The 115,343-nt window shown below is 56.2% G+C and carries 90 protein-coding genes and 10 pseudogenes (2 of these 100 cut by a window edge); 70 read left to right on the top strand and 30 right to left on the bottom strand.

Going from position 1 to position 115,343, the window contains the following annotated elements:
• From AYR47_RS20330 to AYR47_RS20345, 4 genes are all read right to left on the bottom strand, one after another.
• Positions 1–233: the start of a hypothetical protein gene (locus AYR47_RS20330; RefSeq protein ID WP_033900359.1), read on the bottom strand. Its footprint begins 514 nt before the window's first position; only the first 233 of its 747 coding nucleotides appear in the window; the start codon lies at positions 231–233; its stop codon lies beyond the left edge, outside the window.
• Between the two features lie 67 nt (positions 234–300).
• Positions 301–852 carry a hypothetical protein gene (locus AYR47_RS20335; RefSeq protein ID WP_033900362.1) on the bottom strand — a complete coding sequence of 184 codons (552 nt, stop codon included), beginning with the start codon at positions 850–852 and terminating at the stop codon, positions 301–303.
• Complete coding sequence (locus AYR47_RS20340; RefSeq protein WP_033900364.1) at positions 849–1,307, bottom strand: hypothetical protein; 459 nt, start codon at positions 1,305–1,307, stop codon at positions 849–851. Before AYR47_RS20340 ends, AYR47_RS20335 begins: the two co-directional genes overlap by 4 nt.
• A 329-nt stretch (positions 1,308–1,636) precedes the next feature.
• Positions 1,637–2,632 (bottom strand): FecR family protein, encoded by a 996-nt coding sequence (locus AYR47_RS20345; protein WP_038845313.1) that lies wholly within the window; start codon positions 2,630–2,632, stop codon positions 1,637–1,639.
• A 142-nt stretch (positions 2,633–2,774) separates the two neighbouring features.
• Between AYR47_RS20345 and AYR47_RS20350 the strand changes: the two genes are divergently transcribed.
• Positions 2,775–3,044, top strand: coding sequence for a PepSY domain-containing protein (locus AYR47_RS20350; RefSeq protein ID WP_033900369.1), 270 nt, complete (start codon positions 2,775–2,777; stop codon positions 3,042–3,044).
• A 22-nt stretch (positions 3,045–3,066) separates the two neighbouring features.
• Here AYR47_RS20350 and AYR47_RS20355 read toward each other — a convergent pair whose 3' ends face one another.
• Positions 3,067–8,214 (bottom strand): dermonecrotic toxin domain-containing protein, encoded by a 5,148-nt coding sequence (locus AYR47_RS20355; protein ID WP_061436518.1) that lies wholly within the window; start codon positions 8,212–8,214, stop codon positions 3,067–3,069.
• A 194-nt stretch (positions 8,215–8,408) separates the two neighbouring features.
• Here AYR47_RS20355 and AYR47_RS20360 point away from each other — a divergent pair, with 194 nt between their 5' ends.
• Entirely contained in the window at positions 8,409–9,446 is a 1,038-nt protein-coding gene (locus AYR47_RS20360) for an Ldh family oxidoreductase (RefSeq protein ID WP_061436519.1), read from the top strand.
• A 33-nt stretch (positions 9,447–9,479) separates the two neighbouring features.
• Here AYR47_RS20360 and AYR47_RS20365 read toward each other — a convergent pair whose 3' ends face one another.
• On the bottom strand, positions 9,480–9,800 hold the full coding sequence (locus AYR47_RS20365; RefSeq protein ID WP_003217958.1) for a DUF883 family protein: 321 nt from the start codon (positions 9,798–9,800) through the stop codon (positions 9,480–9,482).
• A gap of 163 nt (positions 9,801–9,963) precedes the next feature.
• On the opposite strand from AYR47_RS20365, the gene AYR47_RS20370 reads away from it, so the two are divergent.
• Positions 9,964–10,218, top strand: a complete 255-nt coding sequence (locus AYR47_RS20370; RefSeq protein ID WP_003190904.1) for a hypothetical protein — start codon at positions 9,964–9,966, stop codon at positions 10,216–10,218.
• Here AYR47_RS20370 and AYR47_RS20375 read toward each other — a convergent pair.
• Complete coding sequence (locus tag AYR47_RS20375; RefSeq protein WP_061436521.1) at positions 10,211–11,104, bottom strand: LysR family transcriptional regulator; 894 nt, start codon at positions 11,102–11,104, stop codon at positions 10,211–10,213. The two genes, AYR47_RS20370 and AYR47_RS20375, sit on opposite strands and share 8 nt — an antisense overlap.
• A 935-nt stretch (positions 11,105–12,039) precedes the next feature.
• Between AYR47_RS20375 and AYR47_RS20380 the strand changes: the two genes are divergently transcribed.
• The 4 genes from AYR47_RS20380 to AYR47_RS20395 are packed head-to-tail and all read left to right on the top strand — an operon-like array spanning position 12,040 to position 16,952.
• A complete protein-coding gene (locus tag AYR47_RS20380; RefSeq protein WP_061436522.1) occupies positions 12,040–12,696 on the top strand; it encodes a hypothetical protein in 657 nt (218 codons plus the stop codon).
• On the top strand, positions 12,693–14,576 hold the full coding sequence (locus tag AYR47_RS20385; RefSeq protein WP_061436524.1) for a Mu transposase C-terminal domain-containing protein: 1,884 nt from the start codon (positions 12,693–12,695) through the stop codon (positions 14,574–14,576). Before AYR47_RS20380 ends, AYR47_RS20385 begins: the two co-directional genes overlap by 4 nt.
• Positions 14,573–15,559, top strand: a complete 987-nt coding sequence (locus AYR47_RS20390) for a hypothetical protein (protein ID WP_061436526.1) — start codon at positions 14,573–14,575, stop codon at positions 15,557–15,559. The genes AYR47_RS20385 and AYR47_RS20390 overlap by 4 nt, the downstream gene beginning before the upstream one ends.
• Positions 15,549–16,952, top strand: coding sequence for a hypothetical protein (locus tag AYR47_RS20395; protein ID WP_156487807.1), 1,404 nt, complete (start codon positions 15,549–15,551; stop codon positions 16,950–16,952). Before AYR47_RS20390 ends, AYR47_RS20395 begins: the two co-directional genes overlap by 11 nt.
• Before the next feature lie 68 nt (positions 16,953–17,020).
• Here the strand turns inward: AYR47_RS20395 and AYR47_RS20400 are convergent.
• From AYR47_RS20400 to AYR47_RS20410, 4 genes and pseudogenes are all read right to left on the bottom strand, one after another.
• A pseudogene (locus AYR47_RS20400) lies at positions 17,021–17,445 on the bottom strand (tyrosine-type recombinase/integrase); the annotation flags it as partial.
• 213 nt (positions 17,446–17,658) lie between these two features.
• Positions 17,659–17,867, bottom strand: a pseudogene (locus tag AYR47_RS32235) (IS66 family transposase); the annotation flags it as partial.
• A 264-nt stretch (positions 17,868–18,131) separates the two neighbouring features.
• A complete protein-coding gene (locus tag AYR47_RS20405; protein WP_061436531.1) occupies positions 18,132–19,298 on the bottom strand; it encodes a gamma-butyrobetaine dioxygenase in 1,167 nt (388 codons plus the stop codon).
• Between the two features lie 53 nt (positions 19,299–19,351).
• Positions 19,352–20,281, bottom strand: a complete 930-nt coding sequence (locus AYR47_RS20410) for a glycine betaine ABC transporter substrate-binding protein (protein WP_061436532.1) — start codon at positions 20,279–20,281, stop codon at positions 19,352–19,354.
• Between the two features lie 285 nt (positions 20,282–20,566).
• Here AYR47_RS20410 and AYR47_RS20415 point away from each other — a divergent pair, with 285 nt between their 5' ends.
• The 8 genes from AYR47_RS20415 (at position 20,567) to AYR47_RS20445 (ending at position 28,859) form a co-directional block, all read left to right on the top strand.
• Entirely contained in the window at positions 20,567–21,688 is a 1,122-nt protein-coding gene (locus AYR47_RS20415) for an aromatic ring-hydroxylating oxygenase subunit alpha (protein ID WP_061436534.1), read from the top strand.
• A 30-nt stretch (positions 21,689–21,718) separates the two neighbouring features.
• On the top strand, positions 21,719–22,693 hold the full coding sequence (locus tag AYR47_RS20420) for a PDR/VanB family oxidoreductase (RefSeq protein WP_061436535.1): 975 nt from the start codon (positions 21,719–21,721) through the stop codon (positions 22,691–22,693).
• Between the two features lie 139 nt (positions 22,694–22,832).
• Positions 22,833–24,329, top strand: coding sequence for an aldehyde dehydrogenase family protein (locus AYR47_RS20425; protein WP_082781515.1), 1,497 nt, complete (start codon positions 22,833–22,835; stop codon positions 24,327–24,329).
• A 10-nt stretch (positions 24,330–24,339) separates the two neighbouring features.
• Positions 24,340–25,524 carry an iron-containing alcohol dehydrogenase gene (locus AYR47_RS20430; protein WP_061436537.1) on the top strand — a complete coding sequence of 395 codons (1,185 nt, stop codon included), beginning with the start codon at positions 24,340–24,342 and terminating at the stop codon, positions 25,522–25,524.
• Between the two features lie 58 nt (positions 25,525–25,582).
• A complete protein-coding gene (locus tag AYR47_RS20435; protein ID WP_061436539.1) occupies positions 25,583–27,028 on the top strand; it encodes a purine-cytosine permease family protein in 1,446 nt (481 codons plus the stop codon).
• A 179-nt stretch (positions 27,029–27,207) separates the two neighbouring features.
• The gene (locus AYR47_RS20440) at positions 27,208–28,182 is read left to right on the top strand and encodes a helix-turn-helix domain-containing protein (RefSeq protein WP_061436541.1); all 975 of its coding nucleotides are present in this window, start codon (positions 27,208–27,210) and stop codon (positions 28,180–28,182) included.
• A gap of 34 nt (positions 28,183–28,216) precedes the next feature.
• A complete protein-coding gene (locus AYR47_RS32585) occupies positions 28,217–28,462 on the top strand; it encodes a TetR/AcrR family transcriptional regulator (RefSeq protein ID WP_156487808.1) in 246 nt (81 codons plus the stop codon).
• A complete protein-coding gene (locus AYR47_RS20445; protein WP_061436543.1) occupies positions 28,422–28,859 on the top strand; it encodes a TetR family transcriptional regulator C-terminal domain-containing protein in 438 nt (145 codons plus the stop codon). The genes AYR47_RS32585 and AYR47_RS20445 overlap by 41 nt, the downstream gene beginning before the upstream one ends.
• Before the next feature lie 150 nt (positions 28,860–29,009).
• On the opposite strand, the pseudogene AYR47_RS20450 reads toward AYR47_RS20445, so the two are convergent.
• The 3 genes and pseudogenes from AYR47_RS20450 to AYR47_RS20460 all read right to left on the bottom strand — a co-directional run bounded on the left by AYR47_RS20450 (position 29,010) and on the right by AYR47_RS20460 (position 31,906).
• Positions 29,010–29,732, bottom strand: a pseudogene (locus tag AYR47_RS20450) (GntR family transcriptional regulator).
• Positions 29,713–30,270 (bottom strand): acetyl-CoA carboxylase biotin carboxyl carrier protein subunit, encoded by a 558-nt coding sequence (locus AYR47_RS33250; RefSeq protein ID WP_335340614.1) that lies wholly within the window; start codon positions 30,268–30,270, stop codon positions 29,713–29,715. The pseudogene AYR47_RS20450 and the gene AYR47_RS33250 overlap by 20 nt, the downstream one beginning before the upstream one ends.
• Before the next feature lie 817 nt (positions 30,271–31,087).
• On the bottom strand, positions 31,088–31,906 hold the full coding sequence (locus tag AYR47_RS20460; RefSeq protein WP_237142486.1) for an AraC family transcriptional regulator: 819 nt from the start codon (positions 31,904–31,906) through the stop codon (positions 31,088–31,090).
• 321 nt (positions 31,907–32,227) lie between these two features.
• Here AYR47_RS20460 and AYR47_RS20465 point away from each other — a divergent pair, with 321 nt between their 5' ends.
• Both AYR47_RS20465 and AYR47_RS20470 read left to right on the top strand, forming a co-directional pair.
• The gene (locus AYR47_RS20465) at positions 32,228–33,463 is read left to right on the top strand and encodes an NAD(P)/FAD-dependent oxidoreductase (protein ID WP_237142487.1); all 1,236 of its coding nucleotides are present in this window, start codon (positions 32,228–32,230) and stop codon (positions 33,461–33,463) included.
• Between the two features lie 18 nt (positions 33,464–33,481).
• Entirely contained in the window at positions 33,482–33,841 is a 360-nt protein-coding gene (locus tag AYR47_RS20470) for a cupin domain-containing protein (protein WP_061436548.1), read from the top strand.
• Positions 33,842–33,846: 5 nt separating this feature from the next.
• On the opposite strand, the gene AYR47_RS20475 is transcribed toward AYR47_RS20470, so the two are convergent.
• Positions 33,847–34,740 carry a LysR substrate-binding domain-containing protein gene (locus AYR47_RS20475; protein ID WP_082781517.1) on the bottom strand — a complete coding sequence of 298 codons (894 nt, stop codon included), beginning with the start codon at positions 34,738–34,740 and terminating at the stop codon, positions 33,847–33,849.
• 130 nt (positions 34,741–34,870) lie between these two features.
• Here AYR47_RS20475 and AYR47_RS20480 point away from each other — a divergent pair, with 130 nt between their 5' ends.
• The 7 genes from AYR47_RS20480 (at position 34,871) to AYR47_RS20510 (ending at position 42,754) form a co-directional block, all read left to right on the top strand.
• Positions 34,871–35,971, top strand: a complete 1,101-nt coding sequence (locus tag AYR47_RS20480) for an ABC transporter ATP-binding protein (RefSeq protein WP_156487809.1) — start codon at positions 34,871–34,873, stop codon at positions 35,969–35,971.
• 75 nt (positions 35,972–36,046) lie between these two features.
• The gene (locus tag AYR47_RS20485) at positions 36,047–37,162 is read left to right on the top strand and encodes an ABC transporter substrate-binding protein (protein ID WP_061436552.1); all 1,116 of its coding nucleotides are present in this window, start codon (positions 36,047–36,049) and stop codon (positions 37,160–37,162) included.
• Position 37,163: 1 nt separating this feature from the next.
• Entirely contained in the window at positions 37,164–38,012 is an 849-nt protein-coding gene (locus AYR47_RS20490; RefSeq protein ID WP_061436554.1) for an ABC transporter permease, read from the top strand.
• The gene (locus AYR47_RS20495; RefSeq protein ID WP_061436556.1) at positions 38,009–38,863 is read left to right on the top strand and encodes an ABC transporter permease; all 855 of its coding nucleotides are present in this window, start codon (positions 38,009–38,011) and stop codon (positions 38,861–38,863) included. The genes AYR47_RS20490 and AYR47_RS20495 overlap by 4 nt, the downstream gene beginning before the upstream one ends.
• A 66-nt stretch (positions 38,864–38,929) precedes the next feature.
• Positions 38,930–40,081: a M24 family metallopeptidase gene (locus AYR47_RS20500; protein WP_061436558.1), complete on the top strand. Its 1,152-nt coding sequence runs from the start codon at positions 38,930–38,932 to the stop codon at positions 40,079–40,081.
• 10 nt (positions 40,082–40,091) lie between these two features.
• Positions 40,092–41,195 (top strand): hypothetical protein, encoded by a 1,104-nt coding sequence (locus tag AYR47_RS20505; RefSeq protein WP_237142488.1) that lies wholly within the window; start codon positions 40,092–40,094, stop codon positions 41,193–41,195.
• A gap of 80 nt (positions 41,196–41,275) precedes the next feature.
• On the top strand, positions 41,276–42,754 hold the full coding sequence (locus AYR47_RS20510; protein ID WP_061436561.1) for an aldehyde dehydrogenase family protein: 1,479 nt from the start codon (positions 41,276–41,278) through the stop codon (positions 42,752–42,754).
• Positions 42,755–42,864: 110 nt separating this feature from the next.
• Here AYR47_RS20510 and AYR47_RS32590 read toward each other — a convergent pair.
• Together AYR47_RS32590 and AYR47_RS20515 are read right to left on the bottom strand one after the other, a co-directional pair.
• Positions 42,865–43,041 (bottom strand): annotated as a pseudogene (locus AYR47_RS32590) (IS3 family transposase); the annotation flags it as partial.
• A gap of 191 nt (positions 43,042–43,232) precedes the next feature.
• On the bottom strand, positions 43,233–43,730 hold the full coding sequence (locus AYR47_RS20515; protein ID WP_061436563.1) for a sigma-70 family RNA polymerase sigma factor: 498 nt from the start codon (positions 43,728–43,730) through the stop codon (positions 43,233–43,235).
• Positions 43,731–44,026: 296 nt separating this feature from the next.
• Here AYR47_RS20515 and AYR47_RS20520 point away from each other — a divergent pair, with 296 nt between their 5' ends.
• The 3 genes from AYR47_RS20520 to AYR47_RS20530 all read left to right on the top strand — a co-directional run bounded on the left by AYR47_RS20520 (position 44,027) and on the right by AYR47_RS20530 (position 48,342).
• The gene (locus tag AYR47_RS20520; protein WP_061436565.1) at positions 44,027–44,857 is read left to right on the top strand and encodes a p-hydroxycinnamoyl CoA hydratase/lyase; all 831 of its coding nucleotides are present in this window, start codon (positions 44,027–44,029) and stop codon (positions 44,855–44,857) included.
• A gap of 77 nt (positions 44,858–44,934) precedes the next feature.
• On the top strand, positions 44,935–46,383 hold the full coding sequence (locus AYR47_RS20525; RefSeq protein WP_061436567.1) for an aldehyde dehydrogenase: 1,449 nt from the start codon (positions 44,935–44,937) through the stop codon (positions 46,381–46,383).
• An 87-nt stretch (positions 46,384–46,470) separates the two neighbouring features.
• Positions 46,471–48,342 carry a feruloyl-CoA synthase gene (locus tag AYR47_RS20530; RefSeq protein WP_061436568.1) on the top strand — a complete coding sequence of 624 codons (1,872 nt, stop codon included), beginning with the start codon at positions 46,471–46,473 and terminating at the stop codon, positions 48,340–48,342.
• Between the two features lie 48 nt (positions 48,343–48,390).
• Here AYR47_RS20530 and AYR47_RS20535 read toward each other — a convergent pair whose 3' ends face one another.
• Both AYR47_RS20535 and AYR47_RS20540 read right to left on the bottom strand, forming a co-directional pair.
• Positions 48,391–48,876, bottom strand: a complete 486-nt coding sequence (locus AYR47_RS20535) for a MarR family winged helix-turn-helix transcriptional regulator (RefSeq protein WP_061436570.1) — start codon at positions 48,874–48,876, stop codon at positions 48,391–48,393.
• 75 nt (positions 48,877–48,951) lie between these two features.
• Positions 48,952–49,869, bottom strand: coding sequence for a LysR family transcriptional regulator (locus AYR47_RS20540; RefSeq protein ID WP_061436571.1), 918 nt, complete (start codon positions 49,867–49,869; stop codon positions 48,952–48,954).
• A gap of 185 nt (positions 49,870–50,054) precedes the next feature.
• On the opposite strand from AYR47_RS20540, the gene AYR47_RS20545 reads away from it, so the two are divergent.
• The 9 genes from AYR47_RS20545 to AYR47_RS33460 all read left to right on the top strand — a co-directional run bounded on the left by AYR47_RS20545 (position 50,055) and on the right by AYR47_RS33460 (position 63,845).
• On the top strand, positions 50,055–51,722 hold the full coding sequence (locus AYR47_RS20545; RefSeq protein WP_061436573.1) for a DUF1302 domain-containing protein: 1,668 nt from the start codon (positions 50,055–50,057) through the stop codon (positions 51,720–51,722).
• A 38-nt stretch (positions 51,723–51,760) separates the two neighbouring features.
• Entirely contained in the window at positions 51,761–53,119 is a 1,359-nt protein-coding gene (locus AYR47_RS20550; RefSeq protein WP_061449456.1) for a DUF1329 domain-containing protein, read from the top strand.
• The gene (locus tag AYR47_RS20555; protein WP_061436575.1) at positions 53,119–54,183 is read left to right on the top strand and encodes a WD40/YVTN/BNR-like repeat-containing protein; all 1,065 of its coding nucleotides are present in this window, start codon (positions 53,119–53,121) and stop codon (positions 54,181–54,183) included. The genes AYR47_RS20550 and AYR47_RS20555 overlap by 1 nt, the downstream gene beginning before the upstream one ends.
• Positions 54,180–56,636, top strand: a complete 2,457-nt coding sequence (locus AYR47_RS20560) for an efflux RND transporter permease subunit (protein ID WP_061436576.1) — start codon at positions 54,180–54,182, stop codon at positions 56,634–56,636. Before AYR47_RS20555 ends, AYR47_RS20560 begins: the two co-directional genes overlap by 4 nt.
• Before the next feature lie 87 nt (positions 56,637–56,723).
• Positions 56,724–57,965, top strand: coding sequence for an MFS transporter (locus AYR47_RS20565; protein WP_061436578.1), 1,242 nt, complete (start codon positions 56,724–56,726; stop codon positions 57,963–57,965).
• A 56-nt stretch (positions 57,966–58,021) separates the two neighbouring features.
• Positions 58,022–59,005, top strand: coding sequence for a fumarylacetoacetate hydrolase family protein (locus AYR47_RS20570; protein ID WP_061436580.1), 984 nt, complete (start codon positions 58,022–58,024; stop codon positions 59,003–59,005).
• An 11-nt stretch (positions 59,006–59,016) separates the two neighbouring features.
• The gene (locus AYR47_RS20575; protein ID WP_061436582.1) at positions 59,017–59,802 is read left to right on the top strand and encodes a cyclase family protein; all 786 of its coding nucleotides are present in this window, start codon (positions 59,017–59,019) and stop codon (positions 59,800–59,802) included.
• A 231-nt stretch (positions 59,803–60,033) separates the two neighbouring features.
• Entirely contained in the window at positions 60,034–60,381 is a 348-nt protein-coding gene (locus AYR47_RS20580) for a hypothetical protein (RefSeq protein ID WP_061436583.1), read from the top strand.
• A 2,837-nt stretch (positions 60,382–63,218) separates the two neighbouring features.
• Complete coding sequence (locus AYR47_RS33460; protein WP_420492071.1) at positions 63,219–63,845, top strand: methyl-accepting chemotaxis protein; 627 nt, start codon at positions 63,219–63,221, stop codon at positions 63,843–63,845.
• A 95-nt stretch (positions 63,846–63,940) separates the two neighbouring features.
• Here the strand turns inward: AYR47_RS33460 and istB are convergent.
• Positions 63,941–64,689, bottom strand: a pseudogene (gene istB / locus AYR47_RS20590) (IS21-like element helper ATPase IstB).
• A 216-nt stretch (positions 64,690–64,905) separates the two neighbouring features.
• Positions 64,906–65,412 (bottom strand): annotated as a pseudogene (locus AYR47_RS20595) (tyrosine-type recombinase/integrase); the annotation flags it as partial.
• Positions 65,413–65,934: 522 nt separating this feature from the next.
• Between AYR47_RS20595 and AYR47_RS20600 the strand changes: the two are divergent.
• The 9 genes from AYR47_RS20600 to AYR47_RS20640 all read left to right on the top strand — a co-directional run bounded on the left by AYR47_RS20600 (position 65,935) and on the right by AYR47_RS20640 (position 77,925).
• Positions 65,935–66,768: a class II aldolase/adducin family protein gene (locus AYR47_RS20600; RefSeq protein WP_061436587.1), complete on the top strand. Its 834-nt coding sequence runs from the start codon at positions 65,935–65,937 to the stop codon at positions 66,766–66,768.
• Between the two features lie 10 nt (positions 66,769–66,778).
• The gene (locus AYR47_RS20605; protein ID WP_061436589.1) at positions 66,779–67,741 is read left to right on the top strand and encodes an ABC transporter substrate-binding protein; all 963 of its coding nucleotides are present in this window, start codon (positions 66,779–66,781) and stop codon (positions 67,739–67,741) included.
• Positions 67,742–67,747: 6 nt separating this feature from the next.
• A complete protein-coding gene (locus tag AYR47_RS20610) occupies positions 67,748–70,192 on the top strand; it encodes a TonB-dependent receptor plug domain-containing protein (protein WP_061436591.1) in 2,445 nt (814 codons plus the stop codon).
• Between the two features lie 13 nt (positions 70,193–70,205).
• Positions 70,206–71,549, top strand: a complete 1,344-nt coding sequence (locus tag AYR47_RS20615; RefSeq protein WP_061436592.1) for an LLM class flavin-dependent oxidoreductase — start codon at positions 70,206–70,208, stop codon at positions 71,547–71,549.
• On the top strand, positions 71,546–73,120 hold the full coding sequence (locus tag AYR47_RS20620) for an ABC transporter substrate-binding protein (protein ID WP_061436594.1): 1,575 nt from the start codon (positions 71,546–71,548) through the stop codon (positions 73,118–73,120). The genes AYR47_RS20615 and AYR47_RS20620 overlap by 4 nt, the downstream gene beginning before the upstream one ends.
• Positions 73,117–74,067 carry an ABC transporter permease gene (locus AYR47_RS20625; protein WP_061436596.1) on the top strand — a complete coding sequence of 317 codons (951 nt, stop codon included), beginning with the start codon at positions 73,117–73,119 and terminating at the stop codon, positions 74,065–74,067. The genes AYR47_RS20620 and AYR47_RS20625 overlap by 4 nt, the downstream gene beginning before the upstream one ends.
• Complete coding sequence (locus AYR47_RS20630) at positions 74,064–74,918, top strand: ABC transporter permease (protein WP_156487810.1); 855 nt, start codon at positions 74,064–74,066, stop codon at positions 74,916–74,918. Before AYR47_RS20625 ends, AYR47_RS20630 begins: the two co-directional genes overlap by 4 nt.
• On the top strand, positions 74,915–76,525 hold the full coding sequence (locus AYR47_RS20635; RefSeq protein WP_061436597.1) for a dipeptide ABC transporter ATP-binding protein: 1,611 nt from the start codon (positions 74,915–74,917) through the stop codon (positions 76,523–76,525). Before AYR47_RS20630 ends, AYR47_RS20635 begins: the two co-directional genes overlap by 4 nt.
• Before the next feature lie 1,163 nt (positions 76,526–77,688).
• Positions 77,689–77,925 (top strand): hypothetical protein, encoded by a 237-nt coding sequence (locus AYR47_RS20640; protein WP_061436599.1) that lies wholly within the window; start codon positions 77,689–77,691, stop codon positions 77,923–77,925.
• Between the two features lie 88 nt (positions 77,926–78,013).
• On the opposite strand, the gene AYR47_RS20645 is transcribed toward AYR47_RS20640, so the two are convergent.
• Complete coding sequence (locus AYR47_RS20645; protein ID WP_061436601.1) at positions 78,014–78,907, bottom strand: AraC family transcriptional regulator; 894 nt, start codon at positions 78,905–78,907, stop codon at positions 78,014–78,016.
• A 97-nt stretch (positions 78,908–79,004) separates the two neighbouring features.
• On the opposite strand from AYR47_RS20645, the gene AYR47_RS20650 reads away from it, so the two are divergent.
• The 4 genes and pseudogenes from AYR47_RS20650 to AYR47_RS20660 all read left to right on the top strand — a co-directional run.
• Positions 79,005–79,748, top strand: a complete 744-nt coding sequence (locus tag AYR47_RS20650; protein ID WP_061436603.1) for an SDR family oxidoreductase — start codon at positions 79,005–79,007, stop codon at positions 79,746–79,748.
• Between the two features lie 43 nt (positions 79,749–79,791).
• Positions 79,792–79,953 carry a hypothetical protein gene (locus tag AYR47_RS33190; RefSeq protein WP_269465579.1) on the top strand — a complete coding sequence of 54 codons (162 nt, stop codon included), beginning with the start codon at positions 79,792–79,794 and terminating at the stop codon, positions 79,951–79,953.
• A pseudogene (locus AYR47_RS20655) lies at positions 79,913–80,958 on the top strand (efflux RND transporter periplasmic adaptor subunit); the annotation flags it as partial. The gene AYR47_RS33190 and the pseudogene AYR47_RS20655, both read left to right, overlap by 41 nt.
• Before the next feature lie 169 nt (positions 80,959–81,127).
• Positions 81,128–82,445 (top strand): annotated as a pseudogene (locus tag AYR47_RS20660) (efflux RND transporter permease subunit); the annotation flags it as partial.
• Between the two features lie 23 nt (positions 82,446–82,468).
• On the opposite strand, the gene AYR47_RS33005 reads toward AYR47_RS20660, so the two are convergent.
• Together AYR47_RS33005 and AYR47_RS20665 are read right to left on the bottom strand one after the other, a co-directional pair.
• Positions 82,469–82,849, bottom strand: coding sequence for a hypothetical protein (locus AYR47_RS33005; protein ID WP_237142578.1), 381 nt, complete (start codon positions 82,847–82,849; stop codon positions 82,469–82,471).
• Between the two features lie 112 nt (positions 82,850–82,961).
• Entirely contained in the window at positions 82,962–84,113 is a 1,152-nt protein-coding gene (locus tag AYR47_RS20665; RefSeq protein ID WP_061436605.1) for a site-specific integrase, read from the bottom strand.
• 78 nt (positions 84,114–84,191) lie between these two features.
• Here AYR47_RS20665 and AYR47_RS20670 point away from each other — a divergent pair, with 78 nt between their 5' ends.
• A complete protein-coding gene (locus AYR47_RS20670) occupies positions 84,192–85,064 on the top strand; it encodes a DNA-binding protein (RefSeq protein ID WP_061436606.1) in 873 nt (290 codons plus the stop codon).
• Between the two features lie 76 nt (positions 85,065–85,140).
• Entirely contained in the window at positions 85,141–85,401 is a 261-nt protein-coding gene (locus AYR47_RS20675) for a P-loop NTPase fold protein (RefSeq protein ID WP_061436608.1), read from the top strand.
• A 147-nt stretch (positions 85,402–85,548) separates the two neighbouring features.
• Here AYR47_RS20675 and AYR47_RS20680 read toward each other — a convergent pair whose 3' ends face one another.
• From AYR47_RS20680 to AYR47_RS32595, 5 genes are all read right to left on the bottom strand, one after another.
• Positions 85,549–86,451, bottom strand: a complete 903-nt coding sequence (locus tag AYR47_RS20680) for a hypothetical protein (protein WP_061436610.1) — start codon at positions 86,449–86,451, stop codon at positions 85,549–85,551.
• Positions 86,452–86,459: 8 nt separating this feature from the next.
• Positions 86,460–87,206: a hypothetical protein gene (locus AYR47_RS20685; protein WP_061436612.1), complete on the bottom strand. Its 747-nt coding sequence runs from the start codon at positions 87,204–87,206 to the stop codon at positions 86,460–86,462.
• Positions 87,207–87,297: 91 nt separating this feature from the next.
• Positions 87,298–89,526, bottom strand: a complete 2,229-nt coding sequence (locus tag AYR47_RS20690) for a Mov34/MPN/PAD-1 family protein (RefSeq protein WP_061436614.1) — start codon at positions 89,524–89,526, stop codon at positions 87,298–87,300.
• A complete protein-coding gene (locus tag AYR47_RS20695) occupies positions 89,523–90,704 on the bottom strand; it encodes a hypothetical protein (RefSeq protein ID WP_061436616.1) in 1,182 nt (393 codons plus the stop codon). The genes AYR47_RS20690 and AYR47_RS20695 overlap by 4 nt, the downstream gene beginning before the upstream one ends.
• A gap of 129 nt (positions 90,705–90,833) precedes the next feature.
• Complete coding sequence (locus AYR47_RS32595) at positions 90,834–90,989, bottom strand: hypothetical protein (RefSeq protein ID WP_156487811.1); 156 nt, start codon at positions 90,987–90,989, stop codon at positions 90,834–90,836.
• An 807-nt stretch (positions 90,990–91,796) separates the two neighbouring features.
• On the opposite strand from AYR47_RS32595, the gene AYR47_RS20700 reads away from it, so the two are divergent.
• The 5 genes and pseudogenes from AYR47_RS20700 (at position 91,797) to AYR47_RS20720 (ending at position 95,513) form a co-directional block, all read left to right on the top strand.
• Positions 91,797–92,537, top strand: coding sequence for a hypothetical protein (locus tag AYR47_RS20700; RefSeq protein WP_061436618.1), 741 nt, complete (start codon positions 91,797–91,799; stop codon positions 92,535–92,537).
• Positions 92,538–92,565: 28 nt separating this feature from the next.
• Positions 92,566–93,039 (top strand): hypothetical protein, encoded by a 474-nt coding sequence (locus tag AYR47_RS20705; RefSeq protein WP_061436619.1) that lies wholly within the window; start codon positions 92,566–92,568, stop codon positions 93,037–93,039.
• A gap of 41 nt (positions 93,040–93,080) precedes the next feature.
• Positions 93,081–93,903 (top strand): annotated as a pseudogene (locus tag AYR47_RS20710) (dihydrodipicolinate synthase family protein); the annotation flags it as partial.
• 16 nt (positions 93,904–93,919) lie between these two features.
• Positions 93,920–94,417 carry an aminotransferase class I/II-fold pyridoxal phosphate-dependent enzyme gene (locus tag AYR47_RS20715; RefSeq protein WP_156487812.1) on the top strand — a complete coding sequence of 166 codons (498 nt, stop codon included), beginning with the start codon at positions 93,920–93,922 and terminating at the stop codon, positions 94,415–94,417.
• A gap of 502 nt (positions 94,418–94,919) precedes the next feature.
• Positions 94,920–95,513, top strand: a complete 594-nt coding sequence (locus AYR47_RS20720) for a DUF6088 family protein (RefSeq protein WP_061436623.1) — start codon at positions 94,920–94,922, stop codon at positions 95,511–95,513.
• A gap of 15 nt (positions 95,514–95,528) precedes the next feature.
• Here the strand turns inward: AYR47_RS20720 and AYR47_RS20725 are convergent.
• Positions 95,529–96,679 (bottom strand): IS3 family transposase gene (locus tag AYR47_RS20725; RefSeq protein ID WP_156487813.1). Its coding sequence is split into 2 segments (ribosomal slippage): positions 95,529–96,436 and positions 96,436–96,679, totalling 1,152 coding nucleotides; the frame shifts between segments, so codons are not numbered across the junction.
• A gap of 326 nt (positions 96,680–97,005) precedes the next feature.
• Here AYR47_RS20725 and AYR47_RS32250 point away from each other — a divergent pair.
• The 14 genes and pseudogenes from AYR47_RS32250 to AYR47_RS20810 all read left to right on the top strand — a co-directional run.
• Entirely contained in the window at positions 97,006–97,311 is a 306-nt protein-coding gene (locus AYR47_RS32250; protein ID WP_082781518.1) for a hypothetical protein, read from the top strand.
• A gap of 197 nt (positions 97,312–97,508) precedes the next feature.
• Positions 97,509–97,817: pseudogene (locus AYR47_RS20740) on the top strand (transposase); the annotation flags it as partial.
• 523 nt (positions 97,818–98,340) lie between these two features.
• Positions 98,341–98,781: a type II secretion system major pseudopilin GspG gene (gene gspG, locus AYR47_RS20745; protein ID WP_061436629.1), complete on the top strand. Its 441-nt coding sequence runs from the start codon at positions 98,341–98,343 to the stop codon at positions 98,779–98,781.
• A gap of 54 nt (positions 98,782–98,835) precedes the next feature.
• Positions 98,836–100,005 carry a type II secretion system F family protein gene (locus AYR47_RS20750; protein ID WP_237142490.1) on the top strand — a complete coding sequence of 390 codons (1,170 nt, stop codon included), beginning with the start codon at positions 98,836–98,838 and terminating at the stop codon, positions 100,003–100,005.
• Positions 100,002–101,678 carry a GspE/PulE family protein gene (locus AYR47_RS20755; RefSeq protein ID WP_061436633.1) on the top strand — a complete coding sequence of 559 codons (1,677 nt, stop codon included), beginning with the start codon at positions 100,002–100,004 and terminating at the stop codon, positions 101,676–101,678. Before AYR47_RS20750 ends, AYR47_RS20755 begins: the two co-directional genes overlap by 4 nt.
• A complete protein-coding gene (locus AYR47_RS20760) occupies positions 101,659–102,417 on the top strand; it encodes a hypothetical protein (protein ID WP_061436635.1) in 759 nt (252 codons plus the stop codon). The genes AYR47_RS20755 and AYR47_RS20760 overlap by 20 nt, the downstream gene beginning before the upstream one ends.
• A gap of 505 nt (positions 102,418–102,922) precedes the next feature.
• Entirely contained in the window at positions 102,923–103,513 is a 591-nt protein-coding gene (locus tag AYR47_RS20770; protein WP_061436639.1) for a hypothetical protein, read from the top strand.
• Positions 103,506–104,072, top strand: coding sequence for a hypothetical protein (locus AYR47_RS20775; RefSeq protein WP_156487814.1), 567 nt, complete (start codon positions 103,506–103,508; stop codon positions 104,070–104,072). Before AYR47_RS20770 ends, AYR47_RS20775 begins: the two co-directional genes overlap by 8 nt.
• Before the next feature lie 41 nt (positions 104,073–104,113).
• Positions 104,114–105,904 (top strand): hypothetical protein, encoded by a 1,791-nt coding sequence (locus AYR47_RS20780; RefSeq protein WP_167351261.1) that lies wholly within the window; start codon positions 104,114–104,116, stop codon positions 105,902–105,904.
• A gap of 5 nt (positions 105,905–105,909) precedes the next feature.
• Complete coding sequence (locus tag AYR47_RS20785) at positions 105,910–106,386, top strand: type II secretion system protein (RefSeq protein ID WP_420492072.1); 477 nt, start codon at positions 105,910–105,912, stop codon at positions 106,384–106,386.
• Between the two features lies 1 nt (position 106,387).
• Positions 106,388–106,768 carry a type II secretion system protein gene (locus tag AYR47_RS20790; RefSeq protein WP_237142491.1) on the top strand — a complete coding sequence of 127 codons (381 nt, stop codon included), beginning with the start codon at positions 106,388–106,390 and terminating at the stop codon, positions 106,766–106,768.
• Positions 106,769–107,774: 1,006 nt separating this feature from the next.
• On the top strand, positions 107,775–113,798 hold the full coding sequence (locus AYR47_RS20795) for an RHS repeat-associated core domain-containing protein (RefSeq protein ID WP_167351262.1): 6,024 nt from the start codon (positions 107,775–107,777) through the stop codon (positions 113,796–113,798).
• An 851-nt stretch (positions 113,799–114,649) separates the two neighbouring features.
• Positions 114,650–115,027, top strand: a complete 378-nt coding sequence (locus AYR47_RS20805) for a hypothetical protein (protein ID WP_156487816.1) — start codon at positions 114,650–114,652, stop codon at positions 115,025–115,027.
• A 103-nt stretch (positions 115,028–115,130) separates the two neighbouring features.
• On the top strand, positions 115,131–115,343 hold the 5' portion of the coding sequence (locus AYR47_RS20810; RefSeq protein ID WP_061436651.1) for a hypothetical protein. 132 nt of this gene lie beyond the right edge of the window; 213 of the gene's 345 nt are visible here — the first part of the coding sequence; its start codon is at positions 115,131–115,133; its stop codon lies off the right edge, out of view.

Genomic DNA, 115,343 nt, shown 5'->3' on the forward strand with positions numbered 1-115,343 from the left:
TTGACGCCAGTGTTACCGCTGTTGCCGGTTACCGAACCATCCGCAGAAGCGTTGTTCTCGGTTTTGGTGTCATCGAACTTATTGTGTTCGCTTTTTTGCACATCCGTCACAACAGCGGCGACAGTACCTGTTGGTTGAGGCGCAGGGTGCCAGCCACCACCTGCTTGAGCAGCAGCAGCCATGAGTGCGGCGAGAGCGAAAACCATTGGTTTCAGAGCCATTTGAGGTTTCATGGTGTTTCTCCTTGCTTCTAATTAGTTGGTTAAGTGTTGGTACGGTCTAACTCGTGCTACCAAGCCGTTACTTGATAGTGATGCCCAGGGTGTTAGCCACTCGGTTCCCCACCCCGGCACTCTGGTTCACCTGAATCACTCCTCGGCTGCCGGTGAAGGCCTGGTCGCTTGTCACGACCTGGCGGCTGCCAGTGGTGGGGGTGAGCCCTGAGTCGGTTGCCAGCGTCGTCGTGTTCTGTTGCAACAGGACGCTGTCGTCGATGCTTTGCGGGCCAGGGTTGACGCTGATCCGCACCGCATTGACTAATTGGTTATTGGCCCCGGCGGACTGGTTGATGCCCAACATGCCGTTGCCATTGCTGAAAGAAGTGCCCTCGATCGCCGCTTTGGCGTTCAGGGAAGGGTCGACCTTGCCGTCCATTCTCTGGATATTGCTGGTGGTCGCCTGACCACCCAGCGCGACGGCGCGGTTGTTGGCGGTTTGCTGCTGGTTGCCTGCGGCCTGGTTGATCATCAGGTTGCCGCGGTAGTCTTTACCGCTGTTATTGATCACGGCGGTGTTGTCGGCCATGGCCGAAGCGCTGGTGAGCAGGGCCAGAAGGAGCAGAGAACGGTTCATTGTTTGCCCCCCATCATGCTGCCGATGTTGTTCAACGGCGCCAGGCCACGCTGGATCGAATCGCTGATCTGCCCCCCCATGCTGCCACTGCCCCCGGAGCGACTGGCGGCTGCGCCGGCGCCCAAGGTGGACATGCTGTTTTGGGTGGCACTCAAGCCGGAGAGGTTGCCGTTAGGCTGGATGGCACGGGTGATGCTCAAGCCGCTGCTGACGGCGCCGAAGTCTCGGTCACTCAGTTCGCCCGAAAGGGCGCCGAGGATTTCCCGGCTTGGATTGGCATTGGCGGTCTGGGGGTAAGGATCTGGACCAAAGGAAGACCGACCGTACATGTGTCCCTGTACGTCGCGCCCGGTGACGATCACGCCGTCACCCGCATGGCTCGGAACCACGATGCTGGCGCTGAGTACACAGCTGATCAGCAGTACGTTCATCGAACCTTGAGTGAGTGTATTCACGGCGGCATTCCTTATTCTTCGCGCTGACCCTAAACAGCGCTGTAAGGGATAGAGCAGAAGCCGTGCCGCTTTTTATTTTGCGTGGTTATTCAAGGGGTTGAAGATATTGATGGGCAAAGTGATAGCAGCGCTGTTTCAGGAATGAAACAACGCCCCGGCCATTCACAGCTACCCAGCCACTGCGCAAACGCTTCACTCGGTTGTATCAGCGCTGTAACACTGCCCATGGCAAAACGATGAATCCGCTGTGCACGGGCGGTTCAGGGCAAGGGCGTGTTAAAAAAACGGACACTTCAGGCATGACAAAGCCCACAACGGTGGGCAGCGGTTCAGCCTTTGGGCGTTTTACGCGGGATGGCGTTGAGTACGGGGTTGCCGTCCTGGTTCTGGGTCAGGTAGACCGGCAAAACCTTGGGCAGGGAGGCAATGAGGTGGTTGACCTCACTGATGTTGTAGATGCCACCGATGCGGATCGCGCCGGTGTTGGCGTCGGCCAGCATCACCGGTTTGGTGAGGTAGCGGTTGATCAGCGGCAACGCATCGGCCAGCGCCAGGTTGTCGAGGATCAGCTTGCCCTGGCGCCAGGCCAGGGCGGTGTCATCAGGGCTGATCGTCCGCACGCGGGGCGTGGCATCACCTTGTTGGTAACTGGCCTGCATGCCGGGCGTCAGAGGCACACTGCCGTGGACCTGGTCGCTGGCAATCTGCACTGAGCCTTCCAGCAACATCACCCGTACCTGGTCTTCGTATTTCCAGACGTTGAACTGGGTGCCCGTCACCCGAACCTGGCCTGCGCCAGCGTGCACGATAAAGGGATGGGCACTGTCATGGCTGACTTTGAAAAACGCTTCGCCCTTTTTCAGCGTGACCCGACGCTGGTCCTTGTAGTTGCTGTAGACCAACTCGGTGCCCAGGTTAAGTTCCACCTGGCTGCCATCACCCAGGGTGACCAGGCGCAAACCGTTGGCAGCCTCGAAGCGCTCGTAGGAACTGGGCAGCCAACCGGCTTCCCACCCCGTAAAGGCTGCCAGGGGCAGGGCGACCAGGCAGATCGCCGCCGCCACGGCGTAGGTGCGCACGCGACTGCGGGGTTTGAGCGGCACCACCACCGGCGTGGGTTCGTGGCGGGGGAGGTGGTCGGCAACGTCCCAGATCTCCAGCATCGCCGCGTATTCAAAGGCATGCAGCGGGTGGGAGTCATGCCACTGTTCAAAAGCCTGACGCTCGCTCGTCGTGCAATCGCCCGCGTGCAGGCGCATGCACCAATGCGCGGCGGCGTCGGTGATGGCGTCATATTCGGCTTCTGAAAGGGACTTTTCGCTCATTAACTCATCCTGATTTCGCACATTCTAACCTCCCAGGGTGGACGGCGAGAACAGCCATCATGGCGATTGCACATCAATTGGAACTTATTCTCGTTTGGGAATACCTAAAAGATTCAGGACATTCCCACAATGGAGAACGAAAATGCTGAAGAAAACCTTAATCGCCCTGTGTGCAACTTCCGCACTGCTCAGTGCCGGTGCCGCCCTGGCCGATAAACCGGGGGCAGGCTGGATCACCATCGAGAAGGCGATTGAAGTCGCCAAGACCAAGGCCGGTTACGTTGAGGTGTATGCCGCCGAGGCCGATGACAATGGCTATTGGGAAGTCAAAGGGCGCAAGTCCGACGGCACGGTATATGAGGCGCGTATCGATGGTGCGTCGGGCAACATCCTGCGTGATCAGAAGGACTGAAGCGCTCTGCCGGGGTGCTGCCTCAGCGCCCCGGAAACAGCTCTCGCCCCAAGTGGGTGATCAGGCACGTCACCGAGTCTGCATTGGCCAGGATAATGTCAATGCGACGGTCTGCATCGCTCATGAATATTGCCCGGGCATCATCCAGCGTCCTGGCTCCCGTGAGGTGCAGTACTTTGTCACGCACTTTGGTCGAGCCTGTATTGCCTAAGTCTTCCCAACGTTGTGAAAGATCGTTCCAGGTCTTGAACAGCATGGTTGCTGGCGTCAACACAGAAAGCGCAGTGCTTTGCAGATTCGACAGCGCCGTGTACTTGCGCAGGCCTTCCGCCGTTCCACGATTGATCAGGTCCAGGAACGGACGCATCGAGTCCATGTAGGCGATGTCTTCGGTGGCTGACACCAGGTGGCTCATTTCGTGAATCAAGGTGGCCGCCCGTGCATGGTCGTGGATGTCGAATGGCGTGTTCAGGTGACCCAAGTAGGAGTCCATCGTCGTTTCGAAGAAGAGGTCCAGCAAATAGATCCTTTGCTGGGCATCTTCCGGTATCACGAAGGCAAAAGTCTCGTCAGGAGCCCAGCGGGCTGAGCCGACAACGAAGCGCTCTGAATCAAATGTGAGCAGGCTTTGCTGGGTCAAGCCGTCGAGGATTTCCCTGACGCGGGTTTGTATCTTGCTCACCTGCGCGGGATTGAAGTTGAGCACGCCGAACATTTCGGTCAGAAAACGCCCTACGCGGGAATTGGGATCGCGCCGGATCGCGAACAACGTCAGGTTGTCCTGGCAGGTGAAGGTGTAGAACAGCGCCACGTTGAGCGCACGGTGGATGATCAGTGCCTTGTCCATGTCCAGTGCGCGGATGGCTGGCAACCCCTGCGCCTCGATGTTGATGGAGTCGCGCTCCGTGAGGCGGGTGACGTATCGCCCTCGGTAACGCGAAAGGGTCGGCCCGAAGCGCGGCTCACGCTCGGAGAGGTCCAGAACCCACTGGCCCCGCGCGTTACGCTCGACAAAAGGCCCTAATTCCGACGCCAGGCTCACGCGCCAGTGCTCACCGCGTTGTTCTATCGGGTAAACCCGGCCGGCTACGGGGACGTAGGTGCGGTTGTTGACCGGTTGGGTATAAACCCCGCGCTCTTCGTCCAGGCGCAAATCAGCCAACGCCACCGTCATGTTTTCAAAACGTCGCAGCCGGGTACGCATCGGGTCTGTCACATCCAAGGTGCTCACCGTCATAGCCGGTGCGGGTCCTGTTTGCGGCAGGTCGGTGGGCGCTGTGGGCGGGTCTGTAGGCAGCCACTCGTCGAGTTGCTTGCGCAGCGATGCCAGCGTCGCCAGACCCTGGATGAACTTGCGCAGGCCTGCGCCAAAGCGCTGTTGCTGCAAGTCTTCAGCGGACGCTTCGAACAGCTTGAAGCTGCGCCATACCACCATCGGGTATTTGAGCTTGCCCGCGATAAATTGCAACGCCATGGGAATGCCGTTACGCAACAGGCTGGTGATGCCGTCCCATTGGTCCTTGCCTTCCCGTTCGAACTGGCAGGTGAGCATTTTCAGCAGCAGCAGCGTGTTGTCGTGGAACAGCCGCGGCAAGATATTGCCCCGGATCGGGTTCGACGCGAGGCGAATGTCCGAACCCGGACGCTGGGTGGGCCGCAGCAGGTTGCGGTAGGTCGCCTGCGCGGGTTCGTCCAATTGGCGGATGATCCATTCCTGCAGCGGACCGGGACGGTTGATCTCCCTGCGCAACTCCTCTTCGCTTGCATATTCCTTGAGCACACGCAGCGGGCTGTAGGGCGCGTAAAGCACCAGCGGGCCAGAGGCCTTGGCCTGCGGGCCGATAAGGTACACACCGGTTACCTTGACCGCCTGCGCGCCCTCTGTCGCCACCAGTTCCAGCGGGCGAATCATCGCACTGGCGCCGCTGACCTGTTCCCGCGCCACCGCGTCCGGCATGTCGATGACCTGCTGGATAAACCCCCACGCCGCCTCACTCAGGCGCTCTTCGAGCTTCTCTTCATGGGCGTGGCGCAGCAATTGCCAGGGCAGTTGCCGGCTAAACAGCTCGCGGCGCTGGCGCGCGTCGTCGGTGTCAGCTGCCAAGTGCGTGGTGAGCAGGGTGTTATAGGTCGACGCGATATCCAGTTGTCGCACCAGTTGCACCACCGCCGCCCCGTCGAACGTGGTCGGCAACGGAGTAGCGCCACGGGCGCGTGGGTGAAGATTGTTGGCGTGCAGGTCGGGCAAATGGCGCAGGGCAAAGTCCGTCAGGCTCTGGGTGTGTCCGTTAAGGACGATGCGCGCCGGTATCAGTACATCGTCGGGGTTCAGCTCCAGTCCGGGGTAGCGTGCGTCGAGCAGGGTGCGCAGGCGACTGGCGACGTGTTCGCGCAGCGGCGGCAGGCTGTGCAGGTAGTCGCGCTCATCCAGCGTGCTCAGGCGGTACTGTTCAAGCAGTTCAGCGTGCAGCAACTGTTCCTGGGGCATGGCCATCCCCAGCCAGACGGGCAAGGCCTGTTGCTGAATCATCGCCTGGGCGATGCTCGCCGCCCGGTCCAGATTCGACAGCGAGGCTTGCTGCATCTCGTTGTCCAGACAGTCTTGACGCTGTTTGGGGGCCAGCGGCGCGGCCAGCCAAAACTCTATGTCGTCCACCCCGTGCTCGACGTAGCTCTGTTGGCGGTCGTTGAGCAAATGTTCGTCAATACGCTGCAGCGGCCCCAGGCCAAACGTGGTGTGCGGCTTTCGCTGGCGCAGCGGCAAGTTATGCAAGAGCGCCAGGCGCTTGTCAGGCTGGGTCAGGCGTTGTTCCAGCTGCTTGCGCAGCGCGTTGACCGACTCGAAGGGTTCGTGGCCGTGTTGGGGGGTCCATAGCAACGCTTGGCCGGAGTGGTTGGGGTCAATGCCGCCGCGCTCGGTGAGCACGAAGCAGTTGGCCAGCGGCAGCAGTTGCTCGCCCAGGGTGAGTGTGAGGCCGTAGGCGTCCGGTAGAAACCCATTGAGTCCGTGGCGTTTCAAACGGGTCATGCTGTCGGGGCGCAGGACGGTGTCCAGGATCGCATGCTGCTGGGGCGACAGCGTCTTGTTCAGCAAGCGCAGTTCAGTCTCGCTGCGCAGGCCGAGCAGCAGGGCACTGCCCAATGTTTCGCGGTGATCCTCCAGGAATTGGCGAGGAAGCTCGCGCACGTCGTGGTGGGTGAGGCCTACCATGGAGAAAGCGACCATGGCGTTGACCGTCGAGCTGCTCAAGCTGTTCCAGCGCAGGGCGGCGCCGTCTCGACGGGTGGCATAGAAACCCATGTCCGGTGTGTCGCCCAAAGGGCTCGCGACCTGAGCCAGGTGTTCGATCAGAAAATCCACCAGCATCACCGAGCGCACCGGCACGCGCTCTTCGCGTTGTTCCGCCTGGGTGGCATAGGTGTTGATGTAGATATCAGAGGCATCCATATCCAGCTGGTACTTGTGCAACTCGGTATTCAGTGCGCGTCGGGCCAGGCCGCGCAGGGTCGGATGCTGGCGACGTTGCGCGGCAGATGCCGCCTGCGCCGCTTGCAGCGTTTGCAACTGCAGTTTGGCACGTTCGGCCTGCACGGTTGAGGGCCTGCCATTGCCGCTGCTGATCGGGTGCAGGCTCCAGCGGCCCGCGGTGTCGAGTGACAGCAGGCGACTGTCGAGCATATGGCGCACGTCCAGGGCGCAGTCGAGCAGGGCTGCCAGGTCTACCGCGCCATTACTGCGTCGATACAAGCCGAGGGCATGCTCCAGATTGCTCAGCTGCTTGGCGGCGATATCCTCGACCAGCCCACCGAACACACTGCCGGCGACCGGCAAACCGCTGACCTGCACCGCATCCATTGCGATATATGCACTGCGCTCTTCCAAGGATAGAAAGCTCAACAGCTCATCCTCATGCCCGGCCGCCTTGAGCATGCTCAACAAGGTATCGTTAAGGTCGGCAAGGTCTTCAAGCACCTGTAGCCCGCGTGATTGGGTGTAGAGATAGGCATGCTTGCCCCCGATCAACAAGGTCGAGGCCAGTTCCACGTAGTGCTGGTACGGCGCGTGAATACTGACCTTCTCGATATGCAACGAGGGGTGCCAAGCGCTGCGCGCGGCCTGGTCAGGCAGGAAGAGCGCTAGCAGGTGTTGGTTTTCCTCTGCTGACACGATGGCGTACTGGTGCTTGAACAGCAGGTCGGCGCGGAATTTGTCACGCATCGCCTGGGTAAACAGCTCCAGGCGCGAGTAGCCGCTGTCGATGTCTTCGTTCCACCAGGTTTGCAACAGGCTGCCCAGCAATTTTGTGAGGACGCCGGCGGTTTGTTGCACCAGGCTTTCCCAATGTTGCAGGTCTTCAGCGTGGCGGGTGTCGCTGAAGTCGTGGGTGATATGGCGTGGGTTGGAGAAGGTGCGCGTCTGTGCGGTCGGCCAATCCTGCTTGAGATAGTACTGCAACAACACGTCACTCAGCGCAGTGGAATTGATCCAGCGCGGAGACTGCTCGGGGTGTTCTGCGTCGGCGGCGATAAAACTGTTGACCCGCGTGTCCCGTTGATCGAGGCCTGGGAAATAGGAACGCGCCATGATGGCAAGCAGGGTATCGAGCAGCCAGGCCAGGCTGGGCGTTTTACGCAACTCTGCAAGCACGGCTTGCAGGTTGAGCTTCTGGCTGGCCTCGATAGTGTTCTCCTGGTCTTCGAATACCGCGCCGGGTATGAATGCAGTGCCCAGCGTAAAGGCAGTGCCGGGGGCAAAGTCTTTGCGTTGTTTTATGGATAAAAAATGAATTAAATCAACGCGATGGTCTTCGCTATTCAAGCGGTTTATTAGCTCGTCAATGACGGCCTCGCGATCATCGAACACTTCGATTCCGCCATAAGGCGTGTAGAGCAACGCCTTGCTTTCATCAGGGCTGGAGCTCATCAGGAAAGTGCCGGCCAACGGGATGGAGACTTTGGGTGTGAGCTTGAGGATGAATTTCTCCACCGCCATCGGGTGGTCGCGCAAGGCTTCGTCCTGGCGAGCTTGATCGGTGGCGTAGTACAGCGTGTTGAGCCAGTCCAGGTCCTTCAGTGTCAGGCCGAGCGCTCGCTCGCGTTCAGTCGGTTGTTTTCTGCGCGCCGGTCGGTGGAACTCCGGGAAAAAATACGGTGGGTTTACGTGGGTCATCCATTGCTCTCCTTCAAGGCCGCTGTAGTGAGGGCAGGGTAGGCGGGACGACGGCGCAGTCGGCGGTAGATAACTGCGGCAAAAACGACCTGACCGGCACGCGACGATTGACAGCAGGCGCGGGGCGCGTTGTTTAATCACAGGCTTGAGTTACCCGTCTTGTTGCCCCTTCCAATCATAATTCGGAGCTTCAGATGTCTACGCCGTCCAAGGTCGTTGAAGGTTCCAGTGTCTCCCTAGGCTTCAGTGCGCTGGTGGCGTTGCTGCAGCAGGTGTTCGAACGCCATGGCACTTCACCTGAAGTGGCCGCGATCCTCGCCAGCAACTGCGCCAGCGCCGAGCGCGATGGCGCCCACAGCCATGGCATTTTTCGTATTCCTGGTTATATCAGCACCCTGGCCAGTGGCTGGGTGAATGGCCGCGCGGTGCCTCAGGTCACGGATGTGGCGAGTGGGTTTGTGCGGGTGGATGCCGGCAACGGCTTCGCCCAGCCGGCCCTGGAGGCTGCCAGGCCTTTACTGGTGGAAAAAGCCCGCAGTGCCGGAATTGCCTTGCTGGCCATTCACAATTCCCATCACTTTGCGGCCCTGTGGCCGGATGTCGAACCCTTTGCCGAACAAGGCTTGGTGGCCCTGAGCGTGGTCAACAGCATGACCTGCGTGGTGCCCCACGGTGCCGACCGCCCGCTGTTCGGCACCAACCCCATTGCCTTCGCCGCGCCGCGCGCCGATGGCTTGCCGATTGTGTTCGACCTAGCCACCAGTGCCATCGCCCATGGCGATGTGCAGATTGCCGCGCGCAAAGGCGAGCGTTTGCCGCCGGGCATGGGTGTCGACGGGCTGGGCCAGCCGACCCAGGACCCCAAGGCCATCCTTGAAGGCGGCGCGTTGTTACCGTTTGGCGGGCACAAGGGCTCCGCTCTGTCCATGATGGTCGAACTGCTGGCCGCGGCGTTGACCGGTGGCAACTTCTCGTTTGAGTTCAACTGGTCCGATCACCCTGGCGCACGCACGCCGTGGACCGGCCAACTGTTGATCGTGATCGACCCCAGCAAGACCGCCGGGCAAAGCTTTGCCGAGCGCAGCCAGGAACTGGTGCGACAGATGCATGCGGCGGGGCTGCGGCGCTTGCCGGGGGATCGGCGGCACCGTACGCGGGCTAAGTCAGAGCAGGAAGGGATCTTGATGGACGCGCAGGAGTTGCAAAACCTGCGCGCCTTGGCGGCGGGCTGAAAAGGGCTGCGCCAGTGGCGCAGCCCTGTTGACTCAGTTACGACGGCCCAACAGCAGGCCGACCACCAGGCCAAAGCCTGCGGAGATGGCAACGGTCTGCCACGGGTGACCACCGATGTAGGTTTCGGTGGCATCCACCACCGGTTTGCTGCGCTCGCGCACGTTGGACACCGAGTCCAGGGCCTGTTTGAGCTTGATGGCGACCTGTTCGCGCAGGGTCTCGCCTTCTTCGCCTACCAGGGATGCGCTGCTTTTGAGCAGTTTGTCCGACTCTTCGATCAACGCCGTCAGTTCACTGAAGGCTTGATCCTTGATTTGATCTTCGACGGCTTGGGCGGCAGATTTGCGGGCCATTGTGTGACTCCTTGCAGGTGAATGTGACAGTGAACAATGGAGTGTCGGGCGACGGCAAAAGTTGCAGTTTTTTTGCCGTTGCCCGGTCTTGAGCAAAATCCGAATCAGGAAATTTCGACCTACAGTGTAAGATGTCGCCTATTTGTGCAGCAGGTAAATCAACATGAGCTTCAATCTCGCCAACAAGACCCTCGCCGAACGCGCCGAGCTGGAAGATGAAAAGTCCCGGCTCTACGACCTGTGGCAAACCAACCTGGGCAAGGCCAAGGGCGAGGCGGCACGTCTGTTCGGTGAACGCGCCAAGCGCAAAGGCAAGTGGGCCGAGTGGGTGCGTGCGGAGCTGGACGGCATGTCGCCGCCGGAGTTTTCCAACATGGTGCGCAGCGAAGTCAACAAGTTGATGGCGGCCGCTAAGTAAAGCTCGCGACAATCGCTTCACGCACTTTCAGCAGCAGCGGATCAAGCTGTGCCTGGGTGCGCCAGCCCAACTCCACCGGGTAACGCGGCAGGGCCAGTGGGCAAGCCAGTACCCGCAAGCCGGTCATCGCGCCGATGGCCTCGGCGGCGTGACCGGGAATGGTCGCCACCGCCTGGCTGCCCTTGAGCAGAAAAGGCAGCGCAGCAAAGTGGCTGGTGGACGCACACACCTGGCGGCTCAGCCCTTGCGCCGCCAAACCCTCGTCAGTGATCCCGATAAACCCGCCGGACGACACCAGCACATGCTCGCGTGCGACGAACTCGTCCAGGCTGATGCTGGCCTGGTCCGAATCCATGAGGCAACGGTAGTCGCCTTCTCCCAGCACGTGGCGGCTCAGTCTGCCGTGGGCAAAACCACCGGCGGTGATCGCCAGGTCCAGGGTGCGGTCGAGCAGGGCGCCTGCGACGATCTGGCTGTGGGTCTGACGGAAGATCACCCGCAGCTTCGGTGCCCGTCGTGCAATTTCTTCGATGAGACGGCGCCCGTAGGCAATCTCGAAATCATCCGACAGCCCCAGCACTACGGAGCGCCCCTGATAGTGCTGATTGTTCGGGTCGACCATGGCCAGGCTCTGCCGACAGCGATCCAGTGCCTCACTGATCAGCGGTTTCAATTGGTTGGCCCGCAAGGTCGGCGCCAGTCCACGCCCGGTGCGCACGAACAATTGATCGCCATACACCTCGCGCAAGCGCCGCAAGCCTGCGCTGATGGCCGATTGCGTCACGCCCAGGCGCAAGGCCGCGCGGCTGGCGCTGGACTCGTCATGCAGGGCCTCGAAGGTTTTGAGCAGGTTGAGATCGACCTGGGCGATATTGATATGGCTCATATCATTCAGCACTGAAGTGGGCTTTATTCACGTGCACCGACAGAATTAATGGACTGCACCTCCTGGACTTTCTGAGAAAAACTAAGAGTTAAGGATATAGATAAGAAGTTTTTATTTGTTTTTGCCTTAAAGTATCAGGTTTTTATGTTTTTTGAGTCTATGAAAGTCCGTAAGGGGTTGTGGTGAGCGACAGAGTTTCTGGACTTTTAGTCAAGTTGATAGAATTGTTGGACTTTGCGTAGTTCTTCAAGAGTGGCCGCTAAATTCCCCGAAAAAATCCAAGTCTGTGTCGTTTTTAGGACGTAAATTCTGGACTTTAAGACGTTAGAGCGGAATACATGAACTTTTAGTCGTCCAATATGAACCGCATGTAGTCAGTGTCAGTCGCTCAAATTATTGATTCTGATATTGTTTTCAGTTAATAGGGGGCGCACTTAATCGTCTGATAGTTTTTGATCATAGGTATGCGTTGGTTCTTATGGAATAATCTATTATCAATATCGTAGCGTTATAGGTAACGTGATTGCCACTACATAAGGGTGTTCCCAGAATATCTAAGAGGAAACAGCACTCCTTATTTTCTGAAGAATTCGACATTGAATTCGCAATGGAGATAAGGTGTGCCTGTTGCTTTTATTTTTGGTCATCTGGGTCATTCATGTAGACATTTCCCCGCCGGAGGCCACGCTGCTTCCGCTGTCTCTTGCGTACTTTCGGGTTCAAAACCGCCGTTCCTCATCATGTCTTTCACTTGTTGGCAAAGGCGTGATGGCTCGTGGCTGTGTGCCTACCGGACCAGACGACCTTGGTTCGCTGCGCTGTGGCCAGTTAGGGCGTACATCATCGAATTGATCTATGACCCTCCGTTAGCAGCAAGTGTGAATCAACTGCGCTCATTGATTTCTCGTCAAATGACCTCGGCTTAAGGTGGTTTTATGCGCGACGAACAACTGGATTTTCTTGATGTGGCCGAAGCTAGGCGCGAACCTCGCCCGAAGGGTGCTCACCTGTTCCGGGTGTTTAGTATGAAAAATCATTGTGCCTTAGAGATGCACTATAGAACGCAGCTGATCGAGTGGGCGCGTTTTGAATTTGATTCCCAGCTGGTAAGTTTCGTGCCCTTGAACAAGCAGTTCAAGACTGACGAGGGAAGTCTGCGGATATCATTCAAGCTCGAATATCTGAATGAGGACGTGCTGGCTTACGTGGCCGGACAAGGGAATGAACCCGTCGAGGAGGCCTTCGAGGAAGCCTGCGCAGTCATAGGGATCAAAACCAGGCGAATGGGACAGGACGCCGTAAGTGTGTCGCGTATTGAAGTTTGGAATCGCCTCAAAATTTTAGCATTTATTACCCGCTGGCGGCACGAAATCACAGCCGATAGCGTCAAGAGATTTCTTTTTGATCTGAGTTGTGAGTCGCAGTGTTTGCTCAGCGATTTTGATCAGATTGTAGGTTTCAGTGACGGGAAGGGCATGGCATTTGGATTGGAGATGGTTCGTGCAGGGCGCTTTTATTTGCCTTCGTTGTGTGAAAAAGCGCTCTCTCACAATTCTGTAATCATCTGCGCCGCCAGTGGTGATATGAAATGAGTGAAGGCAAAAAACGTTTTTCAAGAGCGCAGCTGTTACAGCAAGGGGTAGATTTCCAGGCGTGGGAGGTTCCGGACCTGCGCGTTTATCCCGATGACCTGCGGGACAAGATTCAAAATCGATTGTTGGCTTTGCAGGCGTTTTTCTGTCATCAGGCGAGCCACAAAGAAATTTCAAATCGCTACGGTGTGGCGAAGTCATCTCTGTATTCGATGATTAAAAAGGCAGTGGAATTTGATGAGGAAGGAAATTACATAGGGTACAGAGCGGCAATCATTCAGCTACGCACTGAGGCGAATGAGCGTCGGATGGGCATAGTTGTTGAAACCGATAGTCAGCATCCAGCAGGTGACACGGGTGTGTTCTCTCAGTTACTCAAACGTTACCCTGAACTTGATAAACTAATTAATCGGTATGCCGGGCTTTATAAGACTCGTAATGAGGGTGGGACCTCTCGGCTAGTGGATTGTTATCGGGGGTTTATCAACAAGTGTGAAGAACTCGGGATTGTCGCTCCGGAGTACCCATTTACCCGGGCTGATCAAGCTGAACGGAGTTTTTCGAGGCACTTACTAAGGAGAGTTACCCAGAAGGAGGCAGAAAAGCGCGCTCGTGAACGCAGCACCGAAGACCTTGCCACTCTGCCACCGACCGAGCCGTTCCAGGAAGTTGAGCTGGATGGCCACAATATAGATTGTCGTGTAACCGTGGAAGAGGTTGATACGTTTGGGCTGGTGTGCAGGACAGAAATACAGACCCTGTGGATCATTTTAGTGATCGATGCATTCACTCGGTGCGTGTTGGGCTATAGCTTGGCGTTTGGCAAGAACTATGATCAAACCGATATTTTGACGGCAATTTACAATTCGCTGGCGCCTCACCGCAGACCTGTGCCAGTGATCGCTGGGCTTTCCTACAAGTCAAAAGGCGGGTTCCCTAACGAACGAGTTTCCGAGTTGGCGTGGAGCACTGCGCTCATTTACAAGATGGACAACGCCATGGCCCATAAGGCTAAGGATGTCGAACATAAATTGCGCAATGTAGTGGGTTGTATCGATGATTTTGGGCCCCCGCACACTCCCAATGAGCGGTCTATAGTTGAACGCTTTTTTGGTTATCTTGTTGATAATTTTTCTCATCGGATAGTGGGTACCACCGGTTCTTCTACCCAGGACGAGATTAGAGAGCGTCTGAAGCCTCGAGGAGGCGACCTGTCTCTCCTGTTAACGGTGGAAGAAATGCATCATGCATTGGATGTGGTGATTTCGGACTATAACGGTCGCCCCCATTCTGGCATCGCACCGCACAGTCCCCTGGATTTGTTTATCCGGATGACGCAGGAGAAAGGGATCATTTACCCGAAGGTTCGTACTGAAAATCGTATGCTGCGTAAGTTTGTTTCGCGTACGTCAATGGCTCGAGTTTGCAGGGATGGGCCATATAGTGCATATATCAATTTCAAAGGGGTCAGATACCGAAATTTACCTGCGCTCAGTCACGTGGTGGGCGAAGATGTGATGGTTGAGTGGGACCCCATGAATATCTCATATTTGCGCGTATACAACTTGAAGGGGGGATACTTGGGAGATATTTCTCCTCCAGCTCTCTGGGCACTGCCTCACAGCGAGAAGTTGCGTTTGAGGATTCAGAGGGCACTTAAAGTGGGAAGAGTAGCGTATCAAGAAGGAGACTCAATTACCGATTTGTTGCGGCGGCTACAGTCATCAGAGCGCATCAAGGAACGTGAGGCGGCAACCTACAATCTTAAACATGTAGGTACCGCTACGCTTCCCGCTAAAACTGAGAATACACCCAGGCCGGTTGTTAAACCCACTGAACGCCTGACGCAAGGTTTTATTCTGAGGGGGAGTAAGAAATGACAGATCGTAATTCCTCTCTAATACGACCCAAAGCGATAGAAGAGCATTCGCTGTGTTCTCAGGATTATCTGATTCCGACAGATGCCATTTCGCTGGCGTGGGAGCAGCTTAATAAAGCGTTGCGCAGGCGGACAGGCGGGCTGATTGTGTGGGGGCAATGGCGTATCGGAAAATCCTCAGCGATAAAATACTTACAGAAGGTCGCAGAATCCCAATACCCAGGTCTGCGCTCTGCGATTCTGGATGGCGAAACAAAGTTGTACATTTCGGAGCGCGATTTTTTTGCGGATCTGTGCAAGGAGCTCAAAATTTCCACTAGCGGAAGTTCGGGGGAGTGCAAAAGGCGTGCAGTCGACACTATGATTAAAAAGGGAGGGATGAACGCGAAGCGTTTGTTTTTGCTTTTCATTGATGAGCCACATAAGTGGACTGATTTGCAGATCAACTGGGTATGTGAGGTGTACGATAAGCTTGAGCGGGTGAACGTACGCTTGATTACCGTAATGGTTGGGCAGCGAACCTTGATGAGGGCCAGGGATGCCTACATCGAACGCGGTAACGGCGTGGTAATTGATCGGCTGATGCGGCAGGTGATCGAATTCTCCGGCGTCAGGGACGTTGAAGAATTGAAGGTCGTATTAGGGGGCTATGACACCATTACGGAAGCTGATTCGGATTGGCCATTTACCCGGTTCTTCTTTCCCGTAGCATACGCTTCAGGCTTTCGTCTTAGGGAGTCGGCCGGAGTGATCTGGGACGCGTTCATGCAAGCCATTGCAGATCATGGTGAGGTCACGGAGTGCCCCATCCCGATGAAGCATCTCACGCTGCTGGTTGAAGCTATCTTTGAAGACTACCATGGTAACGATGCCACGGACTTCATTATTCATAAGGCATTTGCCAAAGAATTGATTGAGGAGGTTAGCTTTTCCCTTTATTTGGACACGTTGGCTGGCCGCTCAAGAGAGGCCGGTGATGATTGACCTGGGGCGCGGCAGGGAACTGGGTACCCGTGTTGCTCGGTATCCGGAGCAGATCAACAATTTTTCAGCCGGACCTATCGACCCTTTCGAGTCTGTGTATGCGGCCCTGGCTAGATTCGCCATGGACAACACGCTCTCCAAACAAGAACTCGCGGCCATCTTCAAGTCTCGATTGCTGGCGGGGCCGACCCCTTCTCATGGCTTGGGCAGTAAGCTGTCGGTCAGACACGATCAGTTGAGCAAAATCCTGTCGATCAGCCTCGCCCAAATTAATAACATGTTTTATCGCTGGCGTCCGACGCCACAAAACTCCACCAGTTTATCATTCAGGTATTGTGCAATTTGCGCGAGCGCCAGGCGGCATTACACCGTCTTCCAGCTTGAAGGGCTTAGAACATGCCCGCTCCATCATGTGCCATTGCGGACGGCGTGCAGTGATTGTGGCCAGCCGATGCTGTATGGGTGGTCGAGCAAGCTGCTTAACATTCCTTTCGCTTGTGGGCATTGCAAAACGCTATTAGGCGCTCAGCATGGTCGGCGCATTTTCTTTGATCTGCATACGGACTTCAGAGCGCGCAAGTTGGCGAAGGTCAATGGGTGTGACGTCTCCGGGTTCCCGCAGGGTCAGCACAGCGCAGATGCCGTGGCCGTCTGCCAAGGCTATCTCGTCTACGGCAATACGCTTGACAGTGAGGAGGAGTGGCGTGAGATAGTCGAATTGCCGTTGAGTGCGCTTGGGGTGGAGCAGCGCGACTGGCACAGCAGGGAAGGTTATATCCAAATCAGGGGGCCGCGAGGTCGTTCCTGGGCCGCCAATCGAGTGACCGATGTATCGAGCCGCATCGAAGAACTCTCCCGATACCTTATGCAGTGCCTCAAATGCTTTTTTCGGCACAAGCGTAAGGTTTGGCGTCTTACCCATCCCTGGTTTGGGGGAGTTCGGCGTCCTGTGGTTGCCCTTAATCTTCTGGATTTTCGTCGTGAGCTAGGTTACGACCTGCTGTGGAAGCACTGGTATGGCAGTTCTCCGAGCACGCTGGAGGTAGGTCGGCAGATAAGGGATGTGGATTGTCTCATTCAGAAATGGCTGAGGGAGGCTGTGTTCGAAGCTAGCGTGTGCAATACGCCTGCTCGCGTCCAGGTTTGGCTGGTTACGCATAAATTTTTCAGCTGGGTTACTGAGTCCCTTGAAGCCGTGAGCCGTATTGTTGAGAGGCCGAGTCTGCATATGAATGATTGCGTCTCTGAAGGTCTTCAACGCCCGCGCCGACCATTGTGGCTGACCGTGTTTATCGAGTCTGCGTCCTGTTCTTCATACCGCGTTGTGCGTCACCAGCCTCTTGCCTGCTGCCTGTCGTCCCGTGCTGTCTGGAATGGCGACGAATCACTCTAGGCCCTGATTCCAGTGCAAGGATTGGCAATTGATCGTGATAAAGGTTCCGGTGACGTTTTATGCTCGATCTATGAAGCGGGTTCGTCGCGTTTACTCAGCTGCGACCCACCGGCTCGCTCGCTATCGAGCACCTCGAGCCCTCCTTGCGGGCCGTTATCAGGTATCAAGGAAGTGGCTCGGCTGGCGAGCAATGAACCCGCTTGGAAATAACCCATGACGGTGTACCGACACTGCGGTGTTCGGTCATGGCCATGACTTCACCAAAGGGCACTCCCTGGCGTCCGGCTTCCGTGACAAAGCTGGAGCGTAGGCTGTGCGCAGCCCAGTCGCTTTCGAGGCCGGCCAGCTTTGCGCGACGCTGGACGATGAGCGCGACCTGGTCGGCGGATAGGCCCTGGTGATCGACCTTGCCGCCTTTGTACGCGCGACGAAACAGCGGGCCGGAAGCGGCCGGGGCGACTTCAAGCCAGGCGGCCAACGCGTGTGCCATGGGCTCGGTGGCAAGCCAGATGGAGTCGATTTGGATTATCGCAACAGATCTCGAAGAAAGGTCGCACAGGCAGCCACGCTTTCGGTCGGCTAGTTCACGTTGACGGTGTCGCGTGGGTATGGGAATTCGATGCAGATCATGGCCTGGATGATATCTGATCGTGACGCCGATGACGGTACGCGCGTGTTCGCCGGCACGGCTGGGGCTGAAGTCTTAGACCACGGCCTTGGGTGCCGAGGTTGGCGTGCTGCTGTAGGCTCAGACGTAAGCGCGGTGGTTTTCTTCTCTCCTGGAGCCAGCATTTGTACCGGTGTTTCATCGGCGTGGACTACGCGCTGGGCCAGGACTGCTTCGCGCAGCGCATCGACCAGCGGCTGAAGCTGCACGCAGGTTTGCCCCACCCACTGCGCCAGTGTCGGGCGAGGCTCTGTGAGGAACACTCGACCCGCTCTGCGTCGCCGAATAACTGCATAACTACCGCGGTCACACCGATACATTTTGAACGCGCGCTTAAGCACCTCTCATTTTTCTCTATTCCAATTCTATTAATTGGCTTGCACCAGCGATTGCCCAGTAAAAACTGATGAGAGACTGATGCTGGCGGCCTCACTGACTGCGACGGCATGCTCACGACCTACGCAGAGAGTCAGCCCAGGGTACTAACAGTCAGGAGGCCACAAATCCATCTGTTAAAGCAGGCGTTGACGCTCTAGCACCAAAATACGGGACAACAGCTCATCCCTATCCACATAGCAGCCCTGCAAATGCCGCACGCCTGAAGTCGGGTCAAAAGCATCGCGCGCGTGCAGGCTACGGCGGTTGTCGAAGCACCACAGCTCGCCTTCATTCAGGCGCCGGCGAAACTGAAAGCGTGGTTCGCGGCTCAGTTCGATAAAACGTCGATAGGCATGGTAGAGCGCGGGCATCAACTGCGGTGCGGTGGTGAACGGGCCGCGCAGAAAGTTCGCCATACGGACTTCGGCTATTTCCCCGCGTGCGTCCAGCGCAATGATCGGTGCCAGGCAGCGGTAGTCGCTGTTGCGGTCCTTGTTGCGAAATTCCACCGGGATTTCGCACAGGTGGCGGAACGCTGCCGGGTCCTCTTCCTGCAGTGCGTTGGCCACGCTGAAGCCGTCGACAAACAAGCTGTCGCCGCCGCTGGCCTGGTTGATCAGGCAGTGCAGAAATTGCAACCCAGGCTGTAACTCGCGGGTTGGCAGGTCGGTGTGCAAGGGCAGGTTAAACGGGGTGTAGGCGTTGCTGTCGGCATCCGCCTTGGGCTTGACGTTGAACAGCACGCCAAAATTGCTTTCGCGGATAAACGAAATACGCTTGGCCAGCGCAATCAGCGACTCGGGGTCGGTAGGCACGTTACGTATCTGGGTCAGGCCGATGTCGCGCAGGGCCAGCAACCATTGCAGCAACACGTCTGGTTCCTCCATCACGCCTTGGTAGTCGAACACCGGCAGGTCGAGGTCATTGCGCCAATAGTGTTTTTGCCCCAGGCGCTCGAGCTGTTCCTGGCGCGACGCATCGTCATAGGCGTGGGCACGCAGCCAGCCGGGGTCAAAACGGCTGCGGTGGCCGTCTTCCCAGTCGATCAGCAGCAGGCCCTCGGGGTCGATCTCGGCGCTGTGGGGGCGCAGGTTTTCCGGTACGTCTGCAATTTCGAAGACTTGCTCTCGAGTGACGCCATACACGCACTCCGAGCACGGGCAGTTGTCCCGCAGCCACAGGTAGTGAAAGGGGCTCAGGCGCTGGTCCGCCCATTTGACCTGCACCCGGTCTTCCAGGCACTCGACCGTCTCCAGCGAGCTGATCAGGGGGTACACGCGATAATCGGCAATCGAACTCATGGCTATCTCCTCAACATTGAAGTGTGGTGCAGCGGGGGCGTTCGATTGAGGTATCAGGGCTGGGTGCCTGGCGTGTAGGGCTCTCCGGTGTAGGTGGTGACGCCGGCCGTCCAGCGCTGGTGATCGTCGGGGTGGTTTTTCAGCCACTCGCGGGCCATGTCCTGGGGTTTTTGCCCCGCCAGGATCGACACCATCATTGCGCTTTCGCTGGCGGTGGTGAAGGTCAGTTGATCCAGCAAGCGCTGGACGTTGGGGCAGCGCGGGCCGAACGCCGGCGTGGTGACGGTCCACACCTGGGCCGCGCCTTCCTGTGGGCCGAGGGTGTCGTTGCTGCCGGTGAGGTATTGAATGTCGAAGTTCACATTCATCGGGTGCGGCGCCCAGCCGAAGAACACGATTGGGGTCTTGCGGTTCACCGCGCGTTGCAACTCGGCAAGCATGCCGGCCTCGCTGGATTCAACGATGCGAAAGCCCTTCAAACCGAATTGATCGGTGTCGATCAAGGCCTGCAATTGCTGGTTGGTCGCCGAGCCGGCCTCGATACCGTAGATCTTGCCGCCCAGGGCATCCTTGAAGCGGGCGATGTCGGCGAACGTTTTCAGGCCCTGGTCAAACAGGTACTGCGGCACGGCCAGGGTGGCGTTTGCATGGGTCAGGTTGGGTGTGGCGGAGACGGTGATTTGCTGGTTGTCTTTCAGGGACTGGATTTCGGCGTTCATCAACGGGTCCCAGTAGCCGAGGAACACGTCGAGTTTCTTGTCCTTGAGACCGGTGAGGATGATGCTTTCCGAGGCGAAGGTTTGCTTCACGTCGTAGCCCATTTCACTCAGCAATTGCTTGGCGATGGCACTGGTGGCCATCACATCCGTCCAGTTGGCAACGCCCATTCTGATCTGTTTGCAGGCGCTGTCCGGCGCTGCAAGCAGTGAACCGGAACACAACATCAAGGTAAACACACTCAGGTAGCGGGGCACGGTGCGCATTGTTCATTCCTCCAGGCTTGATTGGGCAGATGCTTGTTAACGGTTATCCGGAGCTTTGTTTTTATTGTCAGCAACACGTAATAGGGCAAGACACTGCGCATAGCTGCGAGTTGAGGCGAACATAATCCCTATTGAAATAGATTTCAATAATGCTAGTGAAATAATTTTCAGTAGGTGCGTAGATCCCAGCCATTGCTTTTCTCGCAGGTTTCCGAGATTATTTTGTTAACCAAAGGTTTTATGTAAACCGTAAGTTAACAATAATAACCCAAGAGACCGCCGATCGTGAACACCTTCCTGAAATTGCCTGCCGATTTTTGTGCCGATGTCGAACGCGCCCACACGCTGCCGGCTGCGTATTACACGCAACCACAGGTGTTTGAGCAGGAGAAAGAGGCGATCTTCGCCAAGAGCTGGATCTGTATCGGTCATCGCAGCGAGGTGGCCGAGAGTAACGCCTACATCACCCGGGAAATTGTCGGCGAAAGCATCATTGTCGTGCGCGGCCGCGACGCAGTGCTGCGAGCCTTCTATAACGTGTGCCCACACCGTGGCCACCAGTTGCTGACCGGCAGCGGCAAGGCGAAAAATGTCATCACCTGCCCGTACCACGCCTGGGCGTTCAAGCTCGACGGTGAACTGGCCCATGCGCGCAATTGCGAAAGCGTTGCCGACTTCGACAAAGACAATTCCAGCCTGGTGCAACTGCGGGTCGAGGAGTACGCGGGGTTCATCTTCATCAATATGGACAACGCCGCCGGTACCGTCGAGGCGCAACTGCCGGGACTGGAAGCCAGCATGCGCGAGGCCTGCCCGGTGATTGACGACCTGCACCTGGCGGCGCGGTTTGTGAGTGAAACGGCGGCCAACTGGAAGTCCATCGTCGACAACTACCAGGAGTGCTACCACTGCGCGCCAGCGCATCCGGGGTTCTCTGATTCGGTGGATGTCAGCCAATACACCCACACGTTGTTCCAGAATTGGTCGTTGCAGTTTGGCCGGGCGAAATCCTCCGAGCGCTCGTTCCAGTTCGATGACACGGGCGATGCGGCGAAGTATTCCGGCTATTGGATCTGGCCCTGCAGCATGTTCAACATGCCGCCGGGTGGCAACTTCATGACGGTGATCTACGAGTTCCCGGTGGACGCCAACACCACGCTGCAGCATTACGATGTGTACTTCCTGAACAAAGACATCACCCCCGAGCAGCAAGCGTTGATCGAGTGGTACCGCGACGTGTTCCGCCCCGAAGACCTGCGGCTGGTGGAGAGCGTGCAGCGTGGCCTGAAGTCCCGTGGTTATCGCGGCCAGGGCCGGATCATGACCGACAAGGCCCGCAGCGGCCTGAGCGAGCATGGCATCGCGCACTTTCACAACATCATCGCCCGTACCCAGCACAGCGACTGAGCAACGGTAACCCTGCAAGTGAGGTGAGTGATGGCTGACAAATACCAATGGTTCAAGGTGAAGGTGCTCGCGGTTGAGCAACAGACGCCGCTGATCAAGCGTTTTACCCTGGCCCGCGAAGACGGCCAGGCGCTGCCGGCGTTTACCGGCGGCAGTCACGTGATTGTGCAAATGCAGGAGGCTGACGGGCGCCAGCACAGCAATGCCTATTCACTGCTGAGCGATCCGGCGGACACCCGGCATTACCAGATTGCCGTGCGCCTTGAAGACCCGTCCAAGGGCGGTTCGGCGTTCATGCATCGCCAGGTCGAGGTCGGCACGGTGCTGACCCTTTCCAGCCCCAACAACCTGTTTGCCATTGACCCAAGCGCGGCGCGGCATGTGCTGATCGCTGGCGGGATTGGCATCACGCCGTTCCTGGCGCAGCTCCCCGAGTTGCGTGCGAGCGGGGCGGATTACCAACTGCACTACGCGTTCCGCAGCCCCGAACACGGTGCATTTCACCCTGAGTTGATGGCCGGTCCCCACGCTGAACGCACGCGGCTGTACATCGACAGCCAAGGCCAAACGCTGGACATCCACGCGTTGATCGCCGGGCAGGACGACGCTGCGCACTTGTATGTGTGCGGTCCTCGGCCGTTGATCGATGCGGTCATCGACACCGCCCGGCAGTTGGGTGTAGCGGACAGCCGTGTGCATTGGGAGCAGTTTGCTGCGGCAACGCCTGCGAGCAGCGGTGCGTTCAGCGTGACCCTGGCGCGCTCCGGTCGCGAGTTGTGGGTGGAGGAGGGGATGAGCATCTTGCAGGCCATTGAAAACGCCAAGGCCGCGACCGTGGAATGCCTGTGTCGGGAGGGTGTGTGCGGCACCTGTGAAACGCAGATTCTGCAGGGTGAAGCGCAGCATTTGGACCAATACTTGAGTGACGAGGAAAAAGCCGCGCAAAAAACCCTGATGATCTGTGTGTCCCGTGCACGAGGCGCATCGTTGGTGTTGGACCTTTAGCTGCATCGGTGTTGATCGAGCCTGCGAAAGCGGGCTTTTTATTGAATTTAATTTCAATAGAAGCTTGTTTGTTATTGAATGGAATTTCAGTATGGCCTAGGATTGCCACAGCCTGACAAGAACAAGATGAGGTGTTGCAGTGCCAGTTTTGAAAGACACAACCTATTGGCTCCAGAAAGCCAAAGACCTGCGGCTTGAGGGCCGGGCGTTTATTGATGGGGTCTACGCGTACGCCGATGACGGGGCGACCTTCGGTTCCTACAGCCCGATTGACGGTGAGCCGCTGGTGCAGGTTGCACTGTGTGCCAGCGCCGATGTCGACAAAGCCGTCGCGGCGGCAAGGCGCAGTTTTGAGGCCGGCGTCTGGTCGGCCCTGGCGGCGCGTGATCGCAAAGCCGTGCTGCTGAAATGGGCGAACTTGCTGGAAACCCATAGCGACGAGTTGGCCTTGCTTGAGTCTATGGACAGCGGCAAGCCCATCGCTGACACCACCGGTGGAGACCTTCCAGGAACGATTTATTGCCTGCGCTGGTTTGCAGAACTGATCGACAAGGTTCACGGCGAGGTGCCCGCCACTGAACCGGGCTTTTTTGGCACCGTGACCCGTCAACCTCTCGGCGTGGTAGCGGCGGTAGTGCCGTGGAATTACCCCCTGTTGATGGCCGCCTGGAAGTTCGCTCCGACATTGGCTGCGGGTAACAGCGTGGTGCTCAAACCGTCGGAAAAGACCCCACTCAGCGCGCTGCGTATCGCCGGGTTGGCCCTGGAGGCAGGGGTGCCTGCAGGCGTATTCAATGTGTTGGGTGGCGACGGCGCGACAGGTCGGGCGCTGAGCCTGCATGGCGATGTCGACTGCATCGCGTTCACCGGTTCCGGGGCGGTCGGTCGGGATATCGCGAAGAACGCGGCCGTCTCAAACCTCAAGCGTGTCTGGCTGGAGTTGGGCGGCAAGTCGGCGAATATTGTCATGGCCGACTGTGCGGACATCGGCCAGGCCGCACGTTCTGCCGCCGCCGCGATTTTCGCCAACATGGGCCAGGTGTGCAGCGCCGGTTCGCGGCTGCTGGTGCAACGCTCGATAGCCGACCGATTGATCCCGTTGCTACTCGATGCCACCGATGCCTATCAGCCTGGCCATCCGTTGGACCCCGACAGCGTGACCGGCGCCATTATCGACCGCGCGCAGTTCGAGCGGGTCTGTCAGTACATCGCGCTGGGCCGGCAGGAAGCGCAGCTGCTCAAGGGCGGCAACCCTTTGTCGGTGGTCGGGGAGGGCGCTTACCTGGAACCGACGATCTTTCTCGCCCAAGACGCATCGGCACGCATCGCCACTGAAGAGATCTTCGGCCCGGTGCTGGTGGTGATGCTGTTCGACACCCTCGAAGAAGCGATCGCGATCGCCAACAGCACCGAATACGGGCTGGCGGCGGCCATTTGGTCGTCCGACCTGAAGACTATTCATACCGCCACCCGCCAACTCAAGGCCGGCACGGTGTGGGTCAACTGTTATGACGAACTGGTGGACATGAACTTCCCGTTTGGCGGGTTCAAGGAGTCCGGCAATGGTCGGGATAACTCCGCCCACGCGCTCGGCAAGTACACCGAGTTGAAATCAACCATCACGCGTTGCGGTTAAGGTGAGTCCCGTGCAAAACACTCTTTCAGCGTTGAACCCACAGAAGTGGACCGTTCCCCTGCCAATGGAATATGGCCCTGGCGCCCGTCGGCAACTGGTCGAGCTTTGCCGCGAATTCAACATTTCCCGGCCGATTATCATCACCGACCAAGGCTCGTTGAACCTGCCTTTTGTCGGCGAGATGCAGCGCAGCCTGACCGACGCCGGCCTGGCATGCGGCTTGTACGGTGGCATCGAGCCCAACCCCACGGACACCTCGGTTATCGCCGGTGCCGCCGCGTTCCGCGAGTGGCGCGCCAACGGCGTTATTGCGTTGGGTGGCGGCAGCGGCCTGGACGGTGGCAAAGCCGTGGCGTTGATTGCCCAGCAGCAGCGTTGCGACCTGTGGGCATTCGATTTCGACCAGCCCGTGCCCAGCGGTTTTGGCAGCGCCGATTTCCCGCCGGTGATCACCATTCCGACCACCGCCGGCACTGGCGCCGAGACCGAAAGCACCGCGATGCTCACCGACACCGCTCGCGGCATCAAGGGCTGTGTCTGGCATCCTCGGGCGCGGCCTTCGGCGGTGATCCTCGACCCGGAACTGACCCAAAGCCTGCCCGCCAACCTGACCGCGTGGACCGGCTGCGATGCAATCATCCATGCCCTGGAAGCCTACTTTGTTCCCAGCTTCAACCCCCTCAGCGACGGCGCGGCGCTGCAAGCCCTGAGCCTGCTCTGGACCTCAATCGACACCGCCGTCGCCCAGGGGCAGGACCTTGAAGCTCGCGGCAAGATGCTGATCGGTTCATGCCTGGCCGGCGTGGGCTTTCTCAAGGGGCTGGGGCTGGTGCATGCCCTCAGCCACATGGTCGGCGCGACCTACAACACCCATCATGGCTTGACCAACGCGATCATCCTGCCGGTGGTGCTGCGGTTCAACCAGGCCGACATCAGCCCACGCCTGACCCCCGTGGCCCAGGCCCTGGGCCTGCCGGACGCCGGTTTCGAAACGTTCTACACCGCCATCTGCGCCAAGCTCGACCACCTCAATATCCCCAAATCCCTCTCGGCCCTGGGTGTGCAGCACGCCGACATCGGCGTGATCGCGCGCAAGTCCATGGGCGATCCCGCGCGCTTGACCAACCCCCGCGACAGCTCCGTTGAGCAACTTGAGCAACTGCTGGCCCAGGCGATCGACAAGGCCCGCGACTGATTGACCCGCTGTACCGCTTTGCCGTGCAACCAAACTAATAAAAAAAGGTGCAACTCACATGTCTGCCTCTCCCCAAGTCGCGTCCAAGGGACGCCTGAACCTGGAAACCCGCTCCATCGATTACGTGCCGCTTGCCGAGCGCCATGGCAAGGCCTGGCACTTGTGGCCGATCTGGTTCTGTGGCGAAGCCCACCTCACCACGCTGGCTGTCGGCATCATCGGTGTTGGCATGGGCGCCAACCTGTTCTGGTCGGCGGTGGCGATTTTCCTCGGGTGTGCGTTCGGCACGCTGTTCATGGCTGGGCACTCCACTCAAGGCCCGCAGATGGGCCTGCCGCAACTGATCCAGTCGCGCCCGCAATTCGGTTATTTCGGTGCGCTGCTGGTGTATGCGGTGGCGATCGCCACGTACGTGGGCTACAACGCGTTCAACCAATTGCTGGTGGGCCAAACCCTGCACGAACTGTTCGACGCGCCGGAACATGGCTCGGCCATCGCCTTTTCGTTGCTGGCGATTGTCATGGCGATTGCCGGCTACAACACCTTCCACAAGGTGCAGCGGGTGCTCGCGTTTGTATTGATTGGCGTGATGCTGGTGTTCACCGTCGGCCTGGTGTTCCTGGTCAAATTGCCGGCTGAGCAGTTGAGCGTTTCCGAGTTCAAGGCCACGCCGTTCCTGGCGCAGTTTTTTGTCGCTGCTGCCTATCAACTGAGTTGGGCGATTTATGTCTCTGACTATTCGAGATACCTGCCGGCGAATGTCAGCGTGAAGTCGTCGTTCTGGTGGACCTATCTGGGCGCCATGATCGGTGGGGTGTGGATGATGCTGATCGGCGCCCTGGCCGCAGCGTTGAGCCCGGGGCAGAACTTGGCCAAAGGCCTAGTAATGCTCGGCAACCTGTTGTTCAGCGGCTTTGGTGAGTTTCTCTTGATTCTCGCGGTCCTCAGTCTGGTCACCAGCGCTGCGCAGAACTTCTACGGCGCATCCATCACCCTGCTGAGCATTGCCGACACGATCAAAAGCCAGACCTCAACCCTGTTCAAACGCATCGTTTCGATGCTGCTGGTGGGCGGCACGGCGATTGCCATTGCGATGACGGCGTCGGATAACTTCGTGAAGGACTTCGGCGACTTCCTCGCGATCCTGCTGTACCTGTTTACACCCTGGACCGCGATTAACCTGGTGGATTTCTACAAAGTGCGCCACGGCAAATTCTCGATCACCGAGATCTTCAAGCCCAACGGCATCTATGGCCGCTGGAACTGGCGCGGGATTGGCGCCTATGTGGCGGGGTTCGTGGCGATGCTGCCGTTCTCCAGCACCGGCTTGTACACCGGCTATGTCACCACGTTGCTCGGCGGTGCGGATATCAGCATGTTGGTAGGCCTGGTGGTGTCGGCGCTGGTCTACGGTTGGCTGTGCCGTTCGCAGAATATCGCGCAGGAACTGTCGCGCATCGAAGTGCTGGACAAGGATCTGGAAAGCGGCCTGCAAGTCGGTTGAAGCACCGTCTCACGCCTCACCGCCTGCAATGGGCGGTGAGTGCGCCCCTGCAAACCCGTCTCCCGCTGATTTCCTGCCACTCATCGCGCAAAAAGTTGCTAAATTGACGCCTCGTTTAAAGCCCTGGCCTTGATCCTCGTCATGATGGACGCCAAGGAATGGATTTTTAGGATGGCTCGATGAGTGAAGACAGTTTCGCGTTTCGCCTCAAGGAGCTTCTGGAACACAAGAAGTTGACGCTGCAAGCCGTCGCGGGAGCGCTCGGCGTGTCGCGCACGGCCGTCCATAAGTGGACCCGTGGGGGTGAAATCGACTACGACAACCTGCGCAAATTGTCCGGGCTGTTGGATGTCAATTGGATCTGGCTGCGCTATGGCGCACAGGCCCAGCAAGACGTGCAACACAGCCCGCCGCAAGCGCTGCCCATGACCGAGATGCGCCGCAAGCACACGGCGCAGATCATGGAGAGCGAGGCACGCATGAAACTCGCCCAGGAAAACGCACGCATCGTGACCTGGGAGTGGAACCTGCTGACCGACGAGGTCACCTATTCGAGCAATGTGCAGGCCGTCTACGGTTGGCCCGTCAAGCGCAACGAAGACTTCTGGAGCCATATTCCGCCTGACGAAGTGCCGGCCTTGCAGGCGGTGTTCGAGCGCTCCATCAGCAGCGGGCAACCCTGTGACACTGACTTTCGCATGCTGACCCCAGAAGGTGAGGTGCGCTGGATCTCATCGCGGGCCACGCCGCTGCTGGACGACGCCGGTCGCGCCCTTAAAATGATCGGCATCAGCATGGACACCACGGCCCGCAAGGTCGCCGAAGACGCTGTGCGCCACAGCGAAGACCGGCTGCGCATGGTGTTTGACCTGGCGGACGAAGCCATGGCGTTTATCGATGTTGATGGACGGTGGCTGACGGTAAACCCGGCGTTTACGCAGTTGAGCGGGTACGCGGTTGACGACCTGATCGGGTCCAATGTGAGCACACTGCTGCAACCTGGCGCGCCGCTATTGGCGTCTATCGTGGCGTCGCCGTTCAAGGTGCACGAGCAAGTGCTCGAGTTGCGACACAAAACCGCTGCGCCCTTGCCGGTCCGCCTCAAGGCCCGGCTGCACCTTGAGCAGATTGTCATGGTCCTTGCCGCCGTTTGATGGCGAATAATGTTGCGTAAACACAGGTTGATGTATGAGCACTGAGTCAGAAGGGATTGCCGTCAAGAAACGCCGCACCCGTATCGAGCCCGAAATGCGCCGCAAGGCGATTATCGAGGCGACGATGCAATGCATCACTCGCTACGGCCACAGCGGCAGCACCCTAGAACGGATCTGCGCGCAGGCTGGAGTGTCCATCGGCCCTGATCGGGCATCACTTTTCCAGCAAGGAAGAGTTGATGCTGTCGACCTACCAGGAGTTGACCGACCAACTGCGTGAAGAAACCCGCAAATACCTGGAAACCCAGGGTGGCACCCCCGAAGACCGTTTGTTGGCGATCATTCGGTCGTCGTTTCGCGGGCAGATTTTCAACGAGTTTATCCTCACCACATGGCTGGGCTTCTGGGGTGCGGCGGTGTCCTCCGAGCAGCTTCGTGCACTGAACAAAAAGCTCTACGCCGATTACCGCAAGGAGCTGGAGTCGGTGTTCAAGGCCATCGCCCTGCAAAACCACACTCAAATCGACGCCAAGGGCGCAGCGCTGACCATTACTGCGCTGATCGATGGTTTCTGGTTGGAATGGGCCCTGGACCATAAAGCCTTCAGTCCAAAAAAGGCCGAGAAGTGCTGTATCACCATGGCGCAGATGTTTGCGAAGAATGCTCAGAGTGTGTAATTGCATGGACTTGCCCCCCCATTTGCATTCGACTTAACCAAGCGTTTGCATCGTATTGACCTGCGAATTGGGTGATTTAAAGCGGTGAGGACTCACCTATTTAGCCGGTCGCTGCGCGGCGGGGGCATATTGCGAGACTGAATCAAGACTTCAACGTGCCACCGACTTCATCTGTGCACGCTGACGGGCAACATGCAACATGTGAAGGGTGATCTTGCGCACCTCTTTCTTGCTGACCTCGATATGCGCTTTCATCAATTGCTGCGCTTTTTCGGTACGACGTAGCAGGATCGCGCCGAGAATTGTTCCATGTTCCTCATAAGTCGCTGCTATACGGGGTTCCTGGGTAAAGTCGAGCCGCCTGATGATGCGAATCTTCTCTGTAATCTCATAGTGTATGCGCGCCATTTCGCTGTTTCCGGTCGCTTCAACGAGGGCGCAGTGAAAGCGCTCATCCAGCTCCGAGACCTGCTTTGTATCGTGCAGATGATCTTCTTCAGGGACCAACCAGATGGCTTTCAATGACTCCAGTACCGGATGGCTTTCCTCCTCAATCAGGCACAGGCGGCTCACGGCGGCCAACTCCAGCACGATGCGCACGTCATACAGCTCTTCGAAGTAGTTGAAATCGAAGGGCCTGACCTACCAGCCGCTTCTGAAGTAAACCTCCAGATAGCCTTCACGTTCCAAACGGTAGAGTGCTTGGCGCACGGGGGGACGGCTGGCATCCATTCTTTCTGCAACTTCATTTTCGCTGAAGCGATCACCTGGCAAGAGGCGGAACTCGAAAATATCGTTCTTGAGCTGCTGATAGATCGGCTCCACCAGGTTTTCCGGGCGGTCTTTTGATTTTCTAGAGGTGGAAATTTGCATGATTGCCTACCAGGTGGTGAACAAGCCCTGGGGGCTTGTTCACGTCGTGTTCAAGCGTTGGCGTTTCGTGCGAGTCGATATAAACCAACACATCGCCTGGCACAACGGGTTTTCCCGGAACACACCGAATAGCCGAAATTGTGCCGCTCACGGGGGCAATCACCGCAAGCTCCATTTTCATTGCCTCAATGATGACAAGCTTTTCTCCGGCTTTGACCTCCTGGCCCTCCTGCGCCAGAAATTTCCAGATGTTTCCGTTAAGATCTGTGCAGACACGATGCCCCGGGTGTTCTTTCTCTTGCGTGACGCTGGGCTCGACGAGTGTCAGTTTTTGTTCGATACCGGACTCTTTCCAGCGCTCTACTTCCGTGTCATATGCCTGCTTTTGATGAGACTGGAAGTCGGCAATGCTCTGCGCATTGGCATCAAGAAACTCGATGTGCTGAGCAAAATCAAACTCCGTTTCCTCAATCCGAATCTGCGCTCGCCCCTCACGAAAGGTCTCACGGAGCTCGTTCAGTTCATCCTTTCCACCGATTAGAACTTCACCTGGTCAAAGAAGTACAGCAGCCACGGTTTGCCGTCTTTGAATTGAGCGTTCTTCGAATACTTTTTCCAGATGGGCAGCGTACGTCCGACCAACTGATAACCACTAGGAGAGTCCAGGCCTTAGATGCACATGTACATGCCGCCGATACCTACAGCCCCTTCCGCCGTGTGTGTACGGACTGGGTTGTATTTTAAGCTGAGCAGGCGATGGCGGGGGCGAGCGGCACTGCACATGGCTCATCGAGGTAAACGTCTCCCAGCCCCAGAATCAGATAGCTGGTCTGGCAAACAATGTCCTTGACCTCATCACGGTGTTCCAGGCCCTTGATGCGCTGCAAGAAGTCGACGTTGTTTGGTACTGCCTGGCGACCTATGTGCAGTCAAGTGATCTCCAGCATGCCCGTGCGGTGGGTGTACGCATGCGCGCTGGCTCGGTCTATCTGAACTCCGAGCTGGGACACCTTTGCGCCCTTCCGCGGTTACAAGCGAGTATGCTGGCTGGGGGATTCACGAATTCCTGGAAATCAAGGGAATGGTTGGCTGGGGTAACTGACGTGTGAGGCGGGTTACTTCAGAGGGCACGAGGCCGGGCTTATGAATTCATCCATTCATAGATCTGGCTGTTGGCGATGATGAAAATTTGACCCGGTGGCTGATCTTGAATGCCCCATTTACAACTTCTGAAATATCGAGCAAGGCGATCGTTTTGGAGTATTTGGGTGGGGCAATGGATTCCGGCAGATAGGTCAAAACTTGATCAGAACCAACACCGCAGCGTTACTGCAGGGATGATCTGCGAGCAGTATTCAAGGGAGTCGCTCGAGTCGTCGTAGATAGGTTTTTGGTGTACATCCGGTTTTTTGTTTGAAACAGCGATAAAAAGTGGATAGCGAGTTGAAGCCCGAATGGCTGGCAATTTCATCAATACGTGAAGCGTGGCGTTGCACATTCATACGTTCAAGGGCTTCATTAAGGCGCAACTGATTGAGGAACACGTAAAAGGTTTGCCCGCGCACCTGATTGAGGAAGAACGAGATCTGGTTTCGTGTGTAGCCGGTCGCCGTTGCAACGTGAGAAAGATCCAACTGAGTATCCAGAAAGGGCTTTGACTGCTCGAAGTATTGCTGCAAGTCATGGGAAAGTGCGCCTATCTGACGTGCCGACAATCCTAAACGGCTGACGGCCTCGGTACTGTAGGCGGGGCGGGATATTGTTGGGGCATGACCGACCAACACCGCGTGTTCGTTGACTTTAACAATTAGCCCGTCCCTGACCGACAAAGCCTCTACAGCACGAAATGAAACCAGGCCGTCGCTGCCATTGAGTGTGACCCGGTACTGCAAAAATGCTGTGTCGCCATCGATACGCAAGCGATCGGTGTACGCCTGTAGCTCTTCTGATCCCACCGGCATGCTCGCCCAGAGGTATTCACGCAACTGCGAATACTCGATGGTGCGATTCTGGAAAAAATCGTTGTACTCGACGGACGAATGATAGAGCGCCATCACACCGTCAAGGTCACGCTGTTTCCATGCCTGGTGATAGCGAACAGCAATTTCATGCGTTTGCGTGCTCGACGGATCCACCTGAAAAGTGGCTGTGGTGTGTAAATCGGGAACTTCCACGACGGTCTCCAAGTTGCAGATCAAGGCAATGTCAGGAGTATTCCTGAAACCGCATTTTTCCGCCCGTGTCCGCTGCGAAGTTTGCCACATCGTTGTATCTGTGAAAGAGCTGGCGCTTGCTTTAGTTTCAGTCCATGAATTTCTATGGAGCATGTGTATATGACACTACAGATGGAGAACGAGTCCCTGGCTGACGCTCGGCCGTATCCTGTTTGGCGGCGGGCGCGAATCACTGCCACCGCCGCACCGAGGCTTACGGGGGACGTGCGGTGTGATATTGCGATAGTGGGCGGTGGGTTTGTCGGATTGTGGACGGCGCTGATGGCGCGTAAGCGCTGGCCAGACGCAGTAATCGTTGTGCTCGAAGCCGGGCAATGTGGTGGTGAAGCCAGCGGACGCAATGGCGGGTTTTGCGCGCCGAGTATCTCCCACGGTGTCTCCAATGCGCTGAAACGTTGGCCCAAGGAAGCGGAGCAACTGGTGCAACTAGGCAGGAAAAACCTGGTTGAATTTGAGGAAGATCTTCAACGCTACGGGATGGAAGTGGCGTTTGAGCTTTCCGGAAAATTGAACGTTGCGAGTCAGCCGTGGCAGGTTGAAGGCCTCAGGTCGATGCAGCGTAACTACGAGCGCTTTGGTATCGCCTGCGGATATCTGGATGGTGAGGCGCTGAAGTCGTACCTCAATTCAACAGCCTATGTTGCAGGGGTATTTGAGCCCAATTACGCGTTGCTCAACCCGCTGAAGATGGTCTGGGAATTGCGTCGTGTGTGCTTGGCGCAAGGTGTACAGCTGTTTGAGCACTCGCCGGTTAGCGCGATGCGCCAGGACGGCACTCATCAGGTCTTGGAAGCCGGCCTGGGAACGGTCAAGGCCGCGAAAGTCGCGCTGGGCACCAATATCGCGCCGCCGTTGCTGGGTGAGCTGAAGTCCAAGGTCATCCCGATTTATGACTACGCGCTGGCGACTGAACCCCTAGACGACGCCCAACTGCGAGCCATCGGCTGGGTCGGCCGTTACGGCATTGCTGACTTTGGCAATCAGTTTCACTACCTGCGCAAAACCGAGGATAACCGAATCCTTTGGGGCGGTTACGACGCGATCTATCACTTCGGCAGTCGACGCGACGAAGCACTGACCCAGCGTCCGGAAAGCTTTGCTACCCTGGCCCAACAGTTTCAGGCGACTTTTCCAGCCTTGGCGGATGTCACGTTCAGCCATGCCTGGGGTGGCATCATCGACACGTCCGCGCGCACCACGATGTTCTGTGGCACCTCCGCCGCCGGGCGCGTTGCCTATGCCCAAGGCTTCACCGGGCAGGGCGTGTCGGCCAGCCGTTTCGCGGCGCTGACCATGCTGGACCTGCTTGAGGGCAAATCCACCGAGCGCACGCAACTGGCCATGACCTCGACTGCGCCCTTTCCGTTTCCCCCTGAACCCTTGCGTTATGTGGGCGTGTCGCTGGCGCAGCGCTCGCTGGCCCGCGAAGACTTGACCGGCCACCGTGACTGGCTGCTCAAAGGCTTTGATGCGCTGGGTATCGGCTTTGATTCTTGAAATAGAGTGAGCATTACCATGAGTAAACCCCAACACATCATCGATTTTGCGAACCCCGATTTGCGCGTTGTGGAGTTGCAAACCAGCGACCCCGCGCTGGTCGATACCCCTTACAGCAGCCGCAGTTGGCGGTACTTTGTGGCCCCAGATAAAAAAGCCGTGGGTGGCATCTGGGAGGCGCCGCAACACCTTGAGCGCTGTGAATGCGACTACGACGAACTCTGCCATTTGCTCGAAGGCCACGTGCGGTTGACCGACAGCCAGGGCATCAGCCAGGAGTTCAAGGCCGGCGCTACGTTTGTGGTCGCCGCGGGCTTCAAAGGCACCTGGGAAAACCTCACGCCGGTGCGCAAGGTGTTCATGATCCTCAAGGCCTGAGGCCTTCAGTCCACCCGCGCGATCATTTCCAGCTCACGCATCAGCCAGTCCGAAAAGGCCTTGGCCAGATCATTTGCGCCGCGCGGCGGCATGATGATGAAGTATGGGTGCGGGGCTGGAAACTCGATATCGAACAGCCGGATCAACGTGCCCTGGGCCAGTTGTTCGCCCGCCAGAATGTGGTCGCTGATGGTCACGCCGGTACCGGCAATCGCCGCATCGATGGTCAGTGCGGCGTTCGGTAAATAGATGTTTTGCCGGCCTTGAAGGCTGGGAATGCCCGCCGCCAGAAAGTAACGACTCCAGTCATAACCCTCATCCTCGTGCAACAACATCTGGCGCTCCAGGTCTCGCGGCTTGCGCAGGGGCTCGCTGCCATTGAGCAAGCGCGGGCTGCACACCGGGAAGTACATGATGTCGCCCAGGGCTGCGATACGCAGGCCTTCGACCTGGCTGTCGCCGAACGAGATCACCATGTCGACGTTCTGGTTGGCTTGATCAAGGGGCAGCAGGTACAGCGACACGTCCGGGTAGTCCCTGAGGAAGCGATCCAGTATTTTTGAAATGCGCGCCAGCAGTGCCGGGGCGCAGGCAATGCGCAAACTGCCGGAGGGCGTGGAGGTGGGCAAGGCGGTTTGAATATCGCGCAGTTGCTCGAAAGCGCCGTTGACCAGTTGGCTGAGTTTTCGGCCGGCCGACGTCAGGTGCACGCCCTTGCCGGGCCGTTCCACCAGCGCAACTTCCAGCTCTTCTTCGAGCTTTTTGATCTGATGGCTGATTGCACTGTGAGTCACGTGCAACTCCTGCGCGGCGCCACCCGTGCTGCCCTGCCTGACAAGCGCGTCGAAGGCCCTCAGGGCGATGAGAGAGGGCAGTCGACGAGTCGCTTTCAGGGCCATGATGGAGAACTTTTTGGTTAGTTAAATTCACGTGAAAGCTAGAAAACAAATCATTTGATGTCAATCTGATTTGTCCTGAAGATGGCGACATGCCTTACTCACTTATCCGGTTTTGAACGAGGGATATTCGATGTCGGTTCAGCATGAGCACTTTGTCGATTTGTTGCGACTGGGCAAGTCTTACGGTGAAACCCGCGCACTCAGCGACCTGACCCTGCATATCAAGCGCGGCGAATTTCTCACACTGCTCGGACCGTCCGGCTCCGGCAAAAGCACCACCTTGATGATGCTCGCCGGCTTTGAACAGCCCACCGAGGGTCGCATCGAACGCAACGGCCAGGACATCACGCAATTGCCGGCCGACCAGCGCGATTTTGGCGTGGTGTTCCAGGGCTATGCGCTGTTCCCGCACATGACCGTGGCGCAAAACATTGCGTACCCGCTGAAAGTGCGCAAAGTACCGGCCGCGCAGATCACCGAGAAGGTCGGGCAGATGCTGGAGCGGGTCGGCCTGGAAGGCAAAGGTAATCGCGGCATCAAGCAACTCTCCGGCGGCCAACAACAGCGCGTGGCGCTGGCCAGGGCGCTGGTATTCGAACCTTCGTTGTTGTTGCTGGATGAACCGTTATCGGCCCTGGATCGGCGGCTGCGTCAGGAGATGCAGGTCGAGTTGGCGCGTATGCACAAGGAGTTCGGCACCACTTTCGTGTTTGTCACCCACGACCAGGAAGAAGCCCTGGCGCTGTCTGACCGGGTCGCGGTGTTCAATCACGGGCGTCTTGCGCAATTGGGTACGCCCCAGGAAGTCTACGAGCGACCGGAGAGCCGTTTCGTCGCCAACTTCCTCGGCGACATGAACCTGCTCGGCGTGCAGGGCATCCGTCGCCAGGAGGACACGCTGCTGTGCGACTACCAGGGCTATTCCTTAACCGTTGACCAAAGCCTCGACAAGACCGTCGTGAGTAACACCGGCCAAAGCTGGCTGGCGATCCGCCCCGAGCATGTCGACCTGCAACCTTTTGCCCACGCCGGCGGCGGTAACGGCGTGGTGGCGCGAATGGAGAAGCTGACCTACCTAGGTGCTCACGTTAGCCTTGATATGCGCCTGACAGATGCACAGCCTATGGCGCTGCGCATACCCGTCAGCCACCCGATGTTAAGCAGCCTGGAACGCGGCCAGCCTTATTGGTGTTCCTGGTCCCGGCAGCACGGCCACCTAATTTCCAACTAAAAAAATCAAGAAAAGCACCTAACAAAAAAACTGGTTCGATCACCTGCCCACAACCTTTTGCATGGGATACCGAGGATGAAAGACAAACAGCGCTTTATTGACGACACCGTAGAAATAGCCCGCGAGCGACTGGAGGCGGAAACCCTCAGCCGCCGCAGTTTCAACCAGGCATTGATGGTCGCCGCCGCGATGGCTGGCATGGGGCCGTTGCGCAGTGCTTTCGCCGACGGCGGGTCGCTGGTGGTGTCCAACTGGGGCGGCGACGCGGTTCCGGCGTTTGAAAAGAGCTACCAGGGTTTCAACGCCGTCAGCGGCCTCAAATTAAAGATCGACGGCAGTGGCCCCACCGAAGGTGCGGTCAAGACTCAGGTCAACAGCGGCGCCGTGCGCTGGGATGTGTGCGACGGCGAGATGTATTCCTCCTACCGCTTGGGCAAAGAGGGAGTGCTGACGCCGATCGACTATTCGATTGTCGACAAATCGCTGATTGGCTACGGCGACATCCACGAATTCGGCCTGGCGAACTACACCTACAGCTACGTGATCGGCTACGACGCAAAGCGTTTCGGCAAGAACCCGCCAAAAAGCTGGGCAGACTTCTGGGACGTCAAGAAATACCCCGGCAAACGCACGCTCTATAAATGGATGAGCGCCAACCTGGAGTGCGCCTTGCTGGCAGACGGCGTTGCGCCCGACAAGCTGTACCCGCTGGACGTCGACCGCGCGCTGCGCAAGATTGAAGAACTGATGCCCCATGTGGTCACGCACTGGTCCACGGGGGCCGAGTCGCAACAACTGCTGCGCGATGGCGAAGCCGTGATGGGCCAGCTGTGGCACACCCGTGCGGAGTTGGTGAAGCGCGACACCGGCGGTGCAATCGACTGGACATTCGATAACGCAATCGTCGCGCCGTCGGTGTGGATGGTGCCGAAGAACAACCCGGCAGGCGATGCCAATGCTATGAAGTTTATAGCCTATGCGCTGCGCCCAGAGGTTCAGGCGAAGCTGATGGAGGTCTACAACATGGGCCCGGTGGACTCCAAGGTGAACGCCTTGCTCTCCCCTGAACTGCAGCGCATCAATCCCACGGCGCCGGAAAACCTGAGCAAGCAGGTCTCGATGAACAACCTGTGGTACGCCAATCACTACGGTGAAGCGCTCGATCGTTACCTGGCTTTGATCGGTGGTTGATATGCGAATCAGTTCCCAAGGCACGTTGTGCATCTATGCACTTTTGATCCTGCCGCTGCCGCTGATCATCCTCGTCGGTTATCTGCTGCCGACCCTGGGTGTGTTGGGCTGGAGCCTCAGCCTTCCGCAACTGGGAGTGCAGCACTACGCAACCATCATCGACAGCGCGACGATTCATGCGGTCATCTGGCGCACCCTGCGGATCTGCCTACTGACCACCACGATCAGCGTCGCCATCGCGTACCTGATCGCCTATCGCTGGCGATTCGCGTCGGGGCGTGTGCGGCAGTTCATCGAGCTGTTCGTGCTGCTGCCGTTCTGGCTGTCGATGTTGATTCGGGCATTTGCCTGGCTGGTGTTGCTACGCAATGACGGGCTGATCAACCAGAGCCTGTTGACCTCGGGGCTGGTCGATGAGCCGTTGGCACTGGTGCGCAATGAAGTCGGCGCACTGATCGGCATGGTGCACTTCATGGTGCCGTACGCCGTGCTGCCGTTGTTGTCGTCGATGCGCCAGATTGACGACGGCTTGCTCAAGGCCGCCAGCAGCCTGGGGGCGGGGCGCTGGGCCACGCTTAAGGATGTATTCCTGCCATTGACCTTGCCGGGTGTCGCAGCGGCCTCGGCGACGGTGTTTGTGTTCAGCTTGGGCTGTTTTGTCACCCCGGCCCTGTTGGGCGGCGGCAAGGCAGCGATGTTGGCGGAGAACATCTACATCCAGATGTTCCAGTTATCCAATTGGGGACTGGGAGCGGCGCTGAGCATTGTGCTGATGTTGATGGTCGCGGTTTGCGCAGTGGTGTTCGGCAAGCTGGTGGGTTTTGGACGTTTTACCGGGAGAGCCGCATGAACACGGTGCCTACAGTAAGCCAGCCGGCTGCACAAAAAAACGCGGCCAAACGCTTCACGCCGCGTATCGATATCGCCCGGCTGTTGTCGTTTGCTGGTCTGCTGCTGGCGGCAGGGTTCTTGTTGCTGCCGATCCTGGTCATCGTGCCGCTGTCGTTCGGCGACCAGCGCTACCTGGCATTCCCCGAGGGCACCTGGTCGTTTCGGCACTACCTGGAACTGCTCAACGGCGCGTGGCTGAGTTCGATCCTGCAAAGCCTCGGGCTTGCCGTCGCGGTCGGGCTGGTCAGTACCGCGCTGGCCTTCCTGTTCGCCACCGGGATCTGGCTGGAGCCCCGCTACCGCGTCGCTCTGACCGGCGTGGTGTTGCTGCCGATGATCGTGCCGCAGGTGGTGTCCGCCATGTCGATCTACTACCTGGGGGCGAAGGTGCAGCAACTCGACACCTTGAACGGGGTCGGATTTGGGCACCTGATGATGGCGCTGCCGTACTCGTTGATCGCGATGCTGGTGGCCTACAGTCGCCTCGATACCAGCCTGTACAAAGCCTCGCGCTCACTGGGCGCAGGGTTGTGGATGACCATCCGCCAGGTGCTGATGCCCAACGTGAAAGTCGGCATGGCCGGCAGCTTTTTCATGGCCTTCATCATGTCCTGGGAAGAGGTGGTCGTGACGTTGTTCACCAGTGGCCTGAACGTCATTACCTTGCCCAAACGTATATGGGACGGCCTGCGCTACAACCTGGACCCGGCCATCGCTGCCGTGTCCACCGTGATGATCTTCATCACCCTGGTGGTGTTGTTGGTGCGCATGTACCGGCACGACAAAAACGCTGATTCACCGGCTCGCTAGCCGACCCGCCATCTCCCTGCATTTCATTGCTTACCCGTGCACCTTTTCCCTAAGGAGGGATACCCCATGATGACTGCATTTCCCCTGCGCACTTATCGTCAACGCATCGAGGCGGTCAAACGCCGCATGAGCGAGCGCGGCCTGGACGCCCTGGTGATCAATTACCCGGACAACATCAACTACCTGACCGGTTTCGACAGCCTGGGATTCCTCTGGTACCAGGCGCTGATCATTTCGCCAAAACTGGCCAACCCGATCTTCCTGACCCGCACCAGCGAAGAGCCGTGCACCTATGAACTGTCGTGCCTGGAAGAGGGGATTTTCTACGACATCGCCAAGCAGGACCCGCTGCGGATCGTTGCCGACTCCCTAGAAGGCCTGGGACTGAGCCAGGGCCGCATTGGCCTGGAAATGCAGGCGTCGACCTTCAGTGCCCTGCAATACACCACGCTGCTGCGGCACATGCCCAACGCGCACTTCGAGGATGCCTCGGTGGTGGTCGCCGAAGAGCGCCTGATCAAGACCGCGGAAGAAATCGAGTACCAGCGTAGTGCCGCGCGCATGGCCGATTACGGCATGCGTGCTGCGTTCGAAGCGCTGCGCCCGGGCATGTCTGAAGTGCAAATCGCCGGCGTAGTTGCCAAGGCGCTGGGCGACGCCGGCAGCGAGTACTCGGCGATCAGCCCGATGTGTGCCACGGGGCGTCGCAGCACCATGACCCACGCCATGCCGCACCGCCTCACCATCAGCCCCGGCGACGTGGTGATTCTGGAGCATGCGGGGGTGTGCAACCGCTACCACGCGATCCTGATGCGCACTGCCGTCATCGGCAAACCGACAGCACGCGTGCGTGAGGTTTCGACCTTGCTCACCGAAGCGTTCAACGCTGCCATTGACGTCGCGAAGCCGGGCACGCCGGTGGGTGAGGCGAATCGGGTGTGCAACGAAATCCTCGACCGCATCGATCTCTCGCGTACCCGCGTGCACCGTATCGGCTACAGCCTGGGCCTTGCGTACCCGCCGACCTGGCTGGAAGCAATGATGGTCGATGAAGCCGATGACCACGTGTTCCAGCCGAACATGTCGTTCTCCATTGAGCCGAACCTGTCGCTGTATTCCGAAGGTTTCGGCCTCAAGCTGGGCGACACCGTGCTGTGTGAAGCCGGCGGCTCGCGCAGCCTGTCGGAGATTCCACCTGAGCTGACGATCATCGACTGAGGAACACCTTATGTCTGCATTGATGGACGTTTTCTGGCATGACGACGTGCTGCGCCATGACACCGGCTACGGGGTGTTCGAGGCGCCGCCCAGTAATCTGCTGGAGACACAGACCCAGCACCCGGAAAGCAGCCCCCGGCTGATCAACATGCGCGCGATTTTGCGTAACGGCCCGGTGGCCGGGCAACTGCACTGGCACACCGGCCGCCATGCGACGCGTGCTGAACTGCTGCGCTTTCATACCGACGATTACTTGTCGACGATCGAGGCGGCGGATCTTCAGGGGCGACGTTTCAGCAGCACTACCCTGATTGATACCGGAGGTTTGGCCGGGTTGCTCGCGGCGGCCGGCACCAGCGTGGCCGCTGTTGAGCAAACGCTACGCGAGCGTAGACCTGCCATGGCCCTGGTGCGTCCGCCGGGGCACCATGCAGCGCCGGACATGGCTGACGGCTACTGCTTTTTCAACAACGTCGCCGTGGCGGCGCGGGCAGCCCAGGCTGCGGGTCTTGAGCGTGTCGCCATCGTCGATTGGGATGTACACCACGGCAATGGAACTCAGGAGGGCTTTTACCAGGATCCCTCGGTGCTCACCGTGTCGATGCACATGGATCACGGCGCCTGGGGTGCGAGCCATCCCCAGACCGGTGGCGTGGATGAGTGTGGCAGAGGGGCGGGTGTCGGCAGCAACCTGAACATTCCGTTGCCCATGGGCTCCGGTGACCTGACTTACGAGCTGGCGTTCGAGCGGTTTGTGGAGCCGGCGCTGGCCGCATTTGCGCCACAGCTTTTGATTATTGCCAATGGCCTGGATGCCTCGCAGTTCGATCCCAATGGCCGGCAGTTGTTGACCATGAACGGTTTCAATCGCCTCGCCCAGCGTGCGCGACGTTTTGCTAGCGAGCACTGCGAGGGGCGCTTGCTGATCGTTCAGGAGGGCGGCTACAACCCGGCCTACAGCGCGTTTTGCTTGCACGCCGCGACCCAGGGCTTCCTGGGACAGGACTCTACGCTGGCGGATCCGTTGGCGTATATGCCGCCGTTCGAAGCACGCAGTCATGAGGATGTCTCGGCATTGGGCAGGGCGCTGCGGGCGGTCGGCTGGGAACTCTGACTAACGGACAACACCTGAGCGAGCCAAAGAGCTCGCTTGGTTGTTTTTGGGCGAGCAGCCAATGAGCGCTGGAGGTTTGTATGGGTGACTATCGACGGTTGTACATCGGCGGGGAATGGGTCTCGCCATTGCAGGGTGGCGTATTCGAGACGTTCGATCCGAGTGACGAATCGGTTCTGGCACAGGTCGCGGCCGCTACTGCCGAGGACATCGATCTGGCTGTCGCCGCCGCTCGCAGGGCGTTCGATGAAGGTGACTGGCCTCGCTGGACCGGCGTGCAGCGGGCACAAGTGCTGCGGCGGATCGCCGAGGGCATTCTCGAACGTCAGGACGAACTGGCGGCCATTGAAGTGCGCGACAACGGCAAGCCCCTGCCGGAAGCACTGTGGGACATCGCCGACACCGTTCGCTGTTTCGACTTTTATGCCGGACTCGCCGAGCAGTCGGACCAGCATGGCGAGCAGTCGATCAACCTACCCGATGAGCGCTTCAACACGTCGATCATCAAGGAGCCGGTCGGTGTGGTCGCGGCGATTATTCCGTGGAATTTCCCGATGCTGATGGCGTCCTGGAAGGTCGCTCCGGCGCTGGCAGCGGGTTGCACCGTAGTGCTCAAGCCTTCGGAGCTGACGCCCCTGACCGCCCTTGAGCTGGCAGGTATCGCCGATAAGGCAGGCTTGCCGCCCGGGGTCCTGAACGTCGTCAATGGTCTGGGCCGCGAGGCTGGTGCGTCGCTGGCGGAGCACCCGGACGTGGACAAGATCGCCTTCACTGGCAGCGTGCCGACCGGGCGCAAGATCATGCAGGCGGCAGCGGCCCAGATCAAAAACATCAGCCTGGAACTGGGGGGTAAATCGCCCTTCGTGATTTTCGCCGACAGCGACCTCGACGCCGCGGTGGAGTGGATCCTGTTCGGGATTTTCTGGAACCAAGGGCAAGTCTGCTCTGCCACCTCGCGGGTGCTGGTGGAGCGAGCCTTGTACCCTGCATTGCTGGAGCGTTTGATCGAAGCTACCGAGCAGATCCGGATTGGAGGAGGGTTTGACGATGGTGTGAAGCTCGGGCCACTGATCAGCCAAGAACAACTGAACAAAGTCCTCGCGGCCATTGCAAGCGGTCAACAAGAGGGCGCGCAATTGGTTTCCGGCGGCAGCCGTCCTGCGCATCTACAGAAGGGCTATTACCTGAGCCCGGCCATTTTTGCCGATGTGTCCGAGCACAGTTCAGTGTGGCGTGAGGAGATCTTCGGCCCAGTGGTGTGCCTGCGTGCGTTCGACTCCGAGGCAGAAGCGGTGCGTCTGGCCAACGACTCTCCGTTCGGTCTGGCAGCTGCGATCATGTCACGGGATATGCCACGCTGTGAACGGGTCGCTCGACGTTTTCGCGCCGGGATCGTTTGGGTCAACTGCTCGCAACCGACCTTCGTGGAAGCACCCTGGGGCGGGTATAAACAGAGTGGCCTGGGGCGCGAACTGGGCGAGTGGGGCTACAACAACTATCTGGAGACCAAGCAAGTCACTCGGTATAACGGTGCAGCTTGGGGTTGGTATCTGAGCTGAGGATCATTTTCGCTTCTTGGAGCCACCTCGACTGGCAAGACCGTCGGGGGCTCCTCACATTGTCAAACCTTCCAGATGGATCAATCCAGTGGTATGACCGCTGGCCTGGGTAAGTCACCACGAGCATCCTGCTGTGTGTTGTAGATTTTCCGCTTGATCCGTTCCCATTTCAGCAGTTGGAAGAAACTCTCCGCGACGGTGCTGTCTTGGCCGTTACTTCGGCGACTCATGCTGGCAACCGGTTTGTTAGCTTTCAAGAAGCTTCGCCAGTTTGAGCTGCTGTATTCGCCCAATGCAGAGTTTTGCAACAGCCCAAGCTTTTCGCTGAGCAGGGCAATGCACTGCGTGTGTTTTTTTGGAGGGGGACGCGACTGCCGTTCGTGAAACTGCGCTTAGCGGCGCGGGTCCACGTCACCCGAATGCAGGGCGGCGAGCCAGCTGGCTGCTTCGATACGTATCTGGTACTGGTCGTCGGCGTTCATTCGGCTAATGCCAGTAGGCAGGCCAAATAGGCCTGTTCCATGTGTTGATGGATGCGGCTCTTCGAAATGCCCAACCGTCTTGCGATCTGCTCGTAGGTCCAGCCGTCAAAGAGGCTGTGGAGGAACACTTGCTTGGCCTGACGCACCAAACCGCTGAGCAGGCGGTCCAGTTGCAGGAGGCTTTCGATCAGCATCGCGTGCTCTTCGGGTGAGGCAACGGTATTGGCCGGCTCATCGTCCAGGGTGGCGAGATACGCACGTTCCAGATCGGCGCGCCGCCAGTTATTGATCATCAACCGCTTAGCGATAGTACTGAGTAATGCCCGCGGCTCGCGGACCTCGTTGAGATTTTGCAGGCCCAGTAGGCGCATGAACGCGTCCGCGGTGATGCGGTCAGCACTGTGCTCGCAACCGAGGGTGTTATTCACACGCTGGCGCAACCACATGTAGTGCTTGGAAAACAGGGCGGTGAACAGCTGGCTGTGAGTAGGCATGGGCAGAGGAAACGTGATGGGCCGACGATGGCGGACTATCACATGACGATCCCCTTAGCCCAAAAGAATAAAATGGCAGTAGGTTATGTCTCTTTATAGGACCGCACTGCTGCATCCCGCACCGAAGCGGCGATCCATGTTGCTTTTGTGTGGAAGATTCCGCCCATTTTTTGCGCGGTTCATCTGAGCCTAGGGAAGAAAAATGATTAATAAGATTAATCATTAATTGACATAACTATTATTGAGGGATAATTTTGACTCATCGGCGGCGCTGCGATTAACCACAGAGGTGTGAGATGAGCAAATACGAAAACCGTTGGCAAACTGTATCGGTGAATGTTGAGGGCGGCATCGCCTGGGTGACGTTGAATCGTCCGGAAAAGCGTAATGCAATGAGCCCTACATTAAATCGGGAAATGCGCGACGTGCTCGAAACCGTCGAGCAGGACGCTGAGGCCAAGGTATTGGTGCTCACCGGCGCTGGTACCGCGTGGACAGCCGGCATGGATTTAAAAGAATACTTTCGCGAGGTGGATGGAGGGCCTGAAATTCTTCAGGAAAAAATCCGCCGCGATGCATCCGAGTGGCAATGGAAACTGCTCCGTATGTACAGCAAACCCACTATTGCAATGGTCAATGGCTGGTGTTTTGGGGGGGGCTTCAGCCCGTTGGTAGCTTGTGATCTGGCGATTTGCGCGGATGAAGCAACCTTCGGTCTTTCTGAAATCAACTGGGGAATCCCGCCAGGCAACTTGGTCAGCAAGGCGATGGCGGACACCGTCGGGCATCGTGAGTCGCTGTACTACATCATGACTGGCAAGACATTCGGCGGGCCGAAGGCTGCGCAAATGGGGCTAGTCAATAAGAGCGTGCCGTTGGAGCAACTGCGTGATGAAGTGATTGCGCTTGCTGAGGATCTGCTCGACAAGAACCCCGTTGTCTTGCGCGCCGCCAAACATGGTTTCAAGCGATGCCGCGAGCTGACATGGGAGCAGAGTGAAGATTATCTGTATGCGAAATTGGATCAAGCTCAGTTGCGAGACCCTGAGCACGGTCGTGAGCAGGGACTGAAGCAATTCCTCGACGATAAAAGCATCAAGCCGGGGTTGCAGGCTTACAAGCGCTGACGCCTGTCGGCAGCATTGCAGGCTGCCGGCAATTCCCCCTGTACGCACTGACAATAAGAATAAACGAGGAACCTTCCATGTTTGAGGTGCCATTATTGATAGGGGGTCGGGCATGCCCGGCCAGCGATGGAAAAACCTTCGAGCGGCGCAATCCTGTAAGTGGTCGTGTGGTTTCGCGGATCGCCGCCGCTACGGTAGAAGACGCAGACGCCGCAGTCTGCGCCGCACAGGCGGCATTCCCGGCGTGGGCTGCGCTAGGGCCAGGCGAGCGTCGGGCGAGGCTGTTGCGCGCGGCAGACCTGATGCAGGCGCACGGCCAGACGTTCATCGACATGGCAGTTGAAACCGGTGCAATGAGTAACTGGTATGGATTCAACGTGAAGCTCGCTGCGAATATCTTGCGCGAAGCCGCAGCGATGACGACCCAGATCACCGGCCAGATCATTCCTTCCGATGTGCCGGGCAGCTTCGCCATGGCATTGCGCCAACCCTGCGGCGTGGTGTTAGGTATTGCTCCATGGAATGCGCCGTTGATTCTCGCGACACGGGCAATCGCTATGCCGTTGGCGTGCGGTAACACGGTGGTACTCAAGTCGTCCGAGTTGAGCCCGGCGGCACATCGCTTAGTAGGGCAAGTGCTGCATGAAGCTGGATTGGGTGACGGCGTGGTCAATGTCGTTAGCAATGCGCCGCAGGATGCGTCAGCTATCGTCGAGCGATTGATTGCTCACCCAGCGGTGCGACGTGTCAATTTTACTGGCTCCACGCATGTCGGCCGAATCGTGGGTGAGTTATCCGCGCGGTATCTGAAGCCGGCCTTGTTGGAGTTGGGCGGCAAGGCGCCTTTGTTGGTACTGGAAGATGCGGACCTCGACGCCGCGGTAGAAGCCGCCGCCTTTGGGGCCTTTTTCAACCAGGGGCAAATATGCATGTCCACCGAGCGGTTGATTGTCGATCAACGTGTTGCTGATATGTTTATCGAAAAACTGTCGAGCAAAATTGCGACCTTGCCGGCAGGTGCCCCGTCATCTGAGGAGTCGGTGCTTGGGTCCTTGATTGACGTATCGGCCGGGCAGCGTATCAAGGCACTGGTGGATGACGCGGTAGACCTCGGTGCCAGGTTAGTCGCTGGGGGCCAAGTTGAAGGCAGCATCATGCAGCCGACACTGCTTGACGGTGTCACAGAGGACATGCGCTTGTACCGTGACGAATCCTTCGGACCGGTGGTGGTGGTTTTGCGTGCAGATGGAGACGAAGCCCTGCTGCGGTTGGCCAACGACTCCGCATTTGGGTTGTCGGCTTCCATCTTCAGTCGTGACACTAGTCGCGCATTGGCGTTGGCGCAACGCCTCGAATCCGGAATTTGCCACATCAATGGTCCGACGGTTCATGATGAGGCGCAGATGCCATTTGGCGGGGTCAAGCACAGTGGATACGGCAGTTTCGGCGGGTGCGCTTCTATCGAGCACTTCACTCAGTTGCGGTGGGTGACTTTGCAAAATGGCCCACGTCACTATCCGATCTGACAAAAATAATTACAGGGCTATGCCCATGCCGCGCCCCTGCTTTATAGAAGTTGAAGTGGAGGCGCGCACCTTGCTGAGGCACAGTGCATGAAAAAAGAATCCAGTAACGCAATACCCTCGGATTTGAGCGGTGCGCTGCGCCACGTTGCGGTGAGCCGGCCCGAGGTGAGGATTCGTACTGACGGCGATGTGATGTACTTAAAAACGGTCGAGCAACTCGAGCCATACCCGCGCCGAATGCTTGATCGCCTGGTTCATTGGGCAGACGTTCGACCGGAACAAACATTTATTGCTCAGCGAGATGGTGCTGGGGATTGGCTGCGCATTACCTACGCACAGATGCTTCACCGTACACGTCGCATTGCACAGACGCTTTTAAGGTTTGGACTGTCCGCCGAGCGGCCGCTAATCATACTTTCAGGTAACGACCTGGAGCATATGCAACTGGCGTGTGCAGCGTTGTACGCAGGGATCCCCTATTGCCCTGTTTCGCCTGCATATTCTCTAGTGTCCAAAGATTTTGGGAAGTTGAAACATATAGTACACACCTTGAAACCAGGGCTGGTTTTTGCTGCTGATGAGAGCTTTTCGACGGCAATTTGTGCCGTTTTGAGTTTAGATATCCCCCTGATTATGGGCACGGGGGAACTCGCGGAGAGAACCTGCGTTAGTTTTGGCAGCCTGCTTGAAGTGTCGGATGTGGCGCAGGCTGATGCAGCCTTCGAAAAAACGAATCCTGACAGCATTGCCAAGTTTCTGTTTACGTCGGGCTCAACCAAACTACCCAAGGCGGTCATTACCACGCAGCGAATGCTGTGTGCCAACCAACAGATGCTGTTACAGACGTTTCCAGTGTTCGCCGAAGAACCGCCTGTGTTGGTTGATTGGCTACCTTGGAACCATACTTTTGGTGGCAGTCACAACGTGGGTATTGTGCTTTACAACGGCGGTAGTCTTTATATCGACGACGGTAAACCTACACCTCAATTGTTTGCCCAAACGTTGCGCAATCTGAAAGAAATTTCTCCTACGGCATACCTGACCGTTCCGAAGGGCTGGGAAGAATTGGTGACAGCGCTTGAGCTGGACGAAGAGTTGCGCGCGCGTTTTTTTGAGAAGGTAAAGCTGTTCTTTTTCGCGGGGGCGGGTTTGTCTCAGGCTGTATGGAACCGACTGGAGAGGGTTTCGATTGACCATTGTGGCGAGCGCATTAGGATCATGGCAGGTCTCGGCATGACAGAGACATCCCCTTGCTGCACGTTTACAACCGGCCCTTTATCGATGGCAGGTTATGTGGGACTGCCGGCACCAGGATGCGAAGTTAAATTGGTACCAGTTGATGGCAAGCTTGAAGCGAGGTTCCGTGGCCCACATGTCATGCCTGGTTACTGGCGCTCGCAAAAACAGACCGACGCCGCGTTTGATGACGAAAATTTTTACTGTTCCGGGGATGCGTTGAAACTGGCAGATCCGCTAGATCCACAGTTGGGTCTTATGTTCGATGGACGGATCGCTGAAGACTTCAAGCTTTCGTCCGGTGTATTTGTCAGCGTCGGGCCCATGCGCACGCAAGTAGTTCTGCAGGGGGCTCCGTTTGTCCATGATGCGGTAATAGTTGGACCGGATCGCGAGAAATTAGGTTTATTGATCTTTCCAAGGCTGCCGGAGTGTCGACAGCTAGCGGGCCTCGAAGCCTCGGCAACGGTTGATGAGGTATTGGCATCCACTGCGGTGCGCGGCTGGCTGGGGATGTTACTGGCGACGTTGAATATGCAGGCAACCGGTAGCGCGAGTCGTCTGGATTGGGCATGTTTGCTGGCGGATGCTCCTTCGGTCGATAAAGGCGAGATCACCGATAAAGGCTCGATCAATCAGCGCGCAGTCTTGCAGTACCGAGCCGAAAAAATCGAGGCACTTTATGCTGGAAGGGATGCGGGCGTGATCAAGTCTGTGAACTGAGCGAAGGCGCGGGTTTCCGCCAGGTTAGGCTGATTCCCGCCGCACCTCTTAAGCATCAGCGATCGGTTTAAAGATTTTTTGCAACAAGTGGAGCAATTGGGTGCGCTCCTCAGACGTCAAGTTAGCCGTAGCGTCCATATCACTTTTTTCTGCTACGCCTTTGAGCTGCTTGAGTAACGCTTCTCCCTCGTTGCTCAAGTACAGCCCATAAGAGCGTTTGTCTTTCTTGCTGCGTATTCGCACCGCCAGAGCCAAGGCTTCTAGCTTATTTACCAGCGGCACAACCTGAGGTGGGTCGATGGCTAAGCTGCGTGCCAACTCGATTTGAGTCGTTCCTGGATTTTGCTCAATGATGGCTAGTGCTGAAAATTGCGCAGGACGCAGGTCGAACTGATTTAGCTGCTCTACTAAGTGCTGGAACACCTGAATCTGCGCCCTACGTAATGCGTAGCCGACCAGTTCCTCCAGAATAATTTCCGAAGCGGGTACTTCTTCTGAAATGGGCGTTACTTTTGCGTCACTGCGCTTGGACATTAGCAAGAAAACCGGAAAAAGTGATTCACTATCATAATTGTTTTTGTCTGGGCCAACACTGGAGAAATGCGCTTATCAAACGGCGAGCGCAGTTTGATTGGCAACCTCAGTAAAGAGACTACGCATCCACCGATGGGCCGGGTCACCGTCAAGAAATTTGTTCCATTGCATGAACTCACGCAGCAAGGGAAGCTCCACGGGTGATTGCAATACTCGCAATGGAAGGTAGGTTGCGTACAGCGCCGCCAAGCGCGTTTGCATCACCGCAATGCGACGTGTGCCTACCAGTAGATGGGGCAGGGTATTGAAGCTGCTGGTCGTCAATTCTACTCGGCGAGATTTGCCGTAACGGCTTAAAAATTCCTCATCAAAGCTGGGCGCTCGGGCGCTACCAAATTGTACTGCCACATGCCCAAGCTCAAGGTATTGGGTCAGGCTAAGCTGGTCGCCTACCTCGCAATTTTCTCGCCATACAACGCACTGGTAATCGTCTTCAAAAAGCAAAACTTTGGGGTGCATATCAGATAGGTAGTGATCCGGCATGATCACAAAATCGACTTCGCCCTGGGTCAGCATCTCGTTGTATTGATTGGACGTGGGTTGGATATCTAAGGATATATGAGGTGCCAACTGCTGCAGGCGCTGCGTCAGCGGGCTCAAAAACACAGTGGTGACAAAGTCAGACGCAACTATTTTGAAATGTCGCTTGCACGTCAGAGGATCAAAATCGGGCTTATTGACGATAGTTGATTGAATATCCAGCAACACCCGACGCACGGGCTCGGCCAAGCTTTGCGCCAGAGGCGAAGGGTGCATCTTACGGCCTACTTGCACAAGCAATTCATCGCCGAAATAGTCGCGTAAACGTGCCAGGAGCCCACTGGTAGAGGATTGACTGATGTTCAGGCGTTTAGCCGTGCGCGTTATGTTCTGCTCACTCAGCAGGGCATCTAAAACGACGAGAAGGTTTAAATCCAAGTGATGGAATCGCATCGCCAAGGCTCCTGAAACGAGGGTCTTCTTTGTATCATTTTTTTCAGATGCATGGCATCCGAAAAATCGATTATTCGGATGGGATTTTTTTACTTATCCTGACTTCACTTAACCCGCAGCAGCGGCGGAGCTTAAGGCCTTCAACTACAAAAATAACAAGTCAGAGGTAGGCATCGATGAAACCCATGATTCCGAAAAAAAAAACGCGCAGTCACCACCAGTTGGCTGTAATGGTCGCTGCGATGGCTACGATTAATTGTATTCCTCAGGTCTACGGGTTTGAAATCGAAACGCAAGACTCCGATCTGCGCCTGCGCTGGGACAATACGATCAAATATAACGCTGCCTGGCGAGTCAAAGACCGTGATAGCAAGTTGGTAGGTTCGACCAACCAGGATGACGCTGACCGTAATTTCGACAAAGGCCTGATTTCCAATCGCCTGAACATCCTCTCGGAGTTCGATGCGCGCTATAAAGATTTCGGTGCGCGGATAAGTGCAGCCGGATGGTATGACACAGTGTATCAAGGGCGTAATGACAACGACTCTCCAACTACGGCAAATCAGCGCTCGGTTAGCTACGATCAGTTCACCGATGACACCCGAGAGCTGCATGGTGGGAAAGCCGAGATTCTTGATGCGTTTATATTCGGTAAGGGATCTTTGGGTCAGTTGCCGAGCAGTTTCAGGCTCGGTCGACATACCGTTCTCTGGGGAGAAAGCCTCTTCTTTGGTTCCAACGGTATTGCGGCCGGTCAAGCGCCCGTCGATGTGATCAAAGCCACATCGGTACCCAATACCCCGTTCAAAGAACTGATCCGACCCGTCAATCAGTTTTCCGGGCAAATTCAGCTGCGCTCCAATATTTCCATCGCTGCGTACTATCAGTTCGAATGGGAAGAAAACCGTATTCCCGCTGTGGGCAGCTATTTTTCTACCTCTGACGTCGTGGGCGATGGCGGTGAGCGACTCATTGTCGGAGGTCCAATCGGGCCTAACCGCCAGCCATTGGCTTTTTTCCGCGGTAAAGACATCAAGGCTAGCGATAGCGGTCAATATGGCCTGTCGTTACGTTTTTCCCCCGAGGATTGGAATACCGACTTTGGGCTTTACGCGATTCGATATCACGCTAAAGACCCTATGGTCTACACCCGGACGAACGCGACCGGTCCGAATGTTTTGACCGGGCAACTGGGTGAATACCAGTTGGTGTACGCCGAAGGTATTCGTGCCTTTGGCGCCAGCTTCAGCACCTCATTAGGCGATGCGAACGTCGCCGGTGAGGTTTCTGTGCGGCGTAATACGCCGCTGGTAAGCGTTTCGCAAGCCAACCCTACGGGTACCGGAGACAATGATGATCATGCGCTGTACGCGGTCGGTAACTCGGTGCACGCGCAGCTGTCATCGCTCTATTCCTTTGCGGGGAACAGTTTCTGGGATTCCGCCAGCCTGGCGGGAGAGGTTGCTTGGCATCGACGCACCAGCATCACCAAAAACGCTTCGGCGCTTGACCCCAACAGTGAGCGTGATGCGTGGGGTTTTCGCATGAGCTTCACTCAAAACTTCTTCCAGGTGTATCCAGGTCTGGACCTCAGCGTGCCTATCGGGCTGGGGTACAACCCGAAGGGGCGGTCTTCTGTGATCACCAAATTCAACAATGGTGTGGGTGACAAAGGCGGTGATATCAGTTTCGGCGTCCAGGCCGACTACCTGCAAACCTGGAAGGTCGGCCTCAACTACACCCGATATATAGGTGGCAGTGACAATTTCCTGGACGCCGGTAACGCTAATACCTATGGCCAACCGCTTAAAGACCGGGATTTCATTGCCTTAACAGCGCAGCGTTCGTTCTAACGCGTTAAATCTATAACAAGAATACAGAGGTGTGGTTCATGAAACTCAACCCGATTTATACTCTTCTATTGGGCAGCTTACTGCTCCCTCTTTCATCGCAGATATGGGCTGTCAGCGACAGCGAAGCACAGCAACTCAAATCTAGCCTCACCCCCCTGGGTGGTGAGCGTGCCGGAAACTCCGATGGCAGCATCCCTGCATGGAGCCAGGGTTTTACCCAAGTGCCAGCGGGTGTCAAGCCTGGGCCGCGGATTCCAGACTATTTTGCCAGTGATAAAGTTTTATATTCGGTGACCTCGCAGAATCTCAGTCAATACGCCGACAAACTGAGTGATGGGCAGAAGGCGCTCTTCGCCAAATATCCGAATTATCGAATCGACGTTTATCCGACTCGACGCACGGCAGCCGCGCCTCAGTGGGTTTACGACAATACCCTGAAAAATGCGACCAGCGCACACCTGACCAATCAGAACAATACCTTGGAAGGCGCAAGCGGAGGGATACCATTCCCAATTCCTAAATCGGGTGCCGAAGTTGTCTGGAACCATCAACTGAGTTGGCGTGGGGAAGCTTGGAAGAACGATTTCAACGTTTACATCATTACCGCCAATGGCCAGCGAATTCTTTCCAGCACCATCCAGTCACAGCGGGAAATGCCTTATTACTTTCAAAGCGTAAAGTCTGAATACAAAGGTGTTTATTGGATGACCAAACTGGTCAACCTTGGCCCTCCGTTGCGAGCGGGTGAGGCCTTACTAGGGCGTGAACCATTGGATTACGCCAATGGCGGGCCGCAATCCTGGGTTTATCTGACAGGCCAACGACGCGTACGAAAACTGCCGGTATCTTCCTACGATACACCGACGCCCACTAGTTCCGGCGTGGCCAATTTCGACGAAGTATCGGTATTCACTGGGCCGCTGGATCGCTACGACTGGACGATTGTCGGTCGCCAGGAAATGCTCATTCCCTATAACAGCAACAAGATCCTGCAGCCGAGTAAAGACGATGAGATCCTGAGCGATCGGTTCCTGAACCCTGATCACATGCGTTGGGAGTTGCACCGGGTATGGGTCGTTGAAGGCAACCTGGTTGCTGGAAAGCGTCATAGCATGCCCAAGCGGCGCCTGTATGTAGACGAGGACACCTGGATGGCTATGCTCGGCGATAGCTGGGATGCCAACCAGAAACTGTGGCGGACCTACTTGCAATTGCCCTACGCCACACCTGAGTTGCCAGGATTAGTTCGCGGCATGTTTGCCCAATACGACCTGCAAACCGGCGCCTGGATGGCCAACAACGTGGTCACTGAAAAACGCGTCCAGAACGAAATAGTCAAACCGTTTCCTGACAGTGACTTCAGTCCCGATGGTCTCGCCGCTGACGGGGTGCGGTAATGAAATTGCTGTCTTTTTGTTCGATTGTCGGGCTGCTGTTGACGAATCTGTCAGCCCATGCAGGTGATCCTCTGGTGAAGGATGTGTTGCAGCGGCCGGCCCTGCTCGTCAGCCAGCCGACACAGGCTGTTCTCATTGATGTTGCCCGAGCGGGCAGGCGTGTGGTCGCGGTAGGTGAGCAGGGCTTGATCCTGCTCTCGGATGATGATGGCGAAAACTGGCGCCAGGCGTCCGTGCCGATCAGTGTCAGTCTTACCGCGCTTACGTTCCCTTCACCTGACCATGGTTGGGCTGTGGGACATGCGGGCAGCGTCCTTCATACAGCCGACGGGGGAGAGCACTGGACCTTGCAACTGGATGGAAAGGCGGCAGCTCAGCAAGTGATGGATGCTGTATTGAACGCATCTTCCGCCAATGGCCAGGCGATGAAAGTGGCTCAGCGGTTTGTCGCCGATGGGGCTGACAAGCCGTTCCTCGCTGTGCATTTCAGCAATGATCGCCAGGGTACCGTCGTCGGAGCGTTCGGGTTGGTCCTACATACCGAGGATGGCGGCCAAACTTGGCAGTCGTGGGTCGATCGACTGGATAACTCGGCCGGTAACCATCTCTACGCCGTTACCGGTCAGGGGGAGCAGATCTACATCGCTGGAGAACAGGGCTTGTTGTTTGCATCCGATGACAGTGGCGCACATTTCAAACGTGTGCCGACCCCCTATGAGGGCAGTTTTTTTGCCATGAACCTGGCGGCCGATGGTGATTTGCTGTTGGCAGGCCTGCGTGGTAATGCGTGGCGCACGCGAGATAAAGGTCAGCACTGGCAATCTCTGAGTAATCCCTTGAAGTCAAGTTTGATGGCTGCCCGGGCTACTAATGACGGGCTCGTCATGTTCGCTGATCAGAGCGGACACTTTCTCCTGAGTTCGAGCAGCGACGATCAACTAAGGGTGCAGACATCATCCACTCGCGCCCCTGTATCGGCGCTGACTCAAACAGCCGGTGGCCAATGGATTGTGGTCGGCGCTCGTGGGGTAACACGCGTGGACGTGCGAGGAGAAGTAAAATGAATGCGGTTCAGACTTCGGGTGACCGACCCGTATCAGCCGAACAGAGCTTGAAAGACTTTGACCTCGATTCGGGCTCTTTCATCGAAAGAAGCCTGTTCAACCATCGTGGACTGGTCTTGTTGTTGTGTTTCCTGCTCACGCTGGGGCTGGGAGCAGCGAGCACGCGTTTGGGCCTCAACGCCAGTTTCGAAAAGATGATCCCGACTGGCCATCCCTACATCGCCAACTATCTCGCCAACCAGGGCGAACTGACGGGGTTGGGCAACTCGGTACGCATTGTCGTCGAGTCGCCGGCAGATTCCATTTACGACGCACATTACCTTGAGTTGCTCGCCAAACTCAGTGACAAAGTCTTCTTGTTGCCTGGGGTCGACCGCCCGTTCATGAAGTCGTTGTGGACGCCGAACATGCGGTGGATGGCGGTCACCGAAGAAGGCGTTGAAGGGGGGCGCGTCATTCCGGATGATTACGACGGTTCAGTCGCAAGCCTGGAAACCGTTCGCCAGAACGCAGCACGATCGGGAGAGATAGGCCAGACCATCGCTTTGGATGCGCGCTCAAGCCTGTTATTTGTGCCACTGCTGGAAATTGACCCTCAAACGGGTAAGGCCTTGGATTACGCCATGTTGTCCAACGAGCTGGAACAGCTTCGCGCAGACTTCCAGGCTCAGGGGTTGAATATCCATATCACAGGCTTTGCCAAAGTCGTCGGCGATCTGATTGACGGCTTGAAACAGATACTGATGTTCTTCGCGGTCGCCATCCTGATTGCCACCATTATGCTGTATTGGTTTACCAGATGCGTTCGCAGCACGCTGCTGGTTATGGCTTGCTCGCTTGTTGCAGTGGCCTGGCAGTTGGGCCTTGTTGCATTGCTGGGGTTTGAACTGGACCCGTACTCGGTATTGGTCCCGTTTCTGGTGTTGGCCATCGGCATGAGCCATGGCGCGCAGAAAATGAACGGCATCATGCAAGATATCGGGCGCGGCATGCACCGACTGGTGGCGGCTCGTTTCACCTTTCGTAGACTGTTCCTCGCCGGCCTCACTGCGCTGCTGTGTGATGCTGTCGGGTTCGGCGTGTTGATGCTGATCGACATTAAGGTTATTCAGGACTTGGCCCTGATCGCCAGTATCGGTGTGGCGGTTCTAGTGTTCACTAACCTTATCCTGCTGCCAATTCTGCTTAGTTTTTGCGGGGTTGGCGCCAACGCCGCTGCGCGGAGCCTGCGCAGCGAAGAGGCGGCGGAGCAGGGCGTCAAACATCCGCTTTGGGCATTTCTGGATCTATTCACACGCAGACGCTGGGCTGCAGTGACCATCATCGCCAGTCTATTGCTGAGTGCGTTTGGTTTTTGGGTGAGCCTACACTTGCAGGTTGGCGATCTGGACCCTGGCGCACCTGAGTTGCGGGCTGATTCGCGCTACAACCAGGACAATGCGTATATAGCCACCCACTATGGAGCCAGCAGTGACGTGTTTGCGGTGATCGTGCGTACGCCGGACGGTGGCTGTTCCAGTTATCCTGCTTTGATGCGCCTTGATGCCCTGGAGTGGCGCTTGCGTCAGTTGCCAGGCGTGGAATCGACCGCATCTTTGGCCAGTTTAAATCGCAGTTTGCTGGTGGGCATGAGTGAGGGGAATCCGAAATGGTATGACCTGACGCAGAACCAGTCACTGCTCAATTCGATCACCGGTCGTGCGCCGCGTGAGTTGTTCAATCAGAGCTGTAACACCATCACGCTTTACGCATATTTACGTGACCATAAAGCTGCCACGCTCACCCGGCTGGTCGACGAAGTGGAGGCTTTCTCCCAAGCCAACAACAGTCCCGACGTGAAGTTTTTGTTGGCCGCCGGTAATGCCGGGATCGAGGCCGCAACTAATATCGTGGTCAAACAAGCCAATCACGACATGTTGTTCTGGGTCTACGGAGCAGTGATCGTTCTTTGCCTGATTACGTTCCGCTCAATGCTGGCAGTCGTCTGCGTGATATTGCCACTGGCACTCACCTCCATCTTGTGTGAAGCGTTGATGGTTTGGCTCGGTATAGGGGTCAAAGTCGCAACCTTGCCGGTAATCGCACTAGGCGTTGGCATAGGCGTCGACTACGCCTTGTATGTCATGAGCATATTGCTAGCGCGTCTCAAGGCCGGAGAGAGTCTTTCCGATGCTTACTATCACGCACTTCTGTTTACCGGGAAGGTGGTGATGTTAACCGGCGTCACGTTGTCCATCGGCGTGGCTACCTGGGTGTTTTCGCCGATCAAGTTCCAGGCTGACATGGGCATCCTGCTGGCGTTCATGTTCCTGTTGAACATGGTCGGCGCGCTGGTGTTGTTACCCGCGCTGGCGCACTTCTTGTTACCCCATGCGCGTACTTGGCGCTGGGACTGGCGTAGCGTTCAAAAGAGCGATGTCGAACGGCCTCAGCCCTCAACTGTGAACGTTTAACGTAATCGACCCGGAGCGTGGAGTCATGGCTTTATCGACCCCAGTCTTGGCGGACTCAATAACTCACAACAAAAAGGATCAAACGCTATGAATGATTCCCTCGAGAAGGAGACTCAGCGTCGCCCGCGACCGGGTGCAGGCCTTCTATTACTACTCGGAAGTTGCCTCCCCATCCTGGGTGGTGTGTTGATTGCTCCCGTATTGCCGCGGATCGCCGGGCATTTTGCGGGCAGCGCAAACACAGCGTTGCTTGTGCCTATTGTGTTGACGCTTCCTGCGTTGATGATCGCTTTGTTCTCACCTTTTGCGGGGTGGTTCGCTGATCGGTTAGGACGTAAGCGTCTGCTGATTCTAGCGATGGCCGTGTACGGAATTTGTGGCCCGCTGCCGTTGATACTCGACGACCTTACGACGATTCTGCTCAGCCGAGCCGGATTGGGGCTGGCAGAAGCCGCGATCATGACGTGCTGCACTACTTTGATCGGTGATTATTACGAAGGGCAGGCGAGGGCACGGTTGTTAGCGTGGCAAACCATTGCGACGTCTTTATCCGCAGCTACATTTTTCATGGTTGGCGGCATGCTGGGTGAACACGGTTGGAGAACGCCATTCTCGGTGTATTTCATAGGGTTGTTGTTCGTCCCGTTGATGTACCTGACCTTGTGGGAACCGATGCAGTCCAAATTCCGGCAAGAGTCGACAAAGCGGGTCACCGGCAATAGCAGGTTTCCTTGGCGCTCCCTTTCGGTCATCTGTCTGCTGACTACCGTGGCTACTCTGGGCTTTTTCATCATTCCGGTACAAACCGGATTTTTGCTAGGCCACATTGGGATCGACTCTCCAAAAAGTACTGGGATGGCTATCGGTATTAGCCATGCGGCAGTGTTTGCGGGTGCCTTGAGCTTTCGATGGCTAAGTCGTTTCGGACCGGGACTACTGCTTTCTGCGGCATTTCTAGTCTCGGGTGTCGGGCTGATTTTGTTAGCGACAGCGGCCGATTACCCCTCTGTCGTCATTGCAGTGTTGATCAACGGGCTCGGGTGCGGGCTCATGCTGCCCACGGTAGTGAATTGGGCACTGTCGAGCTTGAGCTTCGAGCATCGTGGTCGAGGCACGGGTGTATTCAATGCAAGCTTCTTTGGTGGGCAATTCGCCAGCCCGCTGCTGATCATGGCGCTTATTTCCGTCTTCGGTGAGCGCTCTGAAGCGGTCGGCGCGGTCGGCTGGGCACTGTTGCTTGCGGCGGTGTTTTCGTTGATTGCACCTAGATTGGCGGGACTTCGGTTATTTGACCCGATTCAAGCGAAGGGCGACATAACGTTGCATTAACCCCTGCGCAGTCAGGGACTCAGCACTATGTATTAACTGCATACGAGGATTGCCAAATGAAACTCGCTACTTTGAAAGACGGTAGCCGGGACGGGAGGCTTGTGGTCGTTTCCCGGAATCTGCGCTACGCCGTTACGCCCGAGTCATACACTACGATGCAACAGGCTTTAGAGGCTTGGTCAGTTGCTGAGCCTGTATTGAAACAGTGTTATGAGGCTTTAAACCGCGGCGAAATATCCCATTGCTTTGATTTGCAACCGGAAATGTTGGAGTCACCTCTACCCCGTGCTTATCAATGGTGTGATGGTTCTGCTTTTCTCAATCATGGTCATTTGATTCAGCGAGCCTTTGATCTCCCGCCGCAACCGGAAGAGTCCGTTCCGCTGATGTACCAAGGAGCCAGTGATGACTTCCTCGGACCTTGCGATGACGTGATATTACCCAGTGAAGAGCATGGAATCGACTTCGAAGGCGAGTTCGCGGTCGTCGTAGATGAAGTGCCCATGGGATGCCCCGCTTCGCAGGCGTTGCAATATGTACGGTTGGTCATGCTGGTTAATGACGTCAGCTTACGCGGCTTCATACAACGTGAAATCAAGTCAGGCTTTGGCTTTTTGCAAGCCAAGCCTTCGTCCAGTTTTTCCCCGGTTGCCGTAACCCCTCAAGAGCTGGGCACAGCCTGGCGGCACGGGCGGGTTTGTCTGCCTTTGTTGGTGAGTTGGAACCACGCTTGGTTTGGGCAACCCAACGGCGGTGAGATGAGTTTCAGTTTTGCTGAGCTGATTGCCCATGCCGCACTCACACGACGCTTGCGCGCAGGGACCATTATCGGTTCAGGAACCGTTTCCAATGTTGACTGTGAAGCCGGTTCAGCCTGCATTTCCGAACGCCGTGCGATTGAAATTATAGAAAACGGTCAACCACGTACCCGGTTCATGCGGCACGGCGATCGCGTTCGTTTGGAAGCACTTGATTCAAACGGAGATAGTGTTTTCGGCGCGATCGATCAACGTATCACAGTCCATCCTTCCCCAAACTGAGAGCGGTAATAATGACTTCTCGTACTCGTCGACTCGTCGATCTATCGGTCACGCTGGATAATAATCCCTACACCGATCCACCACCGTTGCTGCCGAAAATTGATTATGTCGATCACCAGACCGGCGCGCCGGAACTATTGGCCATGTTTCCAGGACTTCGTATCGAAGATCTTCCCGGAAGTGAAGGCTGGGCTGCTGAACGCCTGCAGATTACAACTCATAGCGGCACCCATATGGACGCACCTTGGCACTACGCCTCGACGACCGATGGCGGGAAACCTGCTTACGGAATTGATGAGCTTCCGTTGGAGTGGTGCTTGCGACCAGGGGTTAAGTTAGATTTTCGTCACTTGCCTGATGGGCATGTGGTGAGTGCTGCCGAAATAGCTGCCGAGTTGGCAAGGATCGAGCACGTGTTGCAGCCGTTGGATATTGTCCTTATCAATACCCGTGCGGGTTCGATCTTTGGCCAACCGGGCTATTTAGACGCGGGCGTTGGCATTGGCCGCGAAGCGACGATGTTTCTGCTTGAGCAGGGTGTACGCGTTGTTGGGACGGACGCCTGGAGTTGGGATGCGCCATTCAGCCATACCCGCGCTCGTTTCGCCGCCACCAATGATGCTTCGATTATCTGGGAGGGGCACAAAGCTGGCAGAGACATTGGGTATGGTCAAATGGAAAAGCTCACCAACTTGGAGTGCTTACCGGCTCATGGATTTGAAGTGTCTTGTTTTCCATACAAAATTAAACATGCCTCGGCGGGTTTTGTACGAGCAGTGGCTATTTTCGAAGAGTGAGAAAGGTGCCTGCACTTAACTGGGGAAGTTGATATTTTTTGTTGGTATCGTTGAACAAGCGCCTTTTGAGTAGAAATTTTCGAGAGTGATTCATTATATAGTCGACGTTCTTTGAACTTGTGCATGGCGCGAATGGCGCCGCACTATCAAAAACTTGCCGAGGTTCCACCAGTGAATCACTTTGTCGCGTCAATGATAAAAGTAATTTTCAGACGCTCTAATGAAGGGAGCATGAGTCTTGATGAGGTCACCACCTCACTTGCCTCAGCTGGGGTAGAATCCTATTGGGTCGACTATCGTGCTTGTCGTGTCATTTGTTACATGCGTAACGGCGACGTCTTCATTCTCGAGGTGGACCCACCGGGAAAGAGTATTCCGTATGAATTTTCAAATATGTGTATTCAGGCCGCTGTCAATGGGTTGCAGCGTGGGGAGCTTATATTTCCCGACTTCACGCGCGACATTCAGGCTGCCGGTTGTGTCGGATACGCAGTATGGATTTTAGGGAAAGTTGTAACTTACCATGGTCGAAAGGGCGAGCAACATGTCGATCATATGCCTGGTTTTTTAATGCCGTAGGTGCTTAAGTGTTATGTGAATTGATATGTTAAATTCAAATAAAAATTGAGAGGTGTCTGTTGGCGAATTTATTTATGATGTTTTTGGTTTTTAGCGGAAATATACGACGGAGAGGTTAAATTCGTCGAGCTCGTGTACGTGTGTATTGTTCTCGGTTTGAGAAGTAAGCCAATGCAAAAAAGACTCTGTGGGCGTAAATCCTAGTTTTCTTAACTAACAGCCTGTTGGCTATATTGCTGATGGCGCTAGGCTGTTTCCAGTACTTGTCAGATAGCATTGGAAGTTGTCGCGATGTGATAAGATCCGCTGTGCGCAGTGTAATTGATCAGTGAAGCCAAACGGTGATCGTGTAGTGTGTATTTCCTATAGGGCGTTTATCTAAGAAGGCTCAGGAGGCGATTTTCAGCGATCTCCCAGCTGAGCAGTGAGATAGCGGCAGCATATCCACTGAACGTTACGGTCATGGAAGTTGCAAGCAATATTAAACTGGTTTTTATCGCGACTCCATCTGAGTCTAAAGTTAAGGATTACGTCTGTTGAGCAAAGAGTAGTTATGTTGTCGATAAAATGCTGAATGCTTGGTTTCTTAGGCGGATGATTGACTTTCGGACTGTGTGTTTGCCCTTTACGGATTAGTGTTGGTTTGGAGGTATGGTAGTCTAGGGGCTGGTTTCAATGAGCGCTAACAACTGATGTGCCTAACGCAGTAATCACACCAAAAATGCTTCACTGTTCAGTAGACTGACTTTCGTATGTTTTTTGTGAGGGTGCCCCATCTTTGCTAGAAGTATTCGTTCCCACTACCTTGCTTCAATTCTTAAATTGATTCGTATTGGGAATGTGTGAATCTAGACCCCTCCTCGGTACTGATGGTCAGGTTAGCTGAAACTCACTGCTCCGATCAGGTAGTAGTTTATATAACGAGTCGCTTTTAAATTGTGAGATTAAAGTAATTTTTGTAGTGGATTTTTCCGTTGCAACCGAGCGCGGCCAATCAGAAAAAGTTGTTCTTGGCTGGGTTTGATGCATGTGCTGATCAGGATCGACATCGCCGCGGTTTCTGGGTGCATGCGGTAGCGTCACGCTTACTAGACTCTCGCACCAATCCCAAACGAGCTGTCACTCAGTTCGGAAAAAGCTTTTTCAGTGCACGTGGTGCTAGGCGCACTGAGGTGAAGCATGCGGTCTGACAGGTTGAAGCAAATAGAATGCTGTCGACTGCAGAAAATCCTTCGATCGATGCAAAATTGTTAGGTTGCTTACGGCTTGGCTTGGTACTTGCTATCAAATTGCCATCAATGTGGTCTTAATTGGAGAGGCAAATGTCGCTTTCAAGTAATTTAATGCGGTTATCCTACAGCGAAAAGCACTGGTTACCTTGGTTCGGCAAAACTGGGAAAATGATGATGAGTTGGTCATGCCGACTCAATCAGTCGGCTTACCCTGTGATCGAGCAAACATTTGAAGCCATTGCCCAAACCCGCGCCCAGTTGCTTCATAACTGGGCGCGCGAACAATGGGAGCACCTCGCTGAACTGGCGGAATGTCTCGGGCGGGATTTTGTTCATATCGACCGCAGTTCGCTGATGGAAAAGCTCAGTCAGGCTGAAGATTTTTCCGAGTTGTTTGTTGTGGGTGTCGACGGTGTTGTTATCGCCTCTACTTGGAGCGAACGTTGCCAATATAAGCTTGAGAAAAGCTGCGCCCTGGTCGAAGGGTTGAAGGCGCCGTTTCTTCACGGCCCATACAGCGATCCATTGACCTTGCAAATCGGCCCATCGACTTCACGCTTTCACGACGAAGTGACATTGATGTTTTATCAGCCTCTGAGGGTTGATGGAAAAGTCGTCGGTTGTCTCTGCGGTCGTGTACCGAACGATGTGTTGGGTGATCTTATCCAGCGCGAGGCAGGGCATATCTATACTGAGTCGGGCGACAATTATCTGTTCATGGCGCAATCACACTTTGATCCGATGATTGCACCGGGAACCGCGTTGTCGCGCTCACGTTTCGAAGACGGTGAGTTTACCCTCGGCGAAAACCTGAAAAGTGGTGTGCGCACGCCTTACAATACCGTGCAGATTCAACGACATACCGAGCTGGAATTGCGCTTTACCGATCCCGCGACCCAGCAGTTGCATCCAGGTGTCCGCGAAACCATTCGTACAGGCTCCAACCTGTTTGTGACTTATCCCGGTTACCCGGACTACAGGCACATTCCGGTGGTTGGCAAAGGGGTTACATTCCAGATGCAAGGATCCCCTGATTGCTGGGGAATGATGTGTGAGGCCGATCTGGAGGAGGTTTACCGTCGGCGCTCACTCAGTTACGGCTTGCTAAAACCTTACATTGCAACCATGACAGGGCTCTTTACCTTAAACTTCATAGTCCAGCATTATAGCGGCTTGGCGCAGGGGGTAATCGATAGTATCGAGGTTTTGGGTATGGTCTGCGCCACCTTATTGTTTAGCCTGTTGGGGCCTCAACGACTTGCGCTTAGGTTGCGCGAGATGACGGGTGTAATCAGGACCATCGCCGAGGGTGAGGGCAACCTTCGTCAACGTCTAGACGCTACTCGAATGTCCAACGATGAGACTGGTGACATGGGGCGCTGGATCAACAGCTTCATCGATAATCTGGATTCGGTTGTTGGGCAAGTGGTCAAGTCATGTCGCACCGTCGGCGCCACCAATCAGAAGATGTTGGAGTGCAGCCAGGAAGCTGGCGTCACTTCGGCGGAAGTGGCCGACGCCGTGCGTCAGATGATGATTATCGTTGAGGACCAATTGGGTGAAATCCAGCGAGCCTCCGCAAGCGCAGAGCAAATGAAACAGGCAATGGACGAAGTTGTTACCCGTGCCCGCGAGCAGTTTCTTATCGTGCAGTCAGATACGCGGTCGATTCGGGATGTGGTTGAGCGTTCTTCTTCGAGCGTACAGTTGCTTGACAGCCGCATGACGCAAATCGGCAACATTACCGGCTTGATCAGTGACATCACCAATCAGACCAATCTCCTTGCACTCAATGCCGCCATCGAGGCTGCGCGTGCGGGAGAGCATGGGCGAGGTTTTGCGGTGGTTGCCGATGAGGTACGTACTCTTGCCTCACGAACCTCTCGGGCCGCCGACGACATTAGGCAGATGATCGAAGGCTTGCAGAATGAAACGCAAAACGCCGTTGGTTTTATGAAGGAGGGAGTCAGAGACGTAGATAACAGCCTGCATCTGGCCGAAGATGCCTCCTCGGAAAATGTGCATCTGCACCAAGCGGTGGAAAGTATGTTTGCGATCATTCAGCAACTCAACAATCGGAGCCTCGATTACGGTAAGACGATCAAACAGGTCGAGCAGTCCTCCTCAGAAATGCAGCAGATGGTGGTAGTGTTACAAGGCAGTGCTGAGACCGTGAGGCTTAATGCCAATAAACTCCAAAAATTGGTGGGGCAGTTTGAGGTGAGCACCTAGCTTTAAATTTCAACCCGGGAGGGGCGCCCTGCAGATTCAAGCAACTGATGTGCGCATTCCACGCCATCCGGCGACGCAGGTTGGCATTGCTAGTCTTAAGTCCCTGCCGTCGTCAATTTCGTCGCGCGCCTGCGCAGCGAATCGCCCTTGGGTTCGATGCTGTAAGTGTTGTGCACAAGACGGTCGAGGGTCGCATCGCCCAAGGTCGGATAATCGATCAGCACACGCCATTTGTCCATCGGCGTCTGGCTGGTGACCAGCGTCGAGCGGTTCCCATAGCAGTCGTCCAGCAGTTCCAACATGTCCCACCGTTGCGTCGCAGTAAATGGCACCAGATCCCAGCCGTCGAGGATCAGTAGGTCGGTTTTGGCATAACCCGCCATCAGTTTCGCGAAGCGCACGTCTCCGTGAGGTAGCCCCAGTTCTGCCACCAGGCGCGGCAGACGTGGGTAGCGCACGCTGTTGCCGTCTCGGCAGACCTTGTGGGCCAGCGCTTAGGCCAGCCAGGTTTTGCCCACTCCGGTGGGGCCGTCGATGATCAGGTTCAGGCCGTCTTGAAGCGATTGGCCGCTGCCTAATTGCAGGTCAGGGGCTTGTCCAGGTCGTGTGGCCTGCGGTAATCGATGTCTTCCAATCAGGCGTTGTGTCTCAGTCTTGCTACTTTGAGGCGGGTCGTCAGGCGTGCGTATTCACGTTCGGTCAGCTCGCCGTCGGCCATCAGTCCCAAGCGTTCATCGAAGCTGAGGTCGTTGATGTCGGGCGTTGCATGCCGCTCGCCAAGCGCCTTGATCAGGTCTTGCAGGCGCAGGGTTTGCAACTTGTCCAGGATGGGATTGGGTAGCATTTTGCGCTCCTTTTTTAGATCAGTGGTAGTAGCCAGGGGCACGCAGATTGATGTGTTCGTCGGGCAGTAGAGGTGCGTGAGGGTACGAAGCAACTAGGGTTGCTGGATATCCTCTATTGCCCCAATGTACAGGTCCTCGGAATTTTTTCGTCATCCGCGATCGATGATTTAAGTAGGGGGCGTGGCTCGACTTTCCAGGAGTGCACCGGCTTGAAATTAACCCATTACCGTACTCACGCTGCGGTGCTCGGTCATCGTCATTACTTCACCCAATGGCACTCCCTGACGGCCGGCCTCGGTCATGAGCCCTGAGCACAAACTGTGCGCCGACTAATAGCCGTCCAAGCCTGCCAGCTTTGCACGGCGCTGAACGAAACGGGCCACCTGGTCAGCCGATAAGCCTGCCGTTCCCGCGTTGTCACCCTTATACAGGCGCCGAAACAGCGGTCCCGACGCTGCAGGCGTAATCTTCAGCCATTCGGTCAGCGCTTGAGCGACGGGGCCGCGCAGCGATTTTTCACGGCGAGTGCCGCCGGTGTCGGTCTTGGTGGTGCCTAAGGCATACAACCATGTATCAGCATTCAGGCGACACAGGTCGCCGATCTGCAAACCAACCACCTCGGAGCTCCGTCGGCCACCACCACTCCAGGCTAACAGGAGCAGGGCTCGGTCACGCTGACCGCGAAGACCATTTGTGCAGGTAGCCAATAGCGTTTGTAGAGGACCAAACAAATCTCTAAAAAAATAGTCGGTCCCAAGGTTGCCAAACCAAAGGCGTATTGAAGGGGCAAGCGGCGCGGGCTCATACATCAACAGATCGGGTGTTCAAGGCAACTAAGGCTGATTATCAGCGTTTAATCTAGACCTTCAAAGGTATGGCCGTAAGGGCGCAACCAATGTTAGCCGTTACCTAAATAACGGATATGCCCCCCCCCCCCCACTAAAATAAAAATGCAATTATATGATTATATATTGTTTAAATATTAAAAAAACTGATTATTAGCATATGACTACAAAGACTTTCACAGGCGTTTCTTAGACGAATATCTTTCAGTACAGAGACACCACACTCGACCCGACCCCTCGCATGGTGGAGGTGAGCACCGACCCAACCCAACTGCGAGGGGCCCCCTGATCATGACAACCTGACCGCTTTCCCCGCCGCCACACCGTCCTTGCGTTTCCACCGCCGGCCAAGCCGAGCCACGAATTCGCTCGCCCAAAAAAAATGATCAGGGTCACCGTATGAGCCATTCCACACTGTTCCCCCAAACCATCTACACCTTGCCCTACGACAACAACCGCCTGGCCCTGGGCGCAGTGCCCAAGCTGGACGACCCCCTGCAAGAACGCGTGAACCGCAAGCAAAAACTCGCCGCCGCCTACCGCCTGTTCGGCCGTCTGGGCTACGAGGTTGGCGTGGCAGGGCACTTCACCGCCCGTGACCCGGTGCACCGGGACCACTACTGGATCAACCCACTGGGCGTGCCGTTCTCGCAAATCACCGTCTCGCACCTGCTGCGCGTGGATAGCAACGGCCAAGTCGTCGAAGGCGAAGGCATGCTCAACACCAGCGCCCTGGAACTGCACCACGACTTGCAACAGGCGCGGCCTGAAGTGGTCGGCATTGCCCACCTGCACGGCTTCCACGGTCGAGTGTGGTCGTCGCTGGGCCGCTTGTTTGACCCGATCACCGCCGAGTCCGGCGCGTTCCTCGATGACCAGGTGATCTTCCCGCGCCACGCCCTACGAACCGCCACTGGCGCGCTGGAACAAGACCGCAAGATCGTCGCCCAGGCCTTTGTCGAAACCTTCGCCCAGAACAACCTGCTGGTGTGGCAGAACCACGGCCTGTGGGTCACCGGCGAGACCGTGGAAAGCGCCGCCTGGCGTTTCATCCTCGCCGAAGACACCGCTCGTGTGCACCTGCTGGCGCACTCGGCGGGTGCACCGTTGATTCCTGCGCCGGATGCATTGGAAGGCGGTATCGACAGGGCGCGGCATGAGTTTTTCGCCTGGCTCAACTTCCTGCCGCTGTGGGACCAGATCCGCACTGAAGAACCCGACCTGCTCAACTAAGGCGCCCACCATGCACAGTCTTTCCCGACGGCAATTGCTGCTGGCCGGTGGCGTGCTTGCAGCTGGTTCTTTGCTGGGCCGTCAAGCTCACGCCGCCGAACCGTTGCGTGTCTGGCGCTACAAAGGCATGGCCGCGTCGTTCATGGCCGATGCCGGCCAGGCGGATACGCCGTACCCGGTGGAATGGGTGGACGTCAGCGGCGGCAACCTAGTGTTGGAAGCCTTGAGCAGCGGTCATCTGGATTACGCCTTCATGAGCGAGATTCCGCCGATTTTTGCCTCGATTGCCAAGGTGCCGATTGCGTTGGTTGCGCTGTTTCAAGGCGACCAGAACGACACCAGCCTGGTGGTGAAAAAAGACAGCGGCCTGCGCACGGTCCAGGACCTCAAGGGCAAGACCATCAGCTATGTGCGGGCCACCAACACCCACTACTTCATACTGAACATGTTCGCACAAAACGGCTTGTCCCTGGCCGATGTGGAGGCCGTGCCGCAGCCGGTGCAGGACGCGCTCACCGCGTTTCGCAACGGCCATGTGGATGCCATTGTCACGGGCGGCATCAGTGCCCTGCAAGCCATCAGCCAAATGGACGGCGAGTTGCTGGCGGACGTCATCCGCTACTACTCCGGCAAATACGTGATTGCGACCACGCAACAGGTATTGGCCAACCCTCAACGCCGCAGCCAGGTAGGCGATTTTTTGCAGCGTGAGAGAGCCACCTGGGACTGGGTCAATGCCCATCCCGAACGCTGGGCCGAGCGCAGTGAAGCGCTGACCGGTATCGACCGCGCGTTGTACTTGCGCCAGTTCCAGCAGCGCAGCCGACCGGCGCGCCTGCTAGGCATCGATACCGACGCCATCAACTCCCAGCAGCAGGTGGCCGACCTGTTTTACCAAAACCATTTGATTAGCCAGAGCGTCGATGCACGACCGCTGTGGCGCGACGACTTCAACCCTATTTTGAACAGTTGACCTGCCATGAAACTCACTGCCTACCGTTCCACCCTGCAACTTGCACCCCTGATGTTCGCCGGCTTCAGCATGCTGCCGGTCTATGCCGCCACCACTGATGACACCCTGGACACGGTGATCGTCACCGGCTCCCGGGGCAGCGAAGCGCGCACCGTCACCAGCAGCCCGGCGCCGATCGATGTGATCAGCGCCCAGCAACTGGAAAAAACCGGCTCCAGCAGCCTGCGTGCCGCGTTGCAGAAAACCTTGCCGTCGTTTTCCCAGCGTCCCTCGGGCACCTCCAACGACAGCGTCGCCCGGCCCTATAGCCTGCGCGGCCTCAACGGTTCCAACGTGCTAGTGCTGGTCAATGGCAAGCGCCGTCACAACAGTGCAGTGATCAACCTCGACTCCACGGCGGCCTACGGCACCAACCCGGTGGACCTGGATATGATCCCGGTCAGTGCCATCGACCATATCGAGGTGCTGCGCGACGGCGCCTCGGCGCAATATGGTTCGGATGCGATTGCCGGGGTGATCAACATCATCCTCAAGCAAAACGACCATGGCGGCTCGGTCAGCACCTCCTACGGCGAATACACCAAAGGCGATGGCGGTACCATTCGCCAGACGCTGAACAGCGGGTTTGCCTTGCCCAATGACGGCTTCTTCAACCTGTCCCTGGACGCCAAGTCCCAGCAGACTGCCGTGCGTGCGCGGGATGCGACGGGCGCGTTCTATTACCGCCAGCCCGACGGCTCGGCCGACCCGCGCGAGGCCAACGACAAGGACGTGCAGAAAAACGGCCTGCCGAAAATCAAGGCAATCAACGTCGCCTACAACGCCGAATTGCCGCTGGACGATGTGACCCTGTATTCGTTCTCCACCCTCAGTAACCGCGATGCGCGCGGTGGGCAGAACTACCGGCGACCGAACTCCACCAACATCATCCCGTCGATCTACCCTGACGGCACCGCGCCGTTCTACACCCTGCGCGAGACCGACTACCAAGTGGCAGCCGGTGGCAAGGGCAAGGTCGCCGAGTGGAACTGGGATTTGAGTTCGACCTTTGGCCGCGACAAAGGCGTGGCCGGTGCCGATGACACCCTCAACGCGTCGCTGGGTCCGTCGAGCCCGACCCACTTCACCACCTACACCAACTACTTCGACCAGTGGACCAACAACCTCGACCTCACCCGCGCCTTTGACGTGGGCCTGAGCAAGCCGCTGCAAATCTCCGGCGGCCTTGAGCACCGGCATGAGCGTTACAAGACCGAGTCCGGCAACCCGCTGTCGTACATCAACGGTGGCTATATCTACCCAAGCGGCCCACTGGCCGGGCAGCCTGGCGCAGTGGGCGCGCAGGGTGCGATCACCCTGACGCCGGAAGACGAAGGCCAGGCCAGTCGCAGCAGCTACGCCAGCTATTTGGATGTGGGCGTCAACCCCACCGAAAAGCTCTACGTCGGCGTGGCCGGGCGCTTCGAGCATTACGACGACGACTCCGGCAACACCCGCAGCGGCAAGCTGTCGCTGCGTTACGACCTGACCCCAGAGTTCGCCTTGCGCGGCACCTTGAGCAATGGTTTCCGCGCACCGTCGCTGTCGCAGTCGGTGTATGCGCAAACCGCCAACCAGTACACCTCGGTCAACGGCGTGGCGCAGTTCGTCGAGGCCAAGTCGGTACGGGTCGATTCCGTGCTGGGCCAGGCCCTCGGTGCTGAGGCGCTCAAACCGGAGAAGTCGCGCAATATCAGCGTCGGGTTTGCCTGGAAGCCGGTCCAGGAAGCCAACGTGACCCTGGATGCCTACCAGATCGAGATCCGTGACCGCATCGCCCAGACCGGCTTCCTGTATGGCACCGGCGTTGACCAGATCCTGCAAGCCAACGGTTTCCGCCCTGGCTACCGGGTGAAGTACTTCACCAACGCCGCCGACACCACCACGCGCGGTATCGACCTGGTCACCGACTACCGCGTCGACTACGGCGCCCTGGGTACCGTCAAGTACGGCGTCGCGGCGAACTACAACAAAACCACCATCGACAGCATCAAGTCGACGCCTGCCTCCCTCACCGCCGCCGGCAGCAACCTGGTGCTGTTCGACCGCGTGGCCCAGGGTTACCTGACCGTGGCCAACCCCAAGACCAAGCTGATCCTCAGCGCCAACTGGAAGGTCGACAACTTCGACATCAACGCTGGCCTGACCCGCTACGACAAGGTCATCGCCCGCGACGCCAACCCCGCTTATGACGTGACCTACGGCGCCAAATGGCTGACCGACCTGGAGGTGGCCTACAACCTCACCAAGGACCTGAACCTGGCGGTGGGCGCCAACAACATCCTCAACGTCAAGGCCGACAACAACGCATTCCCCCAAGGCGATATCAACGGTTTTCCGAAGTTCGGCAGCATCTCGCCGTTCGATCCCTACGGTGCGTTCTGGTACACCCGCGCCACCTACAACTTCTGATGAGGACTGCGACATGAGCCAACACGACCGCCAAATCCTGCTCGGCGCCTTCATCCCCAGTGCGGGCATCATGGGCTCTGCGTGGCGCCACCCGAGCGCCGCCACGGACTCGTTCCGAGACTTCGAACACTACCGCTGGATCGCCGAAAAACTTGAAGCAGCGCGCTTTCATGCGCTGTTCTTCAATGACTCGGTGAACGTCGAACTCGACCTGCAGGCCCTGGCACGCGGGCCCAACAGCGTGCGCTGGGACCCGCTGGTGCTGCTGCCGGCGCTGGCGTTGGTCACGCGCCATATCGGCCTGATCGCGACCGCCAGCACCACCTACAACGAGCCGTACAACATTGCACGCAAGTTCGCCAACATCGACCACTTGAGCGGTGGCCGGGTCGGTTGGAACCTGGTGACGTCCCTGGGCGGCGGCGAGAATTTCAATCGTGATGATCACATTAAGCATGCCGACCGCTACGAGCGCGCCGAAGAGTTCTATGACGTGGTCACCGGCCTGTGGGACAGCTGGGCCGACGATGCCTTTATCCAGGACAAGGCCAGCGGGAAATGGCTGGATACCGACAAGCTGCATGTGCTCAACCACCACGGCAAACACTTCCAGGTGCAAGGCCCGCTGAATGCCTCGCGGCCAGTGCAGGGGTATCCGGTGATCGCCCAGGCCGGGTCCTCCGACACCGGTCGGCGGCTGGCTGCGCGGGCAGGGGAGTTGATTTTCACCGCGCAACACACGGTGGAGCAGGGCCTGGCGTTCTACCAGGAGATTAAGCAGACCGCTGCTGCATTGGGGCGCAACCCCGAGCACCTGAAGGTGCTGCCGGGGGTGTCCACCGTGATTGGCCGTACCCAGGCGGAAGCCCATGCCAAGTACGACCAGTTGCAGGAGCTGCTAGACCCGAAAACCTTCCTCAGTTCGATCTCGCGCTTTACCAGTCTGGGTTTTGACCTGTCGGAGCTGCCGTTCGATTCGCTGGTGCCGTTGCCGCCGGAGCACTTCGACACCAACACCCACAAGAGCCGGCAGAAACTGGTGTTTGACCTGATCCGCCGCGAGCGCCCAACGGTGCGCGAGCTGTTCAACAAACTCACCGCGGGTGGGCATCGCATCCTGATCGGTACGCCCGAAAGCGTGGCGGATGACTTCCAGGAATGGTTCGAAAGTGGCGCTGCCGATGGCTTCAACGTGATGTTTTCCGGGCTGCACCAAAGCATCACGGACTTCACCGAGGGCGTGGTGCCGGAGTTGCAGCGTCGTGGCCTGTTCCGTCGGGAATACCAGGGCCAGACCCTGCGCGAGAACCTTGGGCTGCCGTATATCGCCAACCGTCATCAGGGAGCGCGTACATGAAGCAGCTTTCAGTCGCGATGCTGGCGTTGCTCTTGGCGGCGTGCGGCGGGCCGTCCGACAAGGTCACCCAGGCGGATGCCTCCAAACCCCAAAGCGGCGGCACCTTGCGCGTGGCGCTGGACGGCGACCCGCAGTGCGTCGACCCGCAGCAGGCCGGCAACAACACCGCGCTGAACGTGGGGCGGCAACTGGTGGATTCGCTGACCGATCAAGACCCGGTTACCGGCGACATCGTGCCATGGCTGGCCGAGCGTTGGGAGGTGGACGCGGATTCGCGGCGCTTTACCTTCGTGCTGCGCCAAGGCGCCACGTTCAGCGATGGCGCGCCGGTGGACGCGGCTGCCGTCAAGGCCAACCTGGAAGCCATCGTCGCCTTGGGCGCGCGTTCGATACTGGGCTCGACCTACCTGGCGGGCCTCAAAAGCATCGAGACGCCGGACAGCCACACCGTGGTGGTGGCGTTCGAGCAACCCAACGCGCAATTCCTCCAAGCCACCTCGACCATGACTTTGGGGTTGTTGTCGCCGGCCAACCTGGCGCTGCCTTCGGGCGACCGCTGCCAGGGTCAGTTGGTCGGTTCGGGGCCGTTTGTGCTCAAGTCATTCGTGCATAACCAGAAGGTCTCGCTGGTGCGCCGTGACGACTATGCGTGGGGTTCATCGCTGTCGGCGCACAAGGGCAAGGCCTGGCTGGACGCTATCGAGTTCCTGATCATTCCCGAATCCGGCGTGCGCCTGGGCAGCCTGGCTTCCGGGCAGATCGAGGTGAACACCAGCGTGGCACCCCAGGATGAACCGAGCATCGGAGGGCAAGGCCTGGTGCTGTTGACCCGTGCCAATCCCGGTGTGGTATTCAACCTGGCACTGAACGAATCGACGCCGCTGTTCGCCGACATCAAGGTGCGTCAGGCGCTGAGCAAGGCGATTGACCGCGCTGAGTTGCAGCGCATCATTTCACGCTATCAGAAACCGGCGACTGCGTTGCTGGCCACCAGCACACCGCTGTACCGCGACTTTTCCAGCCTGTTGGCCTATGACCCGGACGGCGCACGCAAACTGCTGGACGAAGCCGGTTGGCAAGTGGGTGCTGACGGTGTGCGGGTCAAGGATGGTAAGCGCCTGTCGTTTCGCCTGGATTACTGGCAGCAGACGCCGATCCTGGAACTGGTGCAGCAACAGCTGAAAGGCGTGGGCATCGAGTTCCAGTTGAACAAGTCCACCATCAGCCAGGTCACTGCGATTCAGGCTAACGGGGATTTCAGTGTGCGCTTCCTCAACCTCACCCGTGCCGACCCGGACGTGTTGCGCACGGTGTATTACGCCCAGGGTTACAACATTAACCAACGCCAGCCGAGTGAAGTGGACCGGTTGTTGCGCGAGTCCTCCGAAACCCTCGACACCGCCAAGCGCCAAGTGCTGGTCGACCAGGCCAGTGAGTTGCTGCTGCGCGACGGCCATGCGATTGCCTTGGTGGAGCTGGCAACGGTGTTGGCTCACGGCAAGAAAGTCCAGGGCCTGCATTACGAAGCGTCGTCACGCCTGCAATTCTTCGACACCTGGTTGCAACCATGAAAGGCGCGGCGTTTTACCTGTTGGCCCGGGGCGGGCAGGCGTTGTTGGTGTTGTGGGCGGCGTTCAGCTTGTCGTTCGTGATTCTGTATGCGCTGCCCAGCGACCCGGTGAGCATCATGCTGAACCAGAGTGGCGAGCAGAGCACGGTCAACCAGCAGCAAGTGGCGCAGTTGCGTGCGCAGTACCACCTGGATGAACCGCTGGCGGTGCAGTACGGCATTGCGTTGTGGCATGCGGTGCAGCTGGATTTTGGCAACTCGATCCAGAGTGGCCAGCCGGTGTCGGCCTCGCTGGCTGAAGCGTTGCCGAAGACGGCGGCGCTGGCGCTGGTGTCGTTGGCGGTTTCATTGGTGCTGGGTGTGGGCCTGGCGCTGCTGGCCAGCCTGACCCGCCAGCGTTGGCTGCGCGATTTACTGCTCGGTTTGCCGGCGGTGGCGGTGTCGCTACCGACCTTTTGGGTGGGGTTGCTGCTGTTGCAGTGGTTTTCGTTTGGCTGGCACCTGTTCCCGGCGATGGGCAATCAGGGGCTGGCCTCGTTGGTGCTTCCGACACTGACCTTGGCGATTCCCACCAGCGCAGTGATCGCCCAGGTATTGGCGCGTTCGCTGGCGGCCACCTCGCGGCTGCCCTTCGTCGATGCCCTGCGCGCCAAGGGCCTGAGCCCGTTGCGGGTGCTGCTGACCCATGTGCTGCATAACGCGGTGATCCCGATCCTCAGCCTCAGCGGGGTGATTGTCGGCTCGCTGCTGGCAGGTTCCGTGGTCACCGAAACCGTGTTCTCCCGCGAAGGTATCGGCCGCCTGGCCCAAGGCGCGGTGAGCAGCCAAGACATCCCGGTGGTGCAGGGCGTGGTGGTGTTGGCGGCGCTGATATTCATCACGGTCAACCTGTTGGTGGACCTGTTGTATCCCTTGCTCGATCCACGCATTCGCGGAGCCGCACGATGAGCCTTGCATTGACTGCCGTGCTGCCACGGCCGCGTTATTTCACGCTGCTGCGGCGGCGTCCGTTGTTGCCGCTGGGCGTGATCGTGTTGTTGCTGGTACTCGGTTGGGCGCTGTGGCCGCAGTTGTTTACGCATTTCGATCCGTTGCTCGGCGTGCCGTCCAACGCATTGCAAAGCCCCTCGACTACGCATTGGTTCGGCACCGATCACCTGGGGCGTGACCTCTACAGCCGCACCGTGTACGGCGCTGGGCTGTCGTTGCGCGCGACGTTACTGGCGGTGTTGATCGCGTTGTTCAGCGGCATTGTGCTGGGTGTATTGGCCGGCTTCTTTGGTGGCTGGGTCGACGCGTTGCTGATGCGCTTGGTGGAAGTACTGATGGCAATCCCCGCGCTCTTGCTGGCGATGGCAGTGATCACGGTGCTGGGGTTTGGCACGGTGAATATCGCCTTGGCGGTGGGGTTGTCGTCGGTGGCGACCTTCGCCCGCCTGGTGCGGGGTGAAGTGTTGCGCTGGCGCGCCAGTACTTTTGTCGAAGCGGCGTCGGCCTGTGGCGTGGGGCCGTGGACCATTATCGTGCGGCACATCCTGCCCCACGCCAGCGCGCCGGTGTTGGCCTTGGCGGCGCTGGAATTCGGCAGCGCGGTGCTGTCGGTCTCGGCCCTGAGTTTTCTCGGCTTTGGCGCACCGCCACCGCAACCGGAATGGGGGATGTTGGTGGCCGAAGGGCGTAACTACATGATCTCCGCCTGGTGGTACACCAGCCTGCCGGGCCTGGTGGTGGTGGCGGTGGTGGTATCGGCCAACCAATTGGCGCGGGCGTTGCAACAGGATCAAGGGGCTGTGAGATGACCGAGCAAGTGTTGTTGGATGTACGCGAACTGCGCATCGCCTACCACGGCCGTGACGGGCGCACCGAAGGCGTGGCGGGTATCGATTTTCAACTCAAGGCCGGGGAAATCCTGGCGATTGTCGGCGAGTCCGGCTCAGGCAAATCCACCACCGCTGCGGCGCTGGTGGGGTTGCTGGCGGGCAATGCGCAGATCGAATCCGGCAGCATTCGCCTGGCGGGGCAGGAACTGACCACCGCCAGCGAGCGCCAATGGCAAAGCATTCGCGGGCGCAGCGTGGGGTTTGTGCCCCAGGACCCGGCGTTGTCCCTGGACCCGGTGAAACGCATCGGCCAGCAGCTGGTGGAAGCGTTGACCCTGCACGGCGTACCCAAACCGCTGGCGCGCAAACGCAGCTTGGACCTGCTGCGGGAAGTCGGTTTGGTGGAGGCCGAACGGGTTGCGCGAGGCTATCCCTACCAACTCTCCGGCGGCATGCGCCAACGGGTACTGATCGCCATCGCCCTGGCCAACGACCCACCGCTGGTGATCGCCGACGAACCCACCAGCGCGCTGGATGTGGGCGTGCAGCGGCAGATTCTCGACCGCCTGCAAACCCTGGCCCGCGAGCGCGGCACGGCGGTGTTGTTGATCACCCATGACCTGGGCGTGGCGCTGGACCGGGCGGATCGGCTGTTGGTGATGCACCAGGGCCGGATTGTCGAGACGGGCGCGGCGCGCCAGGTATTCCAGGCGCCGCAGCATGCCTATACGCGGCAACTGCTGGAAGCGGCGCCGAGTTTGTTGGTGCAGCAGCGGCGGCAGGTGAGTGCAGTGCGGGTTGATGAAGCGCCGCTGTTGACGGTGCAGGGGTTGAGCAAGGACTTCTCCACCTGGCGCCAGCCGGGGCCGTTGGCGGTGGACGATGTGTCGTTCCACTTGCCACGCCACGGCACGACCAGCCTGGTCGGCGAGTCGGGCTCGGGCAAATCCACCACGGCGCGGTTGATCCTGGGGCTGGAGCGGTTGGACAGCGGCAGTGTGATGTTTGACGGGCAAGACATCAGCCGGGTGTCGCGGCGCGATTGGCAGGCGTTGCGACGGCGGATCCAGGTGGTGTATCAGAACCCCTACGCGTCGCTGAACCCACGCTTGAGTTTGGAGCAGATCATCAGCGAGCCGCTGCAGGCGTTTGATATCGGCGACGCGGCCTGGCGGCGACAGCGCGCGGCGACCTTGCTGGAGCAGGTCGAATTACCGGCGCGGTTGCTGGGGAGTCGAGCGGTGGAGTTGTCCGGCGGGCAACGCCAGCGCGTGGCAATTGCGCGGGCGTTGGCGTTGGAGCCGCAGTTGTTGGTGTTGGATGAGCCGTTGTCGGCGCTGGATGCGTCGATTCAGGGGCAGATCTTGAAGTTGCTGGGGGAGCTGCAGGAGCGGTTGGGGTTGAGCTATTTGTTTATTTCTCATGATTTGGCGGTGGTGCGGCAGATTTCTGATCATGTGGTGGTGATGCGCTCGGGTAGGGTGGTTGAGCAGGGGGATTGCGAGCAGATTTTTACGGCGCCGGGGAGTGGGTATACGCGGAGTTTGTTGGCGGATATTCCGGGGTGGTTTTTGGAGGTGGGTTAATGGTGCGTATATCCGTTATTTTGGTGGTGGCTGGTATTGGTTTCGCTCTTGCAGCGGGTCACTTTTGGACGAGACGAGCGCCAAAAGTAATCAAAAGCGCTTCGCCCCAACATTCGATACCTAGCGTGGGCTCGGTGTGCCCGCCGGCTTCGTAGTCTGGGCCTATACCTCGCGCGGCTAACCCGGCGTCCTGCCGGGTTGTCTATGTTCCAAAACTTACGGTCGGCCAGCGTGTTTGGCAGGGCGCATAAGATCAAAAGCAAAAGTGCGGTGGCCTTAAAGGCGATCGTTTTTTGTGTTGTACTCGGCTAACACGGTGGACTCGGGCTTGCTCGCGAATGCGGTGAATCAGCCAATGAACCTGTTGACTGACGCACCGCATTCGTGCGTAAGCCCACACACACATGTTGATCTCCATTTATCAGGTAGGCAGTTGTTTGCTCTGGGTGTGGTGTGAGCTAGCGACAGCTTATACACCGTTTCGCGCCAACTTTGGCACAAGCAGAAATGATGGAGGCTGGAGCAAGATTTCAGTGCCCAATACCCTCACTAAAATAGCTTGAAAGTCACCTTTTGGCTTTCCGCCAACGTAGCACTGAACAGCGAGTTAAGTCATTATGGTGCAAGAAAAAATCGTACGAAGTCTGAGCGGATGGCCAGGTTCAGGTCGAGCGTTTCAACAAAGCCTGTTGCAACGCTAGCGCTAAGGCAATCCATGCGGATGCGAGAAGACCTTGCGAGCCCTGGGCCATGAGAGACCATCCGCCCGAGCGGAAGGTGTTCAAGCTGGGTAACGATGGCCGAACTATCATCGGCCGTGTGGTCGTCAAGGCCCACTAACTCGCCTTGAACTCCAGAGTTGAGCTGGCTAACTACTCTGCCGGCGCGGTGCGAGAAGTTGACGTTTCCGCCGAGATGCGGGCGGCTGCCAAGAACATTGTTGTCTTGGCGAGCGATGACCGCTATTGCCCGACTATCACCGTGCTATCGAATAAGGCCGGTGCGAAGCTGACCGCGTCCGCAGGAAGTCGACTCTGCCTCAGCTCGCCGGCTGGAAACCTATTCCGTGCCGGTATCGTGGGCCGGATGGCGGCAGGGTATGGAAGGTGTCAGACGAATAGGCCGAGCGTAGGTTCCACTACTATGTGCAACGGCTAGGTGGCGTGGCCGCAGAGCTGAAAACGCATCTGCCGATTGAGCTGCTGGCTCGGGTGATTGGGCTATCCGGCTCGATCAGCAGTTCATCTGCGGGCGGCGAAGGATATAGCGGATGGGGGCTTAGGGCAGCTATCTACCGGCGCTACGTCATGCTCGCCAGCGGATGCTACGCGATGCTCGATGAGGACATCGGATTCGGCCTCGTGTCAGGGCGAGCCGTGATCGCGCGGCTGCTGGGGTAGCAGCTCACCGGGATGGTGCACGGTGGCGGGTTGAAATGGGAGATTGGACGAGCGCGCCGCCTTTTCATTTCTTGATAAGCGTGGGTAATTACACTGCGCGCGCATAGTGGCTGGGTGGTTGTCCAATGTGCCTGGTGAATGCCACGCTAAACGCGCTGGTCGAGCCGTAGCCAATGCGTTCTGCAATCTCCGAAACGGACAATTCACCACGACGAAGGAGTTCCTTCGCAATTTCCATCCGCCACGAGAGCAGGTATTCCATAGGTGCGACCCCGACTGTTCGCGTAAATCGCTCAAAAAAGCTGGATCGTGATAGGGCAGCGATCTTGGCTAGTTGCGCAATCGACCAGCGTTGATCAAGGTGCGTATGCATCTGCTTCAGCGCGGCTGCCAATCGCTCATCGCCCAACCCACGGAGCAAGCCCGGCGGTGCGCTTCCGGAGGTGGTTGAACGCATGGCCTCGACGAGCAGCATTTCAGCCAGTCGGGTGCGCATGAACTCGTTACCTGGCTTTTCATCCGCGCTTTCCTCGCCCACCATCTGTACTAGCTGTGACAGGCGCGTTGAACCTTGCACATGCACCACTTTCGGCAGCAGCGACACCAACAAGCCTGGATCGGCGCAGTCAAACACGAACGAGCCTCCTAACGAGCGCATGTCGGGTTTACCGGTCTGCTCGCCATAGCGTAGTTCCGGCCCCACCGGTACTTTGTTGGGGTCCATGTAGATCGGCGGCGCAGGAACGAAGCTGGATATCGTGAAGCTGGGCGTGGTGGGGAGCAGCACGAAGTCGCCAGCGTTTATCGTCGTCGGCTCGTGACCATCCACGGCCAGTCGACAACTGCCTTCCAGCATAATGCAGAAGCTAGGCTTGCCAAACTCGGAGTAGCGCACTGCCCAATTGCCCTTTCCACTGATCAGGTTGGCGAACACAGTCTGCGGGTGCAGCAGCCGGACGATTTCGGAGAGTGGATCACTCATTTAGGATTATCGCTAAAATAAAGTGGACGATATCGCATCGTAGATCCTGAAATAGTTCTTTATCGTTGTGTCTGAGTCAACCACCTTGGAGCACGAAATGAAGACTGTACTGATTACTGGCTGTTCGTCCGGCTATGGCCTGGAAACTGCCTGTCACTTCCTGGCAAACGGCTGGAAGGTCATCGCGACCATGCGGACGCCCCGTGCGGACCTGCTTCCCGCCTCGGACAACCTGCGCATCCTGCCGATCGATGTCACCCAGCCCGAGAGCATCGACCGGGCCTTGGAGGCCGCTGGCCCCATCGATGTGCTGGTGAACAACGCCGGCATCGGTCTGTTCGGTGCATTCGAGGCCACCCCGATGTCCGCGGTGCGGGAGATCTTCGAGACCAACACGTTCGGCGTCATGGCGATGTGCCGGGCGGTGATTCCGCAGTTCCGCGAACGCGGAGCCGGCACGATCGTCAACGTCACGTCCAGCGTGACGCTGGCCCCGTTCCCGCTGGTGGCCGCTTACACGGCCAGCAAGACCGCCATTGAAGGCTTCACGGCATCGCTGGAACATGAACTCAAGGCAGTGGGCGTGCGGGTCAAGCTGGTCGAGCCCGGTTACGGACCTTCCACGAGCTTCACCGCCAACGGCCAGCAGCGCATGCAGGGCCTGATCACGAAGCCCTACGAGCACCTCGCCCATGAAGTGTTCGCGGGATTCGGCCAGCTCTCCGCGGTGACGACCTCGACGGATGTCGCCGAAGGCGTCTGGGATGCCGCCAACGACACCTCCGGCCGCCTGCATTTTCCGGCGGGTGCCGACGCCGTTGCACTGGCGCGGGCTGGCTGACGGCGAGCGCCGCCGCGACTCGCCCGCTCACGAGGATCTTTTCATGGTCATGCAAATCCGCTCCCGCAACTTTTCGCGATCAACATCGGTCCTCGGCAGTGCGAGTGTGCTCGCCTTGAGCCTGGCCGTACTGGCCGGCTGCAGCGACCAGGCCGCAGAGAACGCCGGGTGTCAGCGTGGCGCTCGTGCCGGTCAGGACGATTAGTCGTGGGACGAGTTCAGTGGCCGCGTCGAGGCCATCGAGCGCGTCGATCTACGCCTGCGTGTGTCCGGCTACATCCATCGGTTCAACTACACCGAAGGCCAGGAAGCGAAGAAGGGCGATGTGCTCTTCACTATCGACGCGCGCAGCTACCATGCCGAGTTGGAGCGCGCGGAGGCCGAACTGGCACGCGCGCGCACCCAGGCCGAACTGAACCACAGCGAGGCCACGCGCGCCAAGATCCTGGCCGAAGTGCAGGCGCTATCGACGGAAGTGTACGAACAGCGCCGCGCCAACGCCGATCAGGCGCAGGCCAACGTCGCGGCCGCGCAGGCGGCGGTGGAAAGTTCACGCCTCAACCTGGAATGGACCCAGGTGCGTGCGCACATCGATGGCCGCTCTGGCCGCGCGCTGGTCACCACGGGCAACCTAGTGACTGCCGGTGATGCCGCCAGCGTGCTGACCACGGTGGTCTCGCTGAACAAGGTGCATGTGCCCTTCGACGCCGACGAGCGTGCTTTCCTGCGCTACGCCGAGATGGCCCGTAAGGGCGAGCGTCCAAGTGAACGCGACGGGAAGCTGCTGGTGCAGGTTGCGCTGGCCAACGAGGCCGGTTTTCCGCACGCCGGCACGGTGGACTTCCTGGACAACCAGGTCGATCGCCGCAACGGCACCATTCTCGCCCGTGCCGTGCTGGACAATGCTGACCGCCGCTTCACACCTGGTCTGTATGCGCGCGTGCGCCTGCTGGGCAGTGGCGAGTTCGAGGCAGCGCTGATCGACGACAAGGCCGTGCTGACCGACCAGGACCGAAAGTACGTCTACGTGGTCGATGCGGACGGCAAAGCACAGCGCCGTGACGTGCAGGTGGGCCGGATGGCCGACGGCTTGCGCGTCGTGAAAAAGGGGCTGGCCGCCGGCGACCGGGTGATCGTCAGCGGTGTGCAGAGGGTGTTCATGCCGGGCATGCCCGTTACGCCCACCCTGGTCGCGATGGATCAGAAGGCATTCGTGCCTGGCGCGGCGGACAAGCCCGAGCTGGCGATTACGGAAGCCTCCACGGCCCCGGCAAAAGTCGACACCTCCAACTAAAAGCCATCTATCCCCCTGTGTCGTGCCTTCACCTGCCGCTTCGCCAGCAGGTCGGGGCAACTCGTCCCAAACTCAGGGATACACCTTGGACTTTTCCAAAATCTTCATAGAACGGCCGATCTTCGCCACGGTGCTATCGATTGTGATTTTCGCCGCTGGCTTGATCGCCATCCTTTTGCTGCCGATCAGCGAATACCCGGAAGTCGTACCGCCCTCGGTGGTCGTGCGAACGGTCTATCCGGGCGCCAACCCGAAGGTGATTGCCGAAACCGTCGCCACACCGCTGGAAGAAGCCATCAGCGGTGTCGAGGACATGATGTACTACAAGTCCGTTGCCGGTTCCGATGGCGTGCTGCAACTGACCGTGACCTTCCGTCCGGGCACCAACCCGGACGAAGCCGCGGTACGCGTGCAGAACCGGGTCGCGCAGGCACAGGCCCGCTTGCCAGAAGATGTGCGCCGGCAGGGTGTGACCACGCAAAAGCAATCGCCGGTCTTCCTGATGGTGGTGCACCTGACCTCCGAAGATGGCAGGCATGATTCGCTGTACCTGCGCAACTACATGCGCCTGCACATCCGAGACCGACTCGCCAAGATCCCTGGCGTGGGCGATGTCCAACTGTTTGGCAGTGGCGACTACGCCATGCGGCTATGGTTGGACCCCGACAAGGTCGCCGCGTGCGACATGACTGCCGGTGACGTGCTGCGCGCGGTTCGCGAGCAGAACGTGCAGGTCTCCGCGGGCCAGTTGGGTGCCGAACCCATGCCCAATGGCCGCGATTTTCTGCTGCCGATCAATGCCAAGGGTCGCCTGGAAACCGTGGAGGAATTCGGCGACATCGTGCTCAGGACCGGCGCCAACGGCCAGCTCGTGCGCCTGGCTGATGTTGCGCGTATCGAGCTTGCGGCCGGAAGCTATGCGATGCGCGCTCGCCTGGATGGCATGAATGCCGCCGGCGTGGGCATCTTTCAGGCACCGGGCGCCAACGCACTGGAAATTCGCGATGCGGTGGTGGAGCAGATGGAGCAGATCCGCCAGACTCTACCGCCTGGGCTGAAGGTCAGCTCGGTGTATGACACGACGGTTTTCGTGCGCGACTCGATCAGCGTGGTGATTACGACGCTGCTCGAAGCGACCTTGCTGGTAGTGCTGGTGGTGATCCTGTTCCTCCAGACTTGGCGTGCCTCAATCATTCCTTTGCTGGCGGTGCCAGTCTCGCTTCGCGGTGCTGTTGCTGTTGGGTTATTCCATCAACACATTGACACTGTTCGGCTTGGTGCTGGCGATAGGCATCGTGGTGGGCGACGCCATCGTGGTGGTGGAAAACGTCGAGCGCCACATCGAGCACGGCGCCACACCGCTGGAAGCGGTACACCTGTCCATGAAAGAGGTGTCTGGCCCGCGTGTGGGGAACGACTTTAAAGGTCAAATGCACGAGCTGGTGCATGAGGCCGACACGTTGAGCTCTGTGCTCGCAGAGCAAGAGGCAGCCAAGGCGGCGCGGAAAAAATTCAGGTATGTGGAGGTGGTATCGGTCAAGTCGATGTAACTGCGTATCGCCGTATCGTTAAAAATCTGCCCGGTGTGATCGAGGCGGATTTTAGGTGCCAGGGTTGCGATTGTTACCTCATGCGGCTGGAGAAAGGAGATCACGCTGACGCGCTTTAAGATTGTGGCCGCTGCCAGCGTCTTAGCGCTGACAGGATGACGGATCTCAAGCGAATGGTGAGCCACCGCCATTGCAGCGGCGGCCGTCTCTTTTTTTGATCGGTCGCATCCTGCTTGAAGCGCGTCGGGTGAAGGCACAAGGCGAGCGTCTGCTAGCGGGCGGCCAGGCGATGAACCGCCAGCATTCGACACGCACTCAAACTCAAACCGACCCGCGCGCAGTGCGCGCGTCGGTATGTGTACCCAGCAACTAAGTTGGCTGGGTAGCTTCGTTTGCCCCAGCGTGCATATCCTCCGGTGTTTTTTCGTCATCAACGGTCGATGATTTAAGTAGAGTTGTGGCTCGACTTTCGAGCAGTGCACCGGCTTGAAAGTAGCCCATGACCGTACTCACGCTGCGGTGCTCGGTCATCGCCATGACTTCACCCAGTGGCACCCCCTGACGGCCGGCCTCGGTCACGAACCCTGAGCGCAAACTGTGCGCCGCCCAGTCGCCCTCCAAACCCGCGAGTTTTGCACGACGTTGAACGATGCGGGCCACCTGGTCAGCTGATAAGGCTGCCGTGCCCACGTTGTCACCCCTATACAGGCGCCGAAACAGCGGTCCCGACTCGGCAGGCGCAGCCTTCAGCCATTCGGTCAACGCTTGAGCGGCGGGGCCGCGCAACGGTTTTTCACGACGGGTGCCGCCGGTGTCGGTCTTGGTGGTGCCTAAGGCATACAGCCAGGTGTCAGCATCCAGGCGACGCAGATCGCTGATCTGCAAACCAACCACCTCGGAACGCCGTCGGCCACCCCCACTCCAGGCTAATAGGAGCAGGGCGCGGTCACGCTTCCCGCGCACGCCATCGGTGCAGGTGGCCAATAGTGCCCGCAGCGGCTCAAGCACGATCGCGGTTTTCTTGCTCACGCTGACACCCTGGCGCGACTGGGCCTTGCGTGCGTCGCGCAGCAGGGTTTTCAGGGCTGGTGCTTCGGTGGGTCTGTCCCAGCCCTGCACGCGGTGCCATTTGCCGAGCACCGAAAGGCGATGACTGACCGTGTTATAGGCCAGCGCCCCTAATCCGGCCTTGACCCGTGCGGCCACCAAGGCGGCATCGATCGCTGGCGGTAGCAGGTGCGCCCATGTGCCGTCGCCTAGCGGTCGGGCCAGGTGATCCAGGACGAACTGTACCGCCATTGTTGCCGGCAGAGGGGCGTCGCCCAGCGTCTGGCCATAGCGCAGTTGCAGCCAGGCGGACCAATAGGCGAGGGCGCTGCGATAGCTGCGCACGGTGTTGGCTGCCGTGCCGGCGGCGATAAACGCCGCGGCTGCGTGCTGCGCGTTCATGGCCTGGGAATGCGGATCCAGTGGGTGTTCGTCGACTAGGGTTAACTGATCTGTAATATTTAATACGTTCAACGTATGATAATTCCATTATTCAGAAAATAACGTCGGATAAAATTTAATTATCAGACCTAATATACGCCGAGGTGAGCCATGGCAGTAGGGGTGCCGGAAAACGACGTGTTTGCCGCCGCGGATGCAGTGTTGGCCCGCGGTGAGCGGCCGACGGTCGAACGTGTGCGTCTGGAACTGGGTCGAGGTAGCCCGGCGCGAGTCGGCGGGCTACTGGATATTTGGTGGGCGCGTTTGGCCGAACGCCTGAATGGGCAAACGCGACTGCCGACATTACCCGGTGAAGTGTCACAAGCCTTTGTTGCCGTGTGGCAACAGGCGATCCATTTGGCACAGGCCGTGGCTGAGCAGGCGTTGTCCGAACAGCGTCAGGTTTTGGTCGCCGAACGCGAACGAGTCGCCTCCGTCGAGGACCGGGCTCGTCAGGACGCCGCGCTCGTTCGGCAACATGCGATGGCCGCCCAGGCAGCACAGCAAGTCAGCGAGACTCGTTTGGCGGACCTGGAGCTGCTTCTGGAACAGCGTTCGACGCAGATTCAAGACCTGCAGCAGCAGCGCGACAGCCTGCTGCGGGACTGTGGTGACGCGCGGCAGCACAGCCACACCTTGCAGCAGGAGCTGCTGGAGTTGCGACTCAAGGTCGAGCAGGAACGCGTCGCGCAGGAGAGCTACCTGCGCGGGGTCGAGGATCGTGCGCATCGTGAAGTCGATCGTGCCCGGGAAGAGAGCAAGCGCATGGCCGCCCAAGTGAAGGAAGCAGGCAACCAACTGGAGCAGTTGCAGCAAAGGATTGAAGGTGCGCAGGCCGCGCTGGGTCAAGCCCTGCAGAACGCCGCAGCACAGCAGGCGCGTGGCGATACGCTGGAGCAGCAGTTAGTGCAACTGCGCTCACCACCGGCCAGCGAGCGCAAGACACGCGCGAGGAAACAGCCCGTGCCCAAGCCAGCGAAATAAGCACGCAAGGCTACATATTCAGCATACGGCGCTCTAGCTTAAACGGTTGGGAATGACACAACGCAAGGAATGTAAGATGGATGAATTGGGTTTCGCTAATGACCGGCCAATCAAGGCTGCCGAGCAGGATCTGCTGGGACGATCAGCTTTTGCTAAAAACCTCGCGGCGGCGATTGTCGGTTGGAAAAACCAAGAGAGCCTGGTCATTGCCCTGACGGGGCTATGGGGCAGCGGCAAGAGTTCGATCAAGAATCTGGCCATTCAGGAGTTAATTGCCACCCCACGGCTTGAGGTCATCGAGCACAACCTTTCAATGCGGTGGACAAGGAATGTTTGAACGGTTGGTAGGGGCGAGGTGGACAGACTGTCCGTGCGCAGTTCACAGAGCACTGGCAGTTTTAAGGGCCCGCCTCGCCACTCAAGGCATGCTCGGAGCATCCATTCCATTCATGGCGAGTAGACTAATTGCCGACCTGCTCTAAGGTTAAAAGTTAAGTGTGCCGATATAATAGTCACGATCTCGAACACCGAAATCTCCGTCCGGTTTCCTCTCATCAGTGAGCCAATCGCGCTTGCCATACGTCTCCCAGGAGGCGTAGCAATGAACTTTACGCCCCTCAGGGATGAAAGTAATATCGCCCGCTTTGTTTTGGGTGATTTTTTTATAGCCTTGATAGTAGGTTAGATGCCGGCTGCGTGCCTCACCGATTACAATGATCTTGGGTTTCAATTTCTCCAACCATTTCCCAGGGAGTTTTCCCGATTCCCGTCCGTGGTGTGGGGCGAATACAATCGTCGTTTCAGGGAGTTCGATATGATCAAATATCTTCTCCATAAAGTCCGTTTCCAAGTCGCCAAGCCAGAGGAAGCTCGGGCCGTTCTTTATCGCGTATCGGACAACCAGCGAGGTGTTGTTGAACGCTTTTCCGTCTGTAGAGGCCTGGAGGGCCGCTTGAAAATCCTCATTGTTAAGATCAGGCCACAGAAATTTTAACCCGGAGGCGTCTCGTTCATCATCGCCTACGTTGATCCATTTTCGGTTACAGTCCTTATACACATAAAAAGCTTTGCTCCCGTCTCGAAGCTTTTTATAATATTTAAATGACTCCGACTCATCTGGTTTATTAGCGTCATTTCTCACGACATAGAAGTTTTGTATGGGCATCCTTGCGTCAAGATGCTCAATACCTTGCAGATGGTCTTCATCAGGGTGTGTGGAAATGAAACGTGTGATGCCCTTGCCTCGGGACTCCTGAATGAGTTCGTCGACTAGCCATTCTTTGTGCTCGCCGAAGAGCTGGCAGTCTATAACGGTGAAGCTATCACTGTCGTGTTTAATATAAAACATATCGCCGTTGCCGACAGTAAAAGATCGGATCATCGCCATAACGGACCTTACTTGGTTGTGTTGGGTTTGTGGGCGCGAATCAGTGCTTCGCAACTTAGGATTAGCTGGCGGCCATAGGCTCTAGATGCTTCTATAACTGCTGATTTGTTAACTGCGATCATCAGGTAGGCGGAATGCAAGATAACAGCGGCTACGGTCAAATAAATTTTTTCACCCATATTTGGGAGGGAGACGAAGTAAATTGGCTCGAGGTGCAAGATTCCAACGCAGAGAAGCAAAACAACCAGATTGCATACGAGAGCGGTCGGCTTGAGGCCTGTGAGGTTTCGGCGGAAACCGTATGTAATATTCTCGCTGAAGAGCAGTGGATAAGTGGTGTGATCGCGTGTTTCTTCGCGTAACCAGGCGTTTGCAGATCGATAGAAGTCGGTCGAACGCTGCGGGAAATTTGTCTCATCCTCTGGCGTAGGGGCGGGTAGCATCAACTGATTGGCGATGAAGTTACGATACCGATCCTTCGAACCTTCCGGTACATCTGGATTTCCCCGGTGCCATTGGTTTGGGGTTTCGCCTGTCCCCAGACGCTCTTGGAGTTTCTTCCCTTTGTGTCTAGCCATGTCGGCGAAGGCGAAAACAAGTACCAGGCCCATGCCGGCTGCGATCACTTGAGAGAGCGCGAGGTGATCCCAGGGCACAAGCATGAACAAAAGAACTAGGGTAGGTAAGCCTGATATCAGAGCTGGGAAGACACGTGCCTTTAGGCTGTATGTGTCGAATTGGCTAAAAATTTCCATTTATCCATCCGTGACTGTCACGTAGCGTAAAAAACCGCCTCCCACTACACCAAAGAAGGAGATTTATATTTGAACTATCACGTGACGGCTACTAGCTGACATATACACCCAAGTCAGTATCCGAAACGATCAGCATCACAGCCGGCAGACCTTCCCTCTTCATCCTTTTTACCAAGGTGGTAAATAAGACGTGATCGTCGGCACTTGGCATCGCTGAGCAACCATTGGGATGTGAATGCCAATCACCCACGTAGTCGACGATGCCTGCGGTGAGGTCATGTACCTCCTTGAGAGCCTCCAGCTGTCCTTCTTTACCCCGAATGAAGTGGGTGGGGCTCGACTCGCTGTCCGGTGGCGGCAGCATGGTATCTACGAGGATGATGGTTTTACTTTTCAGGTCAGTAATACCGAGAATCGATCCTCCGGTTTCGTTAGGGAGAGCCGAAAGCCTCTGTGCCTTGATCTTTGCGATGAGGCCACTGTCATATTTCACCGACCATTCGCCAACTTTCGTGCAAGAGACGGGGTGAACCTGTACGTCATTAGATTCAATGCTGCCTGACTCGTCATTCTGTGTTGAAACCAGGATCCTGGCTTCAGAATTAATAACAACCTTGCGCAGCCGCCGTGAAATCAATCCTGCATGGACGTGGATGTTTTCGTTGGGCATGCGAAACGAGACATCTCGACAACCGCCACCCACCCATCGATCACCCAGATGATTAACGAGATGAGTCTCACCCCATGTGCTGTTCAATATGGCCCGGTAGTACTGGCCCTCCAGAGCATCGACACGCTGCAGCCGCAACGAGTCTTCGAGTAAAATGACGCTGGACATCCCGGATGGGGTGAGAAATACACTCGCGATCCGAGGGGCCTGATCCCGTAGTGCCAAATCGCGGGGGGCAGCCAGCGTCGTTGTTGCGTCTACCAACAGGTCGGCATGTTCGATCGCCTCGTGGATACGCGCATCATCGGCCAGAATACCTTTGATAATAGCGTCCGGAGCGGGCTCTCCTGGATAGATGCGTCGCATCATCTCTCGAAGTACATCCGCTTTCCGAAAGCCAACGTAGTCATCGCAAGCGACATGCCTGGCTACGTTATGCGGTAGCAGCAGATCCGGGTCTACATACGTCCAGGTACCCCAGGCCAAGCGAGTCCAGATGTCTGCGAGCATGCCTCCGAGCGCTCCTGTCCCTGCCAGCACGCCCTTGAACGTCGCAGTAACGGGGTCGACTGCAGACAGGTCTCTAGCAAACTCCGTGTTCAAGGTGCCCCGCACCTCAACGGGTCGAATGGCAAGGCCTTTCCAGGTCTCTCCTGTGTGCCCTCCAAGCTGCAGAGCCGGATAATAAATACCCTGGGGAGTTGGCGGTGCCAGCATCTCGAATGAAGCTGCCAGATCAAACAGATTGATCTCCAGCATGTAGCCTTTGACATCCATCCGATCCACTTCGCCATTACGAAGTCTCGGCACCCAGGCCAGGATCAAAATCCCTTGTTTATCGGTTTGGTCAGATTTACGAAGCCCGCCAGATGCTGCCTCGCGCACAGCGTCAGCAAGATGCTTGTACAGCTCACTGCCCCACTTAACCAACTGATCATGCAACTCACCCAGGTTGAATGGGAACATGACCACGGAGGTGGGCTCGACAGGCTCCACCATGATATTCAGCAACTGGTAACCAGATTGCTTGGCAGATGCATCGGAATCGGCAAACGCACGCAGCGTAATTTTCCCGATGTTATCGGTTATCTCGACGCGAAGTTTGCATTCACCGCTAGCCAGCTGACTTGGATCAATTGTGGGCAAGATGAGCTGAAAAGGGCTTTCATAAAACATCTGTTCCAGTGGCTGATCGTCTCGGTGCAGTCGGAGCTCAGATGATTTGCGCAGCCACCAGAACATCCGCTCTAGGAAACGTTCAGCTGTCCAGATTCGCTCGACGCCGCTCCAATCTACGTCGTAAAGGCAGAGGATCTTGGGCTTACCCGGCTCCGAGCCGTGGAGGTGTGACAACGCGGGAAAATCTTTGCGCAGTGCGCGAGCTGTCACGGGGATGCGAAGCCGTGGATTGACGGCAATTGCCAGCGTCTCTACGCGATGGATTCCCCCTGAGTTCTCACCAACGATAGTCCCGTCGCCGGCCTCGATCACGACGTACTCCGTCACACCGCCGGCTTCGCTTTCCCGCCGAAGCTCGAGGAATTCGACGCCCGAGAACTCCTTGCATGCCTTTACCAACGCTTTGGTGCCGGCATGAATAGGTTCGGGCTGCTCGCCTATTGGCTCCCCTACTATGTAGAAGCTGGTCATTTGTTAAGGGCACCTGCGCGAGGTGCAGCCGCCGCCGCAGCGGACATGGCTGCTGCGGCAACCACCACCGCCGCTTTGATAACGGTACCGTCTGATGCCGACTCCAGTTCAAGCACGCCCTTAGAACCGTTCTCTTCCGTGCAAGCAAACCAACCATCGACACCCCGCAAGATCGCCTTGTACTCACGCTTGGCGCGGATGCACGGTGGATCATTGAAGTCATCGGCGATTTTCTTGCTGCTGGAGATGATCGTTGCTGACTTCTTAGCCTGGCTCAGGGCATTGCGTGCAGCCTCTGAAACTTTGGCGTTCTCGCCTTTGCCCGACCAACTGTCCCACGACAGGGTGTGCCACGAACAATGGTGTGGTGCGAGCAGTAAATCATAAGCAAGGGTCTGAGAGTCGTTCTCAAAACGTTTCCACATCCGCTCCCAGATCAGAACTTCGGCATCGCCGCCTATCAAGAACCGCGTGCGCTTACTGCTGAAGAGAGAGGGTGTGATTTCTAAGTTCATGACGATACTGGACTCGTTCTTGGTCAATTCCTCTTCCAGTTGAGCGTCATCCTCATGAGGCGCGGGCGCCAGAAGCTGGGCCCGGAACACCGACGATGCATCACCATCTATGGTGCTGAACCATTCCCCCGATTTGACTAAGATCGAGCGAAGGTCATCGGTCTTGCCGTCGACGTCTTCGCCCATGATCTTGATTCGGTTTCCGCTGAACGCCCAGCCATAATCTCGCCAGTGCTGCACGCGCCGACGCGCCTCTTTGTTAAATGCCAGAGCATCATCGCAAAGGGCATGGTTTTTTGACCTCCGCCTGAAGACCAGAGGTGATGACCAAAGCTCACGGATGATGATCCGCTTTTCCCAGCGATCCAGTTTGTCATCCGGGTATTGGTCTGGTGGGCCAAGCCAGAAATGCTTGCTCAGACCACCACAGTGATCCTTGTCCGGATGGCTCAACATGAATGCATTAACGAAAGGGCGATCATCGTTGTCGTACATCACCCGCTCGCGCAATGCTCGCGCGACATCGGGTGTATCGTCATTCGAGTCATCCGCCTTCGCCCGAATATGGCAATCGATCAGGATGGTTGTCACGTTGAAGTCAGCCAAGCGCACTAGGGTCATATCCCCGTTACCTACTTGGAAGAAGGAAAATTTAGCTGGCACTTGTACCTCCTTACGCTATCTGCAAAACAGCCCCTAGTTAAATCCGGGCGCCATCTTCAATTATCTGAAATTATTTATCTTTAAAAGGCATCAGCCTAAAGATAAAGGCGGAACACGAATGAAATTTTATTATGGCGAGTTGTATTTTTTCAGTGAGCGTTTAATGCGGACTTCGGAAGGCCCAGTTGTTTTTGAAGCTTTCGTCACCTGCCCGATGAGTACCCCACCGGCATACTTGACGATCATCCTCAACGCGAATGGCTTTATTTTTTCGCTGGCTGCCATGCGCAGGGAATTCCATCGGCTACCGGTCCTCCCGTCTTCCTGGAAGCAGTCAGCTTCCGCCACACAAAAAACACAACATCTAGTGATTATTCCAAAGAGCCACTACAACATATTCAAAATAATTGGTGGCCGCAAGCACCTTCTATACGAATGGTTAGCGCAAAATTCGCGTATTGGATCCGATTTTAGGCTGTACGGATGCACAGGCCTTGTGTTTCAAGGGGCTGCCAAATTTCACTCGAAATTTAATGTTACAATTTGTCCTGGCGGGCCACGTTAGGCTATGCAAAGACTGCACCTAAATCTAGTTTGGCGTCGGAAATATGGCATACTTTTCTGTCAAATTTACGACAGAAAAACTAATGAGCTAATGATTTAAATAATACCTGGATGCAAGTTCTTGTAGCGCTTAAAGCGCTGACCAAAAGGTTAGTAGCGCATTTCGCTCGGGTATCAAAAACACAGCTGATTGGTGCTATAGGGACGAGCCACAGTTGTGCCGTGAGAGTCCTATTTTTGGTTATGCCGAGGCGGTCGCGAGGTGGAGTTGGCTGTTTTGGTGGTGCAGTTTGCAACTCCAATCTGGGGGCATATGACAGTCAGCATCAGTATGCTGGGGTTCGGCCTCCGTGCCGATCTCTATCGCTGGAGTTCCTGATGATGTGAGGTTTACGATACCAAGGGTCGAGCGGTGTGGCATATTGCCACTTTTCGACCAGTGGCGTTCAACTATGGCACCTCTGTCGAACTGGAGTTACGACGTCGTGTTTTTTGCTCAAGTCAGAAATGATCTGTAAGTAGGTGCTAATGAAAGTCTACGAGAATGTGGTCATAGGGAATTTTCTGTATTCCTTGGGGTTCTCGATACGGTCTCACCTCGACACAAATATTCCGTTCCCTAGTGTGGTAAATCTCCTCCAGCAGACACCTGTGGATAAGGAGTTGGGCGATGTCTTACTGACATTCCCAGGTCTGGTGAGATTGATTGAATTCAAAATGAAAGGCGCAAGTTTGAAGAAGGAAAGGCGTAGGCATCGAGCCCTTTCCCTGGCGTTAATGGGCGAAAATGCCATGTTGGTCGAGACGTCTAGGAGTGTTCACTGGTACGTCGAGCTTTCCGCGAAAAACCTTACAGCGCCATTGATATCGCGGGTAGTTCCTTACCTGGATGCGTTTACTGATTCAGAGTTGCTCAGGCCCGGCGGCATCGAGGAGATGGTAGAGCAGACGGCTCGGCAGGCGGTATTAGAAGTTGATCCACTATCGCGTGAACAGGCACGAGCCTATTTGGACCTGGTGCGTTTGACTTTGGGAAAAGAAAAACCGGTCGGAGCAGGAGGACTATTGCTGGTGATGGATACCCATGGCTGCATGCACTTCGCCCAGGTGCAAGATCTCGTTGATCTTAATTTGCCGGATCGGTTGTGGCTCGAAAAGGTTCTTACTGGGCCTGAAAGGCAGCCCTCGGACCTATCCATCCAACATGAGAAGGGAGGTCCCTCGTTTAAGCGCGAGCCTGAGCCTGAAATCTCCTTTCGTATGAAATGAATTATTAATCTGAAACCGAGTACGCACAATGTCGCAAATGGACCCGCAACAGTTTGATCGAGTCAGAGTGATAGTCACCGCTGCGCAAAATATCCTCGACGCCGCAGAGAGTGATCGAGTAGCTGTTAGTGAGATTCTCCAAAAATTGCAACGATTGGAAAGCAAAGTCGATCAGTCTCTGGCACAGATTCCACGAACTATTGAGGGTTCGCTGAACAAATTGTCGAGCGCCGTAGCGCAGGGGGCTGCTGTGCAGCTAAGCGAAAAATTTATTCACGCAAACCAGGCCGCAAGTGATGCCACGCAGTTGTTCCGAACTGCGGGCAACACCGTTTGGCGTAAGTATTGGATTGCCACGGCTGTATCCCAGGTTGTTTTCGCCATGACTTTGGCCGCAGCCGCGTACTATTTCATCCCGAGTAAGGCGGAGGTCGCAAGCAGGCAAAATCAGCTTGCCGAGCTTAATCGCTCAATAGCAGCATTAAAAAATGGAAAGAGGTGAGCCGTCCTTACAGGCGCTATATGAGGAGCTAGAAGCCGAGTGACGCGCAGGTGGCCAAAGACCGTGAGCTGATCGAGATCGGCATGAGTGCCGTCGTTTACTGCGGCTCCATGGGCGACTGGCCACTACTCACCGAAGCCCGGCGCCAGGAAGGCGTTGCACGCATGGTGGCGGCAGGCATCCCGACTATTGTCGGCACCGTGGCGGTGAACTCGCGTGAAGCAGTTGCCCACGCGGCGCATGCGGCGAAAATGGGCGCGAGCGGGTTGATGGTCATTCCACGTGTATCGTCGCGCGGTGCCTCGGCTTCCGCGCAGAAAGCCCACTTCGCGGCTATTTTTAATGCAGCGCGACAGTTGCCGGCAGTGATTTACAACAGCCCTTACTACGGCTTTGCCACTCGTGCCGACTTGTTCCTCGAATTGCGTCGCGAGTTCCCGAACCTCATAGGCTCGAGGAGTTCGGCGGCGCGGCAGAATTCATCCCCTCCAAAGACGACGTAGTCACTCTGATGGTGGGCGTGGATACCCAAGTGGTGCACGGTTTCGTCAAGTGCAACGCCATCACCGGCATAGGCAACGCCTTGCCGCGTGAAGGGATGCACCTGGCGCAACTGAGCAAGGCTGCGGCCAAAGGCGATGCCAAGGCACGCCAGCACGCCAAAGAACTGGAAGCGGCGTTGGCCGTATTGTCTTCGTTCGATGAAGGCACCGATCTTGTGCTGTATTACATGTACGTGATGGTGCTCAACGGAGATCTGGATACACCTTGCATTTCTACGATACCGGCGTGCTGAGTGACTCGCAGCGCCGTTACGTCGAAACACAGTTCGCCTTGTTCCGCGCGTGGTACTCGCAGTGGTCCAACGCTAAAGGCGCGCATGGCGGTGCTGCATGCCAAAGGCCAACTGGCGGTGGGCGACCCGCAAGATGCATTCGTCTTCGAGGAGCCTGGCTACCGCATGGCCAGATATTGCTTTGAGGCCACGGGCGCGACGGCGCTGCCCATACCCGTCGATGCCTCTGGACTGGATACCAGTGCCTTGCCGGAAGGTGATCGTGTGCGCTTGGCCTTTGTCACTCCGTCTCACCAGTTTCCCATGGGGGCGGTGCTTCCTGTCGCTCGTCGCCTCGAACTGCTGAGTTGGGCGAGTCGACATCACGCGTGGATCATTGAGGACGATTACGGCGGCGAGTTTCGCTATGGCCAGCGGCCCATCGACGCGCTGCAATCCATGGACGCAGAGGCTCGCGTCATTTATGTCGGAACATTCTCCAAGGCACTCTCACCGCAACTCAGGTTGGGCTATAGGGCGGTTTTTTTGCTGATCATATATCTTGGCTGCATACGCAATTTGAAAGCAAAAAATTCAACGTGATGCCCAAGATTCTGTCAGCCTGCTTTAGCATGCTGCGTCTGGGCAATTTGTATTTCTTTGTCCTCCTCTGTGATTAAGAAGAAGCACCTTCGAGCGTGCTGGCGTTGCGAGCGTGCAAGGCCCGCTACCTCATCTACGTTGATGGTTCATTCTTCTTCCACAGCCGGGCCGGATGTGGGTCGGACGCAGCGAGGATTGGAGCAGTGATGCCCTACGCGAGCCGCCATTGTTCTGATTATTGTTTTGAGGAAAACTTATTTCGGTTTGCCATAGAACTTGTATCTGCTGTGAATACGTATGGTTCATGGGCAGCTTAGATTGTAGCGCCTTCGGTCAGCATGCAACCTTGTCAATAGAGCCGAATGAATCAAGCATACGATCGCTGCTGTCCGATTTTCGCTACGGAGTGATCTGGAAGACAAGCAATTCGAGTGGCCAAGTGCCAAAGGTTTGTGTTAATGAAGTCGCGCCCCATACAGAAACTTCGGAATAAGAGTCATCCATGCCGGTCGCTAAGTCTATTTCTAAGCGTATAAAGTACATGCAGAAGGGCAAACCCTTCACCAGGTCAGTTTTTGCAGAGGAGGGCTCTCGCACCTCCGTCAATAAAGCACTGTCTCGGATGGTGCACAGCGGCGTACTAGAGCGCGTTGCTCGCGGCATCTACATGCGCCCTAAGCTGAGTGAGTATACCGGTAAGAAGATTCGAGCTAGCCCGATATCAATCATGGAAATGGTTGCAAGGGCCAGAGGCGAGACAATCCAGATTCATGGAGTGGAAGCTGCACGCAGACTGGGAATCAGCACCCAGATGCAGGTCTTACCGACTTACTACACCAGCGGGTCGACACGAGAAATCAAAATAGGCAACGCGGTAGGTCGGTTGCGTCATTCGTCTTGGCAACGACTCCAGCATGCAGGCACGCCAGTAGGTTTAGTCTTGACTGCTTTGTTTTATCTTGGGAAAGAGGGCGTGACTGAGCAATTCACCAGTAAGATCCTTAGCTCGCTTAGCGCCGAGGAGTTCAGCAAACTCATGGCCTGCAAGATGCCCAGATGGATTCGAAAGGTATTGACCGGTTTTGCTAAGGAATGAATCGCCCCGGATTCTCTAGACACCTTGCAAGCTCATTGCATGATGCTTTTCAAACTCTACCGGTGACAGCTGATTGTTGAAACCATGTCGACGTTTTGAGTTGTAGAACATTTCGATGTAATCGAACACATCGCTAAGAGCATCTTCACGTCTGGTGTAAATTTTCCGCTTGATCCGTTCTCGTTTCAGAAGCTGGAAAAAGCTCTCGGCCACGGCGTTGTCATGACAGTTACCTCGACGACTCATGCTGGCGTCCAAATTGTTTGCCTTCAAAAAACTGCGCCAATCGGAGCTGCTGTACTGGCTGCCCTGGTCGGAATGAACCATCACCTCTTGCTTCGGTTTACGCCTCCAAACCGCCATCAACAATGCATCAATAGCCAAATCACTGGTCATCTGCGCCTTCATTGACCAGCCAACGACCTGACGAGAAAACAGATCCAGCACTACTGCCAAATACAGCCAGCCTTCATAGGTACGAATGTAGGTGATGTCGGTGACCCAAACCTTGTTGGGCTCTACGACATCGAACTGGCGCTTCAGCAAATTGGGTGAGGCGACCGCTGGCTTACCGCCGTACTTTTCAGGGCGGCGTCGATAACCTGTCTGAGAGCGCAGCCCTTCAAGACGCATCAGCCTTGCCACACGATGGCGCCCGCAAACTTCACCGACCTCGCGCAGATCGTCATGGATTTTGCGATGGCCATAAACGCCGCCGTTCTCCAGCCAGGAATGCTTGATCAAACCCAGCAGTCGCTGGTCGTCTTTAGCGCGTGCAGATTGCGGCTCAGACAACCAGGCGTAATAGCCGCTGGGATGGACTTTCAGCGTCAGGCAAAGCCGTCGAATGGAATAGTCGCCGGCTCGCTGCTTGATAAAGGCGTACTTCAACCGCACTCCTTGGCAAAGTACGCGGCGGCCTTTTTTAAGATGTCTCGCTCTTCAGTAACACGCTTTAGTTCGGCTCGCAGACGACGCAATTCAGCGTGCTGATCTTCGTCTTGCTGCCGTTCTTCTTGAGGTTTGCTGTAGCGCTTTATCCAGGCATAGAGGCTATGCGTCGACACGTCGAGACGGGCCGCCACATCAGCGACAGGTAGCTTCTTTTCGGTCACTTGATTGACCGCTTGTATTTTGAATTCTTCGGGGTAACGCGGGTTGCTCATGGCACCTCCTAATTGGCCTCAGTTTAAGGCAAAGAGGTGTCTAGGAAACCCGGGGCGATTCAAGAACAGCGCGGCAGCTTTGTCAAAGAGGACGGGCAAGTTGTTATTGATGAGCATGGTCGTAAAGTCTGAGACCATGCAGGTTCAAGGCTATATTTCTTCAATGGTCTCAGCATAAAGGCGCCAAATGAGCATCGACAAGACGACGAAGTTGACCAATACCCGGAGCGAAGAAAACGCGAACTTGCTACTCCGGGCTGGGTGGACACTTTTGCTTGTGGCGGATCGTCAGGAAGGCGCTTACCAATGGGCACCTACAGGCATGCATGACCAGCATCGATTACATCTACACGTCAGCACATCTGAACACGATGGTTTACCAGCATCCACAACGACGTGGGAAAAGCTTACCTTGGAAGCAGCGAACAAAAATTATGCTCAAGCTGATTGCCGGGGATATGGGGTTTGACGTCATGCATGCCATGCTCCCGGAATATGAGCTGAGGACGGATATCGGCGACATTTCGGCAGATCTTATCGATGAATTCAAAAAGATGTCTGCACTCCGGAATTGGGGCTGGAAGTGCATTATCGACGGTACGCCGCAGGTGATGCCGCCCATTTCGTTCTAGGAAATGGTCAGCAGATGGATCATCTCCGATCCCAAACACGCCATCAGACGATTGACGGACGTTTCAGGCGACGCGTCTTTGCCATCGAGCAGGCGCTCGCGTGGTCAAATGCAACGCAAACACCTGGTCAGTACCAATGCAAATGACTGGTCAGTGGCAATGCAATCAGGTGGTCAGGTGGGGTGCAATTTCCCAGCCAGGGCTGCGTCTTGAAGTCGCAATGCACCCCGAGCACGGAACGACGAGTTCGACGCTGGGAGCATGAAGCTGTATTGGAGGAAATGCAGCTTCGGCTGAGCAAAGCATCGGAGATGATGCGCGTCCGAAAACGGACTGTTGAGCATCCCTTCGGGACGCTCAAACAATGGATGGGTGCAACGCACTTCCTGACACGAAAGCTGGCCGGGGTGAGTACGGACATGAGCTTGAATGTGCTCGCCTACAACTTGAAACGGGTCATGAAAATCATCGGTATCCATCACTTGATGAAAGTGCTAACGGCCTAAAAACCGCCTGTTTTTACGTGTCCCGATGATCTGGCGCGTTGCAGGGGCGGTTTAGCCCATCAGAAAGAGAGGTCGTGCCTTGATCAGGCTACGAAGCCGCTCAGCCTTGAAGATCGAAGCGGGATCTAGCGTTTTTACACACTCTGGGCCAATAGCTGCCGCTTGTAAAAATAGATGAGCCCCCGATTTCTATCTGAGGGAGCGAATAATCATTGGAACTTGATCGTAGCTATCAACCCAGATCACGTTTATACCCAAGCGTGCCTTTCTGTAATGTTATTGCATGTGGTCGTGATGCTCATCACACGTGAAAAAATACTTCGATGGGGGTTTAGAATTGCTAGCTTTATGGCATTGTGCAATTATCGATGGGGACGTGAACGCATTTGCCGGAGCGCACTCGCGGTAGCGCAAACGCTACTGCTCGTCGAGAGCAATATTTTTCTGCTGCTGGAAATACGGGAGCCGCCAGTTAAATAATAAAGGCGCACCGACTAAAGGATTTGGTAAGGGAGCACTGGCCATGGTTGGCAAAGCAGCAGCTGCAGCTAGTAGGGCGCGCATGCGCGGTTTCACATTACTGGAATTATTGGTTGTACTCGTCATTATCGGTTTGCTTGCCAGTATTGTGGGCCCTCGTCTCTTCGGTAACGTCACCAAATCGGAAATTACCGCCGCCAAGGCCCAATTGGATATCTTGGGCAAAGCGGTCGACCAGTTTCGCCTTGACGTCGGCAGGTATCCCTCTACGCAAGAGGGGTTGACTGTGTTGAATGTCCAGCCACCCGGCGAGGTCCGGTGGCGTGGCCCCTATCTAAAAAAGGATGTCCCCGCAGACCCCTGGGGAGTCGTTTACCAATATCGTTTTCCAGCCAGCCAGCCAAATATCGATTTTGACCTATTTTCTTTTGGAAAAGATCGAGCTCTAGGTGGCGCCGGAGAGAATGCTGACATCGCCTACTAAGGCTCCTTTCACCTTTCTTATTGGTTCATCATGGCCAAATATAGGGTCCGCGGGGTGTCTTCAGTCGGTGCCATCAACGAAGTTATGTTGATAGCCAGCTCAATTGATCATGCCCATAAGCAAGCAATCGAATCAGGTATTCGCGTCGTTGATATACGCCCAGTCGGTTGGCGGATTTCTTTATCTTCGAGAGAGAGTAGCCTTGATCTGGGATTGCTTACTCATGAAGTGGTGTCGCTGTTACGCGCCGGCTTATCGTTGATCGAAACGCTTGAGGCGTTAATCGAGCGAGAACATGTCGTCTTACGGGATCTACGTATTCTGTCGAGTGTTCTTGCGCGGATTCGTGAAGGGCAACCTTTTTCCAGGGCGTTATCGGAGTTCCCTGAAGAGTTTCCCAATCTGTTCGTAGCATCTGTAGCGGCAAGTGAGCAGACGGGAGACTTGGTCGAATCGTTGGAGCGATACCTTCGTTACCACGCACAAGCGACTCAAATTCGACAAAAAATTCTCAGCGCATCGCTGTACCCGATTCTTTTGATGGTCGCAGGTGCAGCAGTGGGGCTCTTTCTATTGTGTTATCTCGTCCCACGGTTCAGCGAGGTTTACAACAACATCAATACCGAACTGCCGTTTATGTCGCGTTGGCTGATGCACTGGGGCCAGTGGGTGAATGGCCATTGGCAGTGGGTACTCGCGGGTGGTGTTGGATCGGTGACGTCGTTTGTGTTGTTGCTGAAACGGCCAGCCGTTCGTTTTCAGTTGAAAAAACTGATCACTGGCAACCGCTGGATTGGCCCCAAAGTACGGCTTGGACAGCTTTCGCGATTCTATCGAGCTCTGGGTCTACTCCTCAGTGGCGGCATCCCGATAGTGAAGGCAATGCAGATGGTGCGGGCTCTATTACCTGCCGCTCAAAGCCACGCGTTGGAAAAGGCGATTTCTGACGTTGAGGAAGGTAAGCGTCTGAGTATTGGTTTACTCAATAACGGCCTAACCACCTCCGTCGCATTGCGACTGCTACGTGTGGGGGAGCGCAATGGGCAGATATCGAACATGCTGGAGCAAGTGGCTCTATTTCACGACGCGGAAGTCACACAGTGGATTGATCGGTTTTCTCGTTTGTTTGAACCGCTGCTGATGATCGTTATCGGATTAGTGATTGGTGCCATTGTCATATTGTTGTACTTGCCAATCTTCGATCTTGCGGGAAGCCTGCAATGACAACAGATGCTGCCGTGTGGATCGAGGTTTTCATTGCGTCAGCACGATCTTCTTTTGAGCTTGAACGTGAGCCGGTGCTGCTAGCACTGCAGAGGTTAAGCGGCCGACCTACCGCCGAGGTACTTGCCGCCGTGCATGCTTACACCGGGTGGCTCTTGCTGGAACAGCACGACGTCGAACAGATGAGTGCGGATTTCAACGAACTTGAATACGCCGAGTGCTTGAAACGTGAATGCTTGTTCATGGCCGGGGCTGATAAACAACGTTGGCTTGTGACTTCCGACCCATTGGATCCTGACCTTGCCAGTTGGGCCAGCTATAAATTTGATGGTCTCTTTCAGCTCGCGTTTGCTCATCCTCAGGTTATTAAGACTCAGCTAGCTGTTTACGAGGGGCAGGACCACGCCATCACTCGCTTGTCACCTCTTTCGCTACGAATTGAGGATGCACCGCGTGTGGAGGAGATCTCACCAGGGAGTATTGCTCGGGATCAAAGCCAGGTTATACGCCTGGTTAACTCCACACTCTATGATGCTCATCGTCAGGGGGCCAGCGACATCCATTTCGAGAACACAGGCCAAGGTTTGGTAGTGAAATACCGTACAGACGGTGTGCTTTCCCCGGCGCGAACATTGGCGGATCGATCGGTTACCGAGGAGGTGATCTCTCGTATCAAGGTCATGGCCGAGTTAGATATTGGTGAAAAGCGTATCCCGCAAGACGGCCGCTTTGCCGTCGCCATGAACGCCAGAACCATCGACTTTCGAGTCTCGGTAATGCCCAGTATGTTCGGTGAGGACGTGGTATTACGTATCCTCGACAAGCAGTCACTTACGGCTGAATTGGCACGTTTGGATTTGCAAATATTGGGTTTCGATTCGATGAGTTGTGATGCCATTCGCAAACTGGCTTCGCAGCCCTATGGCATGTTGTTGGTCACAGGGCCAACCGGTTCCGGCAAGACTACGACACTGTACGCCACGCTCAGTGAAATCAATCAGGGTAAAGACAAGATCATTACCATCGAGGATCCCGTGGAGTATCAGCTGCCCGGGGCTTTGCAGATTCCTGTGAACGAAAGAAAAGGCCTGACGTTTGCTCGAGGCCTCAGGTCCATTCTCCGTCACGACCCTGACAGAATTCTAGTGGGTGAGATCCGAGACAAGGAAACTGCGGAAATAGCCGTGCAAGCGGCGCTCACTGGCCACTTGGTCTACACCACGGTACATGCCAACAGCGTGTTTGACGTATTGAGCCGTTTCCGCCATATGGGCGTTGATATCTATAGCTTTGTCACTGCTCTCAATGGTGTCGTCGCCCAGAGGTTAGTCCGTTTGTTGTGCATGCATTGCGCAGAGCCGTCAGAGCCAGATGCAACCCTATTGGGCGCATCTGGGCTCAACTCAGCCACTACGGATGATTGGGCGTTCAGGCAGGGGCGCGGTTGTGCTCATTGCCGCGGGCTGGGCTACAAGGGGCGAAAGGCACTTGCGGAGGTGCTTGTGCTCACGGATGGCATGCGTGAATTGATTTTAGGACAAGCCCCAATTACCGAGCTTAAAACGTTGGCGAGACAGCAAGGTATGCGTTCTCTGCGTGATCAAGCTTTGCAAGCGGTGAAGGAAGGTTTGACGTCTCTGGAGGAGATCAATCGTGTCACTTTCGTTGATTGAAGGCCTGCGCCAGCGTCATGAGTTGGATCTGTACGTCGGGGATGCGCAGTTGCAATGGGCAGACCATCGAGTACAGGGGCAGACTACATATAGTGTTCAGCCGCTGTCTGACCTGCAAATTGCAGGCGTTGTGCAAGCCGTGGAGAAAGGTTTAGGCGTCTTGGGCATCAGTCGTCGTGTACGTATCAATATTATTCTCGGCCTTAGCTGGTGCAGGCACGTCCTGCTTGCGTGGGACCACCGCCTGGTTGATCCCGCGCTGGCCATTGCAGTGGCTCGCGTGAATTTCGAAAAACGTTTCGACAGCAGCGCGCAGGGGCATCATGTGATCCTGACCAAACCGGAATATCTAAAGTCACAGGTTGCCACCTTTGTGTCAGTCGAGCTGATTGAGAGTTTACGACTTTTACTGGAAAACAGGGGTGTGCAACTCGGACGCGCCGAGCCCTTACTTGCGGTGGTGTGGAATCGGTTGCCCGAATTGCCCGAAGGTGCAGGCGCGCTAGCAATACTGGAAGGAGGCAGAGTTTTGGTGGTCAGGGTTCAGGGCGGCAGCCCCAAGTCTATTTCTACACAGCCTTGTGTGGCGCCGGATGATTTGTTGGGGACCCCCTTGGCGGAATCGCTTTACGTGTTTGCCCCCGGGCAATCGGTTCCTCGGCCTCTGATTGCACTGAGCATTGAGTCTGGAAAGCAGCTTGACTCTTTTGGGTATGTACGCTGCGCGGGCACTAACTGAATGCGTCGTCTAGATATCAACTTCGGGCCCTCAGGGCGCACGTATTGGCCTCTCGCCATCGGGGTCATGTGTTTTTTGGCCGTTTTAATGCTGTGGTGGCGTGCAGACCTCCTGAGTCAGCGTGATGCACTGATACTCCTGCACTCTGGGTCTTCGCGGGGGCAGGGTGAAGCTGGCGGTGCATCTGGTGCCAACGAAGGGGCGGGTAAAGAGCTCAGAAAAATTAGCGCTTCATTACGATATCCCTGGGGTGCTGTCTGGGCGGCATTACAACAGGCTCAGGGCACGACCGTGATACTTCATCTAGAGCCGTCCGCCCGTGAGCCCAGGCTTTGGCGCCTTACCGTACAGGCACCGGACAACACCTCGATGCTGGATTATCTGCGGCAGTTGGAGTCGATGCCTGCTTGGCGTTCAGTAGTGCTGGAGAGTGAGGCGCAGCAGGTAACAACGCCAGGGGTTGGGGGCGCCGGTGTGGTATTCCAGCTTGCTTTGGAGTGGGCCGATGAGTCTTGAATGGAAGCTGTCGTCACTTCGTGCATCTGCGCGAGCACTATGGTTTCTACGCAAGTTCTGGTGGGCGCTGGACAGCAGGTTGATTGTTTTGGCTGCACTTGGGCTCTTTTCAGTTCTCCTTTGGAGGACCGTAATCGTTGGTCTTGAACGTGACATAACGTCGCTGAATTTGGTGGAAATCCCAGTGGCGGGTGACAAACCGCGCGAAACATTACCTCTTGCTTATAACCTGGCAGCATTTCTAGATTTTTTGCCGGCAGAGGAGAAACGCCTCGATTTTATTGACGGTTTTCACCGGCTTGCCGTGGACTTGGACGTTCAGTTGCTTCAAGTGAATTACCAGATCGGGAAAAACGTCAATCTGCCTGTAAGCGAGCTTGGCGCTCGGCTGGTGCTCTCAGGGCAAACATTAGCGGTACGACGATACGTTGACCGCCTGTTGCTGGAGATGCCCAGTTTAGCGATTGAGAACTTGTCCTATGAATTTCTCACCGGGGCCAATCCGGGCCAAACGCGTTTGACCTTGGATACACGGCTGTACTTACGGTCGAGCATCCGGCCGCAGGTGCGCCATGAATAGCCTCAGAATGATCGCGCGCGAACTGCAGTTGCTGTTGGCTATCGTGCTGGTACTGAGTGCTGTTGCTTTACTCAAACCAGAACGCATAACCCTTGCCGAACCTACAACTCGTCAACGATCAACAACTCAAAAAAACGAAAGTGTACAAGACGGCATGCAGTGGGTACGCCAGCCTGTTGTGTTGGTTGAAGCAACGTTGCCTGCCGACCTACCTTCGACCGACGTCACCCTGATAGCCCCCCCAGAATTGATTGAGCTTGCATCTTCTGAGCCCGCTCCGATGATGGCGCCGACACCTAATGTTATTTATCTCGGTCGCCTTAAGCAGGCACAGGAAGACTACGTATTTCTGGACGCGGGCGAGGGGGCTCGTGCGTACAAGCAAGGAGACACGCTCACAGGCAATTGGCAGGTCACTCGCATCACAGGACAGACAGTAAAACTGCGCGATCGGCATTTAGGAACCGTGCGTGAAGTGAAGATGTTTCGTGAAAATACCCAGCAAATGGGCACAGACAATCGTACCCAAAGTTTATCCCGTGGCCTTCCTATACAGTGAAAATGGACATGATGTCAGCCGTTAAGCTACACAGACGTTGGATGATTGGGCTGCTGTTGGGAGGTCTTTCGACAGGTTGTACGACTGGGCAATCACAAGGCGATGATGCGCAGCGCCTGATCGAACAGGGGCAGTTCGAGGAAGGATTGGAGCGTTACAGGGATCTGGCCAATAGGGATCCCATGGCGTATGGGCTTCGCTATATCCAACTGCGCGACAGCGTTTTGAGAGACTTGCTGCAACAAGCCAAGACCGCCCGTGATAATCGGCGTTGGGATGAAGCGGCGAGGCTTTACCGTAAAGTGTTGAACATTGAGCCAAGGCAGGAAATCGCAGTCAGGGCTCTCCAAGCGCTGCCCAGTGAGCAGGTAGTTACTGATAAGCTGGACAAGGTACGCGAGTCCTTGGCACGCGGGGATTCTGGTGGCGCCAAACGGCAGTTACAGGCTTTATTACATGACCATCCGACACAGCGCGACGCTTTGCAACAGCAGGATGTCATCCAGCGGCAAGAACAACTAATGGCCTCGGATTCAAACCTTTTGAACCCCAGATTGCAGGAGGAAATAACTCTTGAGTTGAGTGACATCAGCCTGCAAGACCTGTTGCGTTTGTTGTCCCAGACCTCGGGGGTGAATTTCGTCTTGGATAAGGATGTACCAACCGATCTGCGCACGACGATCTATACGCGTAAAACGACGGTCTTGTCAGCGCTTGACTTGATCTTGAATATGAACCAGTTGGCGCGTAAACCGCTAAGTGATACCGCGTTTTTGATCTATCCGGACAAGGAGGACAAACGTAATCGCTATGAGGAGCTGACCGTGCGAACGTTCTATTTGCGCAGTGCAGATCCCATCAAGATTCAGGACATGATCAAAGTGCTGGCGTCGCCACGTACCGTCTATGTTGATGATGCTCAGCGGATTTTGGTGGTCCGTGATCGCCCTAGCGTGATTGCAGCGGTGGAACGGTTGGTGGAGCTTTACGACGTACCTGAATCTGAAGTGGTGCTGGAGGTCGAGATTATGGAGGTCAACACGGACGGCAAAAGTAACTTGGGTGTTCAATACCCGGATACCTTGAGTGTGGGGTTGCAAGGTAGTGGCGAAAAACCTGGCTCCATCAGTTTCAAAGATTTGGGCCATGTGAATAGCAGCAATTTTCAGCTCTATTATCCTGACCCGTTAGCCATTTTGAATTTTAAGCAAACCGGGGGCGACGCGCGGATGCTGGCCAACCCACGCATTCGCGTTAGCAGTCGCCAGAAAGCGAAGATTTTGATTGGTGACAAGGTCCCGGTCATCACGACCACGGTGAACCAAACATCCAGTGCATCAATGGAGTCTGTCAGTTACCTCGACGTCGGCTTGAAACTGGAGGTGATTCCGGAAATACATTTCAATGATGATGTCTCAATCACTATCGATCTTGAGGTCAGCAATATAGCTAAGGAGATTCGTTCGGCGAACGGGTTGCTGGCTTATCAAATAGGTACTCGCAACGCCACGACGGTTTTGCGTTTGCGAGATGGTGAGAAACAAGTCTTGGCCGGGCTGCTTAAAGATGAAGCACAGCAGGCATCTTCTGAAATCCCGGGGCTTGGTTGGATTCCAGGAATAGGGCGGCTGTTTTCCAATAAGAGTAAAACCAATACCCGTTCGGAAATCGTCTTGCAAATCACCCCACATATTGTTCGTCCTGGACAGATGCCTGCGACAACGACGGTAGGGTTTGACTCTGGGACTTCGGAGCGCGCGTCTACTCATCCGCAGCGATTGACGCCCAAAGGGCAATATAGTTCGAGCACTCTTGATGAGCGGACGCAGTGAAAGTCGTGCGGCATTGCATGAAGGGTTTCACGCTTATCGAGATGGTCGTGACAGTTGCATTAGTAGCCTTATTAGCGTCGATCGTCACACCGATGGCACAGATGACCGTTCAGCGTTCGAAGGAGCAAGAGCTCAAAATCGCGTTACGGCAAATACGTGAGGCAATCGACGCTTACAAGAAGGCGGGGGATGAGGGGCGTGTTTACCGATCAGGCATGACTACGGGGTATCCGGAGAACCTGCAGGTGTTGGTAGATGGAGTACCTGACCAACGCGATCTGAAGGGGAAAAAGATATTTTTCCTTCGTCGTCTGCCACGTGATCCTATGGCCACTGACTCAAGGTTACCCGCGGAACGCACCTGGGGCTTGCGAAGTTATGCCAGTGAAGGGGCGGCTCCGCAGCCGGGAGATGACGTTTACGATGTGTACTCGATGAAGTCAGGGGCCGGCCTAAACGGTGTACCTTACAAGGAGTGGTGAAGTGGCCAGTTTTCACGTGAAAGGTTTCACGCTTATCGAGTTGTTGGTGGTATTAGCCATTGTCGCCACACTATTGAGCATAGTCGCACCACGCTACGTGCACCAGGTCGACAAAGCCCAAGATGCTGCATTGCGCGAAAACCTCGTTATCTTGCGTCAAGCACTGGACCACTATTATGCGGATAAAGACCACTACCCGGACTCGTTGCAGGCCTTGGTGGAAGAGCGTTATCTGCGCAAATTGCCCGTTGACCCTTGGACCCGCCGCAATGACAGCTGGGAGACGGTGACTGAAGAAGACTCTGGTATTTCCAGGGTTATCGACGTGTTAAGTGGCGCGTCAGGCACAGCTGCAGACGGAACAGATTACCGCTCATGGTAGGGCGGCGGGCAAGGCAAGAGGGCCTGACCTACTTCTGGTTTCTGCTAGTCATTTTAGTGTTATCCCTGGGGATAGGGCAGTACCTTGATTTTCAGTCGAGTGTGGTGCGACGCTTGAAAGAAGCGGAATTGTTGCGGGTTGGAACACTTTATCAAGAGGCTATTGGCCAATATTACCTCAGTTCACCGAATGGGTTGTTCCAGTACCCGGAGCGTCTGGAGGATTTGTTACGCGATCCGCGACACGTAGTGGTACGACGTTACATTCGACACCTATATCCAGACCCCATGACTGGACAGCCCTTTAAGCTGATTGTGTTTCAGCGTGGAGGTATTTCTGGTGTGCGGAGCTCGTCCGCGTCTCAGCCTATAGGAACTCATCCTCCGGAGAGTGTTTCTATAGGGTTATCAGTGGGCTATGAATCTTGGGAGTTTGTTTATTCAAGTCCATGAAGGCCACGGTTTACGTACGAGACGAAAGCGAATTGAGAGCCTTATCACGCAGATGAAAAAATATTTAAGTGGAGACTGGCAAAATGCTACTTCTTCCCTAAGCTCACATTCACATGCCGTTCGGCAACCACAAAACTGATTGCCATGGATGGTTCGCCTGTATCGCTGTAATGGGTACAACCCTTGCGAGGACAACATGGACGTTGAGCAGAATAAAGAAACGCTATTCTCGATGAGGCCTTTATCGTGGCGTTCGGCATTGTTCAGTTTTTTATTGATCTCATCCACCCCGACATGGGCGGGGGCAGCCAACTACACCTATGACCCCTTAGGGCGTATCACTCAAGTCGTCTATACCGATGGTATAACGACAACCACCATCACTTATCAATATGATGCGTTGGGCAACCGCACTTCAGTGGTTACCACTCGATCTCCCTGATGTAACCGTTAACGTTAACTACCGTGTGCAGTTAATCTCTGTGCGAGCGCTATTGACAGTGGCAGCGCCAGAGCTTTTGCAGTCCGATAATATATCGGGAGGGGAGGAGTCTATGAAGTTTTTTTCGCTAAGCAAATTTTTTGCCGCGCTATGGATGGCGACGTTTGCTATTCCAGCCGTCGTCGCTGCACAGGGGAATGTGCACCTGATACCCGGAAAAACCGCCGTCAACTACGACACTCTCATTGGGGGTGTGCAGGATAAAGCCCTGAAAGGCAGGGGACCGATCGAGCTTAAACCGGCAGGGACCGCCCGTGCATTTATGGCACCGGTTTCAATTGATGAAGCAAAAGCAGTTCGCGCGACGAGAACGTTTCCTTCAAATTTAATACAAGGCGACAGTTCGAGCACCAACGGCAGTAATAAGCCAAAATCGATCAGCAGTGCGCAGCGTTCTCTTTCTTCGAGTTCTGCACCTGTTGGACCTGCGTCTATTACCGTTCTAGCGCGGGCACTGAACTACCATCCTGACAGAATTTATCAATATATTAGAAATAATATTGATTTTTACCCTGTGAATGGTGTGCAAAAAGGTGCCGTAGGTGCACTTCTGGACAACCAGGGCACAGCCTATGATCAAGCAGCGCTGATGGTTGAGTTGCTTCGTGCCTCCGGCTATAACGCTAATTATGTAGTCGGAGTTATCCATCTGACAGCAGCACAGCTTCGGGATTGGTGGGGGTTTGAGACTGATAATGTGTGTGCGGTAATCAATTTGTTAGGTCAGAGCCAAATTCCTTACGGTGACATAACTGCGACGGTTGGAGGTACTTGCCCTGGCTTGAATGCTGGATTGGCGGCGGTCTCTATTCAGCATGTGTGGGTGAAAACCAATATAGGAGGCACGGATTATGTGTTTGATCCTAGTTATAAACCACATGTTAAGAAGGTGGGGCTAGATTATTCGGCAGTCACTGGATATAACGCCGCCACTTTCTTGAGTAACGCCAAATCAGGCGCTACGATCAATGCTGATTTTGTACAGAATTTGAACCGTTCAAATATCACTAGCGGTCTAACCTCGGCGGCATCAAATTTAGCGGCTTGGCTAAGGGTGAACAAACCTACGGCGACCATGGATGATGTAATAGGTGGGTGGACGATTGAGCCTTACTTGGGGCAAACACAACGTCAGAGTTCACTTCCCTATCAGGATCCCGCATACGGTATCAGTGAAGGGACTTTTCTCGAGCCGGCTTCGAAACCGACGCTTAGATTACGTTATCAGGGCATCGATAAGACTTTTACGTCTGACGCTATTTATGGACGTCGTCTGAGTATTTCCTATAACTCAAACAATCAGCCTGAACTCAAGCTGGATGGCGTTATTCTGGCGACGGGAAGTGCTGTTGCTGTTGGCGCGGACAGCTCTATTACAATGACAATTGTGCATAATGCTTTTACAGATCCCAAAGCGAATCAGGAGTTTTCTCAAAATATAAAAGGGGGAGGGACATATATAATCAATAATGGTTGGGGGCCAACGGGGCGAGGGTTGGCGCAATTCCATCTTGCTAACTTAGAGACGCTGAGAGCTACAGGTGCTGCGGAAACAACCGAGCCTGTGTTAGGTACAAGCCTTGCCGTGCTAGGTGCACAGTGGTTGGGACAAACGCAAGAGCTGGATAGTATCAGCGGCCGTATCAGTGGCTCGCTGATGTTTCATTACCACCAAACCGGTATTGCCGGCTACTATAAGTCGTCTTATGTTGATTTGCCAGGTGGTATCGTCGCGTTGGTTAACGCGGCGGGGAACACTTTAAAGGAAAACGCTGCTTTTCGTAGCTCTGTGGGGCACTCGAGTGCATTTGAGTCGACAACCGTACAGCAAGTGACAGGTGTTAAAGCCGTGTCAACAGTGAGCCTGCTGGATAAAGCGTCGGTCGCGGGTATGAAAATTTTCAGCGCGAAAACGAGCAATTATCTCAGTCAGGTTAAGCCCAATTTAACCGGCTGTAGCGCTTATTACACTGCTTTAGAGTCAGTTATTAACCCGGGAGGGAGGGTAATATTGCCAGCTTCCTGCACCCAAATTGAGGGTGGTTGGACCGGGTTTGGCTATTTTACGTTTACCAATGCAGTGACACCCTTGATGGGAGCCATGATTAGCGGTGGGTATGCCGGGGGGTACAGCAGTTTCCCTCAATCAGTAGGGTTAATGGTTGCAAGCGCAGAAACCAACACTAAAAGCCCAAATTCTTGGACGCAGTTCTTCGGTAGCGCCTGGAGTGATCCTGTCGACATGGTTAACGGAAATTTTCTATACGAACATGCTGACATGAAAGCAGGCGTCGGAGAGTTTCCAGCCAGCTTAGGTTTGCAACGCGTCTACAGTTCAGGCTTACGCTATCGGGATGGTTCGCTGGGTAAAGGCTGGGCCCATAATTTTAATAGTAGTGTTCGCGTGGGGTCAGATGGTTACCAAGGGCTGGGCGAAGATTCTGCGCTCGATGCCGTTAACGCGTTAGTTGCAATACGGGCAACCTACGATCTATTTATGGATATCAGTGATTCTACTGAGAGTTATGTGATTTCAGCGATAAGTCAAAATTGGTTGGGTGAACAGATAGTCAATAACACCGTGGTTGTCGGGCAAGGGCTCAACGGTATGGTCTTTGTAAAACTGCCTGACGGAAGTTATAACCCTCCACCAGGGAACTCAGCGCGCCTTATTAAGAACTCGGATGGAACCTATGCGCTGGAAGAGTTGAACCGCGCGAAGAAGTGGTTTGATCTAAGTGGCAAAATTACTCGTTATGATGATCCCAGTGGTATCCAAGTCAAGTTTACCTATTCGGGAGATAATCTGGCTTTAGTGGAAAATAGTTTGGGACGAACACTAAATTTTTCTTACACCAATAATCGAATTGCTCAGGTGACTGACGGCGCTGGAGGACGCGCTATCAAGTACCTGTACGATGCCAATGGTAATTTAACGTCTTCCACTGATGCGACAAATCAAACGACGACTTTTCAATACGATCTACCGGGCCGGATGACCAAGCATTTTTCGCCAGCGGCGCCGAGCGTCGCTGTTGTGACTAACGTATATGACAGTTTTAATAGGGTCGAAACCCAGACCAACGCAAAGGGGCAGCTCTATAACTATTTATTTGCGGGCTTTCGGACGTCTGAGATAGGGCCTGATGGCGTTACGCGCGTTAACTATATTAATGGCGCTGGTAAAACGTTGCAGTTTGGAGATCCCATGAGCCGCTGGACGGTATATGAGTACGATGGCCTGCAGCGTGTTATTAGGGCGGTGGAACCTGAAGGTAACGCCACTGAATATACATATGATGATGCGACCTGTGCGTCGATAGATAAACGCTGCACTCACAACCTGAGTTCAGTAAAAAAAGTGGCAAAGCAGGGGTCGGGTGTACCAACGCAAACAATCGCGTATACCTATGAAAGCGCCTTTAATAAGGTTGCCACGGTTACGGATGCGCTCGGTAATACTACGGTGACTACATATACGTCGCAAGGTTATATTAATCAGGTAACACAACCTCAAGATAGTCTTGGTGTCGCTCCGCAAACCTCATACGGTTATAGTGTTTTCAGTCGGAGTGGCTGGAATAATTTTTACTTGCCATCGAGTCAAACTGTTAAAATTGATTCGGGCAGGTCGGTTGTCAATACGATTGTCTATAATGCGTCCAATAAGTACGTGCCCAGTGCTCGCGTGGTGGACAGTGGCTCTGGGCGGCTTAACCTTACAAGTACTCTCACTTACGATGCGGTGGGCAATCTGACGAGTGTTGATGGACCAAGGACTGACGTTGTAGACACTACTGACTTCGTATTCGATGCGGAACGACGTGGCATCACCACTATTAATGCTGTCGGCAAACAAAGTATTACTGGCTACGATGCGGAAGGTCGGATAGTGAGGGCTGCTTCACAGTTTGGCAGCCAATGGCTAGTTAAATGCAGCACATACAGTGTCACTGGAAAAGTCGTTCGTGAGTGGGGGCCTGCTTTGACAGCTGCTTCTTCGACGTGCCCGGCACAAGCTTCTCCAGTCGCGATCACTGATACGGCGTACGACAATTTGGATCGTGCAGTGACCTCAACAATTTACTTGCCGGCGAGTGAAGGGGGGAACCGCATCACCCAGACCGTCTATAATCTGGATGATACAGTGCAAAAAATTAAAAAGGCGGTAGGCACAGCACAGCTGCAAGACTATGCAACGTACACCTATAATAATAATGGAAAGCTGTTCACTAGCCAGGATGCTCGTGGTTACTTGACGGTTCGTGAGTTAGATGGTTTAGATCGATTGTTGCGATTGTATTACCCTTTGCCCGATACCGTAGGCCAGGGTAATGCGAACGACTTTGAGCAGTTTGAATACGATGCTAACGACAACGTGATCTTCCATCGGCTACGCTCGGGAGAGGTCATGGGGAACACCTGGGATAAGCTGAATAGGCTTACGTCACGTTATTATTTTGATAGCGGTGATAATGTAAATTTTGCCTACGATCTTCGAGGGCTTAAGACTCAAAGTAATTTTGCCGATTCTAGTTATAATATCAACAATGCTTGGGACAATGCTGGGCGTCTTACTTCAAGCAATGCGGGTGGCAAACTCGTCAAATACCAGTATGATGCGGCGGATAATCGTATCGCCTTGACGTGGCCGGATAATGTCTATGTCCAAAGCGCTTATGATAGTTTGAATCGACTTACGTCGATTAAGGAGAATAATGTTACTGCGCTTGTTAACTATGTGTATGACGATTTGAATCGGCGTGCCACGGTGACGCAAGGTAATGGGACTAGCACGGGATATGCTTTCGATAATCAGGGTAGGTTAAGCAGCCTGGAGCATTTTTTGGCAGGTACTGCGCAGGACGTTAAATATACCTATGCTAGGAACCAAGTGGGTGATTTAGCGCAGGTGTCGACAACTAATAATTTATATCAATGGGACGGTGCGCAGTCAGGTATTAATAGCTATACTGCTAACGGGCGTAACCAGTACCTCAGCGCGGCAGGTGTTACTCCAAGTTATGATGGTAATGCCAATTTGTCCAATGATGGTGTATTTTCTTATCAGTATGATCGTGAAAATCGACTTCGTAGCGCCACTCAGGGTAGTGTAGTCAATACGCTAAGTTATGATGCTGAAGGACGCATGCGCCGTACATCATTGGGCGGTATTCAAATTGACCTACTGTATGACGGTGAGCGCCTGATTGGCGAGTATGACAGCACGGGAACACTGCTTAAACGTTATGTTCATGGCTCAGGTGCTGACGAGGTGCTAGTCGTTTACGACGGCGCAGCCCTTACCAACAAAAATTGGCTCTATTCTGATCATCAAGGTAGCGTTGTGGCGTTGGCTAATACCACAGGTACTAGCACTTCTGTGTATGCATATGGCCCATTTGGCGAGCCGAATACTACCGCGGGTGTGCGCTTTCGCTATACCGGGCAACAGTTTCTACCTCAACTCAATCTCTATTACTATAAGGCAAGGTTCTATTCGGCAACCTTGGGGCGTTTTTTACAAACTGATCCTATAGGGTATTCCGATGATATGAACCTATACGCTTATGCCGGTAATAACGCTCTGAATTTCAATGATTCCTCGGGCTTGTTTAAATCGCAGTTGAATAATTTGTCGGCCAAACTGGGGGCGTATGGGGACTCTGCCTATAACTCCAATTTTTCACTCTCTATCGAAGCGTATCGCGTTGTCGGTGGTGGTATATCACTAAGCTGGTCTAAAGGTGCTCTTGAGGTCACGGGGAAGTTTGGATTAGGCCTGGGGGCTGGATTTACTTATGATCCAAAAGGGACCCCTTCTCTCCATACGTCGTCGTCTGGATCTGGGTATATCGCCAGGACAACGGTCGAAGGTGGCGTGGCGATAGGCGTCGGCCCTCTAGCAGCAGGCATTTCCTACAAGGGGGCGACAGGTAACGCCATCACGAACAAAGTGGGTGGTGGCTTTGGGAGCCCATCGGTCGTATTTTCTATTGATCCTAACGCAGTGAATTGGGGTGGACGTTGGGGTACTAATATCAACGTAGAATTTGGTGGATATAACCATTTTTAGGGAATGGATATGCGTAGTTTAAAACGCCCGAGATTCAAAAAATCAGGCCTCTAATTGCGATAGTGTTGATCGTCGTTATCGCAGGATTTGTGCTGAGGTACTACGAGGCAAAGGATGAGGCTAATATTGCGTTTCAAGAGTATTTACGCTCAAACCAACAGATCGCTACTCAGATAGGCAATGTCGCTTCCTTAACATTGCTGAAGCGGTTCACATATTATAAAAGTGACACTGAGCCAGGTTTTCATCAGTACCTTTACTTGGTCAAAGGCGAGCACGGGAGCATGACTGTAGAAGTCAGAAGGATCGAGGGAAGTTCACATATTGTGATCAGTGATATACAGCAGTAGCAGTGCTGTTGAGGGCAGTAAAGAAGCTGAATTAATACCTGTTATGATTCTGGATTGGCAGTAAACACAGGTCTTGGCTTGCCAACCATCTTTGAGGGGGCGGACAGATTGGACGCTATTGCTTTGCGTACCGGTCTTTGCCGGATGGGTGAGCGCGTGTTTTCGATGCCCACTCTCCCCGGAATTAGCCCGGTAGTTGAGATGGGGCGACTTGGCTCTAATTTTGTTGAGCATTGAATGACTGCTTTTGGCCGGTGACTGCCAGTCGCGAACGGCAGTCACCGGCCAAAAGCGGACCATCAGCCCTAATGGCAACTGGCAAAAATGGAGTTATGGTTCGCCTACGAAAAGAGGGACATTCAGAGCTCCTGCTTTTTAGGTTAAATTGGCCTCAATACATGAACGGCAGGAGTTGGAAGCAGTATGAAGGACTCATATAAACAGATCGTAGCCCTGAGCAAAGGATCAGTACGAACACTTCTCGACGAAAAGAAGGTTCTCATGTCCTACCTGTATAGCCAGGCGCTTACGCACTGTATAGAACATTCGGAAAAGCATGGTGATTACAGCCTTCTTGGTGCATTGGTGAACGTATTCGACGGTCGTGACTTTAAGCTGTTCGTTTCAGCATGGATCTGTGAACGCCTTGGGCTGACAAGCAAAATGGGGCCGGTGGGGGCCGTATTCGCAAGGAGCGGGAAACCTCCAAATACGCATATGAGCTTTAAGGTAAGTGTGGAAGAGTTCGCCGGAGCGAAATTTAAGGCAAAAGTACCGGTGAAGCCTGTTTCTACGAAGGAGAGGAAGGCGCCAAAGCGTGTTGATATGCTCGACTCATGGGCGCGCCTGCCGGGTAGCTTCGGGCATGGGAAGCGATGAGCCAGCAGAATTCGTTTTGCTCACTCACGCCATCCGTAACGCTTTGCCTAACGCATTCGGCGGTCCATTTTGATGCGAGAATGAACCTATTGGTGGAGAGTAGATGAGTACAACGACGGCCCTACAACTTCTAAAATCGGCGGAGCAAATACTTGAAGGTCTTCGAAGCCTTATTATTCGTGCTCGGCCCCCATTGGTTTCACCAGATCGTTTGCGGGTCAGCCTTGTACTAACCATTGCTGAGCAGTTTGAGGCAATGTTGCATTTGGCTAATGCCGATATGAGTACGCACGCAGCCACTCATGTGAGGTCAATG

It is taken from the genome of Pseudomonas azotoformans, assembly GCF_001579805.1.
GTDB classification, from domain to species: domain Bacteria; phylum Pseudomonadota; class Gammaproteobacteria; order Pseudomonadales; family Pseudomonadaceae; genus Aquipseudomonas; species Aquipseudomonas azotoformans_A.

Coding starts and splice junctions, on each gene's coding strand:
- AYR47_RS20335 (WP_033900362.1), bottom strand. CDS start 852: ATGAACCGTTCTCTGCTCCTTCTGGCCCTGCTCACCAGCGCTTCGGCC.
- AYR47_RS20345 (WP_038845313.1), bottom strand. CDS start 2,632: ATGAGCGAAAAGTCCCTTTCAGAAGCCGAATATGACGCCATCACCGAC.
- AYR47_RS20350 (WP_033900369.1), top strand. CDS start 2,775: ATGCTGAAGAAAACCTTAATCGCCCTGTGTGCAACTTCCGCACTGCTC.
- AYR47_RS20355 (WP_061436518.1), bottom strand. CDS start 8,214: ATGACCCACGTAAACCCACCGTATTTTTTCCCGGAGTTCCACCGACCG.
- AYR47_RS20360 (WP_061436519.1), top strand. CDS start 8,409: ATGTCTACGCCGTCCAAGGTCGTTGAAGGTTCCAGTGTCTCCCTAGGC.
- AYR47_RS20365 (WP_003217958.1), bottom strand. CDS start 9,800: ATGGCCCGCAAATCTGCCGCCCAAGCCGTCGAAGATCAAATCAAGGAT.
- AYR47_RS20370 (WP_003190904.1), top strand. CDS start 9,964: ATGAGCTTCAATCTCGCCAACAAGACCCTCGCCGAACGCGCCGAGCTG.
- AYR47_RS20375 (WP_061436521.1), bottom strand. CDS start 11,104: ATGAGCCATATCAATATCGCCCAGGTCGATCTCAACCTGCTCAAAACC.
- AYR47_RS20380 (WP_061436522.1), top strand. CDS start 12,040: ATGCGCGACGAACAACTGGATTTTCTTGATGTGGCCGAAGCTAGGCGC.
- AYR47_RS20385 (WP_061436524.1), top strand. CDS start 12,693: ATGAGTGAAGGCAAAAAACGTTTTTCAAGAGCGCAGCTGTTACAGCAA.
- AYR47_RS20390 (WP_061436526.1), top strand. CDS start 14,573: ATGACAGATCGTAATTCCTCTCTAATACGACCCAAAGCGATAGAAGAG.
- AYR47_RS20405 (WP_061436531.1), bottom strand. CDS start 19,298: ATGAGTTCGATTGCCGATTATCGCGTGTACCCCCTGATCAGCTCGCTG.
- AYR47_RS20410 (WP_061436532.1), bottom strand. CDS start 20,281: ATGCGCACCGTGCCCCGCTACCTGAGTGTGTTTACCTTGATGTTGTGT.
- AYR47_RS20420 (WP_061436535.1), top strand. CDS start 21,719: ATGGCTGACAAATACCAATGGTTCAAGGTGAAGGTGCTCGCGGTTGAG.
- AYR47_RS20435 (WP_061436539.1), top strand. CDS start 25,583: ATGTCTGCCTCTCCCCAAGTCGCGTCCAAGGGACGCCTGAACCTGGAA.
- AYR47_RS20440 (WP_061436541.1), top strand. CDS start 27,208: ATGAGTGAAGACAGTTTCGCGTTTCGCCTCAAGGAGCTTCTGGAACAC.
- AYR47_RS32585 (WP_156487808.1), top strand. CDS start 28,217: ATGAGCACTGAGTCAGAAGGGATTGCCGTCAAGAAACGCCGCACCCGT.
- AYR47_RS20445 (WP_061436543.1), top strand. CDS start 28,422: ATGCTGTCGACCTACCAGGAGTTGACCGACCAACTGCGTGAAGAAACC.
- AYR47_RS20465 (WP_237142487.1), top strand. CDS start 32,228: ATGGCGCGTAAGCGCTGGCCAGACGCAGTAATCGTTGTGCTCGAAGCC.
- AYR47_RS20470 (WP_061436548.1), top strand. CDS start 33,482: ATGAGTAAACCCCAACACATCATCGATTTTGCGAACCCCGATTTGCGC.
- AYR47_RS20475 (WP_082781517.1), bottom strand. CDS start 34,740: ATGGCCCTGAAAGCGACTCGTCGACTGCCCTCTCTCATCGCCCTGAGG.
- AYR47_RS20480 (WP_156487809.1), top strand. CDS start 34,871: ATGTCGGTTCAGCATGAGCACTTTGTCGATTTGTTGCGACTGGGCAAG.
- AYR47_RS20485 (WP_061436552.1), top strand. CDS start 36,047: ATGAAAGACAAACAGCGCTTTATTGACGACACCGTAGAAATAGCCCGC.
- AYR47_RS20490 (WP_061436554.1), top strand. CDS start 37,164: ATGCGAATCAGTTCCCAAGGCACGTTGTGCATCTATGCACTTTTGATC.
- AYR47_RS20495 (WP_061436556.1), top strand. CDS start 38,009: ATGAACACGGTGCCTACAGTAAGCCAGCCGGCTGCACAAAAAAACGCG.
- AYR47_RS20500 (WP_061436558.1), top strand. CDS start 38,930: ATGATGACTGCATTTCCCCTGCGCACTTATCGTCAACGCATCGAGGCG.
- AYR47_RS20505 (WP_237142488.1), top strand. CDS start 40,092: ATGTCTGCATTGATGGACGTTTTCTGGCATGACGACGTGCTGCGCCAT.
- AYR47_RS20510 (WP_061436561.1), top strand. CDS start 41,276: ATGGGTGACTATCGACGGTTGTACATCGGCGGGGAATGGGTCTCGCCA.
- AYR47_RS20515 (WP_061436563.1), bottom strand. CDS start 43,730: ATGCCTACTCACAGCCAGCTGTTCACCGCCCTGTTTTCCAAGCACTAC.
- AYR47_RS20520 (WP_061436565.1), top strand. CDS start 44,027: ATGAGCAAATACGAAAACCGTTGGCAAACTGTATCGGTGAATGTTGAG.
- AYR47_RS20525 (WP_061436567.1), top strand. CDS start 44,935: ATGTTTGAGGTGCCATTATTGATAGGGGGTCGGGCATGCCCGGCCAGC.
- AYR47_RS20530 (WP_061436568.1), top strand. CDS start 46,471: ATGAAAAAAGAATCCAGTAACGCAATACCCTCGGATTTGAGCGGTGCG.
- AYR47_RS20535 (WP_061436570.1), bottom strand. CDS start 48,876: ATGTCCAAGCGCAGTGACGCAAAAGTAACGCCCATTTCAGAAGAAGTA.
- AYR47_RS20540 (WP_061436571.1), bottom strand. CDS start 49,869: ATGCGATTCCATCACTTGGATTTAAACCTTCTCGTCGTTTTAGATGCC.
- AYR47_RS20545 (WP_061436573.1), top strand. CDS start 50,055: ATGATTCCGAAAAAAAAAACGCGCAGTCACCACCAGTTGGCTGTAATG.
- AYR47_RS20550 (WP_061449456.1), top strand. CDS start 51,761: ATGAAACTCAACCCGATTTATACTCTTCTATTGGGCAGCTTACTGCTC.
- AYR47_RS20555 (WP_061436575.1), top strand. CDS start 53,119: ATGAAATTGCTGTCTTTTTGTTCGATTGTCGGGCTGCTGTTGACGAAT.
- AYR47_RS20560 (WP_061436576.1), top strand. CDS start 54,180: ATGAATGCGGTTCAGACTTCGGGTGACCGACCCGTATCAGCCGAACAG.
- AYR47_RS20565 (WP_061436578.1), top strand. CDS start 56,724: ATGAATGATTCCCTCGAGAAGGAGACTCAGCGTCGCCCGCGACCGGGT.
- AYR47_RS20570 (WP_061436580.1), top strand. CDS start 58,022: ATGAAACTCGCTACTTTGAAAGACGGTAGCCGGGACGGGAGGCTTGTG.
- AYR47_RS20575 (WP_061436582.1), top strand. CDS start 59,017: ATGACTTCTCGTACTCGTCGACTCGTCGATCTATCGGTCACGCTGGAT.
- AYR47_RS20580 (WP_061436583.1), top strand. CDS start 60,034: ATGAGTCTTGATGAGGTCACCACCTCACTTGCCTCAGCTGGGGTAGAA.
- AYR47_RS33460 (WP_420492071.1), top strand. CDS start 63,219: ATGGACGAAGTTGTTACCCGTGCCCGCGAGCAGTTTCTTATCGTGCAG.
- AYR47_RS20600 (WP_061436587.1), top strand. CDS start 65,935: ATGAGCCATTCCACACTGTTCCCCCAAACCATCTACACCTTGCCCTAC.
- AYR47_RS20605 (WP_061436589.1), top strand. CDS start 66,779: ATGCACAGTCTTTCCCGACGGCAATTGCTGCTGGCCGGTGGCGTGCTT.
- AYR47_RS20610 (WP_061436591.1), top strand. CDS start 67,748: ATGAAACTCACTGCCTACCGTTCCACCCTGCAACTTGCACCCCTGATG.
- AYR47_RS20615 (WP_061436592.1), top strand. CDS start 70,206: ATGAGCCAACACGACCGCCAAATCCTGCTCGGCGCCTTCATCCCCAGT.
- AYR47_RS20620 (WP_061436594.1), top strand. CDS start 71,546: ATGAAGCAGCTTTCAGTCGCGATGCTGGCGTTGCTCTTGGCGGCGTGC.
- AYR47_RS20625 (WP_061436596.1), top strand. CDS start 73,117: ATGAAAGGCGCGGCGTTTTACCTGTTGGCCCGGGGCGGGCAGGCGTTG.
- AYR47_RS20630 (WP_156487810.1), top strand. CDS start 74,064: ATGAGCCTTGCATTGACTGCCGTGCTGCCACGGCCGCGTTATTTCACG.
- AYR47_RS20635 (WP_061436597.1), top strand. CDS start 74,915: ATGACCGAGCAAGTGTTGTTGGATGTACGCGAACTGCGCATCGCCTAC.
- AYR47_RS20645 (WP_061436601.1), bottom strand. CDS start 78,907: ATGAGTGATCCACTCTCCGAAATCGTCCGGCTGCTGCACCCGCAGACT.
- AYR47_RS20650 (WP_061436603.1), top strand. CDS start 79,005: ATGAAGACTGTACTGATTACTGGCTGTTCGTCCGGCTATGGCCTGGAA.
- AYR47_RS33190 (WP_269465579.1), top strand. CDS start 79,792: ATGGTCATGCAAATCCGCTCCCGCAACTTTTCGCGATCAACATCGGTC.
- AYR47_RS20670 (WP_061436606.1), top strand. CDS start 84,192: ATGGCAGTAGGGGTGCCGGAAAACGACGTGTTTGCCGCCGCGGATGCA.
- AYR47_RS20675 (WP_061436608.1), top strand. CDS start 85,141: ATGGATGAATTGGGTTTCGCTAATGACCGGCCAATCAAGGCTGCCGAG.
- AYR47_RS20680 (WP_061436610.1), bottom strand. CDS start 86,451: ATGGCGATGATCCGATCTTTTACTGTCGGCAACGGCGATATGTTTTAT.
- AYR47_RS20685 (WP_061436612.1), bottom strand. CDS start 87,206: ATGGAAATTTTTAGCCAATTCGACACATACAGCCTAAAGGCACGTGTC.
- AYR47_RS20690 (WP_061436614.1), bottom strand. CDS start 89,526: ATGACCAGCTTCTACATAGTAGGGGAGCCAATAGGCGAGCAGCCCGAA.
- AYR47_RS32595 (WP_156487811.1), bottom strand. CDS start 90,989: ATGGCAGCCAGCGAAAAAATAAAGCCATTCGCGTTGAGGATGATCGTC.
- AYR47_RS20700 (WP_061436618.1), top strand. CDS start 91,797: ATGAAAGTCTACGAGAATGTGGTCATAGGGAATTTTCTGTATTCCTTG.
- AYR47_RS20705 (WP_061436619.1), top strand. CDS start 92,566: ATGTCGCAAATGGACCCGCAACAGTTTGATCGAGTCAGAGTGATAGTC.
- AYR47_RS20715 (WP_156487812.1), top strand. CDS start 93,920: ATGGCGGTGCTGCATGCCAAAGGCCAACTGGCGGTGGGCGACCCGCAA.
- AYR47_RS20720 (WP_061436623.1), top strand. CDS start 94,920: ATGCCGGTCGCTAAGTCTATTTCTAAGCGTATAAAGTACATGCAGAAG.
- AYR47_RS32250 (WP_082781518.1), top strand. CDS start 97,006: ATGACCAGCATCGATTACATCTACACGTCAGCACATCTGAACACGATG.
- gspG (WP_061436629.1), top strand. CDS start 98,341: ATGGTTGGCAAAGCAGCAGCTGCAGCTAGTAGGGCGCGCATGCGCGGT.
- AYR47_RS20755 (WP_061436633.1), top strand. CDS start 100,002: ATGACAACAGATGCTGCCGTGTGGATCGAGGTTTTCATTGCGTCAGCA.
- AYR47_RS20770 (WP_061436639.1), top strand. CDS start 102,923: ATGAGTCTTGAATGGAAGCTGTCGTCACTTCGTGCATCTGCGCGAGCA.
- AYR47_RS20775 (WP_156487814.1), top strand. CDS start 103,506: ATGAATAGCCTCAGAATGATCGCGCGCGAACTGCAGTTGCTGTTGGCT.
- AYR47_RS20780 (WP_167351261.1), top strand. CDS start 104,114: ATGATTGGGCTGCTGTTGGGAGGTCTTTCGACAGGTTGTACGACTGGG.
- AYR47_RS20795 (WP_167351262.1), top strand. CDS start 107,775: ATGAAGTTTTTTTCGCTAAGCAAATTTTTTGCCGCGCTATGGATGGCG.
- AYR47_RS20805 (WP_156487816.1), top strand. CDS start 114,650: ATGTCCTACCTGTATAGCCAGGCGCTTACGCACTGTATAGAACATTCG.